We start from the raw sequence: 105,426 nt of genomic DNA on the forward strand, positions 1-105,426 counted from the left end.
TTTATTATAGCCACCACCAGATACGATAAGCGTTGCATTAGGGTATTTTTTTGCAAGCTTAACCCCTTCTACCAAGCGAGTAAGCGCACAGTTTCCTAGCTGATTATTAGCGCTTAAAGCGGGGTTAGGGTTTATGTCGCAACCCAGTACAACAATTTTATCAAGGGTTGGGTGTTTTAGTGCATTAAAAGCCAATGACGCGGGCTCATTGTTTTTAATCAGTTGATGCGCAGCAAACGGCGTACTTAATACTAAAAGCGCCAATAGACTTAAGCTTGCGATCACTAAAGCAGACTTACGTTCACGAAACGCCAAAACTAGCATTACAAACGCAAGTAAACCAAATAGTGGTAGCGGCATAATTAAGCCACCTAATAATTTTTTTAATTCAAACATAAAAAGCAACATAAAACACAATAGGCCTTATGTTACTTATTCGTTTGTGATTTATCGACCGTTATTTTGCTTACAGGTATTTAAGAAATGGCGATAAACGGGGTTGTCTTTCATGTCTTTTTTCATTGCTAGGTACATAGGGCGGGTTAGCCCTAGTGCACCAAGCGGGATAGATTTAATTAAACCTTGGCTTTCGTAAGGTGTTACCAACCAATCAGGCAGCGCTGCTACACCCATTCCTGCACTCACTAGCTGAAAAATTAATAAGCCTTGATCTACATTTTTTAAGGTGCCGTCAAAGCGGGCATTTTGAATAAAGTGTTTAAATATATCTTGTCGCTCGCGCGGAATAGGATACGAAATAATGGTTTCGTTTTTTAAATCAAGCGCCGTTACATATGCTTTTTTAGCTAGGTCGTGATCAGGGGCGACGATAAGCTTTAATTTAAAATCAAATAAGTGAGCGTATTCAAGTTTATCAGGATCGCGTATATCTGAGGTTAATACTAAGTCGAGCTCATCATTGAGTAAATCTGGTATAGCGTCGTAGCTAAAGCCGCGTTCGTAGTCAATTTTAATGTCTGGCCAAAAATTATTAAATTCTTTAATAGTTGGCAGCAGCCAATGAAAACATGCATGGCATTCAACACTTAAGCGCAGTTGGGAAATAGGTTGATTAAGGCTTTCTTTTAAACGGCACTTAGTGGCTTCTACTTTAGGTAAAACTTCGTTGGCAAGTTCGAGTAATAGCATTCCTTGTGGCGTAAAGCGCACAGGTTGCGTTTTTCTTTCAAATAATTGGCAGTCTAATTTGTTTTCTAAGTCTTTAATTTGATGAGATAAAGCTGATTGCGTTAAAAATAATTCGCGGGCTGTATTAACTAACGATCCGGTGTCTTTTAATGTCGCAATAGTTTTTAGGTGTTTTATATCAATCATCTTTAATAATTCTCAAGGGAAAAGTGAGTTTGGCTCAGATTGACTACATACTACGCCTTTACAAAAAACGTTTCAACGTCTAGATGGCTAAAATAATCGATTAATTACTAAAATAACCCCTTAAAGTTAAATTAACTAATGTGGGTACTTTAGTTGCTACTGGTTTGATGAGTTTGGCATGAGTTTAGCTCAAGTTGTTTTGTTGGGTTATGCAGCGGCTGTTAAAAGCGCGTTATGGGCAGGGCAGCTTAATAGATGGCATTGGTTTTTAAGAGGGGTAAGTAATTATAACAACACGTAATAACAGGTCTGTTTTTAATGGGCTAAAGCTTAAACAGTAATAATATGTTTTATTGCTTTAAAACTTGAGCGCTTAAATAAACGAATGGGTATTACGGGGCTTACTTTTTACACCTTTTTGGTTGTGAAAAAGTAAGCCTTTGGATAACAGCTACTACAGGGGTTTGTGGATAAGTTTAATGGCGTGTTGTGCTGTAACTGGTTTTGACTTTAAAAAGCCTTGCCCGTAATTACATTGAGTGGCTTGTAAAATATTTAGTTGCTCTTGGGTTTCTATTCCCTCAGCCACAACTTCAAAGTTTAGTGATTGCGCTAATGAGAGAATGGCCTCTACTAACGGGTTATTGGTTTTGTTGAGGTGATCGATAAAGCTTTTATCTATTTTTAAAATATGAATAGGTAATTGGTGTAAGTAACCAAGTGCTGAGTATCCAGTACCAAAGTCATCCAAGCATAACTTCACTTTAAGTGGGGCAAGCCCTTCTATTATTTGGGTTGCTAAATCAAGGTTAGCAATAAGCCCTGATTCAGTGATTTCTAGACACAACGACCCTAAAGGCAGTTGGTATTTATTATACAATGCGTGAACTTGGGCAACAAAGTCGAGGCTGGCAAAATGACGCGATGACACATTGACCGTTACTTTTAAAAAGCGATGCCCTAATGTGTGCCAGTGCGCAATATGTTGGGCTGCGAGGTCAAGCAAGTGCAAATCGAGGTTAATAATTTGCCCGGTGGTTTCGGCTATCGGAATAAACTCATTTGGTGGCACAAACCCTTTTTTAGGATGGTGCCATCTCACTAATGCTTCAAAGCCGACAACTTCGCTTGTCGCTATAGTAAAAATAGGTTGAAAATAAAGCTCAAATTCGTTGTGTTCAATGCCGTGTTGTAAGTCGTTTTCTATATCGGCATGTGTTTTGAGCTTTTTACGCATGGTGTTATTAAAAAACTTAACTTGGCCACGCCCGCTTGATTTAGCTTCGTACATGGCGGCATCGGCTTGTTGTAACAACAAATAGGCTTTATCGTCGCTGCTTTCACTAAAGGCGATGCCAATGCTGGTTGATGCTTGCAATAAATGACTATCCACATTAAGTGGCTTAGCAAGGGCTGTGTTTATTCGTTTTAGCGCTTCGCTAACCTGGTTTCGGTGTGTGATGTTTTCCATAAAAATAGCAAATTCGTCGCCACCAAGGCGTGCAAACGTATCAGTGTTTCTGACGGTGCCTTTTATGAGCTCACAAATTTTAATTAAAAAATGGTCGCCAACCTCATGGCCAAGCGAATCATTGATACTTTTAAATCGATCAAAATCTAAATAAAGCAAGGCATGGCTCGTGCCTTTTTTAACACGCGATAAACGCAAAATTGCATGTTTAATACGCTCAATAAGTAACGAGCGATTAGCTAGGCCTGTTAGCTCATCATGCAATGCTTTGTGTTCAAGCTCTTGCCTTGCAAGCTGCCTATCTATGGCCATACTAATTTGCCTACTTACGTAGGTTAAAAGGGCGCTGTCGTGTTCGTTGTAATGCAGCTTTTTATCGTAACTTTGAACAACAATTACACCGCTTATTCTATCATTTGCTTTAAAAGGCACACCTAGCCAGGATTCAGAAAGACGGCCAACAAGTTTAAAGTCGCCGTTATTTATATGTTGCTGATAATCATTTTGATTTAATAGCAGTACACGGTCTGATTTCAGTAGGTAATACGAAGCTGTGTCTTTTAATTGCTCTTTTGATATTTTTTTGTGGGCGTGCGTTTGAATGCCTTCTTCAACGATGTAAACCAAATCGAGTATGTCTACTTGCTTATCGTAAAGGGCAATAAAAAAGTTATCTGCAGGAAGTAAGCTATTTATTATGCTGTGAAGAGCTTCAAAAAAGGTATCTAGGTTACTGGCTTTATACGTTAAATTAGCGATTTGCAGTAAGCTGTTTTCAAGCTTTTGTGCATCATTTAACTGTTTTACTGTGTGCGTTAAGCTATTGACCGTGTTTACTTGGTTTAGCTTAGCACTTAATAAATGCGCAACCGTGGTTAATATTTCTAGATGGGCGTTTGTGAAGTAGTTTTTTATTGGATGTTCACAATCAATAACCCCTAAAACATGATCCTTGTATATAAGTGGCACACATAACTCTGATTGAGCAGGGCGCTCATCAGCAATGTAGCGAGGGTCTTGTGTTACATCGCCAATAATAATAGCTGTGCCTGTACGGGCGACATAACCGGTTATACCTTCGTTAAAGCCAATAATTTTACGCTCTGCTTGGTATTCGTCTCTGGCGTGGGTTATGCCCATAGAAGCGACTTGATTTAGCTGTAAACGTGTTTCATCAGCCAGGTAAATAACACAATCAACAAACCCAAGGCGGTTTACTACTTGAGTGGTTACATACTCAAATAACTCTTCTAGGGTATCGAGTTGTAATAAGCTTGAGGAAAACTGATTTATTATGCTCAGCTGTTCAGTTTTAACTTCGAGCGCTTTATAGGTATCGATATGATTCGACATAGGGTAATTTTATTCTTTTTATTTGTATTAGCACCGATAAGTTAACCCAAATTTAAAGCATGTTCAAAATAAAACGCTTAAACGGGTGTAATCGTCGTTAAACTTAAACCCAATAGTATTTTGCAGCACTCATAAAGGGGAATAGTTTAGATAACACTTTACTAGATCTTTCCATATGCCTATGATCGGATAAATTCAGCCGTGGAAAAAAGTAATGAGCATTAATACCGATTCAAAAAACACATTAACCATAACTCGTCCTGATGATTGGCATGTCCATTTACGTGATGGTGAGCAACTCAAAGATACAGTACGCGATATTAGCCGCTACATGGGCCGCGCCATCATAATGCCAAACCTTGTACCGCCAGCAACGAGCACTGATTTAGCGCTAGCTTATCGAGAGCGAATTATGGCAGCGGGGCCGCAGGGCAACTTTGAACCCTTAATGGTGCTTTACCTAACCGATAAAACCACACCTGAAGAAATTAAAAAAGCCAAAGCAACGGGTAAAATTGTTGCTGCTAAGTTGTACCCAGCAGGGGCAACCACTAACTCAGACTCTGGGGTTACATCAGTAAAGAATATTTACCCTGTATTAGAAGCGATGCAAGACGTGGGCATGCTGTTATTAGTGCACGGTGAAGTGACTGATCCATCAATAGATATTTTTGACCGTGAAAAAGTATTTTTAGAGACGATTTTAGGCGATGTTGTCGCTGATTTTCCAAATCTGAAAATAGTGCTTGAACACATTACGACAAAAGACGCCGTTGATTTTGTAACAGCCGCGCCGCAAAATGTGGCGGCAACTATTACCGCGCATCACTTATTGTATAACCGTAATCACATGTTAGCTGGTGGCATACGTCCGCATTATTACTGTTTACCTATTTTAAAGCGCAATATTCATCAACAAGCATTAATGGCGGCAGCTATAAGTGGAAATAAAAAGTTCTTTTTAGGGACTGACTCAGCACCACATTATAAAGATAAAAAGGAAGCGGCATGCGGTTGTGCTGGCGCCTATACAGCACATGCTGCGATTGAACTTTACGCCGAAGCCTTTGAAGAGGCAGGCGCACTGGACAAACTAGAGGGCTTTGCAAGCCATTTTGGGCCTGACTTTTACGGACTTGCCCGTAACACCGATACAATTACCCTAGAGAAAAGCCCTTGGCAAGTTCCCGCAAGTTACACGCTTGGTGACTCACAAGTTGTGCCTATTAAAGCAGAAGCTACGATTGACTGGCAGGTTAAGTAAAGTGTATTAAATTAGCATTGTATTAAAGCCGTATAGCTTGCTGTACGGCTTTTTATTTGCTTGAAATTCAACCTTCACGCGAGTTTTAACGCTCTTTACGAGGTACTTTATTTGTTAAGCTAAGCTGTTATACATGAATTGTTACAATTACGAGCAAAAAAGCTACCGTTTTTTGTTCAATTTTAGCTTTAAAAATAACCACTTACATATAATGCTTTATTTATTTTTGTTCTGAGTAAATAAATCTTAATTAATAGAGCCAAAAAAAAATTAATGTGTTAACCTTAACTTGCTTTGAGTTTTTGCGTATTGAATTTACGGATATTGTGCTGCGTTTAAGGTTACCGGTTAGGTTAAAACTTGTTCCTGTACTATACCTCCAGAATTTTGGGCACTGACTCAGGGAGGATATAGCCATAATAATATGGCTGAATTTTAATTATTGACTTACAGGAAAATTTAGTATGTCGGTTACTGGTAAAGTAAAATTTTTCAACGAAGCTAAAGGCTTTGGTTTCATTGAACAAGAAAATGGTCCTGACGTGTTTGTACATTTCAGCGCAATCACTGGTTCTGGTTTTCGCACTCTTAGCGAAGGTCAAGCAGTGACTTTCAGCATCAAACAAGGTCAAAAAGGCCCTGAAGCTGAGAACGTAGAAGTAGCATAATTTTAATTATGTGAACCTTAGTTCATCTTGGTGAAGCAGTTTTCTGTTTCACCATAATTCCTCAAAATCTTCCTCATTGTTTTTATACTCTCTAATATTGTTTGTTCACTCCCTAATACAGTCAAACGTTAAAATTTACTTCTCGCTATAGCTTCAAACACGTTTAACATATTTGCCATTTAAATAGTTAAAAACCCTATTTAATAGCAACGCCACTTCAATACACTAACAGCTCATAATCTGCATACTTTCACCAAGGTTAAACAATACATTTACCACACGCATAGTGTGTATTAAAAAACCGTGTAATTAACTGAGTGTTTTACTGGCTTTAATAAGGCTTAACTTGGGCTTAGCAAAGTTAAAGCCATTAACTTAAATGCAGTAATATTTATACATCATCTCAAAACCACTTTCGAATTGTTGTATTTTTATACGATGAAGCGCAGGATTTGTAAGTTAAGATGTGTTTTTAGCCTAATTTAACCAAATCTAGTTCATCAAATTGTCACATTTTTATTATTTTTGTTTTTTTTTAAGGTGCAATTCAGTTTTGTTTAGATGTTGCATTTTTGTTTCATGTAAGTGTCTAATTTTTAACTAGTGTTTAATTTTAAAGGGGCTATATAATGCTAAAACGCCTTAATGCTGGTTGCATTTATGTTAACAGTATTTTTTGTAATACTTTAGTTTTAGCTTTTTCAAGGTATTTATTTACTTAGAATAGCTAACATCAAGTTGACAGGGCGTATTGCATTTAGCATTATTGGAGGGTTGATATCTATTAAAAGATATCAGGGTTGTCATCCTTAATAAGGTTGATAATTAAATTATAAAAGTAACATTACTTAATTGGTTGGGAACTATGTCTGTTAAAATCAGAAAGAGTCTTGTAGCATCTGCGTTGGTTGGCGCTTTTGCATTTGCAAGCAGCAATGTGATTGCAGATCCTTTGAATGACGTGCAAAAAGCAGGTCAGCAAATTCAAAAGGCTGCTGTTAAGTCTCAAACTAAAATTGACAACGTATACGGTCAAACTCAAGAGCTAATCGCTGAGTACCGTAGTATTGTTGATGAGACTGAACTTATGAAAGTGTACAACGATCACGTAGCACGTTTGGTCGCTGACCAAAATGCGTCAATCGAATCGTTTGACCGTCAAATCGCTACTATCGACAACACTAAACAAAACGTTGTGCCTTTGATGTATCGCATGATCGATACGCTTGAGCAATTCATCAAAGCGGACGTTCCGTTCAATCTTGATTCTCGTCTAGCTCGTGTAGAAAGACTTCGTGAAATCATGGCTTCTGCGTCTGTAACGACGTCTGAGAAATTCCGCCAAGTTCTTGAAGCATACACAGTTGAAACTGCTTACAGCTCGGCTGTAACCGCTTCTCAAGGTACTTTAGAAGTTGATGGTAAAAACATTAACGTTGATATCGGTCGTTTAGGTCGTATCACTTACGTAGCACAATCTTTTGACTTAAAACACGCTTGGGTGTGGGACAACAACACTAAAGAGTGGAAAGAATTAGGTGAAGAATACCTAAAACCAGTTAAAGAAGTGATTCGTATGGCGCGTAAGCAAGCGACACTAGAACTTGTTAAACTACCAATCTTTGGCGCGGAGTAATCGAATAATGAAGAAACTATTTAAAGGTTTTGCTGTTGCAGCAGTACTATCTGTTTCTGCAGGTACCGCGCTTAATGCACATGCAAATACTGATGCTTTAGATAAAATTCTTGAGCAAGTAAAGCAAGAACGTATCTCTGAAGGTAAAATCAATAAGCAACGTGAGCAAGAGTTCTTATCAGAACGTGCTGACAAGCAAGCATTACTTAACAAAGCAAAAAGCCAATTAGCGTCTGAAAAAGCACGCGGTGACAGCTTAGCTAAGCAATATGCACAAAACGAAAATACATTAGCTGAAAAAGAGCAAGCGCTTCAAAACGCACAAGGTACTCTTGGTGAAATGTTTGGTGTTGTACGTCGTGCAGCGCAAGACGCTATCGGTTCTATCGAAGCTTCACTAGTAAGTGCTGAAAAGCCAGGCCGTGCAGAAGTACTTCGTTCATTAGCAGCAGCTAAAGAACTTCCAACAGTTCGTGAACTTGAAGAACTTTGGATTGCACTTCAAACAGAAATGACTGAGTCAGCAAAAGTTTCTACTTTTGAAACTGAAGTGTCAGGTCTTGACGGTAACTCTACAGTTAAGCAAGTAACACGTATCGGTAACTTTAACTTAGTTACTGACGAAGGTTACTTAATCTACTCGCCAGAGACAAAATCTATTCAGCCTTTAGGTAAACAACCTGATAGCTACATTTTAGATGGTATCTCTGCTCTTGAAGGTACTTCTTCTGACAATTACGCTGGCGTATACATTGACCCGACTCGTGGTGCAATCTTACGTATCAACACGCAGAAGAAAACGCTTATGGAATACTACGAGCAAGGTGCTGAAGTTGGTTACATCATCACAGTTTTATTAGCTGTTGGTCTACTAATCTTCTTAGTACGTTTCGTTGACTTAGCGCTTACTACTTCTAAGATCAAGTCTCAGCTTAAAAACTTGTCTACACCGAATACAAACAACCCACTGGGTCGTATTCTTAAAGTGTACCATGACAACAAGAGCCAAGACGTTGAAAACCTTGAGCTTAAACTTGATGAAGCTATCTTACGTGAAACGCCACGTGTTGAAGCTGGCATCAACATCATCAAGATTCTTGCTGCAATCGCACCGTTACTTGGTCTACTAGGTACAGTAATCGGTATGATCTTAACGTTCCAAACAATCACATTGTTCGGTACGGGCGATCCGAAGATCATGGCTGGTAACATCTCTCTAGCTCTTGTAACTACAGCGCTAGGTCTAATTGCTGCACTACCACTTATCCTACTTCATTCAATTGTTGCAGGTCGTAGTAAGTCAGTATTACATATCCTTGATGAGCAAAGCGCGGGTATCGTTGCTACTCACGCGGAGAAGGAGAAAGCCTAATGCTAGTCCTGATGGAGATATGGGAATCTATCAGGGATTTTGTTGGCACAGGCGGCCAGGTATTATACGTGGTCGCGATAGCACTCTTTCTTATGTGGGTTTTAATGATTGAGCGCTATTGGTTCCTACTTGCTGAATTTCCTCGTTTAACGAAGGATATTGTAGCAAAGTGGGATGCCCGCCAAGACACTACGTCTTGGTACGCACACAGAATCCGTGAAGCATGGATTTCTGAAGCGTCTGAAAAATTAGATCAGCGTATGTTGTTGATTAAAACATTAGTAGCTGTTTGTCCTTTAATAGGCTTACTTGGAACTGTAACGGGTATGATCGCGGTTTTCGAAACCATGGCAACCCAAGGTACTGGTAATGCACGTTTAATGGCATCAGGTATTTCAATGGCAACAATCCCAACAATGGCTGGAATGGTTGCGGCACTATCTGGAGTTTTCTTTAGCTCACGCCTTGAGGCAAGAGCGAGAATGGTGAAAGCCAAACTTGTAGATAGCATGCCTCATCACTAGAGAGAGAATTAAATATGGCACGTAAACAACGTTTTCGTGAAGAAGAAGAAGCAGCGGTAGATATGACGCCAATGCTTGACATCGTATTTATCATGCTTATTTTCTTTATCGTAACTACATCGTTCGTTAAAGAGGCTGGTATCGAGGTCAATAAACCTAAAGCGGCCCAAGCTACGAAGCAAAAAAATGCTAACATTTTTGTTGCTATTCGCAGTGATGGTGCTATCTGGATTGATAAACAGCAAGTTGATGTTGAACGTGTTTCAGCAAAAATCGAAAGTTTATTAGCAGAACAACCTACTGATGTTGTGATTTTGCAAGCTGATAAAGAAGCAAAGCACGGCGTAGTGGTTAAAGTTATGGACCAGATCAAAGCGACAGGTGACAACCTGAGAATTTCAATAGCTGGAGATCAGTAATGATTCGTTTTCTGTTTTCACTGATTGCAGGTGGGGCAGTTACTTTCGGCTTGTTCTACTTCATGGCTTACCTCATCTCTGGTGGGGCTGACCGTAATACTGAACAAAAAGAGCAGATCATAGTCGAAATAATGACGAATCCGCCTGAATCTAAGGTGCAGGAGAGGAAGCGTGTTCCGCCTCCGCCTCCGCCACCGCCAAAGCAGCCGCCTAAACCGCAGCCGCCACAGCCGGAGAATAACAATCCTAACCCTGGTGCTATGTCATTTAACATGGGTAGCATTGATGTAGGAAGTTCGGCTGGTGGACTAAGTGGTCCAGGTGCATTTGGACGAGATGGTGATGCGACACCTATCGTTCGTATTGAACCAAAATATCCAACGCAAGCAGCGCGTGATGGTAAAGAAGGTTGGGTACAACTTTCGTTCACAATTGATGAGTTAGGTGGCGTGACTGACGTTCAAGTTATTGACGCAGAACCAAAACGTATCTTTGACCGTGAAGCTAAACGTGCATTACGCAAGTGGAAATACCGTCCTAAAATTATTGACGGTAAACCACAAAAACAAGTTGGTTTACAAGTTCAACTAGACTTTAAACTTAACCAAGGCTAAGGAGGCGAGTAATGAGAAATTTATCTAAAGTAACTGCTCTTGCAATTCTTATGTCTGTGTCAGGTGCAGCTATAACTGCACCTGTATTAGCAGCGCCGGATTACGCTAAAATTGAAGAGCGTAAAAAAGCCAAGACTAAAATCATGGGCGAGCGTACTGGTAAAAAGGTAATTAAAGCGTTTGACTTGTACAATGAAGACAAAATTGATGAAGCAATTGCCTTGTTAAAAGAGATTGACGCATCTAACGACTTCGATAAAGCGACTGTAAATCGTTACTTAGGTAGCATGTACGCGCAAAAAGAGAAGTACGATGAAGCGATTAAATACTCTAGACAAGCTGTTGCCCCTGATATTTTAAACTTCGCAGATCACGAGCAAACTTTAAAGCTATTGGGTGATTTATACGCAGGTACTGAAAAGTTCCAAGAAGCCAAAAAAGCTTATACAGCTTGGATGGACTTCACCGGCGAAGAAGACCCTAAAGTTTATACTCGTATTGCGCAAGCTAACTATCAGTTAGGTCAGTTTCGTGATGTTTTTAAACCTGCCGACAAGGCAATCTCTTTACAAAAGGAGCCTAACAAGGCCCCTTACCAATTAAAATTAGGTTCTTACTTTGAACTTAAAGATTACGCCAACATGGTGAAAATTGGTGAAGAGATTGTACGTGTTTGGCCAGATGACAAAAAAGCCTGGGTTAGTTTAGGTAAATACTACCTACAAACCGAAGACTACTCTAAAGGTCTAGCGACCATGGAAGTAGCATTCAAAAATGGCTATTTTGAAGCGGAAGTAGATTACAAAGTACTTTCTAACTTTTATTCTTTAAACGAAATTCCATTTAAAGCGGCTAAAACCCTTGAAAATGCGATTAAAGAAGACAAAGTTAAGCGTACTAAGCAAAATGTTAACGCAATTGCTAGTAACTACCACCGTTCTAAAGACATCGAAAAAGCTGCTAAGTACTACGAAGAAGCTGCTAAATTTGACGACGATGCAGAGCTTTACCGCAAAGCAGGATCGTTACTTTTACAATCTGAGAACTTTAGTGCTGCTGTTGTTCGTTTGAACAAAGCGTTAGAGCTTGGCTCTGACAAAAAAGGCACCATTTATTCAGATTTAGCTGAAGCGTACTACTACCAAGCTAAATACAAGCAAGCTTATGCTGCTATTACTAAAGCAATGGACGACCCACGCACACGTAAGTTTGCTAAAGGTTGGTCTACATTTATTAAAGATAAAGCCGCTCGCAACGGTGTTAAAATTTAACTTTAATTTGTTTTAGCAATTATATAAAAAGCCCCTTTGGGGCTTTTTTTATTGGAATTTATAATGAATAAAACGCATCTTTTGTCTGTCCTATTTAGTCTGTTTTTGGTTGCTTGTTCAAAACAACCACTGCCTTTTGAATCTTATGATGCTGCGCAGCAGAGTATTAAAAATTTAAACACGGCGCTAAAGCCTGTGGGCACTGAAAGTGTATCCACTGAACAAGCATTGCCTTTTTCCTCAGCGTATTTATCGCTTCGTCATCAGATGTATCAGCGGCTACAAACAATGACTCTTTCAAACGCGCAAACACAGCAGCTAAATTACTTAATTATTGCTGAGCGTTTTCCTGAGCGCTTTTTCAGCTGGCCTGCACAGGTCAATGTGTTAGAGAACTTATTATCAGCGCAAATGCAAAGTACTAAGGCTAACGAGGTAATTGAGTGGCTTAAGTTCACTCAAGATCAATTAGATAGTGCGCTGCAAAGCAATTTGAGATTAAACAAGATTGAATTAAACCTCCTGCAGGGTTACTTACAAACGTCACTATTAAAACAATCTAGCGCAAACGATTTAAAAGCCCAGATTGCAGAGTTTAATGATTACTTGGCCCAATACAAACCAAGGGGAAGCATTGGCTTACGTGGACTTGCTAATGGCAGTGAATGGTATCAAAGTAAACTAAATTACTTCAGTGGGGCAGTTAAGTCGCCTTTGCAATGGGTTGATACTATCAATCAGCATCTTCAAATCGACTCGCACACTGCACCTAATTTGAACTATAACGAGCATCATAATACTTCGTTTATTAGCCAATATTTAAGCAAGGCACCAAAAGTAAAAGGGATTGATTGGCAAACTGATTACATGCTGTTGCCAGCTATGGCTAAAAACAGCCAACTAAGCCCAGAAGATAAAAGGCTAATGCTTGCGCTAATGGAAACCGATGTGGGCATACACTACCATGCATGGACCTTATCTCAGGCAAAAGTGAACTTAGTAAAACGTTTAGCTATTTCACAGCGCGATGCGCAGTATTTAGTTGAAGATAGTGTGCTTTACCCAGGCCACGCTTTTAGTTTTGCCGAGCAACTATTAACACTTTAAACGCTTATGTGCGCTTAGCGCACATTTCACAACGCTGTGTTGCAGGGTCTTTTTTAAGTAACCGCTCAGAAATTGCTTCTTCACAATCGCAGCAATAGCCGTATTGACCAATATCAATTTGGCTTATTGCCGCTTCTAATTCTGTCAGCCTATTAACTAAAGTTTGATATTCAGGACCTAAGTGGTAGGTGGCCGTGTCAAGCCATTCGTTATGCTGGCTAGTTAATATAACGTCACGTAGCTTAAGATGGGCAGGGTGTGCAGATTGGCTCAGCATCGCTAATATTACTGATTTAACGTGTGCTATTTCACTGTGCAGTTGTTGCTGATAAAGCATATTGGTATAACCTTCATTTAGCGTTTCGTTATACCGGTATTATCTGAGCTGCGCTGCTTATACGCTATGATTTGAATCAAGTTGCGGAGACTTAGCGTATTTTTTTAAAACCTGTGCTACATCACCTTTTACTTTAAGACGTCTTATTTCATCAAATAGTGCATTAGCTTGTGGGTATTGGCGTTTTAGATAACCCAGCCATTGTTTAGTACGAGAGGCAAAATATTTTTCATCTTGTGTGGGGTCTTGATGAATAGCAGAGTGAATCAAATGATAAATTATATGTTCCCACTCTAGGCCATTATATTGTTCATTATTAACATGAGCTTTAATTTTTTTTGCTAAATCAGGGTGAGAGAGCGCACCGCGCCCTAGCATTAAATCGCTACACTGGCTTCGGGTTTGGCAAAGTAGAGCATCTTCCACTTGCCAAATTTCACCATTGGCAACCACGGCTATGTTTTTACCTTTTATTAGCGGGGGGATTTTTTCCCAGTATGCAGGTGGGTTATAACCATCACGCTTAGTACGGGCATGGATTGCAATACTATCTGCACCTGCGCTTACAACGGCATCTACAATTTCTTGGCTATTGCTATCATCATCAAAGCCCAAGCGTATTTTAGCGCTTACTTGATGTTTACTATCTACCGCATCCCTTACTGCTTTGATTATGTCATACATATGGTCAGGGTCTTTTAGCAGTACAGCGCCCCCGCGGCTTTTATTTACCGTTTTTGCAGGGCAGCCAAAATTAAGATCTATACCGTGGGAGCCTAATTCGATAGCTCTAACCGCATTTTCTGCTAATACGTCGGCCACTTGCCCTAGTAACTGTACGCGCACAGGAGTACCGGCTTTGGTTAAACCGTTATTATTGAGCTCAGGACAATAGCGATGAAAAACTTTAGCCGGTAAACATTTATCAATTACTCTAACAAATTCTGTTACGCATAGGTCAAAGCCACCAATATTGGTAAGAAGTTGGCGCATTTTAAAATCAACAACACCTTCCATAGGCGCTAAAACAAGTTTCATAGAGTATTTTTATTGAAAAAACGGGTGCGTAGTGTACCTGCAAAGTATGGTTTGATAAAACTTAAATTACTGCCCATATTTGTATGTATAAATTTAAAAGTAAAAAAAATGAAAATAAATGAAAGTTTTTATTTGATAGCGGGTCTATTTAATTATACAAGCAACGCATAATTGACAATAATTAGTTTGCGTTATCTTAATACACACTTATATAAGAGAGTCATACAATGAATACAGTAAAGAAAAACTCAATCGCGTTAACCTTAGGTGCAGTAGTTGTTGGCTCTGCAAGTTTTGCCTCTGCAGATGCACAAGCAAACCCATTTGAATTTCAACAGTTAGTAACCGGATACCAGCTTGATGCGGCAGAAGGTAAGTGCGGTGAAGGCAAATGTGGCGGCGACGCAAAAGGTAAAAAAGAAGGTAAGTGCGACGCAAAAGGTAAAAAAGAAGGTAAATGCGGCGAAGGCAAATGTGGCGGCCAATAACAGGCTGATTTAAGTACCTGATTTACTCAGATATACGTTATGCTAGAAGGGCCAAAAGGCCCTTTTTGTTTTAGGAGATAATGATGAGAGCAACACAAAACTCAGCATTTGGGATGGTGGGCTTAGGTCTTCGTCGAGAGATGCTTGATGAATTACTAGCGCATACACCAAAGCAAATTGATTTTATGGAAGTAGCGCCTGAAAACTGGCTTAAGCTGGGAGGCCGCTTTAAAAAACAATTTAAAACCTTAACTGACGCCAATAATTTTGTTTGCCATGGTTTATCGCTTTCTATCGGCTCGCCTGAACCTCTTGATATTGAATTTGTTAAATCGCTAAAAACGTTTTTTGATCAGCACAACATTAAACTATTCAGTGAGCACCTAAGTTACTGCTCTGGAAAAGGGCATATGTACGATTTAATGCCAATCCCTTTTACTGAAGATGCCATTGCACACGTTGTACCTCGCATCAAACAAGTGCAAGATATTTTAGAGCGCCAAATAGCCATCGAAAATGTCTCTTATTATGCGGCGCCTGGCCAGCAGTTATCTGAGCTTGAATTTACAAACACGATTTTAGAGCAAGCCGATTGTAAGCTACTCCTTGATGTAAATAATATTTATGTTAATTCCATTAATCATGGTTACAACGCCGAAGCGTTTTTATTAGGGTTACCTTCAAAACGCATTGCATACGGGCACGTAGCTGGGCACTACAATGAAGCCGATGATTTAATTGTTGATACCCACGGCGCTGATGTTATTGACCCCGTATGGGACTTGCTTGATAAAGCGTACCAAGCGCATGGGGTGTTTCCTACCTTATTAGAGCGTGATTTTAATATTCCAAGTATAAATACACTAACAAAAGAGCTTGATATTATTCACGATTTACAAAATAAGCAGTTATGCGCATCGCCTACTCAGCAATTAGCATAAAGGAAGAAATATGAGCTTTATTGACAGCCAAAATGAGTTTATGGCGCACATACGTGAGCCTGAGCATAACCCAAAGCCTAACGATATTGAAGATAGACGCATGGCGATTTACCGTGACTTATTTTTTAATAATATTGCAGGGTTCATCTCATCTGGTTTTCCGGTGCTTAAAACTTTATATACACAGCAGCAATGGCAAAAATTAATAAGGGCATTTTTTAGTGAGCATGACTGTAAGTCGCCTTACTTTTTAGACATAGCGGGGGAATTTATTAATTACTTATCGAGCAGCTATACCCTGCAAGAGTACGATTATGCATTTATGCTTGAGCTGGCACATTATGAGTGGATAGAGCTTGATGTTTCCGTGGCTAATGAAGATACCAACGAGCAACGCTTAAAAAGCACTGAACTGACCAGTTCTGCACTTTACTTATCGAGTGTAGCGCGTAATTTAAGCTACCAGTATGCGGTGCAAAATATCAGCACAGAGTATAAACCCAGCACGCCATCTGAGCAGCCAAATTACTTTGTTGTATACAGAGATGATAACGACGACGTACAGTTTTTAGCTACAAATGCAATGACCGCCTTGTTACTTTCAATAATAGAATCTAATGCGGGCATTGACTTTGAGAGTGTATGCCAGCAGGTTTTAGTCCACGCGCCTAATTTTAGCGAACAACAAATTGCGCAAGGTGCGTTAAGTACGCTTAATGCAATGTGCGAGCGCGGTATTATCGTGACAAAAAATCAACATTAAGGTCTTTATAGATGTTTTTACTTCGTCTATCATGGCAGCCTTATTTGTCGTGCTTAAAAAAAGGTTATACCAATGTCAGATGATAAAGACTTTAAAGATCCGTTTAACGCTACTTACTTTATTGCTTTTTTAGCAGTTTTTGTAGGTATTGGCTGTTTAAATGCGATTTTAGGCTGGATCACAAGCCTAACTTAAAGCTCCTTGCTCTATTAAGGCTGTTGTTTATATCAGCCTTAAGCTTCTTTTCTTCCTCCACCCTTATAATTTTCAAACCACCTTGGTATTAATAACAGCAAACTCGCATTTTAACGTCAGTTAAGGTTATAATCAGCTGCTTTGAAATATAAACTATTGAGCAATTAAACTTATGACTCAAGTAACACCCGCTATTATTAAAAACAGTATCGCAACCATTGCCGACTATCCTAAACCAGGCATTATGTTTCGTGATGTAACAACACTAATGGCAAATCCAGAAGCCTTTAAAGCAACAATCGATGCTTTTATAAACGAATATAAAAACCAAGGCTTTACAAAAATTATTGGTACAGAATCTCGCGGCTTTATTTTTGGTGCACCGCTATCTTACGCATTAGGGATCCCTTTTATTCCTGTTCGTAAGCCAGGCAAGCTACCACGCGAAGTGATTCGCCAAGATTACCTACTTGAATACGGTGAAGACACATTAGAGCTTCATGTTGATGCTATTGTCCCAGGCGACAAAGTATTATTAGTTGACGATTTATTAGCGACCGGTGGCACAATTGAAGCCACAGCAAAGCTAGTTGCAAAATTAGGCGGCACAGCCACTGATGCAGCGTTTGTTGTTTCATTACCAGAGCTTGGTGGTGAGCAGCGTATAGAAAAAATGGGTATTAAAATCTTAAAACTGGTTGAGTTTGAAGGCGAGTAATTGATGAGTTATCAGGTTCTAGCGAGAAAATGGCGTCCGCAAACCTTTCATGAATTGGTTGGCCAGTCTCATGTAAAGCAAGCGCTTGTTAATGCGCTAACGCAAAATAGACTGCATCACGCTTATTTATTCACTGGAACCCGTGGTGTGGGTAAAACGACCATTGCGCGTATTTTTGCTAAAAGCTTAAATTGTGATGAGGGGATATCGGCATCTCCATGTGGGCAATGTAGCAGTTGTACTGATATAGAAGCAGGGCGATACATTGACTTACTTGAAATCGATGCCGCTTCTCGCACCAAAGTAGAAGATACTCGTGAAATTCTTGATAACGTTCAATATGCACCCACGCGTGGACGTTACAAAGTATACCTAATAGATGAAGTACACATGCTCTCTAAGCATAGCTTTAACGCGTTATTAAAAACGTTAGAAGAGCCGCCAGAGCATGTGAAATTTTTACTAGCAACCACCGATCCGCAAAAGTTACCTGTTACCATTTTATCGCGCTGTTTACAGTTTAACTTAAATGCACTTTCGCAAAGCGAAATTAAAACTCAGCTTGAGCATGTCCTTACTCAAGAGGCGTTAAACTTTGATAAAGATGCGCTAAGTATTATTGCAAAAGCCGCCGATGGCAGTATGCGTGACGCGTTGAGCTTAACAGATCAAGCTATTGCGCAAACCAACGGCGACATAAACAATCAAGCCGTACAAGCTATGCTTGGTTTAATGGACACCCATTACAGCCAAAGTTTGCTTGCTGCTTTGTTAGCACAAGATGGTGGCGCACTGATGAACGAAATAGCCCAAGTAGCGAGCCGTAATCCTAACTATATTGCACTACTTGATGATTTAATTGCATTAACTCACCTTATTCAATTAACTCAGCTTGTCCCTCAAGCAGCGCAACTTGATGATAAAAATGCCGATTATATTAGCCATGTTGCACAGCACACCCAGGCTCAACAAATACAGGTTTATTACCAGTTACTATTAAACGGTAAAAAAGACTTACAATGGGCGCCAGAGCCTCGTTTAGGCTTTGAAATGATAATGCTGCGTTTATTAGCATTTGAATCTGCAGGTACAACGCCTGCTCAATCGCTTCCTGATCCTAGTGACACACCAAGTGCTGCAACGCCTGCGCCAACCAGTAGTAAAGGCCGTGCCGATGCGCTGCGTGATATATTAAATAAAAATAAAACACCTTCGCAAGACGAAATCCCTGCTCCGCAAGTAATGGTTGAGAAAAGCCAAAACCAAAGCACTGCGCAAAGCCAAACAAGTGATGAACCAGTAGAGCAACCGCCCATAGAGCAGCTAACACGCTCGCCAAGTGAGCAAAACAGCAACAGCGCATCAGCTGCGGCTCAAAGCCCGCAAAACGATATACCGAGCCCTGTGCAGCAAAGTGCGCACATAGCTAAGAGTGGCGATGCTGCTGAGCGCCAAAGTGAAGACGATGCTTATCTGCAACACAGTAATATGGAGCAAAGCTTAGCTGCACAATTTGATGATGTTATGAGCAGTGCGGTAGAGCAAGGTTATAACCCTGCACCTGTAGCGCAACACACACAACCCGCGCCTGAAAGCGCCGATGCTAAAGATAGCAGTGTGCGTGAACAAGAAGCTCAAGCACAATCAGCAATTGCGCGAATTTTACGGGATAGAAATATATCGGGGGCAGGCAGGCTTTCAGGGGGGAGTGTAAATACCCCTGAGCAAGCGCAAACACCAAAAACGCCTGCCCAAGCTACGCCTAACAGCGAAGCAAAGCCACATAATACAAGCCTGCAAGCGAGTGAGTCACAAGACGATTCACCGCCATGGCATGACCATGCGCAAGGCGATAGCGAAAAAAAGCCAACGCTCCCAGTAACAGGGAGCCAAACGCCAGCTGAGCCAGTAACGCAAAGCCAGCCAGCGCGTAAGGTTGATTTTAAAGAAAAGCATCAAACAATTACTGAAAACTTAGCGCCTGAGCTGCTGGAGCAAATTAATCCGCAAAAAAAGCCTGAGGTAATAGAGCAAGAGCCCGCTATACCGGTTCCTGATGATTTTCAAAGCCCAATTAGCGAGATTAAATTTGCGCATCAGCAAGATGAATGGGCTTATTTAATTAAGCGTATGGGGCTTGGTGGGCGAATGCGCCAATTTGCATTACACTCGATTTTTACCAAGCAAGGCGACAGTTTACATATTGACGTGGATGAATCGCAAAAACACTTAGATACGCCCATGCTTAGGCAAAAGCTCGATGCGGCGTTATCAAGCATTTACGGGCATAACGTATCGCTGAGTATTAACTTTGCAAAAGGGGTGATTGACTCGCCTTATTTAATTCAGCAAAAAATAGATGCAGGGCGACACCAGCAAGCAATAGATGTGATCACATCTGATGAAAACATAGTACAATTTCAGCAGCTATTTAGCGCCGAAATAGACGAAAACAGTATTCAGGCATTGTAATTAAATACAATCGCCCTTATCTTCATGACAACTAGAGTTTAAAAGAAAGAGAGAAAATTATGTTTAAAGGTGGAATGGGTAACATGATGAAGCAAGCGCAGCAAATGCAAGAGCGCATGCAAAAAGCCCAAGACGAAATCGCGACAATGGAAGTTGTTGGCGAAGCCGGCGCAGGCCTTGTAAAAGTAACCATGCTTGGTAATCATAACGTGCGTCGTGTTGAGCTTGATGAAAGCCTTATGGAAGACGACAAAGACATGATTGAAGATTTACTTGCTGCAGCATGTAACGATGCTGTTCGCCGCGTTGCTGACGAAACGCAAGAGCGTATGGGCAAAGTAACTGGCGGTATGCAATTACCACCAGGTATGAAAATGCCGTTTTAAGCAAATATGCAACTTTCAGATAGTTTAACGCAGCTTATAGAAGCGCTACGTTGCCAACCGGGTATTGGTCCTAAGTCGGCTCAGCGCATTGCGTTTCATTTATTAGAGCGCGATCGTAAAGGCGGTACTCAACTTGGTAACGCATTGACCAAAGCCATGGGCGCGGTTGGGCATTGTCAGTCGTGCCGCACTTTTACTGAGCAAGCGCAGTGTGATATTTGCTTAAGTACAAAACGCCAAGACAGTGGTGTGCTGTGTGTTGTTGAATCGCCTACCGATGTGTTGGCAATAGAGCAAACAGGCCAATACCTTGGTTTATATTTTGTACTTATGGGGCATTTATCGCCAATTGACGGTATTGGCCCTAAAGAAATAGGCCTTGATATACTTGAACAAAAGCTCTCGCACGGCGGTATTAACGAAGTGATTTTAGCTACCAACCCTACGGTTGAGGGCGAAACCACTGCACATTATATTGCCCAGCTTTGCCATAAATATAAAGTAGGGGCCTCGCGTATAGCGCATGGTATACCTGTTGGTGGCGAGCTTGATTTAGTAGATGGCACAACGTTAATGCATGCATTTAGTGGCCGCCGAGCGGTTATGCAGGACTAACACAACTATCTGAAATCGTTTTAAAAGCCTACATAGTAAAATATGTGGGCTTTTTTGTGTTTGCTATTTAATTACCGTATAACGTGTGTGAGTTTGCCGGTAATCATATTAAATTAATAAATGAGTTAAACTTGGCGACGTTGTGTTATAAATTATTGACTAACAACAACTAGATAACGTGATAGTTGCACGGCTCACGCGCCTTAAAAATATCGCTCAAGTTGCTATAAAAACATCAGGAATTTATCTGATTAGTAAGGAGTACTATGCAAAATAATAAACACGACAATAAAGGCGGCTTACTCAGCAGTAAGCGCTTTTTACCGCTATTTGTAACGCAGTTTTTGTCGGCTATGAATGATAATGTGTATAAGCAATCCGTGCTTATATTGTTAGTGTTTCAAGCTGTAACCCTTGGCGATGGTGCGCTGTATTCAAACCTTGCAGCGGGCTTATTTATATTACCGTTTTTTTTATTTTCAGGAATGGCGGGGCAATTAGCTGAAAAAACAGAAAAATCAAAGCTGATCCGGCTTGTTAAATTTTGCGAAATACCGATTATGGTTATTGGCGCAGCCTCTATTTTTACGCAGTATGTGTGGCTAATGCTGACTACCGTGTTTTTTATGGGCTTACAAAGTACTTTTTTTGGCCCGCTGAAGTATTCAATATTACCGCAGCATGTGGCGCCTAACGAATTAACAAAAGCCAATGGCTTGGTTGAGTCTGCCACTTTTGTAGCTATTTTAATTGGTACTATTTTTGGCACCTATTACATTACTCAAACAACAGGTCCAACAATTATTAGTATTGCCGTGCTGGTACTTGCGGTACTTGGCTTTTTCAGCAGCCGCTTTATTCCTATAAGCCAAGCCAATAATCCTAATTTGCACTTTACCTATAATATTTTTTCATCCACTAAAAATGTATTTAAAGCGCTTAATGCTCAAACAGAATCGGTTGGTAAATCGGTGTTGGGTATAAGCTGGTTTTGGCTAATAGGCGCGGTTATTTTAACGGCATTACCTAATTACGTTAAGCATGTAATGGGTGGCGATGAACTCGTTGTAACCAGTGCGCTGGTGGTATTTTCGCTAAGCATTGCCGTGGGGTCTTTGTTGTGCGAAAAGCTCTCGCGCTCACGTATTGAGCTGGGCATTGTACCTTTTGGCGCTATTTTAATTACGCTATTTTTGTATTTATTAAGCCAAGAGCCGGCTATTAGTCAATATATCGCGCCCTCTGAAAATTTATTAACGCTTAAACAAGTGCTTAATACAGGCGACATGGTATGGCATTTTGTTTGGATGGCAGGTATTGGTATTGCATCCGGCTTTTATACTGTGCCGCTGTATGCGCTTATTCAACAGCGTACCGAGGAGGCAAGTCGTTCACGGGTGATAGCTGCTAATAATGTGCTTAATGCGCTCTTTATGGTTGGCAGTGCCATATTAAGTATTGTAACGCTCTCTGTTTTAGAGTGGCATATCTCGTCGTTACTATTGCTTTTGGCGGCGCTTAATTTGCTTATCTCTATTTATATTTACACTAAGGTGCCGGAATTTTTCTTGCGCTTTGTTATCTATATTTTAGCCATATGCATGTATCGCGTGCGCACAAAAGGGCATGAAAATATTCCAAGTGAAGGCGCAGCCGTTATTATAGCTAACCATGTAAGCTTTGTAGATTGGATGTTTATTTTAGCCACTTCGCCTAGGCCTATACGCTTTATGGTGTTTGCCCCCATTTATTACTCAAAAGCCCTGCATTGGCTATTTAAAATGGCAAAAGCTATTCCAATTGATAGCGAAAAAGCCAACCCAAAGGCGTTTGCAAAAGCATTTGATGAGGTTGCCGCAGCGCTTGAAGGTGGTGAGTTAGTTGGTATTTTTCCTGAAGGAAAACTAACAAGTAATGGCGAAATGGACATGTTTAGGCGGGGCATTGAGCGCATTATAGCGCGCACACCTGTGCCTGTTGTGCCCGTTCACTTAGGTGGCTTGTGGGGCAGTATGTTTAGCCGTAAAGCCAAGTGGCAACTACCACGCCTTAAATGGTCTTTAGTATCGGTGAGTGTGGGAGAGCCAATTGAAGCTGAGCAGGTAAGTGCTAATTATTTACACGAACAAGTCAGCGCTTTAAAAGCCCAGTACGCTAAAAATACACCGTAGTTTAACCCTAAAAGCCACATTTTTATGTGGCTTTTTATTTATGTCAGCACAAAAGCTGCTTTTTTAAATTTTTCCCTTGAAGTTACTCCACCTCACCCCATATTAAGTGCATAACGCAGACACTTTGCTAATTGGAGATACATAAATGACTGCAGCACAAAAAGAAACATTAGGCTTTCAAACAGAAGTAAAACAACTATTAAACTTAATGATTCATTCGTTATATTCGAATAAAGAAATATTTTTACGTGAGCTTGTATCAAATGCATCAGATGCCGCCGATAAGCTACGCTTTTTAGCGCTTTCAAATGGCGACCTTTACCAAGGTGATGCCGATTTACGTGTACGTATTAGCGCAGATAAAGAAGCGAACACAATTACCATATCTGACAATGGTATTGGTATGACGCGTGAAGAAGTGATTAGCTCTTTAGGAACTATTGCTAAGTCGGGTACTGCTGAGTTTTTCAAAAACTTAACCGGTGACCAAAGTAAAGACTCGCAATTAATTGGTCAATTTGGTGTTGGTTTTTACTCAGCCTTTATTGTGGCTGATGAAGTGACAGTGCGCACGCGTAAAGCGGGTGAAACACAAGCGTACGAGTGGCAGTCACAAGGTGAAGGTGAGTACACGTTACAAGAAATTGAAAAAGAAGGCCGTGGTACGGATATCATTTTACACCTGCGTGAAGAAGAAAAAGAATACGCGGATGAATACCGTTTACGTAGCATCGTTACTAAATACTCAGATCATATTTCTACGCCTGTACAAATGTATAAAGCAGAAGTGCCTGAGTCTGAAGGCGAAGACGGCGAAAAAATCCCAGCAGTTCCAGGTGAATGGGAAAGCATTAACCGTGCAACCGCTTTATGGACACGTGATAAGTCAGAGGTTTCTGATGAAGAATACAAAGAGTTTTACAAGCATGTAAGCCATGATTGGGAAGAGCCGCTAAACTGGGCGCACAATAAAGTAGAAGGTAAAACTGAGTACACAAGCTTATTGTATATCCCTAAAAAAGCGCCGTTCGATTTATGGAACCGTGAGCGCCAAAGTGGCTTAAAACTGTATGTTCAACGTGTCTTTATTATGGATGACGCTGAGCAGTTTATGCCAAGCTACCTGCGCTTTGTAAAAGGCTTGCTTGATTCAAACGATTTACCACTAAATGTATCGCGCGAAATTTTACAAGATAACAAAGTAACGCAAGCGATTCGTAAAGGGTGTACGTCTCGTATCTTAAAAATGCTAGAGCGCATGGCTAAAAACAAAGCCGAAGACTACCAAACATTTTGGAACGAGTTTGGCCAAGTAATCAAAGAAGGCCCAGCAGAAGATACAGCGAATAAAGAAGCCATTGCTAAATTGTTACGCTTCTCATCTACGCATACCGACTCAGAAACACAAGATGTATCGCTTGAGCAATACATTGAGCGTATGAACGATGAGCAAGATAAAATTTACTACGTAGTTGCTGATTCGTTTACAGCGGCTAAAAACTCGCCGCACTTAGAAATCTTCCGCAAAAAAGGCATCGAAGTATTATTACTAAGTGATCGTGTTGATGAGTGGATGATGAGCCACTTAACTGAGTTTAACGAAAAATCATTCCAGTCAATTACACGTGGCGACCTTGATTTAGGTAAGCTTGATGACGAAGAAACGAAAAAAGCGCAAGAAGAGTCTGAAAAAGAAGTAGAAGGCTTAATTGAGCGCATTAAAACAGCGCTAGGTGAAGAAGTTAAAGAAGTACGCTTTACGCATCGCTTAACAGACTCTCCTGCCTGTGTGGTTAGCGATGAGAACGACATGAGCTCGCAAATGCAAAAGCTTATGGAGTCAGTAGGGCAACCTGTACCAGAGGCTAAGCCAGTGTTTGAGCTTAACCCTGAGCATCAGTTAGTTAAGCACTTAAACGATGAGCAAGACGAAGATAAGTTTGCCCAGTGGTCTCATGTATTACTAGACCAAGCTTTACTTGCTGAACGCGGTACATTAAAAGATCCTACCGGGTTCGTAACACGTTTAAACAAGTTAATGCTTGATTTAAATAAGTAAGGCTAACAGGCTCTTTTAATTGCTAAAAGAGCCTAAAATATAACCATAATTATAAAGGAAGCGTATGCTTCCTTTTTTTATCCGCTCTAAAGTAGGCAATTAGTATAAGTTGCTTGAGTATCTGCAGCGCTTGTGGAAGAATTCAGGCTTTAAAATAAATATCCATACTAGGGGACAATGATATGCGCATTATTCTTTTGGGCGCGCCAGGTGCTGGTAAAGGTACTCAAGCTCAGTTTTTAATGGACAAATACGGTATTCCACAAATTTCTACCGGTGATATGCTTCGTGCAGCCATTAAAGAAGGTACACCACTTGGCTTAGAAGCGAAAAAAGTAATGGATGCAGGTCAGTTAATTTCTGACGATATCATCATTGGTTTAGTAAAAGAGCGTATTGCTAAACCAGACTGCGAACAAGGCTTTTTACTTGATGGCTTCCCACGTACCATTCCACAAGCAGATGCAATGAAAGAAAATGGCGTTGTGGTTGATCACGTTATTGAGTTTGACGTTGCTGATGAAGTAATTGTTGAGCGTATGGGTGGACGTCGCGTACATCCTGGCTCTGGCCGTGTTTATCACGTTGTTTACAACCCACCAAAAGTGGAAGGTAAAGACGATGAAACAGGCGAAGAGCTTATTATTCGTGCAGATGACACGGAAGAAACAGTTCGTAAACGTTTAGCTATTTACCATGAGCAAACTATGCCATTGGTTGATTACTACCAAGCTGAAGCGCAAGCAGGTAACACGCAGTACCATAAAATTGATGGTACGCAAGCTGTTGAAACAGTAAGCCAGCAACTAGCAGAGCTTTTAGGTTAATATAATCTAAACACAGCTTAGGTATTAAAAAACCGCCCTTGGGCGGTTTTTTTGTATTTAGTAGCTTTTAACAATTTAAAATTAAACCACCAAAGGTCAACACGCCCTGTTACCTATAACGTTTTTAGCTTTTCTATTACTGGGTCGTAGTTTGGCTCGGTAGATAAATTAGACACGAGCTGTTTGTATATCACTGTATGGCTTTTATCTAAAATAAGCACAGCGCGAGTTAGTAGCCCCATATCTTTTATAATTAAGCCATATTTTTGGCCAAAGTCTCGCCATACAGAGTCAGAAAGAGCTGTTACTTTGTCGATGTTTTCAGCATTACAGAAGCGTTTTTGAGCAAAAGGTAAATCAGCACTGATGGTCAGTATTGCGATAGCAGGAAATTGCGTCGCTACTTTTTCATTAAAATGTTTGGTTTGTAAGCTACAAATGCCAGTATCTAAACTTGGCACCACACTGATTAATACAGCTTGCCCTTTATAATCATTAAGATTTACAGGGGCAAAACCACCATCAACCACTTTAAAATTTGGCGCATTATTACCTACACTTACACCTTTACCTAACAAAGTGACAGGCTTACCCTGAGCAGAGACCTTACCTGCATCAAGCGTGTTTTCTGGGTACTGTGATGCGTGCCCAACTGAGCTTAAAGCCAGTGTGCTTAGTGCAAAAATAAGAGAGCGTACCATAGGTTATTTCCTTTTAAATTAACGCAATAGGTTTGAGTGTATTATACTCAATATCACTGACCAAGCGATTAAATATCACTGTAAAAGTAATAATAAGTTCTGTGATATATAAATTGTAAACTGCATGAACTTTTATTAACATGTAGTTACAAAAAGTATCTTTAATAAAGTCATAAGGCCTATTGACAACATTGGGTTAAATAATAGAGAGATAGTATGTCAACATCCGTATTAATATGTGACGACTCAAAATTAGCGAGGCGCCAGCTAGCCCGCTCTTTACCAGATGACTGGGATATTAAAGTAGAGTTTGCTCAAGATGGTGTTGATTGCATCAAAAAACTAAAAATAATCGAGCCCGAAATCCTTTTCCTTGATTTAAACATGCCTGAAATGGACGGTTACGAAGTCCTTATGGCCATGAAAGAGCAAGGCCTTAATATCCTAACCGTGGTTGTATCTGGCGATATTCAGCCAAATGCGCACCAACGCGTACTTGAATTAGGCGCCATTGATTTTATCCAAAAACCTTGCTCACCTGAAAAACTTGCCGATATTATCGAGCATCATGGCATTAAAGATAAAGCCATGCGCGAGCGTCTTGCTCATTCTTTAGGTGAACAAGTAGACCCAGATGTGCGCGATATATACCAAGAGCTTACAAATGTCGCTATGGGCCAAGCAGGCGATTTGCTTGCACGGCTTTTGAATGTGTTTGTAGAGCTGCCAATTCCGAATGTGAATGTGCTTGAAGTTAATGAACTGGATATGGCGCTGCAGTCAATTGACAATAATGCTGCCACATCAGGGGTGTGCCAAGGCTTTATTGGCGGTGGCGTATCGGGCGAGGCATTACTTTTATTAAACGACTCAAGCTTTAAAGAAATTGCGTCACTGATGAATTACGACGGTGAGCTGAACGACAAAGTTGAGCTTGAGCTACTTATGGATATTAGTAATATTTTAATAGGCTCAATTTTAACGGGGCTTTCTAAACAGTTAGATATGTCTTTTAGCCAAGGTCATCCCATTGTACTTGGCCAACATCGCGATGTATCTGAATTGGTTAAATCAAATAAATCTCGTTGGCAAAGAACCTTAGCGATAGAAATAAGCTACGGCATCGAAAACCACGATATTAACTGCGATCTTATGCTGTTATTTACCGAAGATTCACTTAAAACTTTGAAATACAAAGTTGCTTACCTATTAGAAGACTAAGTTATGGCCGCTGATTTAGAAATGAATGAGATCCATTGGTTAATGGATATGTTTAACACGGTTGATGTGGGCCTGGTTGTACTGGATAGAAATTATAAAGTGTGTGTGTGGAATGGCTTTATGGAAAACCATTCTGGGCTATTGCCAAGTGCTGTAAAAGACAAAGACCTATTTGATTTATTCCCATCAATTGATGAAAAATGGTTTAGAAGCAAGTCAGAGTCTGTATTTGTACTTAAAAACCGCTCTTTTACTATCTGGGAGCAGCAACCTTACATTTTTCGTTTTAAAAACTACCGTCCCATTACCGGTAAAGCGGATTACATGTACCAAAATGCGACCTTTATTCCACTTACCAACACACTGGGTGAGGTAAGTCATATTTGTATCATTATTTATGATGTTACCGATGTGGCAGTCAATAAAAAAGAATTAGAAGATTTAAATAAACGTTTAGAGCAAGTAAGCCAAACCGACAGCTTAACGCAACTGTTTAACCGTGGGCATTGGGAAAGCACACTGCACCAAGAGTTTTTACGTGTTAAGCGCAGCGGTGGCAGCAGCACATTATTGATGTTTGATATCGATCATTTTAAAAAAATTAATGATGAGCATGGCCATAGTTGTGGCGATGAAGCGCTACGCCACCTTTCAGAACTGCTACGAACGACGCTTCGCGAAACCGATATAGCAGGGCGTTATGGTGGGGAGGAGTTTGTTGTTACTTTACTCGATACCGACAAGCAAGGCGCAGCAACTTTTGCCGAGCGCATAAGAGCGTTAATAGAAGCCAACCCTTTTGTTTATAAAAACACAAAAATAGAGATGACTGTGAGTGTTGGTTTTGCAGGAAATAGCCCTGACTTTGCAAAACATGAGCGGTGGATTGAAGCCGCTGACAAAGCCCTGTATCACTCAAAAGAGCATGGCCGTAACAGAGTAACCGATTTTGAGGATATAAAAAATGACGCATAAGCGTCTTTTTTATGCGCTGCTAAAATTAAGGCAGCGGTAATATTACTGCTAAATTAAAGTAACCAAGGATGCACCTAATTGCGCTGCAAGCTTTGGCAGTAAATCCTTAACAAGGGCTTGGTTAAAGTGCCGTTTTTATCAGCCGTTTTATTTACTCTGTAGTATGGCGAGTATCATCTGCTGGGCATTGGCCAAGAGTAGACACATCGCCTGTACTGGTCTCTTGCTCTAATTGAACCTTGAATCCCCATAACCTGTAAAGGTGTTTTAGCACTTCTTTATGCGAGTCAGCAAGGGGGATATTATTGTGAGGAACATAACGCAACGTTAAAGAACGATCGCCTCTAACATCAACATTATATACTTGAATGTTAGGTTCGTGATTACTCAAATTATATTGCGCTGAAAGCGCTTCGCGTACAGCCTGATAACCGCTATCATCATGTATTGCGCCTACCTCTAGATGTGGATTACGGCTGTGATCGACAATAGTAAATAGCTTAAAATCACGAATTAACTTAGGTGATAAAAATTGGCTTATGAAACTTTCATCTTTAAAGTTTTCCATCGCAAAATGTAGTGTGTCTAGCCAATTAGTGCCTGCATATTCAGGAAACCAGCGTCTATCCTCATCTGTTGGGTTTTCGCAAATACGGCGAATATCCACCATCATATTAAAACCCAATGCATACGGGTTTATACCTGAATAGTAATTGCTGTTATAAGGTGGCTGATAAACCACGTTGGTATGGCTTTGCAAAAACTCCATCATAAAGGAGTCGGTTAATTTACCTTCATCATATAAGTGGTTTAAAATGGTGTAGTGCCAAAAGGTGGCCCAGCCTTCGTTCATCACTTGGGTTTGTTTTTGCGGATAAAAATATTGCGATATCTTTCGTACAATACGTATTATTTCTCGCTGCCAAGACTCTAATAAAGGCGCGTTTTTCTCAATAAAGTATAAAATGTTTTCTTGCGGCTCTTGCGGAAAATGCCTCTCTTGCTTTTTAGCTTCTTGCTGTTGAGCGGGGATAGTGCGCCATAGCTCGTTTACTTGAGATTGCATGTAGTCTTCACGCTCTTTTTGGCGTTTTTGCTCTTCAAAAAGGGAAATTTGCTGCGGGCGTTTATATCTATCTACGCCGTAATTCATCAATGCGTGACACGAATCAATTAAGCTTTCTACTTGTGTAATACCGTATTTTTCTTCGCAGCGGCTAATGTAATTTTTAGCAAACACTAAGTAATCTATGATGGAGTCGGCGTCAGTCCATGTTTTAAATAAGTAGTTTCCTTTAAAAAATGAGTTATGGCCATAACAGGCATGCGCCATAACCAGTGCCTGCATAGGGAGTGTGTTTTCTTCCATTAAATAAGCAATACAGGGGTTTGAATTAATCACAATTTCGTAAGCCAGCCCCATTTGCCCACGCTTATAATTTTGTTCGGTTTGTATAAATTTTTTACCATATGACCAATGGCTGTAGCCTATAGGCATGCCAACGCTTGAATAAGCATCCATCATTTGCTCAGCTGTTATTACCTCAATTTGGTTAGGGTAAGTGTCTAACCGGTAATGCGCTGCAACACGGGCTATTTCAGTTTGGTATTGCTCAAGCAGCTCAAAGGTCCAATCTGGGCCATCGCTAATTCGTTCAGTGCTCATAGTAAACCTCGCTTAGGCTAAGCAGCCCCTTGTTGTTGACGATTTTTTTTAAATAGCTCCCTAAACATAGGGTAAATGTCTTCAACACTTTGAATATGTTGTATTGCAAAGTTGCTATGGGTTTGGGTGATGTTTTGATATTCGCGCCATAAGCTTTGGTGCGCACGCGTGGTAATTTCTATATAGGCAAAGTAGCGTACCGCATTAAGTAGCTTATTGCGTAATATTTCACCGCAGTGTGGGGTGTCGTCTGCCCAGTTATCGCCATCAGATGCTTGCGCTGCGTATATATTCCATTGCTCTGAATCATAGCGCTCTTTTATTATTTCGTTCATTAATTTAAGGGCACTGGAGACAATAGTGCCGCCAGTTTCTTGAGAATAAAAAAACTCTTGTTCGTCGACCTCTTTAGCTTGTGTGTGGTGGCGTATATACACCACCTCAATGTCTTTATAACTTCGGGTCAAAAATTGATACAGCAAAATATAAAAACGCTTTGCCATGTCTTTTGTGGCCTGATCCATTGAGCCTGATACATCCATAATACAAAACATAACGGCTTTGCTGGTGGGGTGGGGGCGTTTTTCATAATTACGAAAACGTAAGTCGTAATTATCAATAAATGGTACGGCTTTTATTTGCTGTTTAAGTTGCTCAATTTCCTCTTGTAATAACGCAATGATGGCTTGGTCGCTGTTGGCTTGCTCACGCTCCATCGCAAGTTGGCCTTCAAGCTCTGCTAGGCGCCTTTTTTTACCCGCGCTCATGGCGACTCTTCTGGCGAGTGAGCCCTGTAATGAGCGTACTATATCAATATTACTGGGCATACCATCGCTACAAAAACCAGCCCGATGAGTTTTCATTTGTACAAGCTTATCTAGCTGGTTTTCTTGTAAGTTGGGCAGTTCTAGGTCTTCAAAGAGTAAATCAAGGTATTCATCTTTAGAAATAGAAAACACAAAGTCATCTTGGCCTTCGCCTGAATCACTTGCATCGCCATCGCCTGCGCCACCACCTTGGCCGCCTTTAGGGCGCTCAATTTTGTCACCTGTTGAAAATTGATCGTTGCCAGGGTGAATTTGTTCTCTGTCGCCCCCTTTACCTTGGTGAAAAATGGGCTCGCTAATATCTCGTTGCGGGATAGATATACTCTCTCCTGAACTTGAGTCGGTAACGCTGCGTTTATTAACCGCATCAGACACTGCTTCTTTTATTTGCTTTTTATAGCGCCTAATAAAGCGCTGACGATTAAGCGTGCTTTTGTTTTTACCATTTAAGCGTCTATCTATAAAATGCGCCATACTGTTCCCCCTAAACTACATGAAGGTTACTGCGATTTTCTAACCCGTAAATACCACTCAGAAAGTAAACGCACTTGTTTTTGCGTGTAGCCTTTTTCAACCATGCGGTTAACAAAGTCCTCGTGTTTTTGTTGATCCTCAGCGGAGGTTTTTGTATTAAAGGAAATAACAGGGAGTAGATCTTCAGTATTTGAGAACATTTTTTTCTCAATCACTGTGCGTAGTTTTTCGTAGCTTGTCCATAACGGGTTTTTACCATTATTGTGAGCGCGTGCACGTAATACAAAGTTAACTATTTCGTTCCTAAAATCTTTGGGATTAGAAATGCCGGCGGGTTTTTCTATTTTTTCAAGTTCTGCATTTAACGAGGCGCGGTCAAATAATTGTCCTGTATCTGGGTCTCTGTATTCTTGATCTTGTATCCAAAAATCAGCATAAATCACATAGCGGTCAAAAATATTTTGGCCATATTCAGAGTATGACTCTAAATATGCGGTTTGTAGTTCTTTACCAATAAACTCAACATATTGCGGAATTAAATAGCCTTTTAAAAAACTTAAATAGCGCTCTTCCACTTCGGCGCTAAATTGTTCACGCTCTATTTGTTGCTCCAAAACATAAAATAAATGCACCGGATTAGCTGCAACCTCGGTGGTATCAAAATTAAATACGCGCGACAAAATTTTAAAAGCAAAACGAGTGGAAATGCCGGTCATGCCTTCATCTACCCCTGCGTAATCACGATACTCCTGGTAAGACTTTGCTTTAGGGTCGGTATCTTTTAGGGTTTCACCATCATAGACCCGCATTTTTGAGTAAATACTAGAGTTTTCAGGCTCCTTTAATCGAGATAAGGTAGTAAATTGCGCTAACGCTTTAAGCGTACCTGGTGCACACGGTGCGCTGGCAAGTTCACTATGTTGAATAAGTTTGTCGTAAATTTTTATTTCTTCGGTCACGCGCAGGCAATAAGGGACCTTTACAATATAAACACGATCTAAAAACGCTTCATTGTTTTTATTATTTTTGAATGTTTGCCATTCTGACTCATTTGAGTGGGCTAAAATCATGCCGTTAAAGGGCAGAGCGCTAATACCTTCGGTACCGTTGTAGTTACCCTCTTGCGTTGCGGTAAGGAGTGGATGCAGCACCTTGATAGGGGCTTTAAACATTTCTACAAACTCCATTAAACCTTGGTTTGCTAAACATAAAGAGCCTGAGTAAGCGTAGGCATCGGGGTCGTTTTGAGCAAAGTGCTCAAGCTGGCGAATATCTACTTTGCCCACCAATGCAGAAATATCTTGATTATTTTCATCACCGGGTTCGGTTTTGGCTATACCTATTTGATTTAAAATAGAGGGGTAGCGTTTGACGACTCTAAATTGACTAATATCGCCGTTAAATTCTTTTAATCGTTTACCAGCCCATGGCGACATAATCGTTTTTAAATAACGTGGTTTAATACCGTATTCTTTTTCGAGAACGCTGGCATCTTCTACTGGGTCAAACAAACTGAGCGGGTGATCGTTTACCGGAGAGCCTTTAATTGAATAGATAGGCACTTGTTGCATTAAATATTTTAGTTTTTCTGCAATTGAAGATTTACCTCCCCCAACAGGGCCGAGTAAATAAAGGACTTGTTTGCATTCTTCTAGGCCTTGAGCCGCATGCTTTAGATAGGAGACAATTTGTTCTATGGCATCTTCCATGCCGTAAAAGTCTGCAAAGGCAGGGTAGCGTGCAACCACTCTATTAGAAAATAACCGGCTTAAACGTGCATCGGTTGCAGTATCAACCATTTGCGGCTCGCCTATTGCCATAAGTAAACGCTCAGGGGCGCTGGCATAAGCTGATTTATCATTTTTACAAATTTCTAGAAATTCGCTAATGCTGTATTCTTCTTCTTGTGCTGCTTCGTATCGTGCTTGGTAGTGCTCAAAAATAGTCATAATAACCTCCGAAACCCGCTTTAAAAAGGTGCTTACTTTTTAAAGTTTAGTCAGAGATTGATATTTTTGTGCAATAAAATTAAAAATTTAAGTGAAAAAAGATCATGTGGCTAAATTAGCAATTTCGCGCGTATAAAGGCGGTTTGAATTTTATAAAGGCATAAAAAAAGACGCCGAGGCGTCTTTTTAAATCAGCGTATAATAGCTAATTAAGCGAAGTTAGCGTTCGCGAATTCCCAGTTAACAAGCGCCCAAAAACCTTTAAGGTAATCAGGACGAACGTTACGGTAATCAATGTAGTAAGCGTGTTCCCATAAATCCACAGTTAGGATTGGTGTAACACCTTCGTCTGTAAGCGGCGTTGCTGCGTTAGACGTGTTTACGATATCTAATGAACCGTCAGCTAGTTTAACTAACCATGTCCAGCTAGAACCAAAGTTATTAACCGCTTTGTCGTTTAATGCATCTTTAAACGCGTCAAAAGAGCCCCATTTAGCGTTAATAGCGTCAGCGATAGCACCTGTTGGCTCGCCGCCGCCATTTGGAGATAGACAGTTCCAGTAGAAAGTGTGGTTCCAAATTTGTGCAGCGTTGTTAAATACGCCACCTTCAGATGAACAAACAATCTCTTCTAAAGATTTGTTTTCAAATTCAGTACCTGGAATTAAACCGTTTAATTTAACAACGTAAGTGTTGTGGTGCTTACCGTGGTGATACTCAAGAGTTTCTTGTGAAATATGAGGCTCAAGTGCATCAATTGCATATGGTAGTGACGGTAGTTCAAATGCCATTTTTTTATCTCCATCTTCTTTTGGTTGATAACTCGCTTGATAGTACGTAATGCCTGATAGAACAGACCACTTACCTATACCAAACGAAAATATAGTGTTACTATAATTGTTGAGTATTTTACTCAAGTTTAAGCAAACAGCAATGCTATTGCTAAAGACTATTTCAATTGCGGCTTTATTTGCCCATTTTAAGTTATATATCTGTGGCCACAATGATTTATTTTCAAGCCCTAGGTATATCAAGCTATCGTCATTTTGAGGTTGTAGATGGAAACCATTGATAAAATTAAACAGCAGATTTCAGAAAACCCAATTATCCTTTACATGAAAGGGTCGCCTAAATTACCAAATTGTGGTTTTTCTTCACAAGCGTCACAAGCTCTAATGTCATGTGGCGAACCATTTGCCTATGTTGATATTTTACTTAATCCAGATATTCGCGCTGAGTTACCAGCATACGCAAATTGGCCTACTTTCCCACAGCTTTGGGTTGAGGGCGAATTAGTAGGTGGTTGTGACATTATCATTGAAATGTTTCAACGTGGTGAATTACAGCCACTGATCACTGAAACTGCAGCTAAGTATAAAGAAGCTGACGCAGAGTAATTGCTACTTTGCTAGATTATTAAAGCCACGTTTTACGTGGCTTTTTTGTGCCTATATAACTTTATTACGTCTTAAACTCTTGGTCAGCCCATCAGTGGGTGATTATAACCATTAATTTGTGCTCAATAGTTAGCAAACTCAGCCCTTGCTCCTTGTTTAGGTGCACCTAGTCAGGATAAGTAAGCAACAAAGCTACTTATATAAGCGCGAATTTTAATTAAAATATGAGTTTTATATCAATGCGCAATAAGACGTAATCAATTTACGGGGCTAAATGTGTCGCTATCTGCGTTAAATAATTCTTTTTTAGAACAACTAAATAGCGAGTTTTTTGCCCAGCTATCAACACGTTTTTCCAGCCTTACAATAGTTCGCTCAATCAAGCGAATTGGCATTAAATAAAAATTCACTACATCTGCACTAAAAACGACACCACAATTAATAACTATACTAATGAACGCTAAAAAAGCGTGATCCTAAACCTCTAATTTATTTAAAACGCATTAAACTATCTAAATGTTAACTGAACCCGTGGGAAACAAGTGAATATTTATTCATTGCTTTGGTGCCTTACGTTTACGTAAAGGGTATTGCTTTAACGCCTTTGTTTTTACAAAATGTTAAAATTGACACCAGTGTCATGAAAAAATAACGCGCAAATAAGCGCTAAATGTTAAAACTTATGGGTGAAAAAGAAATCTTGCCTTGAAGTGAGAAATATTCAAGAATGTGAATATGTATTCAAAATAATATTGACTCTATTTACTATAGAGGCTAGTTTTGTGCGTCTGTTAGCAAATCGTCGAGCAGTTCATTCACGTTAACAGTGCAGCAAGGGAGGGGTCTATGTTATACGACTCAACATTAGAAAAAGATAATTGTGGCTTTGGCTTAATAGCCCAAGTAAATGGTCAAGCTAGTCATCGGCTTATTCGTACAGCTATTACTGGACTTGATCGCATGCAGCACCGCGGTGGTATTTCTGCCGATGGTAAAACAGGTGACGGCTGTGGTTTATTACTACAAAAACCTGACAGTTTTTTCCGTGCTATTGCGAGTGAGCATAATTGGCACTTAGGTAAAAATTACGCCGTAGGCATGGTTTTCTTAAATTCAGATCCCGTTTTAGCACAAGCTGCAAAACAGGTTTTATGTGAAGAATTAGAACAAGAAACACTTAAAATACTCGGTTGGCGTGAAGTGCCTACTGACCCTTCAATGCTAGGGCCAATTGCGACACAGCAATTACCTGGTTTTGAGCAAATTTTTGTTAGTGCGCCTGAAGGTTGGCGTTCTAAAGATTTAGAGCGACGTTTATATGTAGCACGTCGCCGTGCAGAAAAGCGTTTAGCAGAGGATGAGTCGTTTTATATTGCGAGTTTATCGGGGTTAGTGACTATCTATAAAGGTCTTATGATGCCTGCAGATTTGCCTAACTTTTATTTAGACTTAGCTGATATTCGTATGACCAGCGCTATTTGTGTATTCCATCAGCGTTTTTCTACTAATACCCAGCCGCGTTGGCCTTTAGCACAACCATTTAGGTATTTAGCGCATAATGGTGAAATTAATACCATTGAAGGTAACCGCCAATGGGCTCGTGCACGTTCGTATAAGTTTTCATCGCCACTTATTCCTGATTTACAAAGCGCAGCGCCGTTTGTAAACGAAACCGGCTCTGACTCTTCAAGCTTAGATAACATGCTGGAGCTGTTTTTAGCCGGTGGCATGGATTTATTCCGTGCTATGCGTATGCTTGTGCCACCTGCATGGCAGAAAAACCGTGCTATGGATGATGATTTACGCGCATTTTACGACTTTAACTCTATGCATATGGAACCGTGGGATGGCCCTGCGGGCATTGTTATGTCTGATGGGCGTTTTGCAGCCTGTAACCTTGACAGAAATGGCCTGCGTCCAGCGCGCTATGTTATTACCCAAGATGGCTTTATTACACTTGCCTCTGAGGTAGGGATTTGGGATTACACTGCAGATGAAGTGGTCGAAAAAGGCCGTGTAGGACCAGGTGAGCTGTTAGTAATTGATACTAAATTAGGCAAAATTTGGCACTCAGACGAAATCGATCAAGATCTAAAATCGCGTCATCCTTATAAGTCATGGCTTGAAGAAAACGTTAAACGTTTAACCCCGTTTGAAGAGCTTACCGAGCAAGATGCGGGTAATCGCTCATTTGATGACGAAACACTTGCTAAATACCAAAAAATGTTTGGTTACACTAACGAAGAGCTCGATAGTGTTATTCGCGTAATGGGTGAAAACGGTCAAGAAGCAACAGGCTCTATGGGTGATGACACGCCATTTGCAGTACTTAGCGAAGGGCATCGTTCATTGTACGATTACTTCCGCCAAAAGTTTGCACAAGTGACTAACCCACCAATTGATCCGCTGCGTGAAAACCACGTAATGTCACTGGCAACGTGTATTGGTAGTGAGCAAAACGTATTTAATGAAACTACAGGCCACGCTAAGCGCCTACAGTTTGATACGCCAATTTTAATGTATGCAGACATGCAGCAGCTACTAAATGCCGATGACGAGCATTACAGCTACTGTAAAATTGATATTACATACACAGCAGAGGAAGGTTTAGAAAAAGCGGTTGCACGTATTTGCGACGCTGCACAAGAAAAAGCAGCAGCCGGCTGTGTAATGCTTATTTTATCTGACCGTAACTTTAGCGAAACCCAATTACCAATTCCTGCTGCTATGGCGGTAGGTGCTGTACAAAAACGTTTAGTAGATAATAACTTACGTTGTGAGTCTAATATTATTATTGAAACGGGTAGCGTACGCGATGCACACCAATTTGCCGTATTACTTGGTTTTGGTGCAACCGCAATTTACCCATACCTTGCATACGAGTCACTGGTTGCGATGAGCGACAGTAAAGTGATTGATAAGTCGTACTGCGAAGTGACGCTTTCGTACCGAAAAGCCATTAATAAAGGCTTGTACAAAATTATGTCTAAGATGGGCATAAGCACAATTGCATCGTACCGTTGTTCAATGCTTTTTGAAGCGGTTGGTCTATCTGATGCTATGGTAGAAATGTGCTTTAAAGGTGTGGCAAGTCGTATTAAAGGCGCCTGTTTTAGCGATTTTGATATTGATCAGCAAAAGCTTCATAAACTTGCTTTTAGTAAACGTAAATTATTGAGCCATGGCGGTTTATTAAAATACGTTCACGGTGGTGAATACCACGCTTACAACCCAGATGTTATTCAAACGCTACAAAAGGCCGTACGTTCAGGCGATTATAAAGACTACGCAGCCTATGCTGATTTAGTTAATAACCGTCCTATTGCAACGCTGCGCGATATGTTAGCGCTTAAATTACCTGAAAAAGGCATTAGCATTGATGATGTTGAGCCGGCTGAATTTTTATACCAGCGCTTTGACTCTGCAGCTATGAGTATTGGTGCACTTTCGCCTGAGGCGCATGAAGCGCTTGCCATTGCAATGAACCGCTTAGGCGGGTGTTCAAATTCTGGTGAAGGCGGCGAAGATAAGCTGCGCTACAACACCGAGAAAAACTCACGTATTAAACAAGTTGCCTCGGGTCGTTTTGGTGTAACGCCGCACTACCTTCGTAATGCTGATGTAATTCAAATTAAAGTGGCGCAGGGTGCTAAACCTGGCGAAGGCGGGCAATTACCAGGCGAAAAAGTAACGCCGTATATTGCAAAACTTCGTTATTCGGTACCCGGTGTAACATTAATTTCACCACCACCGCATCACGATATTTACTCAATTGAAGATTTAGCCCAGCTAATATTCGATTTAAAACAAGTAAACCCAGAAGCGATGATATCGGTGAAGTTAGTATCTGAGCCGGGTGTAGGCACAATTGCCACAGGTGTAGCTAAAGCGTACGCCGACTTAATTACTATCTCAGGTTACGATGGTGGTACCGGTGCTAGCCCATTAACGTCAGTTAAATACGCGGGTAGCCCGTGGGAGCTTGGCCTTGCAGAAACCCAGCAAGCGCTTGTTGAAAATGGTCTTCGTCACCGTATTCGCCTGCAAACAGATGGTGGTTTAAAAACAGGTTTAGATATCATTAAAGCCGCTATTTTAGGTGCAGAAAGCTTTGGCTTTGGTACAGGCCCAATGGTGGCGCTAGGTTGTAAATACTTACGTATTTGTCATTTAAATAACTGTGCGACCGGTGTTGCAACGCAAGATGAAACACTTCGTCAAAAGCATTACCACGGCTTACCAGAAATGGCGATGAACTACTTTAAGTTTATAGCTCAAGAAGCACGTGAAATTATGGCAAGCTTAGGTGTTGCTAATCTAACTGACTTAATTGGTCGTTTAGACTTATTAGAAGCGATTGAAGGTAAAACAGCGAAGCAAAAGAAAATAGATTTATCGTCTGTAATTGCTCAGCCAAATAACCCAACGGGCGAAACCTTATTTTGCAGCGCACCAAATAGCTCGCATTATTTAGGTGAACTTAACGAAACGTTACTAGGTAAAGCGCAACAAGCGATTGATTCCTCATCGGGTATTTCGCTCGTGAGCCGCATATGTAATACAGACCGTTCAGTGGGCGCAATGCTGTCGGGTTACATAGCCTCTAAGCATGGCAACCAAGGTATGGCTGCAGATCCAGTATCTATTGAGCTACATGGTACAGCAGGGCAATCATTTGGTGTTTGGAATGCCGGTGGCCTTGAAATGACCCTTATTGGCGATGCAAACGACTACGTGGGTAAAGGCATGGCTGGTGGTAAGCTTGTTATACGCCCACCACTGGGATCATCGTTTGAAAGTCATAAAGCGACTATTGCTGGTAACACATGTTTGTACGGTGCTACGGGTGGTAAGTTATTTGCCGCAGGCTGTGCTGGTGAGCGTTTTGCAGTGCGTAACTCTGGCGTGCAAGCCGTTGTTGAAGGCGTAGGTGATAACGGCTGTGAATACATGACTGGCGGCGTTGTATGCGTGCTAGGTAATGTAGGCGTTAACTTTGGTGCGGGTATGACAGGTGGTTTTGCTTATATTTTAGATGAGCGAAGTGACTTTGAAAAACGCATTAATCCAGAGCTTGTAGAAGTAGTAACACTTGATGATTTAAGTTCGCACCAAGAGCATTTACGTGGCCTAATTGCCGAGCATTTAGAGCTTACGGGTTCATGTAGAGCAGAAACCATTTTAGCTAATTTTGAACTGTACTTACCTATGTTCAAACTAGTAAAACCAAAATCAAGTGATGTAAAAAGTTTACTCGGGCACCGCGCTCGAAGTAGCGCAGAACTTCGTGTTCAAGCGCAATAAGGGGGCAGTATGAGCGAAAATGTATATCAATTTATAGACGTGCAGCGTGTTGATCCGCGCAAAAAACCAATCTCGTCGCGTAAAAAATCTTTCGTGGAAATTTACGAACCCTTTTCTGAGAATCAGGTAAATTCACAAGCTGACCGTTGTTTAGATTGTGGTAACCCTTACTGTGAATGGAAATGCCCAGTGCATAACTACATTCCGCAGTGGTTAAAATTAATTAGAACTGGCCGTATTTTAGAAGCGGCTGAGCTTTCTCATCGTACAAATAGCTTGCCTGAAGTGTGTGGACGCGTATGTCCACAAGACAGACTGTGTGAAGGTTCATGTACGCTTGATGAAGAGTTTGGCGCAGTAACGATAGGTAATATTGAAAAATACATTACCGATACCGCATTTAAAATGGGCTGGAAACCAGACATGTCATACGTGACATGGACGGATAAAAAAGTGGCTATTATTGGTGCGGGTCCGGCTGGTTTAGGGTGTGCAGATATTTTAGTACGTAACGGTGTAAAGCCAGTGGTTTTTGACCGTCACCCAGAAATTGGCGGATTACTTACTTTTGGTATCCCTTCTTTTAAACTTGAAAAAGAAGTAATGCAAAAGCGCCGTGAAATTTTCACCGAAATGGGTGTGGAATTTAAGCTAAACGTTGAAGTGGGTGTAGATATCACTATGGACGAAATTTTAGCTGACTACGACGCGGTATTTTTAGGTGTAGGTACGTATCAGAGTATGCGTGCTGGTCTTGAAAACGAAGATGCGCCAGGCGTACACGACGCACTGCCATTTTTAATTGGTAACACAAATCGCGTTATGGGTTACGATGAAAAAAACCAAGCGTGCATTGATATGGCGAATCAAAAGGTTGTGGTACTTGGCGGTGGTGATACCGCGATGGACTGTGTGCGAACGTCTATTCGCCAAAATGCAGCTAAAGTAACTTGTGCTTATCGTCGTGATGAAGAAAATATGCCTGGCTCTAAGCGTGAAGTTAAAAACGCTAAAGAAGAAGGTGTAAACTTTACCTTTAATGTACAGCCAACGGGTATTGTACTTGATGATAATGGTCATGTTGCAGGCGTTAAAATGGTTAAAACACAACTGGGTGAGCCTGATGAAAACGGCCGTAGCCGAGCAGAAGTTGTACCAGGCTCTGAGCACGTACTTGAGGCAGACCAGGTTATTATGGCGTTTGGCTTTAAACCACACAAAATGGACTGGTTAGAAAAGTATGATGTAGAAATTAACCACTGGGGCGGCATTAACGCACCAGAGCAAGGTGAATTTACTCATCAAACAACTAATCCGAAAATATTTGCAGGTGGTGATATAGTGCGAGGCTCTGATTTAGTGGTAACGGCTATTTTTGAAGGGCGTAACGCTGCTGAAGGTATTATGGATTATTTAGAGGTTTAATTATTTGTTCTTCTAAATAATTTTAAAAGCAAGCCAAGTGGCTTGCTTTTTTGTTTGTTTTATTCGAATGTTATGTCAACGTAATTAGTAACGAACGGTACTATATTAATATCACCAACTGCGTAACTTTCTTTTGCGACGCCTTCGGTTTTTACTTTCATGTAGTAATTACCAGAAGGAACTACCTTGTCGTAATGATTTGATCTTGTTTCGAGCCAAATACGGTTGTTTTGAGCGTCAACTACCCAGCCTTCAGGGCTAATTTCATGCATGTATGCTGAACATTTCACTTGTCCCACGCGTGGGTGTAAACATTTATTGATTGCGACTCTAGTTTGTTTGTTTGTTTGGATTAGCTGCCGTTTTTATTACTTGGATTTGGCCATAGTCTCTAGACTCTTTAGTTGCTTCATGGGGGTAAACTTTTGTTTGGGTAGTGGTATAAGAGCTTTGATTAGATGATGTTATTGATTGGTTTGTAGAACTTGATACACCATTTACAGCGCCGTTAATGCCATCTTTTACAGCTCGGGTAATATCATTACTTTTGCATCCTGTTAGCACTATTAGTGCAGGAATAATAAGAGTAAACTTATTCATTTTTAATCCTTAAAGTTATTGTTCTATCCTATGTTTCATTATTTTCAATGAAGCGTGTAATTACCATGGAATCCTACAATACAATAACCGTACTCATCCCTGATTAAGGTAAATAATGACCAAAAAACCTTCTTTTATCAAGCCTAAATAGTTAAACTTAAAGTTAATTTAATTTCAAAATTGTTTTATCAGAACATAAAAAATACATTTATTCTCTTGTTCTATGAGCGATAACTGAGCATCAATTTAAGCGTTGTATTAAAGCTCGTTCTGTTCAAAAATTGAGTTTTCAAGAATAAAGATTGTCCAACTCAAGGGAGGGTGAATCATGATGCCCTCTAATCTAATAGCCTAAATAACTGCTCCGATATTATTTTATGCTATAGTGCTAAATACTTGCTTTTTATTACATATTATCAAATAAAAAAGTATTAAAGCTTTACTGTTAATCAATAAATAATGTGTAAATCTTGCTTAAAATATTTTTTCAGTACACACTTGCTTTTAACTTCTTTTTTTAATCCCCGAATAATGAGCTTTTAAAGCTCGCTTGCAAATAAAAAATAATAATATGAATGCATACTCAGACAACAGAGAAAGAAAGCTAATTGTTCGCTTTTTTTCGACCATCGGATTTATAGCTACCTTCGCTATGGCGTGTAATGCATTGTCTAATGCTGATGTAGTGCTTGGTATTATGCTGCTAGTTTCAGCTGGTTTTTATGCGTGGGCTTTTAGTCTTTACCGCGCAGTCGAAAAATCAGCGACCACCATTTTATATAACCTTTACTGTTTAATGCTGTATTTAGTGATCTCGGGCGGAGCTGAAGGTACTGGGCCAATTTGGATATTTATTGTATCACCGGTGACTTACTCTATTAGAGGCCTTAAAAAAGGAACATTTGATATTGTTGCCTTTTTATTTGCCGTGATCGCCGGCTTTATTATTACAGATAACTTTAATATTTATGATTATCAGCCTGAAGCACTTCCACTAAGGGTGGTCATTTCTTTTATTATTGTTGCTTTATTAAGTGGTTTTTATGAGCGCTCACGCGAAAAATACAATGAAAAAATAGTCGCGCTGAGTCAAAAAAATGAGCGCCTTGCCACAATAGATCATTTAACTGATTTACCTAACAGACGTTTTATGATGAAAGAACTTGCTGAGCTTAAACATCATCATAAAAAAACTAAGCAGCCGTATGTAATTTTGCTAGCTGATGTTGATAATTTCAAAAACATTAATGATAACTACGGCCACGACTTTGGTGATGAAGCGTTAACCCAACTTGCCAATATTTTAAAAAAGAGCATGCCAAAGCAAGGCATTGCTTCTCGGTGGGGCGGTGAAGAGTTTTTAATTGCACTACCTAACAGCGACAAAGATCAGGGGCACAGTATTGCAGAAAAAATTCATGCCGAATTACAAAAAAATCCAGTGCGCATGAATGGAAAATCGGTGGTATTAACTATAAGTATGGGGCTTGTGCAAAGCCAGTTAGATACAACCATAGCCCAAGACATAAAGCTGGCCGACGAGCGATTATACAAAGCAAAAGAGCAAGGTAAAAATAGAACTTGCTCTTAACGCTTGTGTTAGTTAATCCATAGAAAAACTATCAAGGTTGGGGCGGCTTTTACTTTTTCGCCGCTGTAAACTTAAATAGCACATTGCACTGCACAGTATCTGTGCTAATAAAAGTAACCATTGATTATTGGCCACTATGTTGCCAATAATAAACCACTGCCAAACACTCACCGTTACTTGATAAACCAATATAAGTTTTAAAAAGCTAAAGAGTTTTAGCTTAAATTCTGCGTGCTTAAACTTACTAAACCCAATAAGCAAAAAACTCAAAACAACAAGTAGCCACCCAGTAACATGGCAAAAATTTATCAGCATGCTTTGCATTTAAAACGTCTCTCCACTGTTGTAGCAAAAGTATAACTTAGGCGTGCGCCATAATAAGCTCTTTAGCATTTGCTTTAGCGGTTTTACTTATATTATCGCCACCAAGTAAGCGTGCAATTTCATTAATACGGCCATCTTTATTTAGGCTGAGCATTTGAGTAAAGGTCTCGCCTTGTGCTATTTCTTTTGCTACAAAAAACTGCTGATGCGCACTACTTGCAACCTGGGGTAAATGGGTTACACAAATAACCTGTGTTGATTTTCCTAGTTGGCGTAGTAACTTCCCTACAGAGGAGGCGGTAGGACCTGATATACCTACATCCACTTCGTCAAAAATAAGCGTTGGTGTTGTCACTTTTTGGGCAATGATCACCTGTATGGCAAGGCTAATACGCGACAGCTCACCACCCGAGGCAACTTTAGCTAAAGGTTGTAATGGCTGCCCAGGATTAGTAGATACCAAAAACGAGACGCTATCAAAACCTAATGCATTGGGTTGGCGCTCAGCTTCTTGGGTAAGCTGAATTTCAAAGACCCCATTTTCCATCGATAAATTAGCCATGCTTTCACTAATTAATTGATTTAATGTATTAGCATATTTATGGCGACTTTCGCTTAGCTGTTCACTGGCGTGCTGGTATGCACTTAGCGCATTAGTTATTTCATCGTCTAATTGCGCCAAACGTGAGCTATTGTTACTAATTGATTCTAGTTCTTGTGTTAAACCTTGATGAAACTCAACCAGCTCTTGAGGCTTTATATGATGCTTACGGGCTAAGTCCATCGCGCCACTTAAGCGTGCTTCTACTTCTGTTAATCTAGCAGGGTCTAAGTCGGCTTGCTCTGCGTAGTTTCTTACTTCTCTGCTTGCTTCTTCAACTTGCACTGCGGCTTCATCTAATAATGCAGCTACACTTGCTAAGCTTTCGTCATAATTTGCAAGCTCGGCAAATTGTTGAGCGCTGTGTTGCAGCATTGAACAGGCATTTTGCTCATCACTTTCGTATAAATGCTGAAGTTCGCGCTGGCAGGCTTCTAAAATGGTTTGGCTGTTACTTAGCTTGTAATGTTCGGCCTCTATTTGTTCAAACTCGCCGTCTTGTAAGGCAAACTCATCTAATTCGGCAACTTGGTATTCGAGTAATTGTTTTTGAGCGGCTTGTTGTAATTGCTGTTGCTCAAGCTGTTTAAATTCTTTTTGCAGGTTTGCATATAATTTAAAGCTTTGGCTAACCGCTTTTACAAGCTGGTTGTGGCCTGCGTAGGCGTCTAGCAGTTGCAGCTGGTGTTCAGCTTTTAAAAGGTGCTGATGAGCGTGCTGTCCGTGTATAGAAATTAAATACTGTCCCAGCTCTTTAAGTTGAGCTGCTGTAACAGCGCTGCCATTAATATAGCTTTTGCTGCGGCCATTTTTACATACAACGCGTCTAAGTAGGCATTCGTTGTCGTTACTCGTTAGCATGTGTTGTTCTAAAAATGCTTTAGCAAGAGGGAGGGCAGTTAAATCAAATTGTGCGCACACTTCTGCTTTATCTGTGCCAGGGCGAACCGCCGACGCTTCAGCGCGCTCGCCTAAACACAGTGAAAGTGCATCAATGGCAATCGATTTACCCGCGCCGGTTTCACCCGTGATCGCCGTCATGCCGTTATGCCACTCAGTGCTTAAGTTACTTACAATTGCAAAATTTTTAATTTCTAAACCAATTAACATACTGTTCATCCATCCAGTGAATTAACTGTTAATTTATACAGTGTTTAGGTTTTTTGCAAATTAATTTTTTACTTTTTAAGCAACACTCGCATTTTGAGAAAACTGACTATCAGAGTCAGTACTTTCATCAGAAGGGGTTTCGTTAGTATTTTCAAGGCTTTCGCTTGGGTTTTCAGGTGTGTCAGTTTTAATTTGTACAATCAATGAGGGTAAAATTTCATGATAAAACGCTTTATTATATAGTATGCCTTGTTGGGGTAACTCACTCACAAAGTACTGTATATTATCTTGTAGCGCTTGGGCGTTTTCACTTTGCAGTGCTTTTTGAAACTCTATCGAAAGCGTGCTCACTAAGCTGTCGTTAATATCTTCTAAATGTTGCAGGTTTTCATCAGTATGGGGCTGAACCACAAAAAAATTGGTCACAATTGCCTGTATTTGCGCTACATACTTAGGTCTTATTATTTTAGCTTCTAATAAGCTATTAAGCTTGGCTTTTAGGCGAGTGCTTACTTGGGCAACACGTTCGTTAAATTGTTTTTTCTTGATTTCTAATGCTTTTTTTCTATTGTTTTCAATTCTAATATAAACGCCAAGCAATGTGATAAGTAGTAACAAAGCAAAGATAACAACGTAAGTCATTGCTAGATATTCCTAGTTTGATTAATTTTTATTTGTCTTGTATTTTGCGCTAAAGCACTACGCTTGGCAATAAAATTAGTATAAACGGCTGCCCCAATTAAGTTTAGTACGTAAAACGTTGTAGTAAGAGTAGTTTTTTGGGTGAATTAAGCGCAGTTTTCTGTCGGCTTTTTTAATAACCACTTCATCGCCGGGTAAAACGGCAAGTACAACATGGCTATCGCAACTGACTTGTAAGCTGTCGGTGTTCTCAAGGCTTAACTTTAAGCGTACTTCGTTATCAGCATCAACCACTAAGGGTCTGCTTGATAATGTATGCGGAAACATAGGCACTAACGAAATTGCATTAAGCTCAGGTGTTAAAATGGGCCCGCCACCCGATAAAGAATAAGCCGTAGAGCCGGTAGGGGTTGATACAATTAAGCCATCAGAGCGCTGAGAAAACACAAAGTCATTATTAATAAAAGCTTCAAACTCAATCATGTGGGCAACTTTGTCGGCATGTAGCACTGCTTCGTTAACGGCTGAATTTGCACTTTTAAGTTCGTTATGGCGATATACTTCTACCTCGAGCAAAAAGCGTTTTTCTTCTAAATATTCGCCGCTTAACACTTGCTCTAGGCTACCTTCAAAGCCCTCTGGGTTTAAGTCGGTTAAAAACCCTAAATTACCTCTGTTTACGCCTATTACAGCTACGTCAAAGCGTGCCAGTACGCGAGCAGCACCAAGCATATTGCCATCACCCCCTACAACAATAGCAAGGTCGGCTTGCTCGCCTAAGCTAACAAGGTCAACTTGATGAGTATCAGGGACATCCGATAACTGCCCACCGGTGCGCTTTTCTACAATCACGGTAAAGCCAAGAGCCGATAAAAAAGTATGTAAACGCTGTAACGTAGCCGCAGCTTTAGGGTGGTTTGGTTTACCTATAAGGCCAATAGTTTTAAACGGTGAGTGCATAACGGCTGCAATAAAAAGTAATAATATTTTTGTAGGGTAACTCAAAACAGAAGTGTTTGAAAACACAGATTTACCAATATGATAATGATTCAATTACGCCTGTATATTGCCAAGCTCACCTAAGAGCTGATTATTGGCTCAACAGATTAAATTACCCCTTTAATTTTTGTATTTAATGCTTAAAAATAGTTGCAGCAGTGTTTTACTGTAATGCATGCAACAACATATTCACTTAAAGCGTGCTTTAGGCTTGAATTTGTTTTAACTGCCCCGATATCTCTTTCATGCAACAAGATGTAGATAACATGAATATAAACCCTCGAGATCAACAAATTTTTTCAGCAGTGATGAGCCTTTATTGTAATGGTGAAGGGTTACCCGTTCCATCAACAAAAATAGCGAAGCAAAAAGGCATGGCGGTTTGTTCTGCCACGGTACGAAATGCTATGGCGCGACTTGAAAAAGTAGGCTTGTTATATTCCCCTCATACATCGGCAGGGCGTGTGCCTACAAACCAAGGGTTTGATTATTGGTTTGATGAGTTTTTTCCGTTAGCTGAAATAGCTAATTACTGGCAGCCACAACAAGCACAACTTGTGGAGCTGGCCCATGGATTAAGTAAAAAGTACCAAGTATGTTGTTGTGTAGGCTTACCCCAAGCAAGCTCACAACAAGTGTTTAGAGTAGAAGTGCTTGAGTTTGATTCTAACGATTGGCTTGTACTGCTAATAGATAGAGCAGGGCAAAGCCATAATATTTGTATCAACAAACCTGATGATTCCTCAGATGCCGTGCGTTATCAATTTGCAACTTGGTTAAACACAGTATTTAGCCAACAAACCTTAATGGAAGGTTTGTACAGAATGCAAGCAATGGCAAACACCGCACCGCGTAATTGCCATGACTCACTGACACAGTGGACGCGCCAGCTTAGTCATAAGCTTGGATCAGATAACAGTATTGTAGTAGGCGAAAACTATTTATATAAAAAGGTCGATTGCGAACAAAGCTTAAATATTGGCGTTTCATTTTTAAATTTTGTCGAAGATAAACTCGCATTTAAAAACGGGGTATCAGTTTTAAACACTGAAAACTTACCGTTTACAGAGTGTAATGAGCTAATAGTAATTAGTGTGCCGTACTTTCAAAATCAAGAGTATCAAAGCCGCTTTTGCGTAATTTGTCCTAAATCGGCGCAAATTGAACAATTAATCCAAGAATTTAAATTATTAGAGCCATCTAACTCTTGAATCTTTTTATTCAATCCCCATAATTACCGCAGTTGTAAAGAATTGGAGCACGTATTTTATGTCTGAGCAGACACAAAACCCAGAGCAAGAAGTAGAACTAAACGAAGAAGTAGCTCAAATGGAAGCTGATGTTGAAGCAGCAGTAGAAGCCGCAGAGCAACACGAAGCAGACCAAGAGCAAAGCCCTGAAGCTGAAATTGCAATGCTATACGCAGAGCTTGAAACCGCAAAGCAAACCATTGCGGATCAAAAAGACAGCGTTGTACGCGCCGCCGCAGATGTAGATAACATTCGTCGTCGTGCTGCACAAGATGTAGAAAAAGCACATAAATTTGCACTGGAAAAGTTTGCTAACGAATTACTTCCAGTAATCGATAACCTTGAGCGTGCTATTGAGTTTTCTGATAAAGAAAATGAAACCTTAAAGCCATTGCTTGAAGGTATTGATATGACAGTTAAAAGCTTTAACGATGCGGTTGCAAAGTTTGGCGTTGAAATTGTTAACCCACAAGGTGAGCAATTTAATCCAGAATTCCACCAAGCAATGTCTATCCAACCAAGTAACGATGTTTCACCAAACACGGTACTTGCAGTAATGCAAAAAGGATACACATTAAATGGTCGTTTATTACGCCCTGCAATGGTTATGGTATCTAAAGCAGCAGACGCTTAATTAGTCACTGTTTATAAAAAATGCCTCATTATGAGGCATTTTTTTTGTCTATTTTATAATGGATTAACTGCACCAGCATAGTTAATAGCACGGCGCTAAACATTAAGCTTGAAAACGGCACTGCACTTTTTGCATGCACCACCGCCAGCAATGGGCCAACGAGCGCGCCACTGCCAAAGCGCAGCGTTCCAATAACAGCGGTGGCGGTACCGGTGTTTTTTTCAAACTTCATTAATATTAAGGAATCAGCATTGCTTGCTGTTACCCCTAGGCTCATCATTAAAGGCGCAATGGCCGCTACAATGTAATATAAAGAAAGCTGCAACAAGCTAAACGTAAGCAGTGCCAGCCCAGAGGCAAAGCCACATACAAGCCCTATGTACAGCATTTTTCGAGAGCCAATTCTTGGTACAATTCGGGTATTTAAAAAGTTACCACACATAAGTGCCATGACATTAAATGCGAATAAAATACCAAATAATTCCTCAGATACATTATATAAATCTAAGTATACAAAAGGCACTGAGGTTAAAAAGCAAAAAAAGCCAAACGAGACAAACATAGAGCTTAATATGTCTGCACGTGCATCTTTATTACTAAGTACCGTTTTATAGCTGTCGAAAAACAAGGCTAGGCCTTTTTTCTCATTTTTATGAATGGGGATATCAATTAAATACACTTGTACAAACGCTAAAATTAAAAAGCTATAGGCAGCAAGAACCAAAAATATGGTTGACCATACCGAGAACCCTAAAATAAACGACCCCACAGAGGGGGCAACTAAGGGCGCTACCATCATAATCATAGATACATACGACATGCCTTTAGCGGTGTTTTTTTGATAAATATGCCTAATTACGCCAGGCACAACCACCGTAGCTGCCGCGCCGGTAAATGCTTGCACGGCTCTAAGTACCCAAAAGGTGTGTATTTCGGTGGTAAAAGCCAGCGCAAAAGAGCTTGCACCAAATAAGGTTAAGCCAATACGGGCTAGTTTTCGTCGTCCGAGTTGATCGGCAATAGGGCCAAAAAATAACATGCCTAGCGAGTAGCCAGCCAAATAAATACTTAGCGAAATTTGTACATTTGGCATAGTGGTTTGTAAATCGTTCGCAATAACCAACATGGCCGGTAAGTACATGTCTATAGCCAGCGGCGTAATAGCAACAATACTGGCTAACAAAGGTAACAAAATTCGGGTATTAAAAGACGAGGCCGAGGCGTCCATGTAGTCACTCAACATTCACTAAAAACAAGGCTTATAGTGTAACAGGGCTATGCAAGGGTATAAACTTAGTTTGTCTGGCAAGGTCATTTATTTATTAAAAATAAAAAGCGGCGTAATAAAGAGCAAAGATTCTAAACTGGCACCGTGTTTGCTATTCTACAACTAATAAAAATTAAAGACTTGAAGGAAACACCATGAAAAAACTAGCCCTTGCCTTACTCGCAACCGCAGTTTTAGCCGGCTGTAAAACATCGCCTACGGGGCGTACTCAAATAGCCCTGTATTCAGAGCAACAAATGAGTGAAATGGGCACCGCAAGTTTTGCTCAAATGAAGGAATCACAGCCAATCAATAAAGATGCAAAAACCAATGCGTATGTAAATTGTATTGCTGAAAAGGTCGTGGCTGTTTTACCAAAAGAATACGCCTCACAAAATTGGGAAGTCGTGGTATTTGAAGATGAGTCGGCAAATGCCTTTGCATTACCTGGTGGCTACATAGGTGTTCATACGGGGTTATTAAAAATAGCCACCAATCAAGATCAGCTTGCAACCGTACTAGGGCACGAAGTGGGCCACGTTATAGCAGAGCATTCAAATGAGCGTGTATCGCAAAGCTCAATTTTAGATACCGGTATGCAATTAGGCAGCGCAGCGCTTGAAATGGGCAACGTAAAATACCGCAACGAAATTATGCAAGGTTTAGGCTTAGGGGCGCAGTACGGCGTAGTTTTACCATTTAGCCGTTCACACGAATCAGAGGCCGATACCATTGGCTTAGATTTAATGGCGCAAGCTGGCTTTAACCCACAAGAGTCGGTAACGCTTTGGCAAAATATGAGCGCAGCAGGCAGTGGTAGCACACCTGAGTTTTTATCTACTCACCCTGCACCGAGCAATCGAATTAATAATTTAAAAGCACAAATGAGCGAAGCTCTTAGTGAGCAAAGTACGGCTAAATCGCAGGGTAAAAACCCGCAATGTACGCTGTAAATTAGTTTTTATATAAAAGCCCCTGTAAGCGGTTTACTTACAGGGGCTTTATTTTATTAAGTATCAAGCTATTACTCACTTAGTGCTTGTTTAAACACTGCCTTAAATCGCTCAAAATCTTCTACTTGCGGTAAATGACCTAAATTATCAAGTTCAAACAGTTGCGCATCAGGAATAAGCGCAGCAGCGTGTTTTCCTAATTTGTCGTAACGCCCCAGCTGATAATCTATCCCGTCTTTTTTCCAGTTTCGGCCAGGGCCTGTTCTGTCACGCGTACCAATAATTAATTTAACGGGGACGGTTAAGTCTTTAAATTCAGTGATCACCGGTTGGGTAAAAATCATATCGTAGGTTTTAGCGTTAACCCAGGCAATTTGCTCTTTATCTGGGCCTTGTATTTGCCCTGTAATAAAGTCGGTTAATGCTGAATACTGAGCATTCCATTGACCGTCGTAATAGTTTTTTTGCTGGTACTTTTTAACACCTTCGGGCGTTTTGTTAAGCTCATTTTTATAAAAAAAGTTGGTGTCTTTGTATTTTACATAGTGTAAGTAGTTTTCAAGCCCTATTGGATTAAGCAAAATCAGTTTAGTGGTTGTATCTGGGTACATTAATGCAAAACGGCTCGCTAGCATTCCCCCCATCGAGTGGCCAACAACAATCGACTTTTCAAGGTTTAGCGAGTCCATTAATGCATGTGTATGATGCGCAAGCGCCGCAAATGAATATTGATAGTTAGTGGGCTTTGAAGATTTACCAAAACCAATTTGATCGGGGATCAGCACCCCAAATCCAAGCGACTGTAAGTAACGGGCTGTGGGGCTCCAGTAGTCGGCATTAAAGTTTTTACCGTGCATTAGCGTCACTGTTGGCATATTTTTTTGTGTGGGTTTTAAATAAATATACGCCATTTTTAGCGATTGCTTTTGTGAAGCAATATCAAAATAATTTACTTTAAAATCATACTGGTAATCTGTTAAAAGTGCATCGTAAGAGAGGGTTTTAGAGGGTTCTGTACTACTGGCAAATGCATTATTAGTAAAGGCTAATAATGCAGACAAACAAATAACTTTAATCGCTGGCATTTCCTTACTCCTATTAAAGGCAAGCACACGGCTTTAATTAAAGTAAGACAATAACTAAGTATTAAAGGCTGTTCAATTAAATAGTTTTCATGGCAAAAAAAGAGCACTGTTTAAGTGCTCCGTTTAAAAGTAATGTTGACTCTGTTTTACACTGTATGGACTTAAAAGGTCCACTCAACGTGTATTTGTGGAACCGATTCAGTGACCTCAGCGCCTAGCTTGTTATGCCAGTATTGCAGTTCCATACCCAGTAATAGGGTGTTTTCTTTCATTTCTAACGCGTGGCCCATATCCCATACTAAAATAGGCTGTGCAAGTATCCACGCTTCTACGTCGTTACCAAACTCATCTTCGCGCTCTGCAATGTATTCAGCGTGTCCTTTAAAGCTAAATTTTTGCGAGCCTAGGGTAAACGGGTATTCAAAGGCTACATCAAACATCCAGCTGTTAGTTTCAATAGGGGCACCGCCTTTGGCTACGCCTTCACTGTCATCAATATAGGCAGTGACAAGTGTTTGAAAAAAGTTGAACCCAGGTACATCCCAGCTTAATTTAACACCCGGTAGGTATTTCATCATTTTGGCATCGCCGGCAACGTTAATTCCGCCAGTAAGGCCTACATCTAATAATGCACCAGCGCCAATTTTCTCACCGCTAATAGCCGATAAGCTTAGCGTTGAATACCATTCGCCGTAAAAGTCGCTATCTTGGTAGCCGTCGGTTGTATCGTCTTTGCTGTAATCAATAAAGAAAAAGTTATCACCGTAATCATAGCCCGATGCATGTTGCAGCGAGTAAACAGTAGTGTCTGATTCTTGCTTGGTAAATGGGTTTTTTTGGTCGCCATTATTAACATGTAATGCGGTACTGCTCCAATTAGCAGCAAGGGCAGAAGATGATAAAGCGATTGACGTAAGGGTAACGAGGGGAAGTATTTTTTTAAATTTCATAATCTGTATTTAACTATAATTTTAGTGACACGCGAAAGCGCGCATTATAGCACAAGGTATTGATTTGTAGATTATTATTTTAACATATGTTGCAGCTTATTTATTAAGCTGCAACATAAGGTTTTGCAAGAAATTTAGGCTTTATTGCGGCGCAAACAAATAACGGCAATGGCAGTAAAGGCTAAGATAAAGCAGTAGTAAGATGACGTTGACACTTCCCACGGGCTAATTTTAAACGTAGCACCTAACAGTAATGCTTGAGCACCATAGGGCAGTGAGCCTTGCGTAACACAAGCAAAAATATCGAGTAAACTTGCAGAGCGTTTACCACTTATTTCGCCATCATCAGCAAGTTTTTTAGCAATAGGGCCTGCAACAATAATTGATACCGTGTTATTGGCTATACACACGTTGCTGGTTAATACCAATGCAGCTATACCAAGCTGATCAGCTACTTTGCGGTGCCACTTGGCAATCACTTTTGTAATGGCTTGAATTTTTTGTGCCAGAAAATCAAGGCCGCCGTTAATACGAATAAATTCAGATAAGCCACCAATAAACATAGAAAGTAAAAATATTTCCTGCATATCGGTAAAGCCTTTGTAAATATCTTTTACAAAGCTTGCGCCTTCGTAGCTGCCGGTAAAGCCCATTAGCGCGGCAAATACAATACCGCTAAATAGCACCACAAACACGTTCATACCGGCAACAGCCAATACTAAAATAAAGGCATAAGGCAGCACTAATAATAAATCAAAATCTTTAGTTTCTACTGCTTGTGGAGCAGGTGTTAAATAAAGCAGCAAAGCAATGGTTAATACGGCAGCAGGAACCGCTATTTTTAAGTTTTCTTTAAACTTGTCTTTCATTTCACAGCCTTGCGTACGCGTTGCCGCAATGGTTGTGTCTGAAATAATAGAAAGGTTATCACCAAACATTGCGCCCGATACTATAGTGCCGGCCATTAGTGCTGGGTCGATGCCTGTTTTAACCGATACCGCATAAGCAATTGGCCCTATAGCACCAATGGTACCCATTGATGTACCCATTGCAGTAGAGACAACCGCAGCAATTAAAAATAGCCCAGGTAATAACAGCGACGGGGGAATAAGTGACAAGCCTGCGTTTACAACCGCATCCACACCACCGGTGGCACTTGCTACTGCCGAAAATGCACCAGCAAGTAAATAAATTAAACACATGGTAATAATGTTGTTGTGTCCTGCGCCTTTAATAAAGGTTTCAACACATTGGTTTACAGTGCCTTTGTTTAAAATAAAGGCAAGCATAATAGCGGGTAGTATAGCAACCGGCGCTGGGAGCTGGTAAAAAGCGTAATCAACCCCTTGCGATTGTAAATATAAACCTGAGCCTAAAAAAAGGGCTACAAAGGTAAGAAGGGGAAGCAAAGATAGAATTGCTTTGTTTTTATTAAATGTTGGCTGCATTGTATTCCTCATAACCAGTTAATATAACCACAGCCAAAACTCCTCTTTTAGCTGAATTTAGTAGATCATTCTTTAATTGAAAAGTAGATGACCACAGCGCCCGCAAGCCAAAGACCAAATCGACGCGAAAGAGAAGTTTAAATGTATAGATGGCTAAAGTAAACTGGTATTGTTATTATTATTTAATTAAGGGCTTACCTGACTATTGCACGACTTTTAGATAATATCTACCGGTGTGCGATTATATGCGGCTAATAATTGCTCAAAGCAAGTTTAGGGCGGCAAATTAGTCAGGGTACGCAACAACAGATCCAACTAAATCAGATTAAGGCAATAACAATGAATCGAATAGGTGTTTTTGGTGCTAACGGCAGAATGGGCTTAGCCCTATTAGAAGCCGCGACAATTAAAGAGCAAACACAACTTGGTGGTGCGTATGTTCGCAGCAGCTCATCGTTATTGGGTATTAATGTAAATCAAGTAAACAGTGCAGCCGACAAAGCCATTAGCTTTAGCGACGAGAGCAAGGTTGCTGATGTTGATGTACTTATCGACTTTACGTTACCAGCAGGTATGCGCAATCACTTAAAAACAGCGCTCGATAAAAAACTGCCTATGGTTATAGGCACCACAGGTTTAACTAGCGAAGACATGGCATTATTAGAAAATGCTGCTAAACATATTCCTATTGTGTTTGCGCGTAACTACAGCGTTGGCGTTAATGTGCTACTTAACCTAGTGCAAACAGCGGCCACTAAGTTTGGTGACGACCTAGATATAGAAGTTTTTGAAGCGCATCATCGTCATAAAATAGATGCGCCCTCGGGCACAGCATTAGCCATTGGTGAATCTATTGCACAGGCTAAAGGGTGGGATCACGATGAAGTAGCGGTATACGACCGCAGCCAAGTAGAAACCGCAAAATCACAAAATGAAATTGGCTATTCAGTACTAAGAGGCGGGGACATAGTAGGTGAACACACCGCCTATTTCGCAACTATGGGCGAAAGGCTTGAATTAACCCACAAAGCAAGTTCGCGAATGACCTTTGCATTAGGAGCTATAAGGGCTGCGCAGTGGTTGCAAAATAAACCAGTAGGACTTTATGATATGCAAGATGTGCTAGATCTGAAGTAGTTTAGTTACTTTTTTAGCTGTTTGGGTCTATTTTTGCCTAAAGCGACTTATTTGTAGTATTTATCTAAATAACGTTAGACCTAAATAGCATCTTCATGTAGAATGCAGCCAATTTGCCAAAAATTACTAAATGCGTGTTTCCAATTATACCCAAGTGGCTAGTAAAACCAGGGGTTTCAGTGGGAATGAAAAGAGTTTTAGGCAAGAAAAATGATTGAAGGTTTAGCGTTTTATATCGGCATCATTTAAGACTGCGTAAAACAATTTAAGCTCACAAAAAAATCTGGTTTTGACGATCCCTCTGGGTATTGGCGGGGTGTTAAGCATTTGCTTACTCCCGTTTTTTACTGTTAGGAGGTTTAACTTGACTAAATCCGCTCTGTTAGTCCTAGAAGACGGCACAGTGTTTCGCGGTACTGCAATCGGCGCTGACGGCATGTCAGTCGGTGAAGTAGTATTCAATACGTCTATGACTGGTTATCAAGAAATTTTGACTGATCCATCATACGCGGAACAAATCGTAACTTTGACGTACCCACATATCGGCAATACGGGTACCAACAGCGAAGACGAAGAAGCGAATCAAATTTGGGCTAAAGGCCTAGTGATCCGTGATTTGCCACTGCTAGCAAGTAACTTTCGTAACGAGCAATCGTTAGATGATTACTTAAAACAACGTAATATTTTAGGTATTGCGGACATCGACACCAGAAAGCTTACCCGTATTTTGCGCGACAAAGGCGCACAAAACGGCTGTATTATTGCCGGTGACGAGTTAGACGAAAACAAAGCGTTACAAGCCGCGCAAACCTTCCCAGGTTTAAAAGGTATGGATTTAGCAAAAGTTGTCTCAACCAAGGAAAATTTTGAGTGGCGCGAATCAAGCTGGACATTAGGCCAAGGATTTAAAACCCTTAGCAGCGATGATGAAAAGTTTCATGTAGTAGCCTACGACTTCGGTGTTAAACGTAATATTTTACGAATGCTAGTTGATCGCGGTTGTAAATTAACCGTTGTACCAGCGCAAACCTCAGCCGCCGATGTACTTGCTTTAAACCCAGATGGTATCTTCTTATCTAATGGTCCTGGCGATCCAGAGCCATGTACTTACGCTATTGATGCAATTAAAACCTTTTTAGAAACCGACACACCAATTTTTGGTATTTGTTTAGGGCATCAATTATTAGCACTGGCCTCAGGTGCTAAAACAGTAAAAATGAAATTTGGCCACCACGGTGGTAACCACCCAGTAAAAGACTTAGACCGCGATGTAGTAATGATCACCGCACAAAACCACGGTTTTGCTGCCGATGAAGACACACTACCAAGTAACTTACGTGCCACGCACAAATCGTTATTTGATGGAACACTACAAGGTATTCATCGTACTGATAAGCCAGCGTTTAGCTTCCAAGGTCACCCAGAAGCAAGCCCAGGCCCGCACGATGCTGCCCCATTATTTGACCACTTCATCGACCTGATGCAAGCGCGTAATAACTAATTTAACTGGAGTAATAATGCCAAAACGTACCGATTTAAAAAGCATTCTTATCTTAGGCGCAGGCCCAATTGTAATTGGTCAAGCTTGTGAATTTGATTACTCTGGTGCTCAAGCGTGTAAAGCACTTAGAGAAGAAGGCTTTAGAGTTATATTAGTTAACTCAAACCCAGCAACTATCATGACTGACCCAGAAATGGCCGATGCAACGTACATCGAACCTATTCATTGGGAAGTGGTAGAAAAAATTATTGAAAAAGAAAAGCCAGATGCAGTACTACCAACAATGGGTGGTCAAACGGCATTAAACTGTGCACTTGATTTAGATAAGCACGGCGTACTGGCTAAACACGGCGTTGAGCTAATTGGTGCAACCGCCGATGCAATCGACAAAGCAGAGAACCGTGAACGCTTTGACGTAGCCATGAAAAACATTGGCCTTGAATGTCCACGTGCTGAAATTGCTCACTCTATGGATGAAGCACACGATACGCTAACACGTATTGGTTTTCCGTGTATTATTCGTCCTTCTTTCACTATGGGTGGCACCGGTGGCGGTGTGGCTTACAACATGGAAGAATTTAACGAAATCTGTGAGCGCGGCCTAGATTTATCACCAACAAGTGAGTTGTTGATTGATGAATCACTGATTGGCTGGAAAGAATATGAAATGGAAGTTGTTCGCGACAAAAAAGACAACTGTATCATTGTATGTTCTATCGAAAACTTTGACCCAATGGGTGTACACACTGGTGATTCAATCACCGTTGCACCAGCACAAACCCTAACCGACAAAGAATACCAATTAATGCGTAATGCCTCTATGGCGGTACTGCGTGAAATTGGTGTTGAAACCGGTGGTTCAAACGTACAGTTTGGTGTAAACCCTGATGATGGCCGTATGGTTATCATTGAAATGAACCCACGTGTATCTCGCTCATCAGCACTGGCATCTAAAGCAACGGGTTTCCCTATTGCTAAAATTGCCGCTAAGTTAGCAATTGGTTACACGTTAGATGAACTTCAAAACGACATTACGGGTGGTAAAACACCAGCGTCATTTGAGCCATCAATCGACTACGTAGTAACAAAAATTCCTCGCTTTAACTTTGAAAAATTTGCCGGCGCGAACGACCGCTTAACAACGCAAATGAAATCAGTGGGCGAAGTAATGGCGATTGGTCGTAACCAGCAAGAATCGTTACACAAAGCATTACGCGGTCTTGAAGTAGGCGCAACGGGCTTTAACCCAATTGTGGCACTTGATGACCCGAAAGCGCGCGAAAAAATCATCCGTGAACTACGCGAGCCAGGCGCTGAGCGTATTTGGTACATTGCCGATGCAATGCGCCACGGTATGAGCGTAGAAGAAGTATTTGAACTTACCAAAGTTGACCCTTGGTACTTAGTACAAATAGAAGACATTTTAAAAGACGAAGCTAAAATTGCTGAAGGTGGCATGGCCGGCTTAAATGCCGAGTTTTTACGTAAACTTAAGCGTAAAGGCTTCGCCGACCCACGTATTGCTGAAATAGCTGGTGTATCTGAAGCCGAAATTCGCAAAAAGCGTCATCAGTTAAACATTGTACCTGTGTACAAGCGTGTTGATACCTGTGCTGCTGAATTTAGCTCAGACACAGCTTACATGTACTCAACGTATGATGAAGAGTGTGAAGCGAACCCGTCAGACAAAGACAAAATCATGGTTATTGGTGGCGGTCCTAACCGTATCGGCCAAGGCATTGAGTTTGACTACTGTTGTGTACACGCAGCCCTTGCGCTACGCGAAGACGGCTATGAGACCATCATGGTTAACTGTAACCCTGAAACGGTTTCTACCGATTACGATACCTCTGACCGTCTATTCTTTGAACCAATTACACTTGAAGACGTATTAGAAATTGTACGTGTTGAAAAACCAAAAGGTGTGATTGTACAGTACGGTGGCCAAACACCACTTAAACTAGCACGTGAACTTGAAGCGAATGGTGTGCCAGTAATTGGTACTTCACCAGATGCGATTGACCGCGCAGAAGACCGTGAGCGTTTCCAACAGTTAGTAGAGCGTCTTGATTTACTACAACCAGAAAACGCAACAGTTACATCAACTGAAGAAGCATTACTTAAATCAGGTGAAATTGGCTTCCCACTGGTTGTGCGTCCATCTTACGTACTGGGTGGCCGTGCAATGGAAATTGTTTACGATGAGCAAGACTTACGTCGTTACATGACCGAAGCGGTACAAGCTTCAAATGAAGCGCCGGTACTACTTGATCACTTCTTAGATAATGCAATCGAAGTTGACGTTGATGCAATTTGTGACGGCGAGCAAGTAATTATTGGCGGCATAATGGAGCACATTGAGCAAGCGGGTGTTCACTCGGGTGACTCAGCATGTTCATTACCTGCACACTCTTTATCACAAGAAGTGCAAGATGTTATGCGCAAACAAGTAACCGATATGGCACTTGAGCTTGGCGTAGTGGGCTTAATGAATACACAATTTGCTGTAAAAGATGGCAAAGTGTACTTAATTGAAGTGAATCCACGTGCGGCGCGTACTGTACCGTTTGTATCTAAAGCGACCGGTATTGCACTTGCAAAAGTAGCCGCGCGTTGTATGGCGGGTCAGTCTTTAGCAAGCCAAGGCATTACTAAAGAAGTAATTCCACCGTATTACAGCGTTAAAGAAGTTGTTTTACCGTTTGCTAAGTTCCAAGGTGTGGATCCTATTCGTGGTCCAGAGATGCGCTCTACAGGTGAAGTGATGGGTGTTGGCGATACTTTCGCCGAAGCGTTCGCAAAAGCACAATTAGGTGCAAGCAACACTTTACCACGCGGTGGTCGCGCGTTACTATCTGTACGTAACAGCGATAAGTCTCGTGTTGTAGAACTTGCTAAAACCATGACAGACCTTGGTTTTGAAATTGATGCAACAGGTGGCACAGCAGAGGCTTTAAAAGAGGCCGGTATTGAAGTACGCCGTGTAAACAAAGTATATGAAGGCCGCCCGCATATTCTTGATAACATCAAGAATAAAGAGTACAGCTATATCGTAAATACCACCGAAGGTCGCCAAGCGATCGAAGATTCGAAGGTGTTGCGTCGTGGTGCATTGCAAAACAAAACCAACTACACGACAACCTTGAACGCGGCATTTGCTAACTGTACTGCTAACCAAGCGGACGACCGTAGTAAAGTGACGTCAGTTCAAGAGCTACACCAGCGATTGAACTAAGGAAATGTACCAAGGCCACTAGGCCTTGGTGTTAAGTGAGAAAAGTATGCAATCAATTCCGATGACAGTTCGTGGCGCAGAGTTACTGCGCGAAGAGCTTAACGAATTAAAAACAGTTACCCGTCCTAAAATCGTAAATGATATTGCGATTGCACGTGAACATGGTGACTTAAAAGAAAACGCTGAATACCACGCAGCGCGTGAGCAACAGGGTTTTTGTGAAGGCCGTATTCAAGAAATTGAAGCTAAGCTTTCAAATGTGCAAATTATTGACGTAACTAAAATGCCTAATACAGGTAAAGTTATTTTTGGTACTACTGTCACTATTGTAAATGTAGAAACAGATGCCGAAGTAACCTACCGTATTGTGGGTGATGACGAAGCAGATATTAAAAATAACTTAATTTCTGTTAACTCACCGATTGCGCGCGGTTTAATTGGTAAACAAACAGATGATGCTGTGACCATTAAAACGCCTAAAGGCGACGTTGAGTACGAAATCATTGACGTTGAGTATCTTTAATATTTAGCTCACAGTAATGTACAAGCAAAAACCGATGCAATTGCATCGGTTTTTTTATGCCTAAAAACTAGCTAATGCCAACTTATCCTCATAAACCCCATATATAACACCACCCCTCAAAATAAAGAGCTGAGTTAAACGGATTGGCATAAGTGGATTGCTAAAAAAGCGCGTGCCATTACCCGTTAAAAAATTTATAAATAAAATGGTGACTGCATAAATGCTAAACACACTCTACGCTTATTCATATTGCATAAAGAGTGTGCGTGTTGATATAGGTACATTCATATAGGTAATGTGTAAATGCATAACGGCTTTTACACACTGGAATCACTTTATTAAAAGGAACATTCATGGCTAATATACTTTATCCAGCGCCTTTAAAAGTAGGCTCTAAAATTGCTATTTGCTCGCTTTCGTCGGGCTTAAAAGAAAAATACCATGCACGATTAGATAGAGTGATAGACGGTTTAAAACACCGTGGTTACGAGGTAGTAGAAGGGGAGTTTTTACGCCAAAATAAACCCCGCGATGAATTAGATGCAAAAGCGCATGCTAAGCAATTAATGGGCTTTTTGCTAGACGATGAGGTTGCCGCCATTATGCCGCCAATGGGCGGAGAGCTGGCAATGGAAATTTTGCCACTGCTCGATTTTAATGCCATAAAAGAGGCCAAACCTAAATGGCTGGTGGGTTTTTCTGATGTGAGCACAATTGCCTGTGCACTTACGGCTAAGTGCCAATGGGCAACACTTCATAGTGCCAATCTAATGCAGCTCCACCCTGATGAAACAAACCCCTACAGCTTACAAATTTTTGAAACCATTACCTACGAGTCGGGAAGTAAATTTGAGCAAGGACCTTCTGCTTATTATCAAAAAAATAAACCCAATTACGCACAAAACCCCGATGAGCTGCTAGCGCCAAGCGAGCCTACCCAGTGGCAGTGCCTAAATTACACCGATGAGCGCACAATAGAGATGTCTGGGCGCTTATTTGGCGGCTGCCTTGATACGGTAGGATTATTGCTGGATTCGCCATTTTTAGCATTGCACGACTTTAAAAAACACAGTGCGAACGAAGGGCTAATTTTATACCTAGAAAATTCAGAGCTTACCCCTACCACCGTGGCGCGATTTTTACTGTCGCTCAAACTTGCCGGTGTATTTGATGATATTAACGGCCTTATTTTAGGGCGCAGTGAAATAACACAAAGTCGTCACGATGCATTTGATTACCGCCATGCGCTAGATGTGGCATTGGGTGGGTGCTTATTCCCGGTAATAATAGATGCTGATATTGGCCATGTGCAGCCAAATTTAAACTTAGTTAATGGCGCAAAATGCTCACTCACGGCCGATATTAACCAAGGTAAAGTACTCAATGCCTCACTAAATACTGAGCTTATTTAACATTTATTTTTGAATAACGTATAAATACACGCGTATAATGCGCAGGCCGTGAACAGATAAGTTCACGGTACATTCTCAGGGCGGGGTGAAAGTCCCCACCGGCGGTATGTTTTACTCATTAGTTTTTGAATAAAACGAGCCCGCGAGCGCTTTATTTAATAATCGTTTTTTAATGTATTAAATAAAGGTCAAGCAGATCTGGTGAGATGCCAGAGCCGACGGTTATAGTCCGGATGAAAGAGAATATAGCTTGTAGCGTATGCAAACACGTGGCCTGTGGCTGCGTGTTTAATACCAATTCGCAATAATACTTAATCATTTTGAGCGACACGTTTTTCCAACCTCAAAATAAATCACTTAATTAAGCGGATTGGTATAAGCTGTTTAGTGGCAAAAAGTGCGCAATTTAGTTTGTGTGTTTTGCCATGCCTTTCAGTGTCCTGAATCTATTTATTTTTATGTGGAATATAATAATGATTCAGTCTTTACTTAGCCAATTTGGCGAAAGCCACACCCGCGTAGAAAGCGCCATAGCTGCTTTGCAGCAAGGCCAAGGCGTACTTGTTGTTGATGACGAGAACCGCGAAAACGAAGGTGATTTTGTTTTTTCTGCCGAGCATTTAACCACCCAACAAATGGCGGAAATGATCCGCGAAGGCAGCGGTATTGTGTGCCTGTGTATGGGCGATGAGCGTATTAAGCAGCTCGAGCTACCGCAAATGGTAACTCACAACACCAGCCAAAATAATACAGCCTACACAGTCACAATAGAGGCTAAACACGGTGTTACAACCGGCGTATCGGCCGCCGATCGAGTAACAACGATTAAAGCCGCCACTGCCGATAATGCCAAACCCAGTGATTTATCGCGCCCAGGCCATGTATTTGGCTTAAAAGCACAAACAGGTGGGGTTTTAGTTCGCCGCGGCCACACCGAGGCATCTGTTGATTTAATGCAGCTGGCTGGTTTAAAACCGTTTGGTGTTATTTGTGAACTCACTAACCCTGATGGCACCATGGCGCGTTTACCACAGGTAAGTGACTATGCTAATAAACACAGCATGACAGTGGTAACGATTGAAGACTTAGTACAGTACATACAAATGCAAGAATTAAAGGTCAGTTAAGGTTTTTTAAGCATTACCTAAGTAAAACCCAGCTTTATTGCTGGGTTTTTATTTTGTAATAAGTAATTAATTACTCGTTTTTATTTGATAATGTTTCTTGCCTAGGCGGCTTTTTCAAAAATCCTCAGCCTGTAAACTTTACCTAAATAGTCAGTGCAGCCGCACACAGTTTATTATTTAGGTGAAACTATGAAAATTAACACGCTTTTATTAGCAACTGCTTTAACAAGCAGTGGCGTATGGGCAGCGCAGAGTAAACTCGAACAGCAAATAACGCCTGAACCCCAAATGGGCATAATGGATAGTTATAATCAGCACATTACCAACGCCCCTTTTTTACTTAATCTCGACAGCCAACCCAAAGAGCAAATGGGCCCATATTTAACACGCCAATATTTTCATGGTACGCAATCAACGTTTGTAAAATGGGTGGCTAAAAAAGGCGGAAAAGTACCGCTTCATAAACACCCTAATGAACAAGTAACGTGGATCATGTCAGGCGAGGCTAAAGTGTTTTCTGGTGGTAAACAATATCTTATGAAAGCGGGTGACATGATGGTAATACCGGCCAATGTACCGCATGAATTTCACTTTACCCAAGATACGGTAGATATTGATTTTTTTGCCCCAGCTCGTCAAGACTGGATAGACGGCACAGCTAATTACATTAAGCAAAAGTAGGGCAAATTATGTTTTTAAATAAATCTAAATTAGGGCTAAGCGCTATAGCCTTGCTAATAAGTGCCTCGGCTTTTGCAAATGACACGGTACCCGCTGAGGTTTACGCACAAACCGACGGTGCTGTGGGCGGTATTACGTATACACAAAACAAGCGCTTTATTTTTAGTTATCACCCTTTTTATAACCCAAAAGTAAAAGTGGGGGAGCTTTTAAAAAGTGGTGATGTGGTGCCATTTCCTAATGCGCAAATGCAAACCCCTTATAAAAGTGATGGCAGCTTAAAAAATCCCGCTAACTATTTAAATTGGGTATTAGGGGTAAGGGCTGATGACAGAGGTAATGTCTGGATACTCGACTCAGGCCAGGCGCAGCCGCGTATTACGCCAAAGCTGATAGCATGGGATGCGCTAAACAATAAGCTTAATAAAATTATTTATTTACCTAGCCCTATATCGGTTGCTCAATCTCAACTTAATGATTTAGCTATATCGAGCAAATACAATACATTGGTGATCGCTGATGAAGGTATTGCAGATGGCGGAAATGGCAAGCAAGCCGCCCTTATTATCGTTAATACTAAAACAGGTAAGAGCCGGCGAGTACTGCAAGGTCACGAAAGTGCATTACCCGATTACACAATGCCAATAATGATTGATGAAGGGACTGATAACCAAAAGCAACTTAATGCCTTTATTGGGGCCGATGGCATTGTGCTTGATAACGCGCAGCAATGGCTTTACTTTGCTCCGCTTAATAAAAAGTATGTTTACCGTATTAAAATGGCCGACATTGCTAACGAGCAATTAACCGATAAACAACTAGGCGAACGTGTAGAGCAATACGCACAAAAACCAGTAAACGGTGGTTTAAGTATTGATGCTGATGATAATTTATATTTAACCATAGTGGGTGAGCGTACTGTGGGCGTTATTGATGCCAAAACACGTACGTACCGTGATTACACGTACGATAAAAACATGATTTGGCCTGATGGTGTAAGCATTGGACCAGAGGGTTACATGTACACCGGCGCTGCGCAATTGCCGCTTTCGGCACAACTTAATAACGGCAATGCTCAAAATAAAGCACCTTATTATATATTTAGATTTAAACCTTTAGCTGAGGGCGTAATAGGGCGCTAACTATAATGTGTAAATTAAGCACGCCTTTATGGCGTGTTTTTTTATTTTATTTACTACTTATACCAATCCGCATTAACGCTTAATCATTTTCAGGGGCTAAACGTGTCGCTATCTGCGTTAAAAAATTTTATCCATCCTCAAAATAGATCACTTAATTATGCGGACTGGTATTAAAGCGTGATTATCAATTTTTACAAGATAAAGTTTCAACCTAAATGCGGTTTTTCTGCGCTGACTATTTGGGTATCTTACGGGCATAGGTACTTAACCCGCTTTAGGCTTTAATTAATTATGAAACTATACAGTTACTCTCATTGTCCTTTTTGTGCGCGTGTTAAATATGTAGCAGGTAAATTAGGCATTAAGCTTGATGACGTTGTACTTGATTACGACGACACTGAAACACCAACAAAACTAATTGGTAAAAAAATGGTACCTATTCTTGAAAAAGATGACGGCACTGTTATGGGTGAAAGTAACGAAATTATTAGCCTGTTTATTGAACTTGCTGGCTCTAGCGAATCAAACAAGCCAACGCAAGGGGCTATTGAGTGGCAAGGTGGCTCGTTTGCGCCTTTATTGCAAATTGGTTTGCCGCGCTGGCCATTACTTGATTTAAAAGAGTTTAAAACAGAATCTAGCCGCATAGCGTGGGAAGATAACAAGCAATCAACAGAGCTTAACTTTGTAAACCTAATAGCATCAACTCCTGAGATCGTTTTACAAGTAAATGAATTTTTAATTGGCACCGAAAAACAGCTCAATATTAATAATGGTAAAACGTCATTAAGCTTGCTTGATAGCGCTATTTATTTTTCTATATTACGCGGTTTATATTGCGAGCCAACCATTACCTGGCCAGAGCAATTAAACCAATGGATGAACTATCAGGCATTAGAATCTCATGTGCCGTTATTAAGATAGCGAATACTGAAAAAGTTTTAACAGCCAGTACGACTCCCTTCGTATTGCCTTCTTTTGGCCGGTGACCTCGTCACTGGCTTTTTTTATTTAGCTCTGAAAATCACCCCTTTTAATCCAGCACTTAGCAGTGTGCGTGAGCATGGCTGCGTAGTATATTAATAACATTAAAAAATTAGTTACCTATTTACACTACATATTATTAGTGGAATTATTAAGCAGGCTTATTCAACGCTATGAATACGCAAAATAATACCAGGAGCTATTATGTGGGATGAAAGGTATAACACTCAGCAATACGCTTATGGCAAACAGCCAAACGATTTTTTAGCCGAGCACTATAAGCAATTACCTAAAGGCAATGTTATTAGCTTAGCCGAAGGTGAGGGGCGAAATGCGGTATTTTTAGCAAAAATGGGTTACAGCGTTACCGCGGTTGATGGCTCAAAAGTAGGGCTTGAAAAAGCGGCAAAGCTTGCCAAAGAGCACAACGTAAACATTGAGCTTGTACACGCCGATTTAGCGAAGTTTGATTTCGAAAAAGAAAAATGGGATGCAGTAGTGTCTATTTATTGCCCTTTACCAAGTGCCGTGCGTTCAGCGGTATATAAGCGCGCTGTTAAAGGTTTAAAGCCAGGTGGGGTGTTTTTACTTGAGGCCTATACGCCTGAGCAAGTAAATTATAATACCGGAGGCGGCCCAAGTGTCGATACTAAAACCTCAAAAAGCGACTTACAAGATGACTTAACCGAGCTTAGCTTTATACATTTAGAAGAGCTAAAGCGAGAAGTGTTTGAAGGCACATACCACACAGGTTTAGCGTCGGTACTGCAAGCTATTGCTAAAAAATAAAATGAATATAAAAGCTTAGCACTCATTAGCGCTAAGCTTTTTTAATAGGTTTTTATAAAACCTGAATAACTTGCTCTTTTGCTAAGCGAGATTTAGGTAACTTAGCGTTATAATCTTCAGTGTCATCGTGGTAGCCAAGTACCAATGCTACATCACAAATATAGCCATCGAGCTCTTGTTCAAACACTTCACCAATAAGCTGTGCATCTACACCTTCCATAGGTGTTGAATCAACGCCTAAGCGTGCTGCGGCGTGCATTGTGTTGCCCAGGGCAATGTAAGTTTGCGCTTTGGTCCACATTGCATTGTTGCCTTGCTCATCGGTATTCATATCAACAAAAGCAAACGCACCAAATGCTTGTTCGCGGTTTTCACTTTGAGTACGGCCATTTTTAATGTCTGCATCAATGACTTGTGCGTAGTCATCACGTTTATATTTAGGGTTGTAAGCAAATAAAATAACGTGCGATGCAGTTTTAATATGCGGCTGATTAAATTGAAATTTATTAGCAAACGTAGAGTGCATACGCTCTTTAGCTTCGTCTGATTCAATAACAATAAATTTCCACGGCTGCGAGTTAATCGATGAAGGAGAAAGACGCATAGCTTCGTAAATTACATCTAGATCATCTTGAGGAATACGCTTGGTTGTGTAGCGTTTAGTTGTATAACGTTTTTCTAAATCATTAATAATTGGATGGGTCATGGTTATCTCCGTTAAGTGGCTATTTTAGCCAAGTAGTGTCTATATTGAGCCTTTTTTAAAAAAACAAAGCACAAATTACTTTTTAATTGGATTGTTATTAAGCCAATTACGCGTTACGTCATCGAGTGGTTGTAAGTTTTTGCATACTTTATAGTCAAGCTCGGCAATGATCTCATTTGAAAAGCGTAATTTATCAAGGGTGTTTAACTGTGCTTGGTTAAACAGCGCTTGTTTATCTTCACGTAGGAGTAAAACAGCTCTATCAACAACGCCAAGTAACCCTTGTGGTTCTTTAAGCTCACGTATTGTGTGCTTGTAATGCAAAAATTGTGGCTTCCATAACGGCACTACGTACCAGGTTTGGGTGGCGACGGCGTTTTCAAACGCGCTAAAACAGTCATGCTCTGTGCCGGTTAAAAACTCATACCCTGCGCTCGTGAGCCCATATTCTTTCATCATATTAATAGAAAAACGGGTAATACCGGCACCGGCATTAATGCCCTGAATTGTTTTTTGCATTTTTGTAAGCACGTCTGGTTTTAACAAATCACTAATTTCGTTCACTGCACTTTGCGGTACGTAATCTGGTACGCCCCAGTGTGCATAAGGCTCATAATGTAAGCCAAGCTCAACGAGTGGCATAACTTGTTCAACATCGGCTTTATAAATACCGTGGCTTGAAGGCAGCCATGCTGAGGCGAGTAAATCTACTTCACCAGATTTAAGGTTTTTAAAATTATCTTGATGCGGCGCATAAATGCGCTCAACGTTAAAGCCCATATCAGTTAAAACATGGCTCACTAAAGAGGCCGTTACATGATGAAACGATAAATCGGTTACGCCCAATTTTAAATGTACTGTACTCATAATGAATTACTCCATTTTATAGAGCAGCCCATGCTGGGTGTTTGCTGCTCAGGACCTTTGCCTGTGGCCGCAATTTGGCGCATGGCATTAACTAACTCAGGAGTGCGATGTGCATCGTTACTCATTTTTGCATCGTCTAAGCGGCCACGGTATTGCAGTGCCCCATGTTTATTGAAACCAAAAAAATCAGGCGTGCAAACCGCGCCATACTGTTTGCCTACGCGTTGGTTTTCATCAACAAGGTAGGGAAACAAAAAGCCGTGCTGCTTAGCAAATTTTTCCATATTAGCTGGGGAGTCAGCAGGGACGCTTTTATAGTCGTTCGACATAATAGCTAACACATTTATACCTTCGTTTATTAATAACGCGGTATCTTCGCTTAAGCGCCTTGCAATACGTTGCACATAAGGGCAATGGTTACAAATAAACATGATTAACAAGGCGCTTTCGCCAAGGTTATCGGCTAAGGTAAAAGACTCGCCTTGCGGGGTTTTTAACGTAAAGTTGGGTGCTTGCCAGCCAAAGTCACAAATAGGGGTATCCAGTAGCATAACTTAACTCCTAAAAAGCCAGCGGGTATGGCTGGCTTATAAAAATAATTAATTATTTTTGATTAAAGCGAAAACGCGTTAATACGTAAGGTGGTTTTGCATTACCAAAGCCTTGGCTAAATGCAGGGTGCTGGTGAAGCTGATCTTGTGTTACATAAATCCAACCATTGCTCACTGCTAGGCTATCAGGCCATGATAATCGTTTGTCTTGAACAATTATTTCGTAGTGGCCTTTAGTCGTTAAGCCAATGGCATTGTTTTCAAGGTCGGTTACTAAAATACCGCCACCTGGCGCGTAGGTCATACCATCGCTTGGATTTTTAGGACCAAACACTTCAATGCTTTTTGCTTTTTTAGCATCTGAATACGTGCTATTAGCGAGCGTTTTTGCCGGAATACGGTAAACACTTGTGCCTGTAAATGCGCCAAAGTATACCCATTCGTTTTTATCATCAATGGTAATTGGGTTTAAACCAAAACGTAGGTTTGTTGTTTCACCTTTTGCTGATTTAGATGCAACAGGAGAGGCTTCGATGACAATATCGCGCTCCTCTGGCATTAGCTTAGCATTGCCCTCAAGTACACGCGTTGATTCGCCGGTTTTTAAATCAACAACAATAAACGCAGGTTTAGTGGCGCCCATAAAGTTACCAAAAGACATATCGGCAATGTAAATTTTGTCGTTACGTTCATCAATAACAAAGTCTTGTAAAAACGAGTTATCAAGTACAGCGTCTTTATTTAATTCAATGGTATTAACTAAGGTATTGGCAACGCTGTCCCAGGCTATAAGTTTTGGGGCTACTTGCTCGCTGCCCATGTCTAAAATCCACACCACACCTTTGCTGTCGCTATGTACGCCAATTACGGCTGCAAGGCCAACTTTGCCAAGCTCGGGGCCATCAGCCCAATCTTCGCTAGGGAAAGGTTGTTGAGCACCGTTTGCCATAATTTCAACTACTCGCGTTTTTGGTGCATCAAGCGGATGCATGCTTACAATCATTCGCCCTGCAGGTGTTATAGTTATACCTGCGCCGCGATATTTATTAAAAGTAGTCACCGTTTCAAGGGGGCCAACGTCTGCTGCATAGGCGCTTGAAAAAGCACTTGCGGCTAATGACAGGGTTGCTATTGCTAAGGTGGTTTTTAATCGTTTCATACTGTGATACCCGTTATGCTAAAAAATAGAGTAAAGCGATTTTAATAGCCTAAATGACTTCGCTTGCGATGAGGTGAATAATAGGTGAGAATTTTTATGTAATAAACAGGGTAATGATTGAATCTTTATCAAATAATATTAGTTAATTAAAAGGGTGAGCGCTCGCTTTAAACAAATTTGCTTTTTAAACATACTATTAATGCCCAAAAGCTGGGTTTACTAATAAACGCCCTAAAGATTGTCCTAATTTAATAAATAGTGGTTAGTGACTAGCTGTTGGGTACAGTGTAATATTAGCCTTTATATTGATAAACCGCGCAATAGATAAGCATTGTCAAATATAAATAGACAATAAATTACTTTTTGATTGCTCAATACACTGTAAGCAAACCTAAAGCGCTTAATTTTGCCAAAAATAATAATTAAATTATTAAGTTGATAATGGATTAATACACAATGCTTTTAGAAGACTTACAGGTAATTTTAAAAGTGGCAGAGTTTAAAAGTATTACTGCTGCAGCATCAAATTTAGATATGCGCACCGCCACAGCAAGTGCTGCTGTTAAAAGGGTAGAGCAGGCTTTAGGTTTTGAACTATTTATACGCACCACTCGCCATTTAAGGCTTTCTGCAGCCGGCGAGCGTTACATTCCGCAATGCCAGCAAGCAATGGCAATGCTTGAACAAGCCAAAAATACACTTAAAAGCGATGACGATATAATTGATGGCGAGCTGCGTATTGCGCTTTCTTCTGATTTAGGGCGCAACATTGTGATCCCCTGGCTTGACGAGTTCATGCAAACCCACACTCAGCTCAGCTTGCGCGCCAATATAAGCGACAGTAATATCGACTTTTATCGTGACTCGGTCGACATTGCACTGCGTTATGGTAAACCTAACGATGCCAGCATGTACGGTTTTAAAATTTGCGATGTACCGCGTATTTTATGCGCAGCACAAAGCTACCTTGATACACATGGCACGCCTGCTCATCCACATGATTTAACAGAACATAAAGGGCTGTTTTATCAACTGCAAGATATAATTAAAGATGTATGGGTATTTAGCGATGCCAGCGAAGAGTTTAAAGTAAAATTGCACGGTGGCCATGCGGCTAACGATGGCGATTTAGTAAGGCGCTGGTGTGTGTCGGGCAAGGGGCTGGCGGTTAAATCGTGCTTAGATATGTCTAATGACCTACTTGCCGGTAATGTCATAAGTGTTATGCCAAACTTTAAACCCACGCCTACAGAGCTTTGGTTGGTGTGCCCAAGTAGGCAGTCAATCACTCCGGCAGTGCGCTTACTTCGCGATGCCTTTAGAGAAAAAAGCGCCGGTATTTTAAAAGCCCTTATTGCAAAAGGGATTATTGATAAAAGCGTGCTTGGCTAATGAAGGACTGATAATGCAAGTTGATGATATTAGAGTGTTTGTACCGTGTAAAAATTATCAGGAATCGCGCGACTTTTATCAGGCGCTTGGCTTTAATGTTGAGCCTGCATCAGCTGATTTAAGCATAGCAACATCAGGTGAATGTAGTTTGTTTTTATACCAATCGTGTTAAGTTATTAGGCATTTATAGCGACAGTTAAATAGCGTGATAACAAGGCATAAATATCGTCATGTAGTTGTTCTACATAAGAAATTTATAACGCTGTTAGCGCTCTATTTAGCACGCTAGAATGATTAAATATTTAAGTCGATTGGTATTAATCGTTACTACAACCAAGAATTTGCTGAAAATTTAATGCTGCAAGTGTGTGTATTAAATATATACGAAGCCTTTAACACTATTAGTAAGTTAACTCACTTTGATATTCGCTATGAAGGGATAAAACAAGAGCCGTGGGGTAAAGTGATTTATTTATGGGGACCATCTGGTGAGCTTCTACACATTACAGAGCTCAATTAACTTAAAAAATGCCACCCATTTTAAGCTGGTGGCATTACCTTATTATTAACTTAGTTTTTCATTAAAAAACGCTAAGGTACGCTGCCAAGCAAGTTCTGCTTTTTGCTCATCATAACGCCCAGTAGAGTCGTTATGAAAACCATGATTAGCGCCTTCGTACATGTGCATAATGTACTCAACATTGTTAGCTTTTAAGCTTTTTTCATAATCAGGCCATGTAGCGTTAACGCGTTTATCAAGCTCACCTAATTGAATCATTAAAGGCGCTTTTATATTTTTGTGCAGTGACTCACTGGCAGGTGTGCCATAAAAAGGCACGCCCGCGCTCAGTAAGTCACTCTCAACCGCTGCTAAGTAATTAACAATGTAACCACCAAAACAAAAGCCTACAGCTCCCAGTTTGCCGTTACTATTCGAATGATTTTTTAAAAAGTGAGCCCCAGCTACAAAGTCGTTTTGAATTTTAGCTCTGTCCATGGTTTTTTGCATGGCGCGGCCTTCATCGTCATTGCCCGGGTAGCCACCAAGCGCAAAGAGTGCGTCGGGTGCAAAGGCAATAAAGCCTTTTTTGGCTAAGCGCCTTGCTACATCTTTAATATATGGGTTTAAACCACGGTTTTCGTGAATAACTAATACAACCGGCAGTTTACCTTCAATTTTGCTAGGTACTGCTAAGTAGCCTTTGCCTTTACCGTGGCCGTTTGGCGAATCAAATTCTTCGTAGGTAGCTTTAATATCATCATCGTTAAATGATACTTGCTCTGCAAACGCATAATTAGGTAACAGGGCACTGGTTAGTACGCTCATTGAAAAACCAAGTGCAGCTAAACCGCCAAGTTTTTTCATAAATGTACGTCTGTCCATTAAACCGTGGGCGTATTCGTCGTACCAATCAAAGGCTTCTTGCGGGATATGATCTGATTGCGGGGTATTCATGGCTGCTCCTTAACTTTACTATGTATATTTATTATTTAAATACCATAACGTATTAGGGATAAAAAACGAGCAATATTTTTCTCAATTATTAGGACTGTTGAAGTTATCCGTCAAGCAAGCAAAGGAGCACATTCCTTTGCTGTGTGGAAATTAAAGAAACCATTTCAATGTGATTTAAATCTTTTACCTCATACATGCTCACTTTTGAGTTGTTAAGAGTAAGCAACCTATTATATGGACTCACTTTGTCTGCATTACTTGAAAATATGTAAGTTTGCCTAGCATGCGGGGTCTTATTTAGATTATTTAATATGTCGAGTTTAGTAAGAGGTACTTCACTTTTTTCAATTATCTTAGCCGCGACTTCGTTTAAATAATTATCGCCTAATAGTTTGCTATAAATAGGGTGTGATAAGTTAGCAATTGTGTTTAGTGCGGCCTCAAAATTAATCATTGGGGCATAAAGTATATGCTTACTTATGTTCAGCTTAGATGCCAACTCAACTCCCGCAATTGCGCCCATTGAGTAACTAATTAAGGAAATATCAGTGTAGTTTTCTTTATTTACATAATTGACTAGCACATCAAGCGAGTTTAAACCAAATCTAAACTTCTCGTATTGATTACTTGCAGGCATCACTATCACATTTTTTCCAGTGACATGGCTAAGCCACCTTGCTTGCATGGTGTAAATCAAGCTGTCTACGCCATACCCCGGAAAGATGATTAAAAGCCCGCTATTTTGGTTGTTTGGTAAATTATCTGAAGTAAGTTGGTATTCAAAAACCTCATCTTCAGTGCTTCCTCCAACAATCAAACTTAACGAAAGTGTATTGCCATCGAGTAGGTAGCTTTCGATATCCTTAGGTGAGATAATCCTAAAATCAAGACAATCTACTTCGCTGCTACAGTAATGGGTTTGTACTCCAGATAAAGCGATAGAGCTCTCAAATTCTTTAGGGAGAACTTTCTGCGGAGGCTTAGTTATTTGATAAGCAATATAGCTCTGGCACCCGCTTAAAAAAATAACTAAAGAAATAATCAGTATGTATAAGCGCATTAAAGTCCCTTTAATTTTCAAGCTAAAATTTTTTGATTAATTAATGCCTGACTTCCCTTCATCTTCGCCTATCAAAAAGTCGAGCCCCACAAATGTGAACGATATAGCAATGAAGCCAAATAGCATTAAGTTACGGTTATTCTTTTTAAACCAAGTGTGGTTAACACAGCAAAAACAATAAATAGAATAAGTTGTAAAAGTGGCATAGTTACATCCTTTTATGCGTGGGTGTCCATATACGTGCTTAACTTACCAGCTTAAAATAATTTAAACAATTGACTTAAAAATAAAAAGCTCGGGAAATTCCGAGCTTTTTTAGTGAGTTACCTAAGAGATGTGTTACGCCATAGCGTCGTTGGCTACAGGGTATTTAGGGTCTTCAACAATGTTAACCTCAACTAAATCACCGGCTTTTTGTAATAACTTGGCAGACTCTGGGCTCAAATGGCGCAAACACAACGTTTTATCTAATGCTTTATAACGCTCACTTAAACCATGTATGGCTTCAATACCTGATTGGTCGCACACTCTGGCATTGGCAAAATCTATACACACTTTTTGTGGGTCGTTATATGGATTAAATCCTTCTTTAAACGAGGTTATTGAGCCAAAAAATAGATTACCCGTTACTTGGTAGGTTTTTTCGCTTTGCGATTCATCACTACATTGAATACGGATTTCTTTTGCAGAGTTCCATGCATAAACCAAGGCAGAAATAACAATACCTATGCCTACGGCTACGGCTAAATCGAGCAATACGGTAACGGTAGATACCACAATAATGATAAATATTTCAGACTTTGGAACACGGCCAAATAAGCGCAAAGATGACCACTCAAACGTAGCAATAACCACCATAAACATAACGCCAATTAAAGATGCCACCGGTATCATTTCAATTAAGCTTGGAAAAAACAAAATAAATACCAGCATAAATAAAGCGGTAGCAATACCTGCAGCACGCCCTCGTCCGCCTGAGTTTAAACAGACCATGCTTTGGCCAATCATGGCGCAGCCACACATGCCACCAAATAAACCGCTTAAAATATTGCCCGAGCCTTGCGCTACCGACTCGCGATTACCTTGCCCGCGGGTTTGTGTTATTTCATCAATAAGCGAAAGCGTCATAAGGGTTTCTATTAGCCCCACAGATGACAAAATAAGCGCAAGCATGAGCACGGTAATAAGTGCATCGAGCGATTCGCTATTGGTTAAATCCCAACTAATTTGCGGAAAGTGAAAACTCGGTAATGCACCTTTTAAACTGCCATCAAGTGGGTCGATGGTGTCTTTTAAGCCCTCAGCTACTTTTTGCGCTTCGTTTTCTTGCCATTTAGCCGTAATTTGGGCATCTGTTGGGCGCTCAAGCGCAATATTTTGCGCCACTTCGCTGTATTGCCCATGAGGTACTTGATTTTTTATAGCTGCAAAGTTTTCAGTAATGATCTCTTTTTCAATCATTGAAGTACGCTGCGTGTGCACAACATCGCTAACAAGTTTTGACTCAAGTGGCGTAAAGGTGACCAGCGCTGTACATACTGCTATTGCAGCAAGAGGGGCAGGAATTGCTTTAGTATAGCGCGGTAAAAAATACACAATTGCCATGGTTAACGCAATTAGCCCCATCATGGTAAGCATAGCTGGGCTGGTTAGTTGCATCCAATCGCCTGCGTAGGTAAACATATCGTGTTGCTTATCGTAAACTACGCGAACGTTTTCTTTAAATTGGCCAAATTGCGCCATACCAATCACAATAGCTAAGCCATTTACAAAGCCAAGCATTACAGGGTGAGGTAACAGCCTAATAAATTTGCCCATTTTAAAAGCGCCAAACACAACTTGTAGCACACCGGTTAATACCACGGCGGCCAGCAAGTACTCTAGCCCAAACATAATAATAAAGGCGGTGGTGACTACAGCCATAGAGCCAGCAGCACCCGAAATCATACCTGGGCGGCCGCCAAACACGGCGGTAATAAAGCCAACAAAAAACGAGCCATAAAGCCCCATCATTGGGTCAATTCCCGCTACAAAGGTAAACGCAACGGCTTCGGGAATGAGCGTAAGCACGGCGGTTAAGCCGGCTAATACATCATTTTTTAAATTAGCGCTGCGTTTGCTTATTAAATCAAACATAGGGTTCCTTAGGGTGCATAAATAAACTAGATGCCATAGCGCTTTAAGCGGATAGCAGTATGTTTAGGTGTTTTAAATTTACGTGTATAGGGCGTGTTGATCTTTGCGGATTGAGATTTGTTCAATCTAGGGGCGATCAAATCGCGGCGCGAGGTTTGTAACCTAGTGGGCTNCGATAACTGCTCCTGCGTTATTCTAATGACTTACATCCCTGTAAGAATAAGTAAAAATCGAGTAACAAAGAGTAAATGGCCCCTAGGCAGAACCCTTTGGGCAGCGCCTGTTTGGCATTTATACGTCGTTATCGCCTATTTATGGGNTTACCTACATCCATGTAGGCAACAAAGAGTTTATCGCCCCTAGGCAGAACCCAAAGGGCAGCGTATGTTTGGCATTTATGCTTCGTTATCGCCTATTTATGGGGAGTAACCACACTTCATAGGCTCTGCCTTGCCTAAAAACCAAACATACTGCTGTAAATTCAAACGCCAAAGGTCAACACGCCCACGTTATTAGAACTAAGTGGAGGGCACTTAACTGACAAGCGGCTCAAAACCATTGCGGTGTGAGCTTAATGCTAAGCAATAAAATTATAATGCGTTAGCGGTATTTTAAATTGAGGGCGCATAATACGCTGATATAATTAAAATAATTACCCATAATTTATTTGAAACACTTTATAAAAAGTATTAATAATGCAGCGCAATATTTAGGCAATAAAAAGCTCGGCGTATTAGGCCGAGCTTTAATGGTTGGGAGAGAAACTTTAATTATTTGGCAGTGGGTGTCGGTTGAATACTTATAGGTTGCGATTTACCAAGTAGCTTACGGGTAAGGCGCTTAGCGTCTTCTAATGCTACGTATTGGCAAGGTATAAGTATTAAAGTAATTACCGTGGCAAATAGCACACCAAAGGCCAGCGATACCGCCATAGGAATAACTATTTTAGCCTGTAAGCTGGTTTCCATAATAATTGGCATTACACCAATAAATGTAGTGATTGAGGTAAGCAATATAGCTCTAAAGCGCTTTGCACCGGCTTGCATAACGGCTTGTTTTACGGCCATGCCTTCTGCGCGTGCTTTATTTACAAAATCAACCATTACGAGTGAGTCGTTTACGACTATGCCCGCTACCGCAATAATGCCAAACATAGACAGCCCGCTCATGGTCATACCTAATATTACGTGACCAAACATTGCACCTACTACACCAAATGGAATAACCGACATAATAATAAGCGGCTGCGAGTATGAGCGAAGCGGAATGGCCAATAAGGCAAATATAATCATCAGCGATATAGCAAAGTCGCGTAACTGCTCATCGGCGCTGTCCATTTCTTCTTGTACGCGTCCAGCCACATTACTTTTAACGCCTGGGTAGCTTTTAAGCAATGAAGGTAAATAGGTATCGCGAATTTCTTGTGCAATAGCAAACGGCTCAACTTGGTCAGTATTTACTGCTGCCCACACATTAACAGTACGGTTTGAGTTTTCACGACGAATACGGTTTACACCATCTACTAGCCTAACTTCGGCTACTTCGCTTAACGGTACTTCTGCGCCGGTTGGCGTAATAATACGCGCACTTTGAATGTTGCTAATTGAGTTACGCTCGCTTTCTGGGTAGCGTATCATTACTTTAATTTCTTCGCCTTCGCGTAAAATACGCTGTGCTTCTAATCCGTAGTAACTAAAGCTTACTTGCGATGCAACGTCGGCAAGAGTAAGTCCCATGCTGTACGCCAGTGGTTTTAAATCAAGCTGTACTTCGTCGGTGGCACTTTGCAGTGAGTCGTTTACATCGCCTACACCTTCCATGCTTTGTAGTTTAGCTTTTAATTTACCAGCGACTTCTTTTAGCTCATCGGCATCTTTGCCTTGTAGCCTAAAACTTACGTCGCCGTCATCACGTCCGCCGCTAAAAATATTATCTTGAATATTAAGCGTTTTAACACCTGGAAGCGGGGGCATTTGTTCGCGCCACAAAGTGCTTAATGCAAAGGTGTCGATAGGGCGCAAGTGTGGCTCTACTAAAATAGCCATAATGTTTGCTTGAGTACGCCCACGTAAGCTTACCGATAAATCGCGGATCATGCTTTGGCCGTATTGCTCTTCAAGCTCTTTATCTACTTTGAGTAATACATCTTCTATTTTACGGGCAGTTTCAAGAGTGGCTTGCTCCGAAGAGGCCAGGTTCATTTCAAGCGTAATACGCGGAAAATCATGCGGTATTTTAGGGTTAGGCACAAACTTAACTAAGCCGCCTGCAAACATACCTGCACTGACTATTAATATACATAAAAAGCCAATAATTACGGTATAACGATAATGTATACAATGACCTATAAAAGGCGTGTAATAGTTTTGTACAAAGTGTTTTAAGCCACTATCAACCACATTACGCAGTTTATGTAATGGGTTTTTAGGGTTAGGTTTACGTGGGTTCATGGCTGCAATATGCGCAGGTAATATTAGCTTTGATTCAATCAGCGAGAAAATCAAACACAATATAATAACCACACCAATGGCTTTAGAAAACGCAGCGCCTGGGCCCGATGCCATAGCTTGCGGTAAAAACGCCGCGATAGTGGTTAAAACCCCAAAAGTGGCAGGCATTGCAACGCGCTTAACTCCGCGAATAACATTATCAAGGCTATGGCCGTGTTTTTCTATTTCGGCACTGGCAGACTCACCCACGACTATGGCATCGTCGACCACAATGCCAAGTACAATAATAAAGGCAAATAACGACACCATGTTTATGGTGATGTCTAAAAAGCCAATTGGCATAAACAAAAAGGCACCTAGAAAAGACACCGGTAAGCCCATCATTACCCAAAAAGCTAAACGCAGCGGTAAAAACAGTGCCAGCACTATCATTACTAAAATACCGCCCCATACCATGTTGTCGATCATCATATCGAGTCGACCTTCAAGGTAGTAAGTTAAATCAACAATAGGGGAGAGCTTTACGCCTTGTGGAAGTTTCGATTGTTTTTCTGCCATGTAGCCTTTAAGAATTTTAGCTACATCGGTAATGTCTTGATCTTTTGAGGCATCTACTTCAAACGTGAGTGAGTTTTTACCGTTATATTTAGAGTAAAGTAAGCCTTCTTCAAAGCCATCATTAATCGTTGCTACATCGCCTAAGTTAATCTGTGCGCCATCGGCAAGCGTTATAAGCGGAAGCTTTGCAAATTCACCACCACGGTAAGCTTGTTTTTCAACACGCATTGAAATATAGCCAGTGTCAGAGCGAATTTGCCCTGCCGACATATTGGTAGAAAAATTTTGCACCGCACTTGAAACATCTCTAAAAGTTAGGCCATATTCACGTAGTTTGTCGGGGCTTATTTCTATGCCTATTTCGTAATCTAGGCCACTGTAAAAGTCGACTAAATTAACGCCAGGTAAGGCGAGTAGTTCATCTTTTATGTCGTTACCTAGCTCTTTAAGCTGGTAGTAACTCATGTCGCCATAAAGCGCGAGGATCATCACCTCTTGCTGAAATTTTTCACGCTGAATAACAGGGCGCTCCATTCCTGCCGGAAAGGTATTGATAGAATCAACTTGCGCTTTTATTTCGTCTAGGGCTTCTTGTAGGTCGTATTTTTCTTCTATTTCTACCCACGCTTGCGCATAACCTCGGTTAGAGTAAGTGATTAAACGTTTTATACCCTCGGTACCTTCAAGGTTTTCTTCAATTTTTATCGTTATACCTTCTTCAACCTCTTGCGGGGCTGCGCCTGGGTATACCGCTTGAATACTCACCCAGTTACTTTCAAACTGCGGGAATGCCTGTTTACGAATTGTCAGTGCTGTTAAAAGCCCGCCAATAAGTATAAAAATCATGATGAGGTTTGCCGCCACTGGATTACGTGCAAACCAAGCGATTAAGCCTTTTTCTGAGGTACTCATGGTGTATCCTCTTTAAGTGCTAATTGAGTCACATCGCTTTTAGGCTCAGTGCCTTCCAGCTTAACCGCCATGCCTTCTGTTGGGTATTCAAGGGCAGAGGTAATAAGTTGCTCGCCACTGTTTAAGCCTTGGTCCGCAATCACCATACCGTTTTGTTCACGTACAATATTAAGCGTTTTAAAACTCAGGGTGTGATCGTCGTTTAAAATAGCAATTTTGTTATTTTTAACTAAATGGTGCGGCACTATAATCGCGTTATCAAGCGCGCGGCCTTTTATGGTGGCATTTATATAAGAGCCAAAACGCAGTGGTTTGGTGTTATCAGCGTACGGAGTTGGTAACTGAGCAACTAAATAGCTCATACGGCTGGTTTGATCTACCACACCTTCACCTCGTACAACCTTGGCTTGCCATGTTGTTTGCTTGCCGGCAAATTCAGCGTTAAGCGTAACCAATGCGCCAATACCGCCGTTATCTAAGTATTGCAGCTCTTTATCTGCAACCGGTAAACGTACCTCTGCAACTGAGGTAGCGCTTAGCTCGCCAAACTTGCTACCCGCACTAACCACTGAGCCTAAGCTAATGGTGCGTTGGTTTATTATAGCGTCGTAAGGAGCTTTGATGTACGTGCGTTCTAAATTACGTTTAGTGCGTTTTACACGGGCTTGGGCAGAGCGAAAGTTTGCCATTTTTTCTGCAAGTTGTGGTTTACGTAAATAAAGCTCCGATGCAATTGCATCGCTTGAGTCTGATTTAATACGCTCCCATTCGGCTTTAGCTACGTGAGCTTGCGCGCGTTCTATTTCAAGCGCTGAACTTGCTTGGGCAAGGCCTGCTTCGGCCTCAATTAAATCGGCCTCGTAATCATTTGGATCAATTCGTGCTAAAATATCGCCTTGCTTAACAAACGCGCCTTCAACAAATTGTTCGGCTACTGAAATAACTTGCCCGCTTACTTGTGCAACCAGCTCTGTACGGTCTTTAGGTTTTACTACGCCGTACGATTTAACATCGAGCGTTATTGCATCAATGTTTACGTTTTGCGCAGCAACAAGTGGGCGAGTGTCTTGCTCTGGTTTTTCTTCTGGTGGCGTTTTCATGGCTGAAAGGCCAAAAGCGAGTGCAATCCCGGCTGCTAAAACCGCGACTGGTAATAAAATTTGTTTTTTAGTAGCCACAAGGCATTCCTTCATATATTTGGTGACAAGGCAATAATACGCAATAAAGTGTTTACAAGGCGTTTTAAGATGTAACAAAGCATTACATATGTGTATTACAAATAAAGAATGGGCTAGGCAGGGTGTAAATTTAAATACAAAGGCCTGGCTTTAACTAACAGAGGTATTTATGAAAACAGAGCCTATGGCATGTCGCTTAGGCTGCGGCGCATGTTGCATTGCCCCAAGTATTAGCTCGCCAATCCCCGGTATGCCAAACGGTAAAAAAGCCGGAGAGCGTTGTATTCAGCTTGATGAGAACAATTTATGTAAACTATTTGGCGATGAAAGCCGCCCTAAAGTATGTAGCGATTTTAGCGCCACGCGCGATGTATGTGGGTCAACTAATGCAGAGGCTCTAGCGCTTATTACCGAACTTGAGCAGTTAACCTAGCTTACGAAGTTAATACACATATATTTACATTTATCTATTACTGAGTAATTTTTTAAGTAATTAAAAGCTGCGCCTTTCACGCGAGCAAGCTCTGCGTCTACCGCAAATGTGTAGATATACGCTTATTTTGTAGACGTAAAGCTTGCTAACGTTACAGGCAAAGCCTGTAAAAGTGGATTATTTACAAAGAGATTAAGAGGCGCTGCGCTTTTAGAGGGAGAGATTAACTCTAAGTAATAGTTGGTTTGTGTTTTCTCATTTACTACTCATTTACTACTCATTTACTACTCATTTACTACTCTACTCATTTACTACTCATTAGCTTCTCTTTGTGCAACTTTTTAGCTTTGCTTTATATAAAAACGTGCTGCTTTTGCTGGCTTAAGGCCATAAAGTGAGTAACTCACAAAGAGGGCAAGAGGCGCTGCGCTTTTAGAGGAAGAGATTGATTTTAAGTATTGGTTGGCTTTTGTTTTCTCATTTACTACTCATACGCTTCTCTTTGTGCAACTTTTTTGCCTAATATAGAGCTTTTATAAAAAACACAGCGTCTACAAATCAAAGTATAAATTGAGTTTGTAAACGCCGGGTTTATTTTCTACCAACTGTACGTTGCGCTTAGCGTATATTGTTCACCACGCCCTGGTGTACCAGGTATTTCTTCAAACGACTCATCCCATAAGTTATCTGCCGCTAAAGTAATAAATAAATTGCTTAACTGAGGCGGGGTTATTTTAAGCGTTAGCTGGGTAAATAACGCGTTGTCGTCGCCGTTTCTAAGCGCATTTTTGTGTTGTGTACGCCATTCGTTATCTATTCTAAATTCTAAAATATCAGTTGGGTTATACACAGCGCCAAGTGTTAAACGGTGATCGGGGAAGTTTAACGCGTAAAAACTGGCATCAATATCGGCAGCGCCGTAGTTCTCTGATTTATGTAAATAGGTATAGCTAGCAATAAGTTTTGTTGTATCAAAGTGCTTAGTCGCTAAAAATTCAACCCCTGCAGTATCAATATCAACCGGGTTTGCAAAGCGCGCAGAGGTGGAGTCAAAATTAAAGGTCCAGTCGGTTAAGTTATTATCTTTTCGATAAAAAATAGCCGAATTCAACTGCCAGCTTTGCTCTTCAAGTAATAAACCTAGCTCTAAGTTTGAAGTAGTTTCGCGTTCAAGGTTGTAGTTACTTCTAAATAATCCACCAGAATCGCTGCCGCCAATAGCTGTATAGCCTGCAACTTGGCTCGCCTGCGCGTACGATAAATAAACACTTTGCGCTGTGCCGTCATTATTTTGGGTATTTAAGGTTATATCACCAATGGCAGATACCTCAGCATCATCACGGTTTGTATCGTCATACGCAGCCCCTAAACGAAATATAAGCTGTTGGTTAGCCTTTAGCGCCATAGTGTATTGGGGCAATATACTCAGCTTATAATATTTTCGTGAGGTAAAGTTGTTTTCAAGTGTGGTTGATTCAATCGAGTCATCAATAAATTGTGCTGAGTAATTGATTGCAAATGCATTGCTTTGTGCATGGCGGCCGGAAAGAGCAAGCGACTTAACCTCGCTTTTATGAAACGCTTCGAATGCACTTGGGTTTTCGCGCGAGTAAATATAGTGATCGTCATGGGTGCGGTAATACGCCGATACTTCAAAATTACTGTTCTCAGCGTAATTTTTTTTGTGATTAAGCATCCAAAGGCGGGTTTCTAAATCTTCAGTTTCGTTAACGCCAAAAGGGGTATACAAGTTAGGCCAGCCAAAAAACTTATCTTGCGAGCCATAAAATAAATCGGTTTGGCTATTCTTACTTGCCAATTGCACGCGAGCTGAGGCGCGCGAAAAGTCATGGTCACCATTATCAATAGTGCCATCACTTTGCGAGTGAGAATATTCACCTTCAAAACCTAAGGTATAGTCAGCTAAGCTATCAAGTTGTGTGTTTTTAGCAGCATGAATGCTTTGAAGATTAAAGTCGTTCGTACCAGTACCAAGCGATACACTACCGCCAGTAATAATCGGTTTCCAACCAAACGAAACCGTACCTACAGAGCTGTTCATACCGTACAGTGCGTTATCGGCACCGGTTAAAACGGCTGGGCCGCTTAGCATTTGCGGTGCAATGGGAATTTCAGCAAAATAATGACCAGATTGCGGGTCAAGCAGGGTAGCACTGCCTACTCTAAAGCCGGTGTTTTCAAAAATACCGCCACGAATAGTTACATCAGCTTGTGCCTCAGCCATATTTCGTGATTGAAGATCTACACGTGGGTCGTACTCTAAATTAGAAATAGGCGAGTCAAATGTACCTACAGGCAGTTTATTCGCAGTTGGCGAAGCCTCCACTGTTATTTGCTCGATTGAAGACTCATCAGATAACGTATTAGCATAAGCAAATGGAGTAACGCTGCATAATAGTGCAGGCAATATAATGTGTGGTGTGCGGTTCATGTGTTTCTCGTCGTTTTTTTATTTGTAGCTGCGGTTACAATTAATTTCAAAGCTTATATTTGAGCATGATAAAATAGCCAAATGTAACAGCAGTCATTTTGTGCGCGATTGTACATTAATTTGTTAATATCTGCATTTGATAACCATTCACACTTTTCTCATTAGGTAACATTTATAATGGATATTAAAGAACACAATACTATTTACTTTGCTGGTGGGTGCCTATGGGGCGTACAAGAGTTTATGAAACACTTACCAGGTGTTGTTAGCACACAGGCAGGGCGCGCTAATGGTACAAGTAAAACTACAGATGGCGAATATGATGGTTATGCTGAATGCGTAAAGGTAATTTTTGACCAAAACGCCGTTAGCCTAAATAAGCTGTTTGACTACTTTTTTGAAATTATTGACCCATACAGCATTAATAAACAAGGGGATGACGTAGGCCCTAAATACCGCACTGCTATTTACAGCAAACACCAAAGCCATTTAGAGGCAGCAAACAACTATATCAAAAAGCGCAGCGATGCCGATAAAATTGTAGTACAGGTAGAGCCGCTAACTAATTACGTACCAAGCGATCCTGAGCATCAAGACCGTTTAACCAACCACCCAGATGACTATTGCCATATACCTTTTGAGTTATTGTATAAGTATAAATTGTCATAGAGCTATGCTTAGATTACAGGTTACTCAGGCCTTTCAAAGCGATACAATTTAAACGAGCCAGTTTGAAGAGTTGTACCTTTGTGGTTTGAATACATATAGCCTTTGAGTTCACGGTTGTCTTTATGAATAATTAGCTTATTTGCGAAGAGTGGATTGCTGGTAGTGATTTTCAGTACGTTGTCTATTTCTTGAATATCTTGTGGCATAAAAGTGGTGCTGATTATGTCATTGGTTCCACTTGCAAAATAGGTGAAATATGACTCTTTATTTGGGTGAAATTCAATACTTACGAGTTTTTGATTGCCGTCTAAATTTAATAATCCTACCCAAAAACCATATAAACCTGACTTTTCTATAGCTGCTAATTCATCTATTCTAGAGCGGTATTTATCTATGAATGTATGGACGGTAGATTGCCTTTCTTGTTTTTCCAACCGGTAAGTTTTTGACATGACAAAATCATCGTCTGCATTAGAATAAATTTCTAACACCTCAAATGAATTATCTAAATAACGGCTTAAAATTAATGTAAATTGCAGATGCTCTTTATTAGGGCTAATGAGTTTGATAGTGCAATTAATGCGATTGCATTTAATATCGTTATCATTAAACGCAATTGATTTATTTCTATGAAATGCACTGGCGATATTTGCAATGATTAAACGGTGTTCTCCGTTTTCTTTTATTTCCAGTACATTGTATTCGAAATTATCTTTGTAAATGCCTTGCCACAAACCTGGAGTTAATTTTAAATTTTCCGCATGTGCGGGGAGCGAAGCAAAAAAGACGAACAGAGTGACTGTAAAATATTTTAAAAATGCCAAGGTATGAGTCCTTTATTAACAAAAAAGCTCACATTTTGTGAGCTTTTTAAAAACTAACTTTAAACTTACAGCTGCTTTTGCGGCGGGAAGTTGCTTAAAATATTAGCGACTGTTTCTTTAATTGATGCTTCGCGTTGCTCAGGCGATTGTTTTTTCTTTAAACGGCCTTCTTTTGCGCCGCGCCATACAAGCTGGTTTGATTCGCGGTCAATAATATCAATTACTAACGTACCCACTTCGTATTCACGGGCGCTAATATCGCGTTGAAAACCCGTACCCCAGTATCCCCAACGTGCGCCGTAGCCTACGTTAAAGCTGTCTACTTCTAGCTCTTTATCTACCGATGCATGGTAGTTAACTAGTACGTCAGCTTGGGCTGGGTCTACTAAGCTCATACCTAATGTTTGGCTAAGCTCTTTATTAACGGCAGTACGTACACGTTTTTCCATTAAGCCGTTAATTTGGTAGTTTGTGGTGTCTTTGGTTAGGCTCGCGTTTTCTACCCAAGCAAATGTTTTAAAATTACTAAAGTTGGCTGATTTGTCGTAATCCCAGTCAGGGGTTTGCGTACAGGCTGTAAGTAATGTCAGCGCTGCAACAATAAGTATATTTTTCATTACCTTTGCTCCAATAAAATGCGTTAATTTAAAATAACACACATCGTTTAAATGTGTATTAGTTTAACGTCCTATATTTTAGTTTAGTTGGTTTGCCTTAACGGCCAATTAATTGTGTTCAACTTCAATCCAGTCTTTTTCGTCTACCCAGTTTTGGGCGCCATCTTTTACTGAACGAATAGGTACAATGTAATCACAGCTTACCTGCGGTTTAACCGAGGCAAAAATTGGCACAAAGCCAAAGCTCAGTGCCGTTTCTATGATTGCTTTTTGGTTTTGGGGGTCAATGTCTGCCGCTTCATCAATATAAATAGGTATACGGTAAAGGTTTTGTTCCTGATCGCTTAATAAGTAACGAATAAACAACATGCCACATAATAACTTAATAGTAATACGAGTGCCGTTTGAGCCAGCTGAATCGATTTTTTCAAAGTGTTCGATTTCGCCAGCGCGGTTAACCACTTCAAAACGAATATCAAATAAGTCAGTTAATGTAAGGCCTGCTTTGTCGGAGGCAAGTTTTATTAGGTGATCTTTTGCTTCGTTTACCGCGCTTTCGCTGTAAGGTTCTTGGCTTAATAAGTCAAGGGTGTCGCCTTGTTCAAACTGATGCGACGTGCTGATAATGGTATCAATACTATCAACCAGCATTTTGCGCGGTATTACGTTAATTTTAAACGCTTGAAGGTTAGAAATACGGTGCTGGCTTATGCCTTTATTAAAGCTGTTCATTTCGCGGCGAAGTCGGTCTAAGTCTTCACGCAAGCCTTTAATTGTGGCGGCTACTTCGGTCAGGGCTACGCGGCCTTGGCGCTCAACGGCATCGCGTTCGTTATCAAGGTTATGAAACGCGCTAATCAACTTTTGGTATTTAGTAAATTCGTCGTTTTCGTTATCGAACTTAGTAATACCCGCGTTATATACATGCAAATAGGTATTACGTACGTTTATGTCAAAGTTGCGCAGCTCTTGGCAGTCTTTATTAAAGTGATGTACTAAGTCGCTTAAGTTATCAAAGTCGACTGTTATATCAATCATATACGGGGTAACTTTACCGCTGTATAAATCAAGCGTGTGGTCAATTCGCTCGCTTTTAACTTGGCGTAGACGCTCAGTTTGGCGACTAATTTGCTCTTGCTTAGATTTAATTAACGAGCGCCTGTCAGCAATTGAGCCACTATTTTTTTGAATGTCTTGTAGGTAGTCGTCAACTTGTTCGCGCTCTGCTAATAACTGCTCTTTTAGCATGGATTGCGCTTCTACCGACTGCTGCATTACCTCAAATTGCTCTAAGCGTTTTAGGGCGCTCTCTGCGCTCATTAGCTCATCGTAAAGTGCATCTTTTTCTTTTTGTTTATCGGCCACGTTAGCGGCTACTTCGCGCTGTTGTTTAAACTCTTTTAACGAGCGTTCCAGCGCGTCTAGCTGAGCGCTAAGCTGGGCTTTGTTTTCGCCGCTTTGCATTTGCACTGGGGAAAGTTTTTTAAGTTTAATGCTTGCCCCTGGTAGGGTTAGTACACCGCCTTTAACGTTTTCGCTTAATAACGATAAAAATTCCCCAAAGGCGTCTTCATCATCAATGGTTATATCGCCATTGCTGGTGGTGGCAAACGAGAGTATATCGGGGTTTAAAATGCGCGATATTTCTTCTACCTCTTTAAGTGATAGGTCTTCGCGCATTCGAGTAAACAAATTAAACTCAAGGTTTTTAAGCTGCAGTTTTAAGCTTTTAATTTGTTTTTGGGTCTCGCTAATGCGGTAATCAAGCGTGTGTAGGCTTTGCCCTTGTGCGCTGGTAATAGAGTGCGAAAGTGACTCGTAGTCTTGCTTAAGTTGGCCAAGGTTGGCTTTAAGGGTGGCTTTATTTACCAGTTCAAATTCGCTTTTAAGAGCGCTGTAATCTAAAAACCATTGCTCTATTTGGGTTTGCCTGCGCTCTATATCGCGCGATTGCTGTACGTATAAGCTTTGCTTTTGCTCAAACTCGTGTTTTTCGTGCTCTATGTCTTCAAGGGCAATGGCTAGTTCGCTTAGTTGCTCTTCTTGGTAGGTATCAAAGTCTATTAATGCTTGATCAATTTTAGGCGCGTAGGCTGCTAACTTACCTTTAAGCACCGTTTGGTTCTCAAGCATTGATTCAAGCGCTGTTATTGGCTCTTGCATTGATTCAAGCGCTTTTAATTCGCGTTTAGCCCGATTTACTTTATCAAACGAGCGACGCCATACTTCGTAAAAGTCCACTTTAGAGTTAGACATATGGCGTTCAAACACACGCAGCATAAAGCGTTTAACATCGCTTGCACCCAATTTGTGTAAGTTAAGAATACGCCTAAAAATTTCTTTATAAATGGCGGAGTCTTGCACGTTATTAAGCGGGATCATTTTTAAATTAATGTCGCCGTCAAAAGGGGTTGCGCCGCCGGTAAGTAGGGCGTTTAGCTCTTGTGCTTTAAGCTCTATAGGGTTGTAACCTTGCGTTTTTAAATGATTAAACAGCTTGGTAAACTTAATAATGGTATTACCTTGTGTGTACTGCGCTAAATCAAGTTTGCCTTGATAACAAAAGTACTGGTGCGCGTAACCGGCTATTTTACCAAGGCCTGCTACACCAATAACCACCGAGCCATGGGGTAGGTTGGCTTCAAGCAAAATGTACGACTGATCTGATGAAAAATAAAATTTACGGGTTTCATCTAAATCGTGCCCGTCCCATTCGGTTAGGCGTAAATCGTTTATTAGCGGAAATTGCAGGGCGTTTATAACCGAGCTTTTACCGGTATTGTTTGGTGCACAAATAGAGCTGCTTTTATCAAGCGGAATAACACATTTTGCATAACCTGCGGTATTAAGTAGGGCGAGTTTACTTAGTCCGTATAAGTTTTTCATTGCTCGTCCTCTGTAATGTAGGTTTCTTCGTTTACTTCCATAAGTGCATCAATATAGCGGTGAATAGGCGCTTGTAGCATAAAGCCGCCTTCGACTTCGCGGGCAAGGCCTAAACGTACCATGCGCAGGTATACGTCTTTTCGTAAATCTGAGCCCGAAAATATCTCAAGTTGATCAAACAAGTGTTTATTAATTTGCACTAAGGTTTGCATCAGTTCTAAGTCGTTTACTTCATCAAATAGGGCACGCATTGGGTCTTTACCCGTATTGGCAAAGTGCTCAATTAAAATGTAAATAGTCAGTGCAATAGCACGGGATATTTTACCCATGTTTGGCGTGCTTTCGTCGCTGGCAAAGTAGTAAAAGCCGCGGCTGTCGTGTTTTAAATCGTGGCCAAGGGCGTTAAATAAGGCGCTGTAAGATTCTATGTGCTGGTCAAGCTCTTGCCACATTACGTTGTCTTGTTCGCAAATATGGTAACCCGCACCTAATTTTTTATTAATGGCTTGTAGGTGCGTAAGCTCGTCTAAGTTTATATGTGTCATGTGTTACTCGTCTGCCTGTGTATCTGGCTGAGGCGCAGAATTAAATGGGTATAACGAAAAATGCTGGCCGGCAATTTTTACGCGTGTTTTTTCATCGCTTTGGCTAATGTGAATTTCACTGTCGCTGACTAGTTTTTGATATAAAAATAGCATTTCGTCGGCGTCTAATTCTGGGTAGCTTTCATCTAAAAATTGCAGTAATGGCTGGGGCTTTTTACGTTTTTTATTAAAGCGTTTTGCAAAGCTTGTTTTAACATCGTGGTAATCAGGAATGTTTGGCGTAACAAATGCCGGCACGTCTTGTTGCTCTGGGAGCTGGTATTCTTCGTGTTCAAATTCTACCAAGCTGGCCATATAGGCAACTATATGACGCTGCTGGCCAAGCGAATAACGCTGCGCATCGCTTACAAAGTTTGGTTGTACCGCGCTTAGCATATTGTCTACGCCATTTTTACGCACAAGGCCCAGCACTTTTGCTGCCTGGCGGGTAATTAGGTTATTACGGCGTAGCTCTTCGCGCAGTGGCATAAGCATATCGGCACTTTTGCGTAAGCTTTCTCGGCCAACTAAATGCATTTCGAGTATACGAGTACGCAATTGCTCAAGCATACGTTTGTCGTTGTAGGCTTTGCCTGAGCGTTCAATGTGCTCTATTTGCTTACTTATTTGCTGCTCAATAAGTGTAAAACAGGCATGAAAGTCACCGCGAATATCGACCATTTCAAGCATCGGTTCTATGTATTCATCAAAGGCTTCTATTACCGCTTTGTAGCGCTTTTGCAAAGATTGCACCGCGTGATCAGATTTAGCTTGCTCAACAATGTTTAAAATAGCGTTTTCGTTGTGCGCGTAAAGCTTCATTATTTTACGCACCCGATCATCCATAATGCGGCTATAGCGGCGTAAATCGTCATAGTCTTCTATTTCGCCGGCATTATCTAATCGGTTTCCTAGGCGTGCTAAATCATCAACCAAAACGCTAATTTCTTGTGCTAAACCTAGGTGTTCTTCTTGTAATAAAAAGGTCGCAAAATCGGCAATGGCGCGGTTTATTTCAAGCTGGGATGATTTAGCCAATGGAATAAGTATATCTTGATTGAGCAAACGATTTGTTTCTTTGTAAATGCGCTCGTTTGTCCACGTGGGCTGTTTTTGCTTAATGGCGTTTTGCACGTCTTTGAGGCTAAAGTCGGCCATTTTAAAACGTTTAAATAATAGCTCTAAAACACCCCAGTGTTCGCTAAGGGTATTAAGCAGCTTTTTAGCTGGGATCATAATGCGGTGATACATCCTAGTAATGAGTTAACTACGCTTAAAGCAGAGCGTAGTTTTTATATTTTTATAATAAAAAGTACTCGTTATTAACTGGCTTAATTTACACATTTTTTTAGCTGGCGTACAGGCGAGTTACATTAAGCGCTGTAAAAGTAGCCAGCAATGTAAACCCGGGCTAAATTATTCGCGTTATATTAACTAAAACACCTTGACAGCTAGACGTCTAAACGATAACTTTCAAAGCCCCGCTACATAGTGGGGTTTTGTTTTATTAGCCACAAGTTAATACAACATTCAGAAGAGGTGCGATACTTAGGTATTCAATGGTAGGTGACGAACGCCCATAACCATTAAAGAGGGAAGTACTCGCCGAGGAAAACAAGGTTACGTCAACCGTGTTTTTCGGTTTATGGGGCTGAATCCCCAAAACTGTCACCAACTTAGGTGGAGAGCTTCTGGCAGCGGACACATCTTATTTGCATTCCTTTGCCAAGTTCTTCTTGTTTTTTAGCGGTTTGGATACCGCGAAAGGAGACGAAATGACTACCCAATCAGTGCCACAAACAGTATCAGGCGCAAAATCAGATTACATCGTTGCCAAATTTGGCGGAACCAGTGTTGCAAACTTTGAAGCGATGAGTCGCTGTAGCGAAATTATTGTTGCAGATAAAAGCGTACGTATTGTAGCTGTGAGCGCCAGTGCCGGCGTAACTAACCACTTAGTTGCACTGTGCAAACCCGACCTTAGTAAAGAGCAGCGCCAAGAACACATAGATGGCGTATTGGCTATTCAACAGGCTATTTTAGATGAGCTGTCGCTTGATGCCGATTTAGCCGTAGGTTTTAACGAAACGTTAAAAGCGTTTCAAACGTTAGCCCTTGAAACACTCACCACTGATCAACAACACGATGAGCTGCTTAGCTTTGGCGAACGTTTATCGTCTTATTTATTTGCTCAAGTGCTGCGCTTAAAAGGCTTAAATGCAGATAGGTTTGATGTGCGCAAAGTGCTTAAAACCGACAGCCAATTTGGTAAAGCAACGCCCGATGTTGCGGCCACTGCACAAGCCGCTAAAGACTTGTTAATTCCGTTATTAGATGAGCAAGTAATAGTTACACAAGGGTTTATTGGTAGTGATGAATTTGGCCAAACCACAACGCTTGGCCGTGGTGGCTCTGACTACAGTGCGGCGTTATTAGCAGAGGCTATTAACGCTAAAAGTGTACACATTTGGACCGATGTAGTGGGTATTTTTAGCACCGACCCACGTTTATGCGCTAAGGCAACGCCAATTGCTCGTTTAAGCTTTGATGAAGCAGCAGAAATGGCGACATTTGGCGCAAAAGTATTGCACCCTGCAACTATTTTACCAGCAAGCCGTAGCCATATTAATGTATTTGTAGGCTCTAGCCGCGAGCCAGAGCGCGGAGGAACGTGGATTGAGCGTGAAAAATCGCAGCAGCCAGGTATTCGTGCCGTTACGCAGCGTAAAAACCAAATATTGCTAACGCTTAAAAGCCCAGAAATGTTATTAGCAAGTGGCTTTTTGGCCCGTGTATTTACTATTTTAAGTGAATTTAATATATCGGTAGATTTAGTTACTACCTCAGAAATTAGTGTTGCCATAACCCTAGATAACGCGCCTAATGCCTCGCGACCTGAGCTTGAGCAAGCGTGTTTAGATAAATTGGCCGAATTTTGTCATGTATCGGTTGAAAATAACTTAACCTTAGTTGCGCTTATAGGGTCTGAAATACAGCTACGCCAGCACGAAATGAACTTAATGAACGTATTAAAAGAGTTTAATATTCGATTAATTTGTCATGGTGCAAGTAAGCACAACTTATGCTTTTTAGTAGAGCAAAGCGAATCAGATACCGTGGTACAAGCAATACACAGCCGCTTATTAGAAAGCGCTGCTTAAGCTTTTAAAGCCAAGTTATTCAGTATCCAAGTTATTAAGTATAAAGCACCGCCAGTCGGTGCTTTTTTTATGCGCCACGCTTATATCAAACTCCTCATTGGCAACCGTTATGCTGTTACTCGATGCTGTAAGGTTTAACAAAGAAAATTCATCAAATACATTTGGGCTAAGCAATTGCGCTATTGGGCGGCTAGTTGCTTTAGCGAGTGCCTCTTTTAAGGTCCAAATTCTAAAAAAGCGGTGGGCTTGCTCTTTTATAGCCAAAGGCGCGGTAATTAAGGCAATTTCAGCCTTATGATAAAAATGCTTAGCGAGCTTTTCGAATGGGCGTTTTAAGTTAATTTTTTCAATATCAAAGCCAAACTCCGCCTTAGTAACATTAAGTGCAACGCCAACTAAGCCATGCGAGTGCGAAATACAGGTATTTATAACGGTGTGGTTTATATGGAGCTGCAGTTTTGAGCATTCTTCATTAAAGTGGGTGCTCATTTTATTAAGCGGTATGTGTGCGTATTGGGGCTGAGTATGCTTTGCAAGTTGCTTTAGTAATATACGCGATGCTAGATATTCTTGCTTTGCTTGCATGCGTTTACGGCGATTTATAACGCTTAGCTCAAATGGGCTTAGGTACTGGGTTAAATCAAGGTGTTCTAAATTAAGTGTGTTGGCATTAAACACTAAAATAGTATTGTTGCTAGGGGATAAATCGCTATAAAAAGAGGGAGCAATACTTAGGGTGTTTTTAAAAAAGTGGTTAGTCATACGCGCTTAAAATAAGTGAGTGCTGTAATTATGAGCGGTTAACAGCGCTTATTTATGCCAAAAGCAATTTTATTACTCAGTTGGCATTAAATATGGTTTAATTCACAATAATCAAAGAATAACAGAATTTGTAGATGTATGGCACAAGTGCGTGATGGATTTCAAAGCCGTTTTGGTTTTGTTTTAGCCGCTGCAGGCGCAGCAGTGGGTTTAGGTAATATTTGGGGTTTTCCTACGCAGGCGGCCAACCATGGTGGCGGTGCATTTTTATTGGTTTACTTTGTAGTTATATTTTTACTTGCGCTACCTGCGCTTTATACCGAACTTTATTTAGGCCACCAAGCGCAAGCAAACCCAGTAAAAGCATTGGGTAATGCGTGGCAAAATACCAACAAAAAAGTAGGGGCTGCCGCAGGATATATTGGCCTTGCGGGCGCTGTGGTTATGCTTAGCTTTTATTCTATTGTAGCTGGGTGGATGCTCTCTTACGCGATAGAGCCTATTACTACATTTTTTGGTTTTACCGCAGCAAGCGAATTTTTGCACAGCGACTCTATGGTGCGTAATTTTATATTTACGCCGCTTATGCTTATTTTAACCGCCAGTATTATTTTAAAAGGGGTTAAATCGGGGATTGAAACCTGGTCACGCCGTTTAATGCCATTGTTGTTGGTGCTACTAATAGGCTTAATTTTTTATATAGCCAGTTTAGAAGGCGCCAGCGAAGGGTTTGCTGCTTATTTAATTCCTAATTTTAGCCAAGTGCTTGACCCAAATTTAATTATTGCTGCAATGGGGCAGGCGTTTTTCTCGCTCTCATTAGGGGTTGGCTGCATGATGATTTATGGCTCGTACCTGCAGCCAGATGCAAACCTGCCAAAACTAACTGCAAGCGTTGCACTACTTGATACCAGTGTGGCATTTTTAGCAGGTTTACTGATAGTGCCTGCAATTTATGTAGCGCAGCATAACGGGGTAGAGGTGTTTAGCGGCGGAAAACTTATAGGTGAAGGGCAGCTTATATTTGCTATTTTACCTGAGCTTTTTAGTACCATGGGCGAAATTGGCTTACTAATTGGGTTACTGTTTTTTGTACTTATGTCGATTGCATCGGTTACATCGACTATTTCTACCACAGAAATACCGGTAGCGTTTTTAGTAGAAAACCACCGCATAGATCGTACTAAAGCAACGTGGGCTGTTAGCCTAGTGGTGTTAATATGCGCTAGTGCAATAATATTAAACTTTGAGTGGTTATTTGGTTTAGTAATCATGCTATTTACTCAGTACCAACTTCCACTTATGGGGCTGTTTTATTTTATAACCGCAGGTTGGATGTGGAAACGCGGTAATAAGCTTCATAAAGCCAGCACCGGCACGCATTACTGGTTTGCTCAATACATTCGTTTTGTGTGCCCAGTATTAATGACTCTTGTTTTTGCAAACGTTGCGTTTGGCTAAAGTATTTAAAGCTTTACCCGTTATGTAAATAGCAAAACGGGTAAAGCAAATTAATGGGCCGCGGCTTTATAAAACCTCATTGGTTAAAGGTCTCTGTTCATTAATTTCTATGGCGTTTTGTATGGTGGTATTGGCAATTTCGCTAAGGGCTTCTTGAGTAAAAAAGCCTTGGTGGCCAGTTATTAATACGTTTTTAAAACTAACTAAGCGCGAGAATATATCGTCTTGGTTTATCTCGTCGCTATGGTTTTTAAAAAATAGCTCTGACTCCTGCTCGTACACATCAAGCCCTAAATACCCTAGCTTTTTAGTTTTAAGCGCATTTATACACGCTCTGCTATTAAGTAGCGCACCGCGCGAAGTGTTAATTAGCATTACCCCAGGTTTCATTTTATTAAATGCATCGTCGTTTATTAAATGGTGTGTTTGCTCATTCAGTGGGCAGTGCAGTGAAATTATATCGCTTTGAGTAAGCAGCGAATCTAAATCGGTAATGGTGTAATTGCCAGGTGTTGCATAAGGGTCGCACACTAAAACATGCGCGCCAAAGCCATTTAAAATATTACAAAGGGCAAGGCCAATTTTGCCACAGCCTATAATTCCAACTGTTTTGCCGTGTAAGTTAAAGCCTAATAAACCGTTTAAATCAAAGTTGTCTTCGCGTACGCGGTTATAGGCTTTATGTGTTTTACGGCTAAGGGTAAGCATAAGTGCAACACAGTGCTCAGCTACGGCTTCTGGGCTGTAGGCGGGTACTCGTAATACCTTAATGTTGTGTGCTTTGGCAGCCACTAAATCAACATTATTAAACCCTGCGCAGCGAAGTAAAATAGTATTAATTCCTTGCTCAGCAAGGTGCTCAATAACGAGGGCGTTAACTGTGTCGTTTACAAATACACACACAGCATCAAACCCTTTAGCAAGCAGGGCTGTTTGCTCGTTCAGTGCTTGCTCAAAGTAACAAATCTCTATTTGAGGGTGTTTGTTAATACTGCGCTCAAAAAAAGGCTGCTCGTATTTTTGCGTACTAAAAAAAGCAATGTTCATGTTATTTACTCCAAAGCCTAGCTGTTATAGCAATCCGTATAATCAAGTGATCTATTTTGAGGATGTAAAAACGCGTTGATAGTAAGGTAAAAAATTCGCTATTTAGTTGTTCTCGGCAATTGCTCCTGCATTGCTCTTTTTAACACAGATAGCGACACGTTTAGCCCCTAAAAATGATTAAGTATTATTGCTGATTGGTATTATACGTAACCTTAAACTAGTTTAATAAAGCATGCTTGAGTAACCACCCGTTTATTGATTTAGAATAATTAAGCGCCTTTTAATGCATTAAAGTTAGGTATTATTTTTGCGTTATTTAAGTTATTAGCGTTTAGTGCGCTAGGTAAATTTGCCTCAATGACCTGTTTAAGCGTTTCGGGCTTGGTGCGCGGCGCATAACGTGCAACGAGCTGACCTTGTGGGTTAATTAAAAACTTGGTGAAGTTCCACTTTACTGCGCGGTTTTGCGAAATACCACGGGTATGCGACTTTAAATAATTAAACAGCGGATGCGCCTCGGGCCCATTTACCATTACCTTACCAAACACTTTGAACGACACGTCAAATTGCCCTTGATAAAAGTCTTTAATCGCGAGGTTATCAAGCGGCTCGTTTTGGCCAAATTGATGACACGGAAACGCTAAGATAGTGAAACCGCTATTTTTATATTCCTGATAGAGCTTTTCTAGCGAACTTAATTGCACCGAAAAATTACATTTACTTGCTGTATTAACAATAAGTACTGTTTTGCCTTTTAGCTGGCTAAGCGCAAAGCTTTCGCTGTTGTACAAAGGGGCACTAAATTGATAAATACTATCCATGGTTACCTACTTATTTCCTTACGTTGGAAATTTATAAAGACTTAATTCGCTTTTTCAGCAGCCGATTGACATAATCGGGCATAGTTTCTAAGTTAGCAGGAAAATAAGGCACTTTTATGTCAATCAATGTTGCATTTATAGGTTTAGGGGTAATGGGTTACCCAATGGCAGGGCATTTAGCAAAAGCGGGCTTTAATGTGTGTGTATATAACCGCACTCAAGCAAAGGCGCAAAGCTGGGTAGATGAGTATGCAGGAAGCTTTGCTACCACGCCGCGAGAAGCTGCTAATAATGCTGATATTGTATTTATGTGTGTAGGTAATGACGATGATTTACGTGCGGTTGTTTACGGCGAAAATGGTGTTTTAGCGGGGATGGCCGTTAATAGCATTTTGGTTGACCATACTACTACATCGGCCGAAGTAGCCCGTGAAGTAGCAGAAAAAGCAGCCCTGCAAAATATCGATTTTATAGACGCGCCCGTATCTGGCGGACAAGCAGGTGCTGAAAACGGCGTGCTTACAGTCATGGCTGGCGGTAACGAAGCTATTTTCACTAAAGTGCAACCCGTAATGGCAGCATATAGCCGTTTTAGCCAGTTATTAGGCGATGTGGGCGCAGGGCAGTTATGTAAAATGGTTAATCAAATTTGTATTGCCGGCGTAGTGCAAGGCTTAGCCGAGGGCTTACATTTTGCCAAACAAGCAGGGCTTGATGGTGAAAAAGTAATTGAAACCATTTCAAAAGGGGCTGCGGGTTCGTGGCAAATGGAAAACCGCTACAAAACAATGTGGGCAGGTGAGTACGAGTTTGGTTTCGCCGTAGATTGGATGCGCAAAGATTTAGGCATCGCGCTTGATGAAGCTAAAAACAACGGCGCTACGTTACCTATGACTGCAACGGTTGATCAATATTACGCCGACGTACAAGCGCTTGGCGGGGGCCGATACGATACATCAAGCTTACTAGCACGCATTGAAGCACTGCATAAAAAATAACGTTTTGAGTATGCCTAGTTAGATGCGCAGCTTGCTGGCGTGATGGGCAAAGCCCGTAATAATTTAAACAAAAACCCGACGCTTTAGTAATTAAAGCGTCGCGTTTTTATATGCGCTATACAAATAAACTAAAAGAAAATTACATGCTTTGCGCGTAGTTATACAAAGCCTTTAAAATGGTTAGGTTTTTTTCGCTGTCGTCGTGATCATGGGCCAAGTTTTCAAGGGTGATCATAAAGTCTTGTGCGCTAATTGAGGGTTGATCTTCTCCGTGCATTAACTTGTTTTGGCAATACTGACGCCATTGGTCAAGCTCTTGCTGGTTTAGCGTTTCTGGCCAGTTTCGTGCACGGTATCTAAACAGTAATGTATTGAATTTTTTATCTTCAAAATCTAAATTTAAGCCCGCTAGCTCGTCTGGTTTAGCATCGCGAATAATCGCAAATTTAGCTTTGTCGGCGTGGCTTGTAAAGCCATCGTAAAGTAAGTAATCAACGTTAGTGGTCGCGCTGTAATCACCTTTTTCGTTAAACACTTCAGTTACTTTATCGCGAAGCTCGGTATTGGCTTTTAAAATAGCTAAATTAGCGAGGCATTGCTCGCGGTTAATGCCTAAACGGGCTGCATTTTCAGGTAATAACGTTTTAGCAGGCGCTAAAATAGGGCACTTGTTTAAATGCACCAGTTTTAAACCAACAGGTAAATCACCCTCGGCTAAATCAACACGTTTGGTGTATAAACGTTTACGTAGTTCTTCTACGTTTAAATCAAGCAATACTTGCGGTTTTTGGGTTAAATCAAAACATATAACGGCGTTTTTATTTACCGGATGAAAGCTCATAGGCGCCACCCACGTAGTACAGCCCTGCGTTGCAGGAATGCGTGACGAGGTATGTACCAGCGGCGTCATGTTAAATACATCAACTAACTCACCAAGCGCTTTTTTATTACGCAGCCCAAAAAAGAAGTTATAAAGCTTTGGTTGTTTTTCTTTTATAAGTTTAGCCAGTGCAATAGTGGCAGTTACATCGCTTAGCGCATCGTGCGCAGCGGCGTGTTCAATGCCATTAGCTACCGTTAAATGTTCAAGCTTAAAGCTCGGGCTGCCGTCTTCTTTTAACGGCCATTCAATGCCCTCAGGGCGCAGCGCATAACATGCACGTACTAAATCAATAATATCCCAGCGGCTGTTATTGTTTTTATATTCGCGCTCGTACGGGTCGTAAAAGTTACGGTAAAAGCTATAACGGCTTACTTCGTCATCAAAGCGAATACTGTTATAACCAGCAACACAGGTGTTTGGCGCACTAAATTCAGCGTGAATTTTGGCTATAAACTCAGCCTCCACCAAGCCTTTTTTCATCGCCACTTGTGGCGTAATGCCCGTGATTAAACATGCCTCAGGGTGAGGCAAGTAATCCGCTTGCGGCTTACAGTATTCAATAAGCGGCTCGCCAATTATATTTAAATCAAGATCGGTACGAATACCCGCAAATTGGCTCGGCTTATCCTTTTGAGGGCTTGCGCCCCAGGTCTCATAATCGTGCCAGTATATTGTTGCTTGATTTTGCTCTTGATATGCCATGCTAAAAACCCTGAGAAGTTAACTTAAAAACGCCTAAATGCACGCCAAGTTACTAAAATAATGAATTATTTAGATTATGGCATATGGGCGAGGGAGTTTATAGGTTTGCGATTGATAAGGGAGTTAAATTAGGTGGTGTTTACTAATTATAATTAAAGCACTTGCTATGAATTGCTTACTAGTTTGGCATTAGACTAAAGTCTATAAGTTAATTTTCTTCACTTATTGGTTTTGTTTTAATCGTTTGTCGGTTTTGTGTTAATTCTCTAAAGTTGAATTGTCGGCAACAAGCACGACTAACTCAACAGGAATATAATCATGAAAAGCTCACTTATCAAAACCATCGCTCTTGGCTCTTTATTAACTTGCTCAGCTGCTGTAATGGCTGATACAAGTGACTACAAATTAATGGTTATCGAACAAGCGACTGCACCGCAGCCAATTGAGCAGTCATTTAATAGTTGCGCACTGAATGTTAAGTCAAAAAACTATGCAGAGGCTGAAGCAATTTGTACAAAAGCAATTGCACTTTTAAAAGATGCAGACGGCCCTAAATTTAAAGTACGCGAACTTACGTCATTCGCGTTAAGTAACCGAGGTGTTGCGCGCTTAAAATCAAATAATGACACAGCAGCCATTGCTGATTTGTACGAGGCAGCGCAAATGTCTAACAGTACAATGGTATCGCATAATTTAACACTTGCTAAAGAAGAGCTTGCGCTATAAAAAAGCACTAAACATGCTTTAATTAAGCCAGTGTATAAAAAGCCCATGTTAGGTTTATTCTTAACATGGGCTTTTTGCGTTGCACGGTTAAAAAGTGCAAATTATAAAAGTGGAAACTACTTATTAGGCTTTAAATTTAAGAGAGCTAGATTATGGATGTCACGAGTACGTTGAGTATATTTGAAATTAGCGCGATTTTTTTATCTATAACCGCATTACTTGCTTATATAAATCATCGGTTTATTGGCCTGCCAACCACCATTGGGGTGATGGTTATTTCGCTTTTAGTGTCTATTGCGGCCATATTTTTGGGCTTTTTAGGGTTTGATGAACTTATTGATTACGAAGTAAGCCTACTTGATCAACTCAATTTTACTCATGTATTGCTCGATGGCATGCTCTCAATGCTGCTTTTTGCTGGGGCGTTGCACGTTAATGTAAGTGACTTAAGACGTTATAAATTACCCATAGGTATTTTAGCGTGTGTGGGTACGCTAATTTCAACAGTGATTATTGCTACAGCGTTATATGTAGTAGTGCCTTTATTGGGATTTAATTTATCGTTTATATGGTGTTTATTATTTGGTGCGTTGATTTCGCCAACCGATCCGATAGCGGTAATGGGTATTTTACGCTCTGCTGGCGCGCCTAAAAGTATTGAAACCGTAATAGCGGGGGAGTCGCTATTTAATGATGGTATAGGCGTGGTGGTATTTGCGCTTTTATTAGGAATTTTAACCAGTGGTGATATGCCAACTATATACTCAGTGGCTCATACACTCGCTGTTGAAGCGGGGGGCGGTATAATATTTGGTTTAATATTGGGTGGTGCTTTAAATTATTTATTAAAGGCAATAGATAGCTACCAAGAAGAAGTATTACTTACGCTAGCGGGTGTTATAGGCGGTTATGCATTGGCGAGTCACTGGCACTTATCGGGGCCACTTGCGATGGTTATGGTGGGATTAATGGTGGGTAATCATGGCCGTAATTTAGCCATGAGTGATAAAACACGCCACTATGTTGATTTGTTTTGGGAGCTAATTGATGAAATTTTAAATGCCATTTTATTTGTGCTAATTGGCCTTGAAGTGGTAATTATTGTGTACTCAGCTAATTTGCTGGTGGCGGGCGTTTTAACCATTTTAATTGCGCTATGCGCACGTCTTATTGTGGTTGGCCTAACAACAACTATTTTTAATAAACAGCTCGAGCTGCCCAGCGGTGCATGGAAAGTGTTAACCTGGGGAGGGTTACGTGGCGGTATTTCGGTGGCACTGGTGTTGCAGCTACCTGATGGATCGCAGCGTAATATATTATTGGCTTTAACTTATGCGGTGGTGGTTTTTTCAATTTTAGTGCAAGGCTTGAGCGTAGGAAAAGTCGCCAAAAGCATAAAAACAAAATAAATTATAAAGACTGATTTTTGTACAGCTCATAGGCTTGTTTGCGTAGCTACAGCATAAGATTCGTTTTAAAACCTTTTTCAAAACAAGCAGTAATTACGCTGGTTTACACGCTGTTAAACATTTAAATTTGTACGTATATTAGACTAAAGTCTATAGGTTAATTTTCTTCACTTGTTGAGTTTGTTTTTCTCGTTTGTCGGCGCTGAGCTATTACTCTAAAGTTCAGTTGTCGGCAACAAGCGCGACTAACTTAATTAGGAAAGACAAACCATGAAACGTACACTTTTAAAAACCATCGCTCTTGGCTCATTACTAACTTGCTCAGCAGCTGTAATGGCTGATTCAAGTGACTACAAACTAATGGTTATCAAAACCGCTACTGCTCCATTGCCACTTGAAGAGTCATTCAATAGCTGTGCACTTAACGTTAAATCTAAAAATTACGCTCAAGCTGAAGAAATTTGTACTAAAGCCATTGCACTATTAAAAGATGCACAAGGCCCTAAATTTAAAGTACGCCAGCTTACATCGTACGCTTTAAGCAACCGTGGCGTTGCACGTTTAAAAGCGCATAACGATACAGCAGCATTAGCTGATTTATACGAAGCAGTACAAATCTCTGAAAACACATTAGTGTCTCATAACTTAACTCGCGCTAAAGAAGAGCTTGCCTTATAAAGCAATTTAATTAGCGAGAGTCACAAAAAAGCCCCTACCGATTTATATTTGGTAGGGGCTTTTTTGTGCGTGTAATAAAATTCTTTTATAAAACTCACATGTAAATTTAAAAGCGAGAAAGCCCGTATTAGAAAGCTTTATTTTTGGAAATGTTATTAGCGGCAGATGCGGCTTTAAGTCTTAAAAACGTTTAGAAAAAGACCAAAAATAAACAATTAAATATACAAGCAATAGTGAGTTTTTGGCTATAAAGACTCTACACCAATAAAAACGCTGGCTGATATATCAGCCAGCGTTTTTTATTGTGTGTTTTTTGCTATTGTATTTTGCAGATAAGCCTATACCAATGCGTAATAATACTTAATTAAGCGAATTGGTATTAGATGCTAGTGAAAACAGTTTTTTTAATTACACAGTAAAAAGAGTGAGTAGTATTGATGGGCTCCAGCAAAAATCAGCTTAATTTAGACTTAGGACAAGAGCATATTACTATCCAACGCCGTTATGAAGCATTAGGCGCAGTTAACGATTTTTTAATTGCGGTGTGGTTTTTAATTGGTAGCTTTTTCTTTTTAAATGAGTCATTAGTTGAAAGCGGTACCTGGCTTTTTATAGCTGGCAGTGCGCAATTAATAATAAAACCTGTATTAAAATTAATGAGTTTAGTTCACGTTAAAAAAGTGTTTCGTTCTAACAATACTCACTAGGCGTTCAGATATTGTAATTAATAATTTAATGACTATTCACAGCAAAGGTAATGCATTGAAACTACTAAAGTGGACTTTGGGCGCAGTTATAATTTTATTAATAGTGGGTTTACTCATTCCTGAGAAGCTAGTAATTCCTGTGCAAGGCGCTACAAGTAAAGATTGGAACCACAATACGTTTTGGTATGAGCCGTGGGGGCGCTCGGGTGTACATAAAGGAATTGATATTTTTGGCGCTAAAAACACGCCTGTGGTTGCTGCAACAAGCGGTATTGTTATTTTTTCAGGTGAACTAAACCGAGGAGGCAAAGTGGTTGCGGTACTTGGTGCAAAATGGCGAGTGCATTATTTTGCACATTTAAATGACTACAATGTAAGTGCAGGGGATGTAGTTAGCATAAACAGTCAAATTGGCTTACTGGGTGATACCGGTAATGCCGCAGGAAAGCAACCTCATGTGCATTATTCTATATTATCGCTTATGCCTATGGCGTGGCTTTTTACAACACAAAGCCAAGGGTGGAAAAAGATGTTTTTTTTAAACCCACATAAAAAGTTAACTGCTAACTAACTCAGTTTTATGTATGGATGGGCCTTTACTGATTAGCTGACAAAGTAGTTAACTCACTTGTTTTTGCTGTATTTTTTGAGAGTGAAAGAAACGCTATTTAAAGTAGGTATTAGACTAAAGTCTATAAGTTAGTTTTTCTCACTTATTAGGTTTGTTTTTATCGTTTGTCGGGGGGAGAGGATTTATCTAAAGTTACGTTGTCGCCAATAAGCACGACCAACCAAACAGGAAGATAATCATGAAACGTACACTTTTAAAAACCATCGCTCTTGGCTCATTATTAACTTGCTCAGCTGCTGCAATGGCTGATCAAAGTGACTACAAATTAATGGTTATTGAAGATTCTGTAACAGCCGCGCCGGAGTTTGAACAGCCATTTAATAGCTGTGCACTTAATGTAGAATCTAAAAACTACACAGAAGCTGAAGCCATATGTACACAAGCAATTGCCTTATTAAAAGAAAGCCGTGGCCCACGTTTAAAAGTACGCGAACTTACATCGTTTGCATTAAGTAACCGTGGTGTAGCCCGCATGATGGCCAAAAAAGACACCGCAGGCCTTTCAGATTTATACGAAGCGTATCAAATCTCTAAAAACTCACTGGTATCTCATAATTTAACGCGTGCTAAAGAAGATTTATC

89 protein-coding genes, 2 pseudogenes and 2 riboswitches (1 of these 93 cut by a window edge) are annotated in these 105,426 nt (G+C 40.7%); of the genes and pseudogenes, 53 read left to right on the forward strand and 38 right to left on the reverse strand.

Annotated elements, in window-relative coordinates:
• The 3 genes from AN395_RS11595 to AN395_RS11605 form a co-directional block, all read right to left on the reverse strand.
• Positions 1 to 396: the 5' portion of a YdcF family protein gene (locus AN395_RS11595; protein WP_235576572.1), read on the reverse strand. Its footprint begins 369 nt before the window's first position; 396 of the gene's 765 nt are visible here — the first part of the coding sequence; its start codon is at positions 394 to 396; the stop codon falls past the left edge of the window.
• Between the two features lie 51 nt (positions 397 to 447).
• The gene (locus AN395_RS11600; protein WP_004588141.1) at positions 448 to 1,335 is read right to left on the reverse strand and encodes a LysR substrate-binding domain-containing protein; all 888 of its coding nucleotides are present in this window, start codon (positions 1,333 to 1,335) and stop codon (positions 448 to 450) included.
• A 454-nt stretch (positions 1,336 to 1,789) separates the two neighbouring features.
• Positions 1,790 to 4,159: a GGDEF domain-containing protein gene (locus tag AN395_RS11605; protein ID WP_054983093.1), complete on the reverse strand. Its 2,370-nt coding sequence runs from the start codon at positions 4,157 to 4,159 to the stop codon at positions 1,790 to 1,792.
• Between the two features lie 214 nt (positions 4,160 to 4,373).
• Here AN395_RS11605 and pyrC point away from each other — a divergent pair, with 214 nt between their 5' ends.
• The 9 genes from pyrC (at position 4,374) to AN395_RS11650 (ending at position 13,034) form a co-directional block, all read left to right on the forward strand.
• Positions 4,374 to 5,423: a dihydroorotase gene (pyrC, locus tag AN395_RS11610; protein WP_054983094.1), complete on the forward strand. Its 1,050-nt coding sequence runs from the start codon at positions 4,374 to 4,376 to the stop codon at positions 5,421 to 5,423.
• 464 nt (positions 5,424 to 5,887) lie between these two features.
• Complete coding sequence (locus AN395_RS11615) at positions 5,888 to 6,091, forward strand: cold-shock protein (RefSeq protein ID WP_004588138.1); 204 nt, start codon at positions 5,888 to 5,890, stop codon at positions 6,089 to 6,091.
• Positions 6,092 to 6,956: 865 nt separating this feature from the next.
• Positions 6,957 to 7,727, forward strand: coding sequence for a DUF3450 domain-containing protein (locus AN395_RS11620; RefSeq protein ID WP_004588137.1), 771 nt, complete (start codon positions 6,957 to 6,959; stop codon positions 7,725 to 7,727).
• Between the two features lie 7 nt (positions 7,728 to 7,734).
• The gene (locus AN395_RS11625; RefSeq protein ID WP_004588136.1) at positions 7,735 to 9,099 is read left to right on the forward strand and encodes a MotA/TolQ/ExbB proton channel family protein; all 1,365 of its coding nucleotides are present in this window, start codon (positions 7,735 to 7,737) and stop codon (positions 9,097 to 9,099) included.
• Positions 9,099 to 9,623 (forward strand): MotA/TolQ/ExbB proton channel family protein, encoded by a 525-nt coding sequence (locus AN395_RS11630; protein ID WP_004588135.1) that lies wholly within the window; start codon positions 9,099 to 9,101, stop codon positions 9,621 to 9,623. The genes AN395_RS11625 and AN395_RS11630 overlap by 1 nt, the downstream gene beginning before the upstream one ends.
• 14 nt (positions 9,624 to 9,637) lie before the next feature.
• Entirely contained in the window at positions 9,638 to 10,042 is a 405-nt protein-coding gene (locus tag AN395_RS11635) for a biopolymer transporter ExbD (RefSeq protein ID WP_004588134.1), read from the forward strand.
• The gene (locus AN395_RS11640) at positions 10,042 to 10,656 is read left to right on the forward strand and encodes an energy transducer TonB (RefSeq protein WP_004588133.1); all 615 of its coding nucleotides are present in this window, start codon (positions 10,042 to 10,044) and stop codon (positions 10,654 to 10,656) included. The genes AN395_RS11635 and AN395_RS11640 overlap by 1 nt, the downstream gene beginning before the upstream one ends.
• 11 nt (positions 10,657 to 10,667) lie before the next feature.
• Complete coding sequence (locus tag AN395_RS11645; RefSeq protein ID WP_004588132.1) at positions 10,668 to 11,927, forward strand: hypothetical protein; 1,260 nt, start codon at positions 10,668 to 10,670, stop codon at positions 11,925 to 11,927.
• Positions 11,928 to 11,990: 63 nt separating this feature from the next.
• A complete protein-coding gene (locus AN395_RS11650; RefSeq protein WP_054983095.1) occupies positions 11,991 to 13,034 on the forward strand; it encodes a hypothetical protein in 1,044 nt (347 codons plus the stop codon).
• 4 nt (positions 13,035 to 13,038) lie between these two features.
• Here the strand turns inward: AN395_RS11650 and AN395_RS11655 are convergent, their stop codons facing one another.
• Complete coding sequence (locus tag AN395_RS11655; protein ID WP_004588130.1) at positions 13,039 to 13,371, reverse strand: TraR/DksA C4-type zinc finger protein; 333 nt, start codon at positions 13,369 to 13,371, stop codon at positions 13,039 to 13,041.
• A gap of 57 nt (positions 13,372 to 13,428) precedes the next feature.
• Positions 13,429 to 14,409: a tRNA-dihydrouridine synthase gene (locus AN395_RS11660; RefSeq protein WP_054983096.1), complete on the reverse strand. Its 981-nt coding sequence runs from the start codon at positions 14,407 to 14,409 to the stop codon at positions 13,429 to 13,431.
• A 227-nt stretch (positions 14,410 to 14,636) separates the two neighbouring features.
• Here AN395_RS11660 and AN395_RS11665 point away from each other — a divergent pair.
• The 11 genes and pseudogenes from AN395_RS11665 to adk all read left to right on the forward strand — a co-directional run.
• Positions 14,637 to 14,891: pseudogene (locus AN395_RS11665) on the forward strand (hypothetical protein); the annotation flags it as partial.
• Between the two features lie 119 nt (positions 14,892 to 15,010).
• Positions 15,011 to 15,838, forward strand: coding sequence for a DUF692 domain-containing protein (locus AN395_RS11670; protein WP_095206655.1), 828 nt, complete (start codon positions 15,011 to 15,013; stop codon positions 15,836 to 15,838).
• A gap of 10 nt (positions 15,839 to 15,848) precedes the next feature.
• The gene (locus AN395_RS11675) at positions 15,849 to 16,601 is read left to right on the forward strand and encodes a DUF2063 domain-containing protein (RefSeq protein ID WP_054983098.1); all 753 of its coding nucleotides are present in this window, start codon (positions 15,849 to 15,851) and stop codon (positions 16,599 to 16,601) included.
• 72 nt (positions 16,602 to 16,673) lie between these two features.
• Positions 16,674 to 16,796, forward strand: a complete 123-nt coding sequence (locus AN395_RS19765; RefSeq protein ID WP_004588125.1) for a hypothetical protein — start codon at positions 16,674 to 16,676, stop codon at positions 16,794 to 16,796.
• Between the two features lie 172 nt (positions 16,797 to 16,968).
• Positions 16,969 to 17,514 carry an adenine phosphoribosyltransferase gene (apt, locus tag AN395_RS11680; RefSeq protein WP_004588124.1) on the forward strand — a complete coding sequence of 182 codons (546 nt, stop codon included), beginning with the start codon at positions 16,969 to 16,971 and terminating at the stop codon, positions 17,512 to 17,514.
• Between the two features lie 3 nt (positions 17,515 to 17,517).
• Positions 17,518 to 19,986 (forward strand): DNA polymerase III subunit gamma/tau, encoded by a 2,469-nt coding sequence (dnaX, locus tag AN395_RS11685; protein WP_054983099.1) that lies wholly within the window; start codon positions 17,518 to 17,520, stop codon positions 19,984 to 19,986.
• Positions 19,987 to 20,045: 59 nt separating this feature from the next.
• The gene (locus AN395_RS11690; RefSeq protein ID WP_004588122.1) at positions 20,046 to 20,372 is read left to right on the forward strand and encodes a YbaB/EbfC family nucleoid-associated protein; all 327 of its coding nucleotides are present in this window, start codon (positions 20,046 to 20,048) and stop codon (positions 20,370 to 20,372) included.
• A 6-nt stretch (positions 20,373 to 20,378) separates the two neighbouring features.
• Positions 20,379 to 20,987, forward strand: a complete 609-nt coding sequence (recR, locus tag AN395_RS11695) for a recombination mediator RecR (RefSeq protein ID WP_004588121.1) — start codon at positions 20,379 to 20,381, stop codon at positions 20,985 to 20,987.
• A gap of 266 nt (positions 20,988 to 21,253) precedes the next feature.
• Positions 21,254 to 23,158 (forward strand): MFS transporter, encoded by a 1,905-nt coding sequence (locus AN395_RS11700; RefSeq protein ID WP_054983100.1) that lies wholly within the window; start codon positions 21,254 to 21,256, stop codon positions 23,156 to 23,158.
• A gap of 145 nt (positions 23,159 to 23,303) precedes the next feature.
• On the forward strand, positions 23,304 to 25,217 hold the full coding sequence (gene htpG / locus AN395_RS11705) for a molecular chaperone HtpG (RefSeq protein ID WP_024033368.1): 1,914 nt from the start codon (positions 23,304 to 23,306) through the stop codon (positions 25,215 to 25,217).
• Positions 25,218 to 25,399: 182 nt separating this feature from the next.
• Positions 25,400 to 26,044: an adenylate kinase gene (adk, locus tag AN395_RS11710; RefSeq protein ID WP_004588118.1), complete on the forward strand. Its 645-nt coding sequence runs from the start codon at positions 25,400 to 25,402 to the stop codon at positions 26,042 to 26,044.
• A gap of 113 nt (positions 26,045 to 26,157) precedes the next feature.
• Here the strand turns inward: adk and tpx are convergent, their stop codons facing one another.
• Positions 26,158 to 26,745 (reverse strand): thiol peroxidase, encoded by a 588-nt coding sequence (gene tpx, locus AN395_RS11715; protein WP_054983101.1) that lies wholly within the window; start codon positions 26,743 to 26,745, stop codon positions 26,158 to 26,160.
• 216 nt (positions 26,746 to 26,961) lie between these two features.
• Here tpx and AN395_RS11720 point away from each other — a divergent pair, with 216 nt between their 5' ends.
• Together AN395_RS11720 and AN395_RS11725 are read left to right on the forward strand one after the other, a co-directional pair.
• Positions 26,962 to 27,966, forward strand: a complete 1,005-nt coding sequence (locus tag AN395_RS11720; RefSeq protein ID WP_004588116.1) for a response regulator — start codon at positions 26,962 to 26,964, stop codon at positions 27,964 to 27,966.
• Positions 27,967 to 27,969: 3 nt separating this feature from the next.
• Entirely contained in the window at positions 27,970 to 28,941 is a 972-nt protein-coding gene (locus tag AN395_RS11725; protein ID WP_004588115.1) for a diguanylate cyclase, read from the forward strand.
• Positions 28,942 to 29,092: 151 nt separating this feature from the next.
• Here the strand turns inward: AN395_RS11725 and AN395_RS11730 are convergent, their stop codons facing one another.
• The 4 genes from AN395_RS11730 to AN395_RS11745 form a co-directional block, all read right to left on the reverse strand.
• A complete protein-coding gene (locus AN395_RS11730; RefSeq protein WP_004588114.1) occupies positions 29,093 to 30,607 on the reverse strand; it encodes a SpoVR family protein in 1,515 nt (504 codons plus the stop codon).
• A gap of 17 nt (positions 30,608 to 30,624) precedes the next feature.
• Positions 30,625 to 31,908 carry a YeaH/YhbH family protein gene (locus tag AN395_RS11735; protein WP_054983102.1) on the reverse strand — a complete coding sequence of 428 codons (1,284 nt, stop codon included), beginning with the start codon at positions 31,906 to 31,908 and terminating at the stop codon, positions 30,625 to 30,627.
• Positions 31,909 to 31,934: 26 nt separating this feature from the next.
• Positions 31,935 to 33,857 carry a PrkA family serine protein kinase gene (locus AN395_RS11740; protein ID WP_054983103.1) on the reverse strand — a complete coding sequence of 641 codons (1,923 nt, stop codon included), beginning with the start codon at positions 33,855 to 33,857 and terminating at the stop codon, positions 31,935 to 31,937.
• A gap of 209 nt (positions 33,858 to 34,066) precedes the next feature.
• Complete coding sequence (locus AN395_RS11745) at positions 34,067 to 34,648, reverse strand: Fe-Mn family superoxide dismutase (protein WP_004588111.1); 582 nt, start codon at positions 34,646 to 34,648, stop codon at positions 34,067 to 34,069.
• A gap of 267 nt (positions 34,649 to 34,915) precedes the next feature.
• Between AN395_RS11745 and AN395_RS11750 the strand changes: the two genes are divergently transcribed.
• From AN395_RS11750 to AN395_RS11760, 3 genes are all read left to right on the forward strand, one after another.
• Positions 34,916 to 35,254, forward strand: a complete 339-nt coding sequence (locus AN395_RS11750) for a Grx4 family monothiol glutaredoxin (RefSeq protein WP_004588110.1) — start codon at positions 34,916 to 34,918, stop codon at positions 35,252 to 35,254.
• An 846-nt stretch (positions 35,255 to 36,100) separates the two neighbouring features.
• Positions 36,101 to 40,558, forward strand: a complete 4,458-nt coding sequence (gltB, locus tag AN395_RS11755; protein WP_054983104.1) for a glutamate synthase large subunit — start codon at positions 36,101 to 36,103, stop codon at positions 40,556 to 40,558.
• A gap of 9 nt (positions 40,559 to 40,567) precedes the next feature.
• Complete coding sequence (locus AN395_RS11760) at positions 40,568 to 41,983, forward strand: FAD-dependent oxidoreductase (RefSeq protein WP_004588108.1); 1,416 nt, start codon at positions 40,568 to 40,570, stop codon at positions 41,981 to 41,983.
• A 59-nt stretch (positions 41,984 to 42,042) separates the two neighbouring features.
• Here AN395_RS11760 and AN395_RS19645 read toward each other — a convergent pair whose 3' ends face one another.
• On the reverse strand, positions 42,043 to 42,273 hold the full coding sequence (locus AN395_RS19645; RefSeq protein ID WP_235576573.1) for a hypothetical protein: 231 nt from the start codon (positions 42,271 to 42,273) through the stop codon (positions 42,043 to 42,045).
• Between the two features lie 40 nt (positions 42,274 to 42,313).
• Entirely contained in the window at positions 42,314 to 42,583 is a 270-nt protein-coding gene (locus AN395_RS19650) for a hypothetical protein (protein WP_054983106.1), read from the reverse strand.
• A gap of 571 nt (positions 42,584 to 43,154) precedes the next feature.
• On the opposite strand from AN395_RS19650, the gene AN395_RS11775 reads away from it, so the two are divergent.
• Positions 43,155 to 44,174, forward strand: a complete 1,020-nt coding sequence (locus AN395_RS11775) for a GGDEF domain-containing protein (RefSeq protein ID WP_235576574.1) — start codon at positions 43,155 to 43,157, stop codon at positions 44,172 to 44,174.
• A 361-nt stretch (positions 44,175 to 44,535) separates the two neighbouring features.
• On the opposite strand, the gene recN is transcribed toward AN395_RS11775, so the two are convergent.
• The 3 genes from recN to nadK all read right to left on the reverse strand — a co-directional run bounded on the left by recN (position 44,536) and on the right by nadK (position 47,811).
• Positions 44,536 to 46,209, reverse strand: a complete 1,674-nt coding sequence (gene recN / locus AN395_RS11785; RefSeq protein ID WP_054983108.1) for a DNA repair protein RecN — start codon at positions 46,207 to 46,209, stop codon at positions 44,536 to 44,538.
• Positions 46,210 to 46,284: 75 nt separating this feature from the next.
• Positions 46,285 to 46,851, reverse strand: a complete 567-nt coding sequence (locus tag AN395_RS11790) for a hypothetical protein (RefSeq protein WP_054983109.1) — start codon at positions 46,849 to 46,851, stop codon at positions 46,285 to 46,287.
• Between the two features lie 75 nt (positions 46,852 to 46,926).
• Positions 46,927 to 47,811, reverse strand: coding sequence for an NAD(+) kinase (nadK, locus tag AN395_RS11795; protein ID WP_004588103.1), 885 nt, complete (start codon positions 47,809 to 47,811; stop codon positions 46,927 to 46,929).
• A 284-nt stretch (positions 47,812 to 48,095) separates the two neighbouring features.
• On the opposite strand from nadK, the gene AN395_RS11800 reads away from it, so the two are divergent.
• Complete coding sequence (locus tag AN395_RS11800) at positions 48,096 to 49,061, forward strand: HrcA family transcriptional regulator (RefSeq protein ID WP_054983110.1); 966 nt, start codon at positions 48,096 to 48,098, stop codon at positions 49,059 to 49,061.
• Between the two features lie 58 nt (positions 49,062 to 49,119).
• Entirely contained in the window at positions 49,120 to 49,734 is a 615-nt protein-coding gene (gene grpE / locus AN395_RS11805) for a nucleotide exchange factor GrpE (protein ID WP_054983111.1), read from the forward strand.
• A gap of 28 nt (positions 49,735 to 49,762) precedes the next feature.
• Here the strand turns inward: grpE and AN395_RS11810 are convergent, their stop codons facing one another.
• On the reverse strand, positions 49,763 to 50,962 hold the full coding sequence (locus AN395_RS11810; RefSeq protein WP_054983112.1) for a Bcr/CflA family efflux MFS transporter: 1,200 nt from the start codon (positions 50,960 to 50,962) through the stop codon (positions 49,763 to 49,765).
• Positions 50,963 to 51,156: 194 nt separating this feature from the next.
• Here AN395_RS11810 and AN395_RS11815 point away from each other — a divergent pair, with 194 nt between their 5' ends.
• Positions 51,157 to 51,954 carry a M48 family metallopeptidase gene (locus AN395_RS11815; protein WP_054983113.1) on the forward strand — a complete coding sequence of 266 codons (798 nt, stop codon included), beginning with the start codon at positions 51,157 to 51,159 and terminating at the stop codon, positions 51,952 to 51,954.
• Positions 51,955 to 52,025: 71 nt separating this feature from the next.
• Here the strand turns inward: AN395_RS11815 and AN395_RS11820 are convergent, their stop codons facing one another.
• The 3 genes from AN395_RS11820 to AN395_RS11830 form a co-directional block, all read right to left on the reverse strand.
• The gene (locus AN395_RS11820) at positions 52,026 to 53,039 is read right to left on the reverse strand and encodes an alpha/beta fold hydrolase (protein WP_054983114.1); all 1,014 of its coding nucleotides are present in this window, start codon (positions 53,037 to 53,039) and stop codon (positions 52,026 to 52,028) included.
• Positions 53,040 to 53,200: 161 nt separating this feature from the next.
• On the reverse strand, positions 53,201 to 53,989 hold the full coding sequence (locus AN395_RS11825; RefSeq protein ID WP_054983115.1) for a hypothetical protein: 789 nt from the start codon (positions 53,987 to 53,989) through the stop codon (positions 53,201 to 53,203).
• Between the two features lie 134 nt (positions 53,990 to 54,123).
• Complete coding sequence (locus AN395_RS11830) at positions 54,124 to 55,437, reverse strand: Na+/H+ antiporter NhaC family protein (RefSeq protein ID WP_004588096.1); 1,314 nt, start codon at positions 55,435 to 55,437, stop codon at positions 54,124 to 54,126.
• A 339-nt stretch (positions 55,438 to 55,776) separates the two neighbouring features.
• Here AN395_RS11830 and dapB point away from each other — a divergent pair, with 339 nt between their 5' ends.
• From dapB to AN395_RS11880, 10 genes are all read left to right on the forward strand, one after another.
• Positions 55,777 to 56,574, forward strand: coding sequence for a 4-hydroxy-tetrahydrodipicolinate reductase (dapB, locus tag AN395_RS11835; RefSeq protein ID WP_004588095.1), 798 nt, complete (start codon positions 55,777 to 55,779; stop codon positions 56,572 to 56,574).
• Positions 56,575 to 56,938: 364 nt separating this feature from the next.
• Entirely contained in the window at positions 56,939 to 58,075 is a 1,137-nt protein-coding gene (gene carA, locus AN395_RS11840) for a glutamine-hydrolyzing carbamoyl-phosphate synthase small subunit (RefSeq protein WP_004588094.1), read from the forward strand.
• 16 nt (positions 58,076 to 58,091) lie between these two features.
• Positions 58,092 to 61,310, forward strand: a complete 3,219-nt coding sequence (gene carB, locus AN395_RS11845; RefSeq protein WP_024033384.1) for a carbamoyl-phosphate synthase large subunit — start codon at positions 58,092 to 58,094, stop codon at positions 61,308 to 61,310.
• 46 nt (positions 61,311 to 61,356) lie between these two features.
• Entirely contained in the window at positions 61,357 to 61,833 is a 477-nt protein-coding gene (gene greA, locus AN395_RS11850) for a transcription elongation factor GreA (RefSeq protein WP_004588092.1), read from the forward strand.
• A gap of 353 nt (positions 61,834 to 62,186) precedes the next feature.
• Complete coding sequence (locus AN395_RS11855) at positions 62,187 to 63,245, forward strand: S66 peptidase family protein (RefSeq protein ID WP_054983116.1); 1,059 nt, start codon at positions 62,187 to 62,189, stop codon at positions 63,243 to 63,245.
• Between the two features lie 67 nt (positions 63,246 to 63,312).
• Positions 63,313 to 63,494: riboswitch (FMN riboswitch) on the forward strand.
• Between the two features lie 224 nt (positions 63,495 to 63,718).
• A complete protein-coding gene (gene ribB, locus AN395_RS11860; protein WP_054983117.1) occupies positions 63,719 to 64,372 on the forward strand; it encodes a 3,4-dihydroxy-2-butanone-4-phosphate synthase in 654 nt (217 codons plus the stop codon).
• A 189-nt stretch (positions 64,373 to 64,561) separates the two neighbouring features.
• Positions 64,562 to 65,053 carry a cupin domain-containing protein gene (locus AN395_RS11865; protein ID WP_054983118.1) on the forward strand — a complete coding sequence of 164 codons (492 nt, stop codon included), beginning with the start codon at positions 64,562 to 64,564 and terminating at the stop codon, positions 65,051 to 65,053.
• An 8-nt stretch (positions 65,054 to 65,061) separates the two neighbouring features.
• Positions 65,062 to 66,195, forward strand: a complete 1,134-nt coding sequence (locus AN395_RS11870; protein ID WP_029774289.1) for an L-dopachrome tautomerase-related protein — start codon at positions 65,062 to 65,064, stop codon at positions 66,193 to 66,195.
• Between the two features lie 291 nt (positions 66,196 to 66,486).
• Positions 66,487 to 67,119, forward strand: a complete 633-nt coding sequence (gene grxB / locus AN395_RS11875) for a glutaredoxin 2 (protein ID WP_054983119.1) — start codon at positions 66,487 to 66,489, stop codon at positions 67,117 to 67,119.
• Between the two features lie 264 nt (positions 67,120 to 67,383).
• Positions 67,384 to 67,968, forward strand: coding sequence for a class I SAM-dependent methyltransferase (locus AN395_RS11880; protein WP_054983120.1), 585 nt, complete (start codon positions 67,384 to 67,386; stop codon positions 67,966 to 67,968).
• A gap of 52 nt (positions 67,969 to 68,020) precedes the next feature.
• On the opposite strand, the gene AN395_RS11885 is transcribed toward AN395_RS11880, so the two are convergent.
• From AN395_RS11885 to AN395_RS11900, 4 genes are all read right to left on the reverse strand, one after another.
• Entirely contained in the window at positions 68,021 to 68,674 is a 654-nt protein-coding gene (locus AN395_RS11885) for a nitroreductase family protein (RefSeq protein WP_054983121.1), read from the reverse strand.
• A gap of 75 nt (positions 68,675 to 68,749) precedes the next feature.
• Positions 68,750 to 69,541 (reverse strand): glycine betaine ABC transporter substrate-binding protein, encoded by a 792-nt coding sequence (locus AN395_RS11890; RefSeq protein WP_054983122.1) that lies wholly within the window; start codon positions 69,539 to 69,541, stop codon positions 68,750 to 68,752.
• Positions 69,538 to 70,092: a thioredoxin family protein gene (locus tag AN395_RS11895; protein WP_054983123.1), complete on the reverse strand. Its 555-nt coding sequence runs from the start codon at positions 70,090 to 70,092 to the stop codon at positions 69,538 to 69,540. The genes AN395_RS11890 and AN395_RS11895 overlap by 4 nt, the downstream gene beginning before the upstream one ends.
• 52 nt (positions 70,093 to 70,144) lie before the next feature.
• Positions 70,145 to 71,251: an L-dopachrome tautomerase-related protein gene (locus AN395_RS11900; protein WP_054983124.1), complete on the reverse strand. Its 1,107-nt coding sequence runs from the start codon at positions 71,249 to 71,251 to the stop codon at positions 70,145 to 70,147.
• A 456-nt stretch (positions 71,252 to 71,707) separates the two neighbouring features.
• Between AN395_RS11900 and AN395_RS11905 the strand changes: the two genes are divergently transcribed.
• The 3 genes and pseudogenes from AN395_RS11905 to AN395_RS19830 form a co-directional block, all read left to right on the forward strand.
• On the forward strand, positions 71,708 to 72,643 hold the full coding sequence (locus AN395_RS11905; protein ID WP_054983125.1) for a LysR family transcriptional regulator: 936 nt from the start codon (positions 71,708 to 71,710) through the stop codon (positions 72,641 to 72,643).
• 13 nt (positions 72,644 to 72,656) lie between these two features.
• Entirely contained in the window at positions 72,657 to 72,815 is a 159-nt protein-coding gene (locus tag AN395_RS19385; RefSeq protein WP_235576575.1) for a hypothetical protein, read from the forward strand.
• Between the two features lie 135 nt (positions 72,816 to 72,950).
• Positions 72,951 to 73,163 (forward strand): annotated as a pseudogene (locus tag AN395_RS19830) (lactoylglutathione lyase); the annotation flags it as partial.
• 45 nt (positions 73,164 to 73,208) lie between these two features.
• On the opposite strand, the gene AN395_RS11915 reads toward AN395_RS19830, so the two are convergent.
• The 5 genes from AN395_RS11915 to AN395_RS11935 form a co-directional block, all read right to left on the reverse strand.
• Positions 73,209 to 74,099 carry a dienelactone hydrolase family protein gene (locus AN395_RS11915; protein WP_054983126.1) on the reverse strand — a complete coding sequence of 297 codons (891 nt, stop codon included), beginning with the start codon at positions 74,097 to 74,099 and terminating at the stop codon, positions 73,209 to 73,211.
• 103 nt (positions 74,100 to 74,202) lie between these two features.
• On the reverse strand, positions 74,203 to 75,159 hold the full coding sequence (locus AN395_RS11920) for an alpha/beta hydrolase (protein ID WP_157683952.1): 957 nt from the start codon (positions 75,157 to 75,159) through the stop codon (positions 74,203 to 74,205).
• A gap of 339 nt (positions 75,160 to 75,498) precedes the next feature.
• The gene (locus AN395_RS11925) at positions 75,499 to 77,295 is read right to left on the reverse strand and encodes a SulP family inorganic anion transporter (protein ID WP_054983127.1); all 1,797 of its coding nucleotides are present in this window, start codon (positions 77,293 to 77,295) and stop codon (positions 75,499 to 75,501) included.
• Positions 77,296 to 78,065: 770 nt separating this feature from the next.
• Positions 78,066 to 81,215, reverse strand: coding sequence for an efflux RND transporter permease subunit (locus tag AN395_RS11930; protein WP_054983128.1), 3,150 nt, complete (start codon positions 81,213 to 81,215; stop codon positions 78,066 to 78,068).
• Entirely contained in the window at positions 81,212 to 82,393 is a 1,182-nt protein-coding gene (locus AN395_RS11935; protein WP_054983129.1) for an efflux RND transporter periplasmic adaptor subunit, read from the reverse strand. Before AN395_RS11935 ends, AN395_RS11930 begins: the two co-directional genes overlap by 4 nt.
• A 169-nt stretch (positions 82,394 to 82,562) precedes the next feature.
• Here AN395_RS11935 and AN395_RS11940 point away from each other — a divergent pair, with 169 nt between their 5' ends.
• Positions 82,563 to 82,826: a YkgJ family cysteine cluster protein gene (locus AN395_RS11940; RefSeq protein WP_029774574.1), complete on the forward strand. Its 264-nt coding sequence runs from the start codon at positions 82,563 to 82,565 to the stop codon at positions 82,824 to 82,826.
• A gap of 598 nt (positions 82,827 to 83,424) precedes the next feature.
• Here AN395_RS11940 and AN395_RS11945 read toward each other — a convergent pair.
• Positions 83,425 to 85,278, reverse strand: a complete 1,854-nt coding sequence (locus AN395_RS11945; protein WP_054983130.1) for a TonB-dependent siderophore receptor — start codon at positions 85,276 to 85,278, stop codon at positions 83,425 to 83,427.
• A 177-nt stretch (positions 85,279 to 85,455) separates the two neighbouring features.
• Here AN395_RS11945 and AN395_RS11950 point away from each other — a divergent pair, with 177 nt between their 5' ends.
• Positions 85,456 to 85,947: a peptide-methionine (S)-S-oxide reductase gene (locus AN395_RS11950; RefSeq protein ID WP_054983131.1), complete on the forward strand. Its 492-nt coding sequence runs from the start codon at positions 85,456 to 85,458 to the stop codon at positions 85,945 to 85,947.
• A gap of 20 nt (positions 85,948 to 85,967) precedes the next feature.
• On the opposite strand, the gene AN395_RS11955 is transcribed toward AN395_RS11950, so the two are convergent.
• The 5 genes from AN395_RS11955 to AN395_RS11975 form a co-directional block, all read right to left on the reverse strand.
• The gene (locus AN395_RS11955; protein ID WP_054983132.1) at positions 85,968 to 86,771 is read right to left on the reverse strand and encodes a hypothetical protein; all 804 of its coding nucleotides are present in this window, start codon (positions 86,769 to 86,771) and stop codon (positions 85,968 to 85,970) included.
• Positions 86,772 to 86,836: 65 nt separating this feature from the next.
• A complete protein-coding gene (locus AN395_RS11960) occupies positions 86,837 to 87,388 on the reverse strand; it encodes a DUF4136 domain-containing protein (RefSeq protein WP_054983133.1) in 552 nt (183 codons plus the stop codon).
• A gap of 108 nt (positions 87,389 to 87,496) precedes the next feature.
• Positions 87,497 to 90,274: a hypothetical protein gene (locus AN395_RS11965; protein ID WP_054983134.1), complete on the reverse strand. Its 2,778-nt coding sequence runs from the start codon at positions 90,272 to 90,274 to the stop codon at positions 87,497 to 87,499.
• Positions 90,271 to 90,819, reverse strand: coding sequence for a condensin complex protein MksE (locus tag AN395_RS11970; RefSeq protein ID WP_054983135.1), 549 nt, complete (start codon positions 90,817 to 90,819; stop codon positions 90,271 to 90,273). Before AN395_RS11970 ends, AN395_RS11965 begins: the two co-directional genes overlap by 4 nt.
• A gap of 3 nt (positions 90,820 to 90,822) precedes the next feature.
• On the reverse strand, positions 90,823 to 92,094 hold the full coding sequence (locus AN395_RS11975; RefSeq protein WP_054983136.1) for a hypothetical protein: 1,272 nt from the start codon (positions 92,092 to 92,094) through the stop codon (positions 90,823 to 90,825).
• 290 nt (positions 92,095 to 92,384) lie between these two features.
• Positions 92,385 to 92,557, forward strand: a riboswitch (Lysine riboswitch).
• A gap of 76 nt (positions 92,558 to 92,633) precedes the next feature.
• Here AN395_RS11975 and lysC point away from each other — a divergent pair.
• Positions 92,634 to 94,019 carry a lysine-sensitive aspartokinase 3 gene (lysC, locus tag AN395_RS11980; RefSeq protein WP_004587704.1) on the forward strand — a complete coding sequence of 462 codons (1,386 nt, stop codon included), beginning with the start codon at positions 92,634 to 92,636 and terminating at the stop codon, positions 94,017 to 94,019.
• Between the two features lie 15 nt (positions 94,020 to 94,034).
• On the opposite strand, the gene AN395_RS11985 is transcribed toward lysC, so the two are convergent.
• The gene (locus AN395_RS11985) at positions 94,035 to 94,781 is read right to left on the reverse strand and encodes a 4'-phosphopantetheinyl transferase superfamily protein (protein WP_054983137.1); all 747 of its coding nucleotides are present in this window, start codon (positions 94,779 to 94,781) and stop codon (positions 94,035 to 94,037) included.
• A 138-nt stretch (positions 94,782 to 94,919) separates the two neighbouring features.
• On the opposite strand from AN395_RS11985, the gene AN395_RS11990 reads away from it, so the two are divergent.
• Positions 94,920 to 96,242 carry a sodium-dependent transporter gene (locus tag AN395_RS11990; protein WP_054983138.1) on the forward strand — a complete coding sequence of 441 codons (1,323 nt, stop codon included), beginning with the start codon at positions 94,920 to 94,922 and terminating at the stop codon, positions 96,240 to 96,242.
• 66 nt (positions 96,243 to 96,308) lie between these two features.
• On the opposite strand, the gene AN395_RS11995 is transcribed toward AN395_RS11990, so the two are convergent.
• Together AN395_RS11995 and AN395_RS12000 are read right to left on the reverse strand one after the other, a co-directional pair.
• On the reverse strand, positions 96,309 to 97,289 hold the full coding sequence (locus AN395_RS11995) for a 2-hydroxyacid dehydrogenase (protein WP_054983139.1): 981 nt from the start codon (positions 97,287 to 97,289) through the stop codon (positions 96,309 to 96,311).
• Between the two features lie 269 nt (positions 97,290 to 97,558).
• Positions 97,559 to 98,110, reverse strand: coding sequence for a glutathione peroxidase (locus AN395_RS12000; RefSeq protein WP_004587708.1), 552 nt, complete (start codon positions 98,108 to 98,110; stop codon positions 97,559 to 97,561).
• Positions 98,111 to 98,226: 116 nt separating this feature from the next.
• On the opposite strand from AN395_RS12000, the gene AN395_RS12005 reads away from it, so the two are divergent.
• Positions 98,227 to 99,108: an NAD(P)-dependent oxidoreductase gene (locus tag AN395_RS12005; RefSeq protein WP_054983140.1), complete on the forward strand. Its 882-nt coding sequence runs from the start codon at positions 98,227 to 98,229 to the stop codon at positions 99,106 to 99,108.
• Positions 99,109 to 99,247: 139 nt separating this feature from the next.
• Here AN395_RS12005 and sbcB read toward each other — a convergent pair whose 3' ends face one another.
• A complete protein-coding gene (gene sbcB / locus AN395_RS12010; protein WP_054983141.1) occupies positions 99,248 to 100,693 on the reverse strand; it encodes an exodeoxyribonuclease I in 1,446 nt (481 codons plus the stop codon).
• 318 nt (positions 100,694 to 101,011) lie between these two features.
• On the opposite strand from sbcB, the gene AN395_RS12015 reads away from it, so the two are divergent.
• The 6 genes from AN395_RS12015 to AN395_RS12040 all read left to right on the forward strand — a co-directional run.
• Positions 101,012 to 101,419, forward strand: a complete 408-nt coding sequence (locus tag AN395_RS12015) for a hypothetical protein (RefSeq protein WP_054983142.1) — start codon at positions 101,012 to 101,014, stop codon at positions 101,417 to 101,419.
• A 152-nt stretch (positions 101,420 to 101,571) separates the two neighbouring features.
• Positions 101,572 to 102,828, forward strand: coding sequence for a sodium:proton antiporter (locus AN395_RS12020; protein WP_054983143.1), 1,257 nt, complete (start codon positions 101,572 to 101,574; stop codon positions 102,826 to 102,828).
• A 270-nt stretch (positions 102,829 to 103,098) separates the two neighbouring features.
• A complete protein-coding gene (locus AN395_RS12025; protein ID WP_004587203.1) occupies positions 103,099 to 103,506 on the forward strand; it encodes a hypothetical protein in 408 nt (135 codons plus the stop codon).
• Between the two features lie 437 nt (positions 103,507 to 103,943).
• Positions 103,944 to 104,213 (forward strand): YrhK family protein, encoded by a 270-nt coding sequence (locus AN395_RS12030; RefSeq protein WP_004587206.1) that lies wholly within the window; start codon positions 103,944 to 103,946, stop codon positions 104,211 to 104,213.
• A 55-nt stretch (positions 104,214 to 104,268) separates the two neighbouring features.
• Positions 104,269 to 104,784 carry a M23 family metallopeptidase gene (locus AN395_RS12035; protein WP_095206656.1) on the forward strand — a complete coding sequence of 172 codons (516 nt, stop codon included), beginning with the start codon at positions 104,269 to 104,271 and terminating at the stop codon, positions 104,782 to 104,784.
• A gap of 238 nt (positions 104,785 to 105,022) precedes the next feature.
• On the forward strand, positions 105,023 to 105,426 hold a 404-nt coding region (locus AN395_RS12040; protein ID WP_054983145.1), incomplete at its 3' end, for a hypothetical protein.

It is taken from the genome of Pseudoalteromonas sp. P1-30 (assembly GCF_001400005.1).
GTDB lineage: Bacteria > Pseudomonadota > Gammaproteobacteria > Enterobacterales > Alteromonadaceae > Pseudoalteromonas > Pseudoalteromonas atlantica.

Excerpts from the sequence above, each read along its gene's own strand:
- AN395_RS19765 (WP_004588125.1), top strand. The coding sequence starts at position 16,674 with ATGTCAGATGATAAAGACTTTAAAGATCCGTTTAACGCTACTTACTTT.
- AN395_RS11930 (WP_054983128.1), bottom strand. The coding sequence starts at position 81,215 with ATGAGTACCTCAGAAAAAGGCTTAATCGCTTGGTTTGCACGTAATCCA.
- AN395_RS11945 (WP_054983130.1), bottom strand. The coding sequence starts at position 85,278 with ATGAACCGCACACCACACATTATATTGCCTGCACTATTATGCAGCGTT.
- AN395_RS11630 (WP_004588135.1), top strand. The coding sequence starts at position 9,099 with ATGCTAGTCCTGATGGAGATATGGGAATCTATCAGGGATTTTGTTGGC.
- AN395_RS11865 (WP_054983118.1), top strand. The coding sequence starts at position 64,562 with ATGAAAATTAACACGCTTTTATTAGCAACTGCTTTAACAAGCAGTGGC.
- grxB (WP_054983119.1), top strand. The coding sequence starts at position 66,487 with ATGAAACTATACAGTTACTCTCATTGTCCTTTTTGTGCGCGTGTTAAA.
- lysC (WP_004587704.1), top strand. The coding sequence starts at position 92,634 with ATGACTACCCAATCAGTGCCACAAACAGTATCAGGCGCAAAATCAGAT.
- AN395_RS11735 (WP_054983102.1), bottom strand. The coding sequence starts at position 31,908 with ATGGCGCATTTTATAGATAGACGCTTAAATGGTAAAAACAAAAGCACG.
- AN395_RS12015 (WP_054983142.1), top strand. The coding sequence starts at position 101,012 with ATGAAAAGCTCACTTATCAAAACCATCGCTCTTGGCTCTTTATTAACT.
- apt (WP_004588124.1), top strand. The coding sequence starts at position 16,969 with ATGACTCAAGTAACACCCGCTATTATTAAAAACAGTATCGCAACCATT.
- AN395_RS11745 (WP_004588111.1), bottom strand. The coding sequence starts at position 34,648 with ATGGCATTTGAACTACCGTCACTACCATATGCAATTGATGCACTTGAG.
- AN395_RS11965 (WP_054983134.1), bottom strand. The coding sequence starts at position 90,274 with ATGAAAAACTTATACGGACTAAGTAAACTCGCCCTACTTAATACCGCA.
- AN395_RS11730 (WP_004588114.1), bottom strand. The coding sequence starts at position 30,607 with ATGAGCACTGAACGAATTAGCGATGGCCCAGATTGGACCTTTGAGCTG.
- AN395_RS11815 (WP_054983113.1), top strand. The coding sequence starts at position 51,157 with ATGAAAAAACTAGCCCTTGCCTTACTCGCAACCGCAGTTTTAGCCGGC.
- htpG (WP_024033368.1), top strand. The coding sequence starts at position 23,304 with ATGACTGCAGCACAAAAAGAAACATTAGGCTTTCAAACAGAAGTAAAA.
- AN395_RS11700 (WP_054983100.1), top strand. The coding sequence starts at position 21,254 with ATGCAAAATAATAAACACGACAATAAAGGCGGCTTACTCAGCAGTAAG.
- AN395_RS11655 (WP_004588130.1), bottom strand. The coding sequence starts at position 13,371 with ATGCTTTATCAGCAACAACTGCACAGTGAAATAGCACACGTTAAATCA.
- AN395_RS11650 (WP_054983095.1), top strand. The coding sequence starts at position 11,991 with ATGAATAAAACGCATCTTTTGTCTGTCCTATTTAGTCTGTTTTTGGTT.
- AN395_RS11775 (WP_235576574.1), top strand. The coding sequence starts at position 43,155 with ATGAATGCATACTCAGACAACAGAGAAAGAAAGCTAATTGTTCGCTTT.
- AN395_RS11915 (WP_054983126.1), bottom strand. The coding sequence starts at position 74,099 with ATGAATACCCCGCAATCAGATCATATCCCGCAAGAAGCCTTTGATTGG.
- greA (WP_004588092.1), top strand. The coding sequence starts at position 61,357 with ATGCAATCAATTCCGATGACAGTTCGTGGCGCAGAGTTACTGCGCGAA.
- gltB (WP_054983104.1), top strand. The coding sequence starts at position 36,101 with ATGTTATACGACTCAACATTAGAAAAAGATAATTGTGGCTTTGGCTTA.
- AN395_RS11830 (WP_004588096.1), bottom strand. The coding sequence starts at position 55,437 with ATGCAGCCAACATTTAATAAAAACAAAGCAATTCTATCTTTGCTTCCC.
- ribB (WP_054983117.1), top strand. The coding sequence starts at position 63,719 with ATGATTCAGTCTTTACTTAGCCAATTTGGCGAAAGCCACACCCGCGTA.
- AN395_RS11600 (WP_004588141.1), bottom strand. The coding sequence starts at position 1,335 with ATGATTGATATAAAACACCTAAAAACTATTGCGACATTAAAAGACACC.
- AN395_RS11905 (WP_054983125.1), top strand. The coding sequence starts at position 71,708 with ATGCTTTTAGAAGACTTACAGGTAATTTTAAAAGTGGCAGAGTTTAAA.
- AN395_RS11790 (WP_054983109.1), bottom strand. The coding sequence starts at position 46,851 with ATGACTTACGTTGTTATCTTTGCTTTGTTACTACTTATCACATTGCTT.
- recN (WP_054983108.1), bottom strand. The coding sequence starts at position 46,209 with ATGTTAATTGGTTTAGAAATTAAAAATTTTGCAATTGTAAGTAACTTA.
- AN395_RS11760 (WP_004588108.1), top strand. The coding sequence starts at position 40,568 with ATGAGCGAAAATGTATATCAATTTATAGACGTGCAGCGTGTTGATCCG.
- AN395_RS11620 (WP_004588137.1), top strand. The coding sequence starts at position 6,957 with ATGTCTGTTAAAATCAGAAAGAGTCTTGTAGCATCTGCGTTGGTTGGC.
- AN395_RS11660 (WP_054983096.1), bottom strand. The coding sequence starts at position 14,409 with ATGAAACTTGTTTTAGCGCCTATGGAAGGTGTTGTTGATTTTAAAATG.
- AN395_RS11970 (WP_054983135.1), bottom strand. The coding sequence starts at position 90,819 with ATGACACATATAAACTTAGACGAGCTTACGCACCTACAAGCCATTAAT.
- AN395_RS11810 (WP_054983112.1), bottom strand. The coding sequence starts at position 50,962 with ATGGACGCCTCGGCCTCGTCTTTTAATACCCGAATTTTGTTACCTTTG.
- AN395_RS11720 (WP_004588116.1), top strand. The coding sequence starts at position 26,962 with ATGTCAACATCCGTATTAATATGTGACGACTCAAAATTAGCGAGGCGC.
- AN395_RS11640 (WP_004588133.1), top strand. The coding sequence starts at position 10,042 with ATGATTCGTTTTCTGTTTTCACTGATTGCAGGTGGGGCAGTTACTTTC.
- AN395_RS12000 (WP_004587708.1), bottom strand. The coding sequence starts at position 98,110 with ATGGATAGTATTTATCAATTTAGTGCCCCTTTGTACAACAGCGAAAGC.
- AN395_RS19650 (WP_054983106.1), bottom strand. The coding sequence starts at position 42,583 with ATGAATAAGTTTACTCTTATTATTCCTGCACTAATAGTGCTAACAGGA.
- AN395_RS11880 (WP_054983120.1), top strand. The coding sequence starts at position 67,384 with ATGTGGGATGAAAGGTATAACACTCAGCAATACGCTTATGGCAAACAG.
- nadK (WP_004588103.1), bottom strand. The coding sequence starts at position 47,811 with ATGCACTCACCGTTTAAAACTATTGGCCTTATAGGTAAACCAAACCAC.
- AN395_RS12005 (WP_054983140.1), top strand. The coding sequence starts at position 98,227 with ATGTCAATCAATGTTGCATTTATAGGTTTAGGGGTAATGGGTTACCCA.
- grpE (WP_054983111.1), top strand. The coding sequence starts at position 49,120 with ATGTCTGAGCAGACACAAAACCCAGAGCAAGAAGTAGAACTAAACGAA.
- AN395_RS11725 (WP_004588115.1), top strand. The coding sequence starts at position 27,970 with ATGGCCGCTGATTTAGAAATGAATGAGATCCATTGGTTAATGGATATG.
- AN395_RS12025 (WP_004587203.1), top strand. The coding sequence starts at position 103,099 with ATGAAACGTACACTTTTAAAAACCATCGCTCTTGGCTCATTACTAACT.
- AN395_RS11625 (WP_004588136.1), top strand. The coding sequence starts at position 7,735 with ATGAAGAAACTATTTAAAGGTTTTGCTGTTGCAGCAGTACTATCTGTT.
- AN395_RS11920 (WP_157683952.1), bottom strand. The coding sequence starts at position 75,159 with ATGCGCTTATACATACTGATTATTTCTTTAGTTATTTTTTTAAGCGGG.
- AN395_RS11645 (WP_004588132.1), top strand. The coding sequence starts at position 10,668 with ATGAGAAATTTATCTAAAGTAACTGCTCTTGCAATTCTTATGTCTGTG.
- dnaX (WP_054983099.1), top strand. The coding sequence starts at position 17,518 with ATGAGTTATCAGGTTCTAGCGAGAAAATGGCGTCCGCAAACCTTTCAT.
- AN395_RS11975 (WP_054983136.1), bottom strand. The coding sequence starts at position 92,094 with ATGATCCCAGCTAAAAAGCTGCTTAATACCCTTAGCGAACACTGGGGT.
- AN395_RS11950 (WP_054983131.1), top strand. The coding sequence starts at position 85,456 with ATGGATATTAAAGAACACAATACTATTTACTTTGCTGGTGGGTGCCTA.
- dapB (WP_004588095.1), top strand. The coding sequence starts at position 55,777 with ATGAATCGAATAGGTGTTTTTGGTGCTAACGGCAGAATGGGCTTAGCC.
- AN395_RS11895 (WP_054983123.1), bottom strand. The coding sequence starts at position 70,092 with ATGCTACTGGATACCCCTATTTGTGACTTTGGCTGGCAAGCACCCAAC.
- sbcB (WP_054983141.1), bottom strand. The coding sequence starts at position 100,693 with ATGGCATATCAAGAGCAAAATCAAGCAACAATATACTGGCACGATTAT.
- AN395_RS11900 (WP_054983124.1), bottom strand. The coding sequence starts at position 71,251 with ATGAAACGATTAAAAACCACCTTAGCAATAGCAACCCTGTCATTAGCC.
- AN395_RS11890 (WP_054983122.1), bottom strand. The coding sequence starts at position 69,541 with ATGAGTACAGTACATTTAAAATTGGGCGTAACCGATTTATCGTTTCAT.
- pyrC (WP_054983094.1), top strand. The coding sequence starts at position 4,374 with ATGAGCATTAATACCGATTCAAAAAACACATTAACCATAACTCGTCCT.
- AN395_RS11750 (WP_004588110.1), top strand. The coding sequence starts at position 34,916 with ATGGAAACCATTGATAAAATTAAACAGCAGATTTCAGAAAACCCAATT.
- AN395_RS11670 (WP_095206655.1), top strand. The coding sequence starts at position 15,011 with ATGGTGGGCTTAGGTCTTCGTCGAGAGATGCTTGATGAATTACTAGCG.
- AN395_RS11615 (WP_004588138.1), top strand. The coding sequence starts at position 5,888 with ATGTCGGTTACTGGTAAAGTAAAATTTTTCAACGAAGCTAAAGGCTTT.
- AN395_RS12030 (WP_004587206.1), top strand. The coding sequence starts at position 103,944 with ATGGGCTCCAGCAAAAATCAGCTTAATTTAGACTTAGGACAAGAGCAT.
- carB (WP_024033384.1), top strand. The coding sequence starts at position 58,092 with ATGCCAAAACGTACCGATTTAAAAAGCATTCTTATCTTAGGCGCAGGC.
- AN395_RS11635 (WP_004588134.1), top strand. The coding sequence starts at position 9,638 with ATGGCACGTAAACAACGTTTTCGTGAAGAAGAAGAAGCAGCGGTAGAT.
- AN395_RS11940 (WP_029774574.1), top strand. The coding sequence starts at position 82,563 with ATGAAAACAGAGCCTATGGCATGTCGCTTAGGCTGCGGCGCATGTTGC.
- AN395_RS11855 (WP_054983116.1), top strand. The coding sequence starts at position 62,187 with ATGGCTAATATACTTTATCCAGCGCCTTTAAAAGTAGGCTCTAAAATT.
- recR (WP_004588121.1), top strand. The coding sequence starts at position 20,379 with ATGCAACTTTCAGATAGTTTAACGCAGCTTATAGAAGCGCTACGTTGC.
- AN395_RS11990 (WP_054983138.1), top strand. The coding sequence starts at position 94,920 with ATGGCACAAGTGCGTGATGGATTTCAAAGCCGTTTTGGTTTTGTTTTA.
- AN395_RS11740 (WP_054983103.1), bottom strand. The coding sequence starts at position 33,857 with ATGACTATTTTTGAGCACTACCAAGCACGATACGAAGCAGCACAAGAA.
- AN395_RS11605 (WP_054983093.1), bottom strand. The coding sequence starts at position 4,159 with ATGTCGAATCATATCGATACCTATAAAGCGCTCGAAGTTAAAACTGAA.
- AN395_RS11870 (WP_029774289.1), top strand. The coding sequence starts at position 65,062 with ATGTTTTTAAATAAATCTAAATTAGGGCTAAGCGCTATAGCCTTGCTA.
- AN395_RS11960 (WP_054983133.1), bottom strand. The coding sequence starts at position 87,388 with ATGAAAAATATACTTATTGTTGCAGCGCTGACATTACTTACAGCCTGT.
- AN395_RS19385 (WP_235576575.1), top strand. The coding sequence starts at position 72,657 with ATGCAAGTTGATGATATTAGAGTGTTTGTACCGTGTAAAAATTATCAG.
- adk (WP_004588118.1), top strand. The coding sequence starts at position 25,400 with ATGCGCATTATTCTTTTGGGCGCGCCAGGTGCTGGTAAAGGTACTCAA.
- AN395_RS11820 (WP_054983114.1), bottom strand. The coding sequence starts at position 53,039 with ATGCCAGCGATTAAAGTTATTTGTTTGTCTGCATTATTAGCCTTTACT.
- AN395_RS11885 (WP_054983121.1), bottom strand. The coding sequence starts at position 68,674 with ATGACCCATCCAATTATTAATGATTTAGAAAAACGTTATACAACTAAA.
- AN395_RS11675 (WP_054983098.1), top strand. The coding sequence starts at position 15,849 with ATGAGCTTTATTGACAGCCAAAATGAGTTTATGGCGCACATACGTGAG.
- AN395_RS11985 (WP_054983137.1), bottom strand. The coding sequence starts at position 94,781 with ATGACTAACCACTTTTTTAAAAACACCCTAAGTATTGCTCCCTCTTTT.
- AN395_RS12020 (WP_054983143.1), top strand. The coding sequence starts at position 101,572 with ATGGATGTCACGAGTACGTTGAGTATATTTGAAATTAGCGCGATTTTT.
- AN395_RS11925 (WP_054983127.1), bottom strand. The coding sequence starts at position 77,295 with ATGTTTGATTTAATAAGCAAACGCAGCGCTAATTTAAAAAATGATGTA.
- AN395_RS11800 (WP_054983110.1), top strand. The coding sequence starts at position 48,096 with ATGCAACAAGATGTAGATAACATGAATATAAACCCTCGAGATCAACAA.
- AN395_RS11995 (WP_054983139.1), bottom strand. The coding sequence starts at position 97,289 with ATGAACATTGCTTTTTTTAGTACGCAAAAATACGAGCAGCCTTTTTTT.
- AN395_RS11690 (WP_004588122.1), top strand. The coding sequence starts at position 20,046 with ATGTTTAAAGGTGGAATGGGTAACATGATGAAGCAAGCGCAGCAAATG.
- tpx (WP_054983101.1), bottom strand. The coding sequence starts at position 26,745 with ATGGTACGCTCTCTTATTTTTGCACTAAGCACACTGGCTTTAAGCTCA.
- AN395_RS11825 (WP_054983115.1), bottom strand. The coding sequence starts at position 53,989 with ATGAAATTTAAAAAAATACTTCCCCTCGTTACCCTTACGTCAATCGCT.